This window comes from Microbacterium sp. NPDC058062, assembly GCF_042885375.1.
GTDB classification, from domain to species: domain Bacteria; phylum Actinomycetota; class Actinomycetes; order Actinomycetales; family Microbacteriaceae; genus Microbacterium; species Microbacterium trichothecenolyticum_C.
This window is the reverse complement of sequence record NZ_JBHVSC010000007.1, coordinates 1-110,958: the sequence shown is the minus strand read 5'-3', so window position 1 is coordinate 110,958 and position 110,958 is coordinate 1. Positions and strand designations below refer to the sequence as shown.

At 70.8% G+C, this 110,958-nt stretch carries 108 protein-coding genes and 2 tRNA genes (1 of these 110 only partly in view); 66 read left to right on the top strand and 44 right to left on the bottom strand.

What is annotated here, in order from left to right; translation table 11 throughout:
• The 4 genes in view from ACFVSU_RS20310 to fdhD are tightly spaced (at most 2 nt apart) and all read left to right on the top strand, a layout consistent with a single transcriptional unit that may run on beyond the window.
• Window positions 1-564 carry the end of an FdhF/YdeP family oxidoreductase gene (locus ACFVSU_RS20310; protein ID WP_387147294.1) on the top strand. The gene continues 1,863 nt to the left of window position 1, outside the view, so only the last 564 of its 2,427 coding nucleotides appear in the window; the start codon falls outside the window, past its left edge; its stop codon occupies window positions 562-564.
• 2 nt (window positions 565-566) lie between these two features.
• Window positions 567-1,022, top strand: coding sequence for a molybdenum cofactor biosynthesis protein MoaE (locus ACFVSU_RS20305; RefSeq protein WP_387147400.1), 456 nt, complete (start codon window positions 567-569; stop codon window positions 1,020-1,022).
• Window positions 1,019-2,122, top strand: coding sequence for a GTP 3',8-cyclase MoaA (gene moaA, locus ACFVSU_RS20300; protein ID WP_387147291.1), 1,104 nt, complete (start codon window positions 1,019-1,021; stop codon window positions 2,120-2,122). Before ACFVSU_RS20305 ends, moaA begins: the two co-directional genes overlap by 4 nt.
• A 1-nt stretch (window position 2,123) precedes the next feature.
• Window positions 2,124-2,984, top strand: coding sequence for a formate dehydrogenase accessory sulfurtransferase FdhD (gene fdhD, locus ACFVSU_RS20295; RefSeq protein WP_387147288.1), 861 nt, complete (start codon window positions 2,124-2,126; stop codon window positions 2,982-2,984).
• Between the two features lie 39 nt (window positions 2,985-3,023).
• Here the strand turns inward: fdhD and ACFVSU_RS20290 are convergent, their stop codons facing one another.
• Both ACFVSU_RS20290 and ACFVSU_RS20285 read right to left on the bottom strand, forming a co-directional pair.
• A complete protein-coding gene (locus ACFVSU_RS20290) occupies window positions 3,024-4,034 on the bottom strand; it encodes a hydroxyacid dehydrogenase (protein ID WP_387147285.1) in 1,011 nt (336 codons plus the stop codon).
• Entirely contained in the window at window positions 4,031-6,025 is a 1,995-nt protein-coding gene (locus ACFVSU_RS20285; protein WP_387147282.1) for a DUF2264 domain-containing protein, read from the bottom strand. Before ACFVSU_RS20285 ends, ACFVSU_RS20290 begins: the two co-directional genes overlap by 4 nt.
• A gap of 89 nt (window positions 6,026-6,114) precedes the next feature.
• Here ACFVSU_RS20285 and ACFVSU_RS20280 point away from each other — a divergent pair, with 89 nt between their 5' ends.
• The 8 genes from ACFVSU_RS20280 (at window position 6,115) to ACFVSU_RS20245 (ending at window position 14,828) form a co-directional block, all read left to right on the top strand.
• Window positions 6,115-7,182 carry a substrate-binding domain-containing protein gene (locus tag ACFVSU_RS20280; protein WP_387147279.1) on the top strand — a complete coding sequence of 356 codons (1,068 nt, stop codon included), beginning with the start codon at window positions 6,115-6,117 and terminating at the stop codon, window positions 7,180-7,182.
• A 112-nt stretch (window positions 7,183-7,294) separates the two neighbouring features.
• Complete coding sequence (locus tag ACFVSU_RS20275) at window positions 7,295-8,617, top strand: ABC transporter substrate-binding protein (RefSeq protein WP_387147276.1); 1,323 nt, start codon at window positions 7,295-7,297, stop codon at window positions 8,615-8,617.
• Window positions 8,618-8,678: 61 nt separating this feature from the next.
• Entirely contained in the window at window positions 8,679-9,641 is a 963-nt protein-coding gene (locus ACFVSU_RS20270; RefSeq protein WP_387147273.1) for a carbohydrate ABC transporter permease, read from the top strand.
• Complete coding sequence (locus ACFVSU_RS20265) at window positions 9,638-10,540, top strand: carbohydrate ABC transporter permease (RefSeq protein ID WP_387147270.1); 903 nt, start codon at window positions 9,638-9,640, stop codon at window positions 10,538-10,540. Before ACFVSU_RS20270 ends, ACFVSU_RS20265 begins: the two co-directional genes overlap by 4 nt.
• A 4-nt stretch (window positions 10,541-10,544) precedes the next feature.
• Window positions 10,545-11,198, top strand: coding sequence for a hypothetical protein (locus ACFVSU_RS20260; protein ID WP_387147267.1), 654 nt, complete (start codon window positions 10,545-10,547; stop codon window positions 11,196-11,198).
• A gap of 185 nt (window positions 11,199-11,383) precedes the next feature.
• Window positions 11,384-14,128, top strand: a complete 2,745-nt coding sequence (locus ACFVSU_RS20255) for a Tat pathway signal sequence domain protein (protein WP_387147263.1) — start codon at window positions 11,384-11,386, stop codon at window positions 14,126-14,128.
• Window positions 14,129-14,144: 16 nt separating this feature from the next.
• Entirely contained in the window at window positions 14,145-14,321 is a 177-nt protein-coding gene (tatA, locus tag ACFVSU_RS20250) for a twin-arginine translocase TatA/TatE family subunit (RefSeq protein ID WP_387147260.1), read from the top strand.
• 111 nt (window positions 14,322-14,432) lie between these two features.
• The gene (locus ACFVSU_RS20245; RefSeq protein WP_310292444.1) at window positions 14,433-14,828 is read left to right on the top strand and encodes a hypothetical protein; all 396 of its coding nucleotides are present in this window, start codon (window positions 14,433-14,435) and stop codon (window positions 14,826-14,828) included.
• A gap of 26 nt (window positions 14,829-14,854) precedes the next feature.
• On the opposite strand, the gene ACFVSU_RS20240 is transcribed toward ACFVSU_RS20245, so the two are convergent.
• Window positions 14,855-15,811, bottom strand: a complete 957-nt coding sequence (locus ACFVSU_RS20240) for an EamA family transporter (protein WP_387147256.1) — start codon at window positions 15,809-15,811, stop codon at window positions 14,855-14,857.
• Between the two features lie 92 nt (window positions 15,812-15,903).
• Between ACFVSU_RS20240 and ACFVSU_RS20235 the strand changes: the two genes are divergently transcribed.
• Genes ACFVSU_RS20235 through ACFVSU_RS20215 form a run of 5 tightly spaced genes read left to right on the top strand, consistent with a single transcriptional unit; the run spans window position 15,904 to window position 20,330 of the window.
• Window positions 15,904-18,309: an MMPL family transporter gene (locus ACFVSU_RS20235; RefSeq protein ID WP_387147253.1), complete on the top strand. Its 2,406-nt coding sequence runs from the start codon at window positions 15,904-15,906 to the stop codon at window positions 18,307-18,309.
• Complete coding sequence (locus ACFVSU_RS20230; RefSeq protein ID WP_387147250.1) at window positions 18,306-18,896, top strand: isochorismatase family protein; 591 nt, start codon at window positions 18,306-18,308, stop codon at window positions 18,894-18,896. Before ACFVSU_RS20235 ends, ACFVSU_RS20230 begins: the two co-directional genes overlap by 4 nt.
• Entirely contained in the window at window positions 18,889-19,554 is a 666-nt protein-coding gene (locus ACFVSU_RS20225; protein ID WP_387147247.1) for a DNA alkylation repair protein, read from the top strand. Before ACFVSU_RS20230 ends, ACFVSU_RS20225 begins: the two co-directional genes overlap by 8 nt.
• 27 nt (window positions 19,555-19,581) lie before the next feature.
• Window positions 19,582-20,031: a GNAT family N-acetyltransferase gene (locus ACFVSU_RS20220; protein WP_387147244.1), complete on the top strand. Its 450-nt coding sequence runs from the start codon at window positions 19,582-19,584 to the stop codon at window positions 20,029-20,031.
• The gene (locus ACFVSU_RS20215) at window positions 20,028-20,330 is read left to right on the top strand and encodes a hypothetical protein (protein ID WP_387147241.1); all 303 of its coding nucleotides are present in this window, start codon (window positions 20,028-20,030) and stop codon (window positions 20,328-20,330) included. The genes ACFVSU_RS20220 and ACFVSU_RS20215 overlap by 4 nt, the downstream gene beginning before the upstream one ends.
• 105 nt (window positions 20,331-20,435) lie before the next feature.
• On the opposite strand, the gene ACFVSU_RS20210 is transcribed toward ACFVSU_RS20215, so the two are convergent.
• From ACFVSU_RS20210 to ACFVSU_RS20175, 8 genes are all read right to left on the bottom strand, one after another.
• Window positions 20,436-21,659, bottom strand: a complete 1,224-nt coding sequence (locus ACFVSU_RS20210; protein WP_387147238.1) for a nitrate/nitrite transporter — start codon at window positions 21,657-21,659, stop codon at window positions 20,436-20,438.
• A complete protein-coding gene (gene narI, locus ACFVSU_RS20205; RefSeq protein ID WP_387147235.1) occupies window positions 21,656-22,444 on the bottom strand; it encodes a respiratory nitrate reductase subunit gamma in 789 nt (262 codons plus the stop codon). The genes ACFVSU_RS20210 and narI overlap by 4 nt, the downstream gene beginning before the upstream one ends.
• A complete protein-coding gene (gene narJ / locus ACFVSU_RS20200; RefSeq protein WP_387147232.1) occupies window positions 22,444-23,127 on the bottom strand; it encodes a nitrate reductase molybdenum cofactor assembly chaperone in 684 nt (227 codons plus the stop codon). Before narJ ends, narI begins: the two co-directional genes overlap by 1 nt.
• Entirely contained in the window at window positions 23,124-24,815 is a 1,692-nt protein-coding gene (gene narH / locus ACFVSU_RS20195) for a nitrate reductase subunit beta (protein WP_387147229.1), read from the bottom strand. Before narH ends, narJ begins: the two co-directional genes overlap by 4 nt.
• Window positions 24,815-28,522: a nitrate reductase subunit alpha gene (locus tag ACFVSU_RS20190; protein ID WP_387147227.1), complete on the bottom strand. Its 3,708-nt coding sequence runs from the start codon at window positions 28,520-28,522 to the stop codon at window positions 24,815-24,817. The genes narH and ACFVSU_RS20190 overlap by 1 nt, the downstream gene beginning before the upstream one ends.
• A gap of 81 nt (window positions 28,523-28,603) precedes the next feature.
• Window positions 28,604-28,676: transfer RNA gene (locus ACFVSU_RS20185), tRNA-Lys, on the bottom strand.
• A gap of 42 nt (window positions 28,677-28,718) precedes the next feature.
• Window positions 28,719-30,152: a protein kinase gene (locus ACFVSU_RS20180; RefSeq protein WP_387147224.1), complete on the bottom strand. Its 1,434-nt coding sequence runs from the start codon at window positions 30,150-30,152 to the stop codon at window positions 28,719-28,721.
• A 196-nt stretch (window positions 30,153-30,348) separates the two neighbouring features.
• Window positions 30,349-31,017, bottom strand: coding sequence for a fasciclin domain-containing protein (locus ACFVSU_RS20175; protein WP_387147221.1), 669 nt, complete (start codon window positions 31,015-31,017; stop codon window positions 30,349-30,351).
• 128 nt (window positions 31,018-31,145) lie between these two features.
• On the opposite strand from ACFVSU_RS20175, the gene ACFVSU_RS20170 reads away from it, so the two are divergent.
• The 7 genes from ACFVSU_RS20170 (at window position 31,146) to ACFVSU_RS20140 (ending at window position 35,717) form a co-directional block, all read left to right on the top strand.
• Window positions 31,146-31,352, top strand: coding sequence for a hypothetical protein (locus ACFVSU_RS20170; RefSeq protein ID WP_387147218.1), 207 nt, complete (start codon window positions 31,146-31,148; stop codon window positions 31,350-31,352).
• Between the two features lie 33 nt (window positions 31,353-31,385).
• Window positions 31,386-31,988, top strand: coding sequence for an ECF RNA polymerase sigma factor SigK (sigK, locus tag ACFVSU_RS20165; RefSeq protein ID WP_387147215.1), 603 nt, complete (start codon window positions 31,386-31,388; stop codon window positions 31,986-31,988).
• Window positions 31,988-32,821, top strand: a complete 834-nt coding sequence (locus tag ACFVSU_RS20160; protein ID WP_387147397.1) for an anti-sigma factor domain-containing protein — start codon at window positions 31,988-31,990, stop codon at window positions 32,819-32,821. Before sigK ends, ACFVSU_RS20160 begins: the two co-directional genes overlap by 1 nt.
• 136 nt (window positions 32,822-32,957) lie before the next feature.
• The gene (locus tag ACFVSU_RS20155; RefSeq protein WP_045298308.1) at window positions 32,958-33,305 is read left to right on the top strand and encodes a helix-turn-helix transcriptional regulator; all 348 of its coding nucleotides are present in this window, start codon (window positions 32,958-32,960) and stop codon (window positions 33,303-33,305) included.
• Window positions 33,306-33,364: 59 nt separating this feature from the next.
• Window positions 33,365-33,772 carry a VOC family protein gene (locus ACFVSU_RS20150; protein WP_056369457.1) on the top strand — a complete coding sequence of 136 codons (408 nt, stop codon included), beginning with the start codon at window positions 33,365-33,367 and terminating at the stop codon, window positions 33,770-33,772.
• Window positions 33,773-33,855: 83 nt separating this feature from the next.
• Window positions 33,856-34,494 (top strand): DNA-directed RNA polymerase subunit beta, encoded by a 639-nt coding sequence (locus ACFVSU_RS20145; RefSeq protein ID WP_387147210.1) that lies wholly within the window; start codon window positions 33,856-33,858, stop codon window positions 34,492-34,494.
• A gap of 335 nt (window positions 34,495-34,829) precedes the next feature.
• Window positions 34,830-35,717: an aminodeoxychorismate lyase gene (locus ACFVSU_RS20140; protein ID WP_387147207.1), complete on the top strand. Its 888-nt coding sequence runs from the start codon at window positions 34,830-34,832 to the stop codon at window positions 35,715-35,717.
• A gap of 9 nt (window positions 35,718-35,726) precedes the next feature.
• Here ACFVSU_RS20140 and ACFVSU_RS20135 read toward each other — a convergent pair whose 3' ends face one another.
• Complete coding sequence (locus ACFVSU_RS20135) at window positions 35,727-36,179, bottom strand: hypothetical protein (protein ID WP_387147204.1); 453 nt, start codon at window positions 36,177-36,179, stop codon at window positions 35,727-35,729.
• A 68-nt stretch (window positions 36,180-36,247) separates the two neighbouring features.
• Between ACFVSU_RS20135 and ACFVSU_RS20130 the strand changes: the two genes are divergently transcribed.
• Entirely contained in the window at window positions 36,248-36,796 is a 549-nt protein-coding gene (locus ACFVSU_RS20130) for a TetR/AcrR family transcriptional regulator (RefSeq protein ID WP_387147201.1), read from the top strand.
• Between the two features lie 50 nt (window positions 36,797-36,846).
• On the opposite strand, the gene pstB is transcribed toward ACFVSU_RS20130, so the two are convergent.
• The 4 genes from pstB to pstS all read right to left on the bottom strand — a co-directional run bounded on the left by pstB (window position 36,847) and on the right by pstS (window position 40,906).
• On the bottom strand, window positions 36,847-37,626 hold the full coding sequence (gene pstB / locus ACFVSU_RS20125) for a phosphate ABC transporter ATP-binding protein PstB (protein WP_387147198.1): 780 nt from the start codon (window positions 37,624-37,626) through the stop codon (window positions 36,847-36,849).
• A 31-nt stretch (window positions 37,627-37,657) separates the two neighbouring features.
• Complete coding sequence (pstA, locus tag ACFVSU_RS20120; protein WP_387147195.1) at window positions 37,658-38,767, bottom strand: phosphate ABC transporter permease PstA; 1,110 nt, start codon at window positions 38,765-38,767, stop codon at window positions 37,658-37,660.
• Window position 38,768: 1 nt separating this feature from the next.
• Window positions 38,769-39,713 (bottom strand): phosphate ABC transporter permease subunit PstC, encoded by a 945-nt coding sequence (pstC, locus tag ACFVSU_RS20115; RefSeq protein WP_387147192.1) that lies wholly within the window; start codon window positions 39,711-39,713, stop codon window positions 38,769-38,771.
• Window positions 39,714-39,787: 74 nt separating this feature from the next.
• The gene (pstS, locus tag ACFVSU_RS20110; protein WP_387147189.1) at window positions 39,788-40,906 is read right to left on the bottom strand and encodes a phosphate ABC transporter substrate-binding protein PstS; all 1,119 of its coding nucleotides are present in this window, start codon (window positions 40,904-40,906) and stop codon (window positions 39,788-39,790) included.
• A gap of 238 nt (window positions 40,907-41,144) precedes the next feature.
• Here pstS and ACFVSU_RS20105 point away from each other — a divergent pair, with 238 nt between their 5' ends.
• Genes ACFVSU_RS20105 through ACFVSU_RS20095 form a run of 3 tightly spaced genes read left to right on the top strand, consistent with a single transcriptional unit; the run spans window position 41,145 to window position 47,252 of the window.
• Entirely contained in the window at window positions 41,145-41,975 is an 831-nt protein-coding gene (locus tag ACFVSU_RS20105) for a hypothetical protein (RefSeq protein WP_387147187.1), read from the top strand.
• Between the two features lies 1 nt (window position 41,976).
• The gene (locus tag ACFVSU_RS20100; RefSeq protein WP_387147185.1) at window positions 41,977-45,921 is read left to right on the top strand and encodes a Pls/PosA family non-ribosomal peptide synthetase; all 3,945 of its coding nucleotides are present in this window, start codon (window positions 41,977-41,979) and stop codon (window positions 45,919-45,921) included.
• Window positions 45,918-47,252, top strand: coding sequence for a M1 family metallopeptidase (locus ACFVSU_RS20095; protein WP_387147181.1), 1,335 nt, complete (start codon window positions 45,918-45,920; stop codon window positions 47,250-47,252). Before ACFVSU_RS20100 ends, ACFVSU_RS20095 begins: the two co-directional genes overlap by 4 nt.
• Here the strand turns inward: ACFVSU_RS20095 and ACFVSU_RS20090 are convergent.
• The 4 genes from ACFVSU_RS20090 to ACFVSU_RS20075 all read right to left on the bottom strand — a co-directional run bounded on the left by ACFVSU_RS20090 (window position 47,227) and on the right by ACFVSU_RS20075 (window position 51,645).
• Window positions 47,227-47,769: a chemotaxis protein CheY gene (locus ACFVSU_RS20090; protein ID WP_387147178.1), complete on the bottom strand. Its 543-nt coding sequence runs from the start codon at window positions 47,767-47,769 to the stop codon at window positions 47,227-47,229. The genes ACFVSU_RS20095 and ACFVSU_RS20090 overlap by 26 nt on opposite strands.
• The gene (locus ACFVSU_RS20085) at window positions 47,769-48,707 is read right to left on the bottom strand and encodes an NUDIX domain-containing protein (protein WP_387147175.1); all 939 of its coding nucleotides are present in this window, start codon (window positions 48,705-48,707) and stop codon (window positions 47,769-47,771) included. Before ACFVSU_RS20085 ends, ACFVSU_RS20090 begins: the two co-directional genes overlap by 1 nt.
• Window positions 48,704-50,869, bottom strand: a complete 2,166-nt coding sequence (locus tag ACFVSU_RS20080) for an RNA degradosome polyphosphate kinase (protein WP_387147172.1) — start codon at window positions 50,867-50,869, stop codon at window positions 48,704-48,706. The genes ACFVSU_RS20085 and ACFVSU_RS20080 overlap by 4 nt, the downstream gene beginning before the upstream one ends.
• Window positions 50,870-50,946: 77 nt before the next feature.
• Window positions 50,947-51,645: a DNA-binding response regulator gene (locus ACFVSU_RS20075; RefSeq protein ID WP_387147169.1), complete on the bottom strand. Its 699-nt coding sequence runs from the start codon at window positions 51,643-51,645 to the stop codon at window positions 50,947-50,949.
• Between the two features lie 151 nt (window positions 51,646-51,796).
• Between ACFVSU_RS20075 and ACFVSU_RS20070 the strand changes: the two genes are divergently transcribed.
• The 4 genes from ACFVSU_RS20070 to ACFVSU_RS20055 all read left to right on the top strand — a co-directional run bounded on the left by ACFVSU_RS20070 (window position 51,797) and on the right by ACFVSU_RS20055 (window position 55,055).
• Window positions 51,797-52,087, top strand: coding sequence for a hypothetical protein (locus tag ACFVSU_RS20070; RefSeq protein WP_310292522.1), 291 nt, complete (start codon window positions 51,797-51,799; stop codon window positions 52,085-52,087).
• A gap of 135 nt (window positions 52,088-52,222) precedes the next feature.
• Complete coding sequence (locus ACFVSU_RS20065; RefSeq protein ID WP_387147166.1) at window positions 52,223-52,825, top strand: FABP family protein; 603 nt, start codon at window positions 52,223-52,225, stop codon at window positions 52,823-52,825.
• Window positions 52,825-53,931 carry a YgfZ/GcvT domain-containing protein gene (locus ACFVSU_RS20060; protein WP_387147164.1) on the top strand — a complete coding sequence of 369 codons (1,107 nt, stop codon included), beginning with the start codon at window positions 52,825-52,827 and terminating at the stop codon, window positions 53,929-53,931. Before ACFVSU_RS20065 ends, ACFVSU_RS20060 begins: the two co-directional genes overlap by 1 nt.
• Window positions 53,932-53,942: 11 nt before the next feature.
• Window positions 53,943-55,055, top strand: a complete 1,113-nt coding sequence (locus ACFVSU_RS20055; protein WP_387147161.1) for an aromatic acid exporter family protein — start codon at window positions 53,943-53,945, stop codon at window positions 55,053-55,055.
• A gap of 18 nt (window positions 55,056-55,073) precedes the next feature.
• On the opposite strand, the gene ACFVSU_RS20050 is transcribed toward ACFVSU_RS20055, so the two are convergent.
• Window positions 55,074-55,892 (bottom strand): class I SAM-dependent methyltransferase, encoded by an 819-nt coding sequence (locus tag ACFVSU_RS20050; RefSeq protein ID WP_387147158.1) that lies wholly within the window; start codon window positions 55,890-55,892, stop codon window positions 55,074-55,076.
• Between the two features lie 70 nt (window positions 55,893-55,962).
• Between ACFVSU_RS20050 and ACFVSU_RS20045 the strand changes: the two genes are divergently transcribed.
• On the top strand, window positions 55,963-56,712 hold the full coding sequence (locus ACFVSU_RS20045) for a phosphoglyceromutase (RefSeq protein WP_387147155.1): 750 nt from the start codon (window positions 55,963-55,965) through the stop codon (window positions 56,710-56,712).
• A 105-nt stretch (window positions 56,713-56,817) separates the two neighbouring features.
• On the opposite strand, the gene phoU is transcribed toward ACFVSU_RS20045, so the two are convergent.
• On the bottom strand, window positions 56,818-57,498 hold the full coding sequence (gene phoU, locus ACFVSU_RS20040) for a phosphate signaling complex protein PhoU (RefSeq protein ID WP_387147152.1): 681 nt from the start codon (window positions 57,496-57,498) through the stop codon (window positions 56,818-56,820).
• A 164-nt stretch (window positions 57,499-57,662) separates the two neighbouring features.
• On the opposite strand from phoU, the gene ACFVSU_RS20035 reads away from it, so the two are divergent.
• Window positions 57,663-59,120 carry a sensor histidine kinase gene (locus ACFVSU_RS20035; RefSeq protein WP_387147150.1) on the top strand — a complete coding sequence of 486 codons (1,458 nt, stop codon included), beginning with the start codon at window positions 57,663-57,665 and terminating at the stop codon, window positions 59,118-59,120.
• The gene (locus tag ACFVSU_RS20030) at window positions 59,117-59,800 is read left to right on the top strand and encodes a response regulator (RefSeq protein WP_387147147.1); all 684 of its coding nucleotides are present in this window, start codon (window positions 59,117-59,119) and stop codon (window positions 59,798-59,800) included. Before ACFVSU_RS20035 ends, ACFVSU_RS20030 begins: the two co-directional genes overlap by 4 nt.
• Window positions 59,801-59,867: 67 nt before the next feature.
• Here ACFVSU_RS20030 and ACFVSU_RS20025 read toward each other — a convergent pair whose 3' ends face one another.
• A complete protein-coding gene (locus ACFVSU_RS20025) occupies window positions 59,868-60,335 on the bottom strand; it encodes a DNA modification methylase (RefSeq protein ID WP_387147144.1) in 468 nt (155 codons plus the stop codon).
• A 145-nt stretch (window positions 60,336-60,480) separates the two neighbouring features.
• Between ACFVSU_RS20025 and ACFVSU_RS20020 the strand changes: the two genes are divergently transcribed.
• Both ACFVSU_RS20020 and ispD read left to right on the top strand, forming a co-directional pair.
• Window positions 60,481-60,963 (top strand): CarD family transcriptional regulator, encoded by a 483-nt coding sequence (locus tag ACFVSU_RS20020; RefSeq protein WP_045298114.1) that lies wholly within the window; start codon window positions 60,481-60,483, stop codon window positions 60,961-60,963.
• A 107-nt stretch (window positions 60,964-61,070) separates the two neighbouring features.
• The gene (gene ispD / locus ACFVSU_RS20015) at window positions 61,071-62,273 is read left to right on the top strand and encodes a 2-C-methyl-D-erythritol 4-phosphate cytidylyltransferase (RefSeq protein WP_387147141.1); all 1,203 of its coding nucleotides are present in this window, start codon (window positions 61,071-61,073) and stop codon (window positions 62,271-62,273) included.
• A gap of 22 nt (window positions 62,274-62,295) precedes the next feature.
• Here the strand turns inward: ispD and ACFVSU_RS20010 are convergent, their stop codons facing one another.
• Window positions 62,296-62,763, bottom strand: a complete 468-nt coding sequence (locus ACFVSU_RS20010) for a GNAT family N-acetyltransferase (protein ID WP_387147139.1) — start codon at window positions 62,761-62,763, stop codon at window positions 62,296-62,298.
• 56 nt (window positions 62,764-62,819) lie between these two features.
• Entirely contained in the window at window positions 62,820-63,752 is a 933-nt protein-coding gene (locus ACFVSU_RS20005; RefSeq protein WP_387147136.1) for a DMT family transporter, read from the bottom strand.
• A gap of 55 nt (window positions 63,753-63,807) precedes the next feature.
• Here ACFVSU_RS20005 and cysS point away from each other — a divergent pair, with 55 nt between their 5' ends.
• The 3 genes from cysS to ACFVSU_RS19990 all read left to right on the top strand — a co-directional run bounded on the left by cysS (window position 63,808) and on the right by ACFVSU_RS19990 (window position 67,011).
• Window positions 63,808-65,253 (top strand): cysteine--tRNA ligase, encoded by a 1,446-nt coding sequence (gene cysS, locus ACFVSU_RS20000; protein WP_387147133.1) that lies wholly within the window; start codon window positions 63,808-63,810, stop codon window positions 65,251-65,253.
• Window positions 65,254-65,282: 29 nt separating this feature from the next.
• Window positions 65,283-66,272, top strand: a complete 990-nt coding sequence (rlmB, locus tag ACFVSU_RS19995) for a 23S rRNA (guanosine(2251)-2'-O)-methyltransferase RlmB (protein ID WP_387147131.1) — start codon at window positions 65,283-65,285, stop codon at window positions 66,270-66,272.
• Between the two features lie 97 nt (window positions 66,273-66,369).
• Window positions 66,370-67,011 (top strand): NAD(P)-dependent oxidoreductase, encoded by a 642-nt coding sequence (locus ACFVSU_RS19990; protein ID WP_387147128.1) that lies wholly within the window; start codon window positions 66,370-66,372, stop codon window positions 67,009-67,011.
• A gap of 76 nt (window positions 67,012-67,087) precedes the next feature.
• On the opposite strand, the gene ACFVSU_RS19985 is transcribed toward ACFVSU_RS19990, so the two are convergent.
• The gene (locus ACFVSU_RS19985; protein WP_375872498.1) at window positions 67,088-68,395 is read right to left on the bottom strand and encodes a DUF4032 domain-containing protein; all 1,308 of its coding nucleotides are present in this window, start codon (window positions 68,393-68,395) and stop codon (window positions 67,088-67,090) included.
• Window positions 68,396-68,468: 73 nt separating this feature from the next.
• Complete coding sequence (locus ACFVSU_RS19980; protein ID WP_387147125.1) at window positions 68,469-69,572, bottom strand: ABC transporter ATP-binding protein; 1,104 nt, start codon at window positions 69,570-69,572, stop codon at window positions 68,469-68,471.
• A gap of 240 nt (window positions 69,573-69,812) precedes the next feature.
• Here ACFVSU_RS19980 and ACFVSU_RS19975 point away from each other — a divergent pair, with 240 nt between their 5' ends.
• From ACFVSU_RS19975 to pucL, 11 genes are all read left to right on the top strand, one after another.
• Window positions 69,813-70,754 (top strand): DsbA family protein, encoded by a 942-nt coding sequence (locus ACFVSU_RS19975; RefSeq protein WP_387147122.1) that lies wholly within the window; start codon window positions 69,813-69,815, stop codon window positions 70,752-70,754.
• 38 nt (window positions 70,755-70,792) lie between these two features.
• A tRNA-Thr gene (locus tag ACFVSU_RS19970) sits at window positions 70,793-70,868 on the top strand.
• A gap of 67 nt (window positions 70,869-70,935) precedes the next feature.
• Window positions 70,936-71,892: a DMT family transporter gene (locus ACFVSU_RS19965; protein ID WP_387147119.1), complete on the top strand. Its 957-nt coding sequence runs from the start codon at window positions 70,936-70,938 to the stop codon at window positions 71,890-71,892.
• Between the two features lie 141 nt (window positions 71,893-72,033).
• On the top strand, window positions 72,034-73,296 hold the full coding sequence (locus ACFVSU_RS19960) for a DUF6986 family protein (protein WP_387147393.1): 1,263 nt from the start codon (window positions 72,034-72,036) through the stop codon (window positions 73,294-73,296).
• Window positions 73,293-74,105, top strand: a complete 813-nt coding sequence (locus ACFVSU_RS19955; protein ID WP_387147116.1) for a bifunctional allantoicase/(S)-ureidoglycine aminohydrolase — start codon at window positions 73,293-73,295, stop codon at window positions 74,103-74,105. The genes ACFVSU_RS19960 and ACFVSU_RS19955 overlap by 4 nt, the downstream gene beginning before the upstream one ends.
• Before the next feature lie 13 nt (window positions 74,106-74,118).
• Window positions 74,119-75,468 carry an allantoinase AllB gene (allB, locus tag ACFVSU_RS19950; RefSeq protein ID WP_387147113.1) on the top strand — a complete coding sequence of 450 codons (1,350 nt, stop codon included), beginning with the start codon at window positions 74,119-74,121 and terminating at the stop codon, window positions 75,466-75,468.
• A 57-nt stretch (window positions 75,469-75,525) separates the two neighbouring features.
• Complete coding sequence (locus tag ACFVSU_RS19945; RefSeq protein ID WP_310292564.1) at window positions 75,526-76,440, top strand: aldolase/citrate lyase family protein; 915 nt, start codon at window positions 75,526-75,528, stop codon at window positions 76,438-76,440.
• Between the two features lie 41 nt (window positions 76,441-76,481).
• Complete coding sequence (bcp, locus tag ACFVSU_RS19940; protein WP_387147109.1) at window positions 76,482-76,952, top strand: thioredoxin-dependent thiol peroxidase; 471 nt, start codon at window positions 76,482-76,484, stop codon at window positions 76,950-76,952.
• Window positions 76,953-76,980: 28 nt separating this feature from the next.
• A complete protein-coding gene (uraD, locus tag ACFVSU_RS19935) occupies window positions 76,981-77,478 on the top strand; it encodes a 2-oxo-4-hydroxy-4-carboxy-5-ureidoimidazoline decarboxylase (RefSeq protein WP_387147106.1) in 498 nt (165 codons plus the stop codon).
• A complete protein-coding gene (uraH, locus tag ACFVSU_RS19930) occupies window positions 77,475-77,801 on the top strand; it encodes a hydroxyisourate hydrolase (RefSeq protein ID WP_387147103.1) in 327 nt (108 codons plus the stop codon). The genes uraD and uraH overlap by 4 nt, the downstream gene beginning before the upstream one ends.
• 1 nt (window position 77,802) lies before the next feature.
• The gene (gene pucL / locus ACFVSU_RS19925) at window positions 77,803-78,702 is read left to right on the top strand and encodes a factor-independent urate hydroxylase (RefSeq protein ID WP_387147100.1); all 900 of its coding nucleotides are present in this window, start codon (window positions 77,803-77,805) and stop codon (window positions 78,700-78,702) included.
• Between the two features lie 37 nt (window positions 78,703-78,739).
• Here pucL and ACFVSU_RS19920 read toward each other — a convergent pair whose 3' ends face one another.
• Window positions 78,740-79,285 (bottom strand): nitroreductase family protein, encoded by a 546-nt coding sequence (locus ACFVSU_RS19920; protein WP_387147097.1) that lies wholly within the window; start codon window positions 79,283-79,285, stop codon window positions 78,740-78,742.
• Window positions 79,285-79,695, bottom strand: a complete 411-nt coding sequence (gene msrB, locus ACFVSU_RS19915; protein WP_387147094.1) for a peptide-methionine (R)-S-oxide reductase MsrB — start codon at window positions 79,693-79,695, stop codon at window positions 79,285-79,287. The genes ACFVSU_RS19920 and msrB overlap by 1 nt, the downstream gene beginning before the upstream one ends.
• A gap of 92 nt (window positions 79,696-79,787) precedes the next feature.
• Between msrB and ACFVSU_RS19910 the strand changes: the two genes are divergently transcribed.
• The 5 genes from ACFVSU_RS19910 (at window position 79,788) to groL (ending at window position 83,842) form a co-directional block, all read left to right on the top strand.
• Window positions 79,788-80,807: a DUF2332 family protein gene (locus ACFVSU_RS19910; protein ID WP_387147091.1), complete on the top strand. Its 1,020-nt coding sequence runs from the start codon at window positions 79,788-79,790 to the stop codon at window positions 80,805-80,807.
• A gap of 9 nt (window positions 80,808-80,816) precedes the next feature.
• Window positions 80,817-81,065 carry a DUF3263 domain-containing protein gene (locus ACFVSU_RS19905; RefSeq protein ID WP_387147088.1) on the top strand — a complete coding sequence of 83 codons (249 nt, stop codon included), beginning with the start codon at window positions 80,817-80,819 and terminating at the stop codon, window positions 81,063-81,065.
• Window positions 81,066-81,133: 68 nt separating this feature from the next.
• Entirely contained in the window at window positions 81,134-81,703 is a 570-nt protein-coding gene (locus ACFVSU_RS19900; protein WP_387147085.1) for a LytR C-terminal domain-containing protein, read from the top strand.
• Between the two features lie 130 nt (window positions 81,704-81,833).
• Window positions 81,834-82,034, top strand: coding sequence for a cold-shock protein (locus tag ACFVSU_RS19895; RefSeq protein WP_045298154.1), 201 nt, complete (start codon window positions 81,834-81,836; stop codon window positions 82,032-82,034).
• A gap of 188 nt (window positions 82,035-82,222) precedes the next feature.
• Entirely contained in the window at window positions 82,223-83,842 is a 1,620-nt protein-coding gene (gene groL, locus ACFVSU_RS19890; RefSeq protein ID WP_387147081.1) for a chaperonin GroEL, read from the top strand.
• Window positions 83,843-83,921: 79 nt separating this feature from the next.
• Here the strand turns inward: groL and ACFVSU_RS19885 are convergent, their stop codons facing one another.
• The 4 genes from ACFVSU_RS19885 to ACFVSU_RS19870 all read right to left on the bottom strand — a co-directional run bounded on the left by ACFVSU_RS19885 (window position 83,922) and on the right by ACFVSU_RS19870 (window position 87,595).
• Window positions 83,922-84,209: a WXG100 family type VII secretion target gene (locus ACFVSU_RS19885; protein WP_387147077.1), complete on the bottom strand. Its 288-nt coding sequence runs from the start codon at window positions 84,207-84,209 to the stop codon at window positions 83,922-83,924.
• Window positions 84,210-84,347: 138 nt separating this feature from the next.
• On the bottom strand, window positions 84,348-86,015 hold the full coding sequence (locus ACFVSU_RS19880) for a sensor histidine kinase (RefSeq protein WP_387147390.1): 1,668 nt from the start codon (window positions 86,013-86,015) through the stop codon (window positions 84,348-84,350).
• Between the two features lie 133 nt (window positions 86,016-86,148).
• Window positions 86,149-86,841 (bottom strand): response regulator transcription factor, encoded by a 693-nt coding sequence (locus ACFVSU_RS19875; protein ID WP_045298162.1) that lies wholly within the window; start codon window positions 86,839-86,841, stop codon window positions 86,149-86,151.
• Between the two features lie 64 nt (window positions 86,842-86,905).
• Window positions 86,906-87,595, bottom strand: coding sequence for a helix-turn-helix transcriptional regulator (locus ACFVSU_RS19870; protein ID WP_387147073.1), 690 nt, complete (start codon window positions 87,593-87,595; stop codon window positions 86,906-86,908).
• Between the two features lie 102 nt (window positions 87,596-87,697).
• On the opposite strand from ACFVSU_RS19870, the gene folE reads away from it, so the two are divergent.
• From folE to ACFVSU_RS19845, 5 genes are all read left to right on the top strand, one after another.
• The gene (folE, locus tag ACFVSU_RS19865) at window positions 87,698-88,300 is read left to right on the top strand and encodes a GTP cyclohydrolase I (protein ID WP_387147069.1); all 603 of its coding nucleotides are present in this window, start codon (window positions 87,698-87,700) and stop codon (window positions 88,298-88,300) included.
• 28 nt (window positions 88,301-88,328) lie between these two features.
• Window positions 88,329-89,549 (top strand): NAD(P)/FAD-dependent oxidoreductase, encoded by a 1,221-nt coding sequence (locus ACFVSU_RS19860; RefSeq protein WP_387147066.1) that lies wholly within the window; start codon window positions 88,329-88,331, stop codon window positions 89,547-89,549.
• Window positions 89,546-90,454 (top strand): dihydropteroate synthase, encoded by a 909-nt coding sequence (folP, locus tag ACFVSU_RS19855; protein WP_387147063.1) that lies wholly within the window; start codon window positions 89,546-89,548, stop codon window positions 90,452-90,454. Before ACFVSU_RS19860 ends, folP begins: the two co-directional genes overlap by 4 nt.
• Window positions 90,454-91,161: a pyrimidine reductase family protein gene (locus ACFVSU_RS19850; protein WP_387147060.1), complete on the top strand. Its 708-nt coding sequence runs from the start codon at window positions 90,454-90,456 to the stop codon at window positions 91,159-91,161. Before folP ends, ACFVSU_RS19850 begins: the two co-directional genes overlap by 1 nt.
• Window positions 91,162-91,242: 81 nt before the next feature.
• Complete coding sequence (locus ACFVSU_RS19845; RefSeq protein ID WP_387147057.1) at window positions 91,243-91,713, top strand: SRPBCC domain-containing protein; 471 nt, start codon at window positions 91,243-91,245, stop codon at window positions 91,711-91,713.
• A 16-nt stretch (window positions 91,714-91,729) separates the two neighbouring features.
• On the opposite strand, the gene ACFVSU_RS19840 is transcribed toward ACFVSU_RS19845, so the two are convergent.
• Entirely contained in the window at window positions 91,730-92,278 is a 549-nt protein-coding gene (locus ACFVSU_RS19840; RefSeq protein ID WP_387147054.1) for a TetR/AcrR family transcriptional regulator, read from the bottom strand.
• Between the two features lie 203 nt (window positions 92,279-92,481).
• Here ACFVSU_RS19840 and ACFVSU_RS19835 point away from each other — a divergent pair, with 203 nt between their 5' ends.
• Window positions 92,482-94,293 carry a bifunctional metallophosphatase/5'-nucleotidase gene (locus ACFVSU_RS19835; RefSeq protein ID WP_387147051.1) on the top strand — a complete coding sequence of 604 codons (1,812 nt, stop codon included), beginning with the start codon at window positions 92,482-92,484 and terminating at the stop codon, window positions 94,291-94,293.
• A gap of 56 nt (window positions 94,294-94,349) precedes the next feature.
• Here ACFVSU_RS19835 and ACFVSU_RS19830 read toward each other — a convergent pair whose 3' ends face one another.
• The 3 genes from ACFVSU_RS19830 to ACFVSU_RS19820 are packed head-to-tail and all read right to left on the bottom strand — an operon-like array spanning window position 94,350 to window position 98,032.
• Window positions 94,350-95,990, bottom strand: coding sequence for a DNA repair helicase XPB (locus tag ACFVSU_RS19830; protein ID WP_387147048.1), 1,641 nt, complete (start codon window positions 95,988-95,990; stop codon window positions 94,350-94,352).
• A 45-nt stretch (window positions 95,991-96,035) separates the two neighbouring features.
• A complete protein-coding gene (locus ACFVSU_RS19825) occupies window positions 96,036-97,763 on the bottom strand; it encodes a helicase-associated domain-containing protein (RefSeq protein WP_387147045.1) in 1,728 nt (575 codons plus the stop codon).
• Window positions 97,764-97,768: 5 nt separating this feature from the next.
• Window positions 97,769-98,032, bottom strand: a complete 264-nt coding sequence (locus tag ACFVSU_RS19820) for a multidrug ABC transporter ATPase (protein ID WP_310243592.1) — start codon at window positions 98,030-98,032, stop codon at window positions 97,769-97,771.
• 196 nt (window positions 98,033-98,228) lie between these two features.
• Here ACFVSU_RS19820 and ACFVSU_RS19815 point away from each other — a divergent pair, with 196 nt between their 5' ends.
• Together ACFVSU_RS19815 and ACFVSU_RS19810 are read left to right on the top strand one after the other, a co-directional pair.
• Window positions 98,229-98,612 carry a cold-shock protein gene (locus tag ACFVSU_RS19815; RefSeq protein ID WP_056369550.1) on the top strand — a complete coding sequence of 128 codons (384 nt, stop codon included), beginning with the start codon at window positions 98,229-98,231 and terminating at the stop codon, window positions 98,610-98,612.
• Window positions 98,596-99,681: a DUF3027 domain-containing protein gene (locus ACFVSU_RS19810; RefSeq protein WP_387147041.1), complete on the top strand. Its 1,086-nt coding sequence runs from the start codon at window positions 98,596-98,598 to the stop codon at window positions 99,679-99,681. The genes ACFVSU_RS19815 and ACFVSU_RS19810 overlap by 17 nt, the downstream gene beginning before the upstream one ends.
• 74 nt (window positions 99,682-99,755) lie before the next feature.
• On the opposite strand, the gene ACFVSU_RS19805 is transcribed toward ACFVSU_RS19810, so the two are convergent.
• The 6 genes from ACFVSU_RS19805 to ACFVSU_RS19780 all read right to left on the bottom strand — a co-directional run bounded on the left by ACFVSU_RS19805 (window position 99,756) and on the right by ACFVSU_RS19780 (window position 107,583).
• Entirely contained in the window at window positions 99,756-102,098 is a 2,343-nt protein-coding gene (locus ACFVSU_RS19805) for a glycoside hydrolase family 3 N-terminal domain-containing protein (protein ID WP_387147038.1), read from the bottom strand.
• Entirely contained in the window at window positions 102,095-103,147 is a 1,053-nt protein-coding gene (locus ACFVSU_RS19800; RefSeq protein WP_387147034.1) for an ABC transporter permease, read from the bottom strand. The genes ACFVSU_RS19805 and ACFVSU_RS19800 overlap by 4 nt, the downstream gene beginning before the upstream one ends.
• 2 nt (window positions 103,148-103,149) lie before the next feature.
• Complete coding sequence (locus ACFVSU_RS19795; protein ID WP_375872522.1) at window positions 103,150-104,229, bottom strand: ABC transporter permease; 1,080 nt, start codon at window positions 104,227-104,229, stop codon at window positions 103,150-103,152.
• The gene (locus tag ACFVSU_RS19790) at window positions 104,226-105,035 is read right to left on the bottom strand and encodes an ABC transporter ATP-binding protein (protein ID WP_387147031.1); all 810 of its coding nucleotides are present in this window, start codon (window positions 105,033-105,035) and stop codon (window positions 104,226-104,228) included. Before ACFVSU_RS19790 ends, ACFVSU_RS19795 begins: the two co-directional genes overlap by 4 nt.
• Entirely contained in the window at window positions 105,032-105,856 is an 825-nt protein-coding gene (locus ACFVSU_RS19785) for an ABC transporter ATP-binding protein (RefSeq protein WP_387147029.1), read from the bottom strand. Before ACFVSU_RS19785 ends, ACFVSU_RS19790 begins: the two co-directional genes overlap by 4 nt.
• Window positions 105,857-105,930: 74 nt before the next feature.
• On the bottom strand, window positions 105,931-107,583 hold the full coding sequence (locus ACFVSU_RS19780; RefSeq protein ID WP_387147026.1) for an ABC transporter substrate-binding protein: 1,653 nt from the start codon (window positions 107,581-107,583) through the stop codon (window positions 105,931-105,933).
• 200 nt (window positions 107,584-107,783) lie between these two features.
• Here ACFVSU_RS19780 and ACFVSU_RS19775 point away from each other — a divergent pair, with 200 nt between their 5' ends.
• The gene (locus tag ACFVSU_RS19775) at window positions 107,784-108,458 is read left to right on the top strand and encodes a TetR/AcrR family transcriptional regulator (RefSeq protein WP_387147023.1); all 675 of its coding nucleotides are present in this window, start codon (window positions 107,784-107,786) and stop codon (window positions 108,456-108,458) included.
• On the opposite strand, the gene serC is transcribed toward ACFVSU_RS19775, so the two are convergent.
• Window positions 108,434-109,549, bottom strand: a complete 1,116-nt coding sequence (serC, locus tag ACFVSU_RS19770; protein ID WP_387147020.1) for a phosphoserine transaminase — start codon at window positions 109,547-109,549, stop codon at window positions 108,434-108,436. The two genes, ACFVSU_RS19775 and serC, sit on opposite strands and share 25 nt — an antisense overlap.
• Before the next feature lie 437 nt (window positions 109,550-109,986).
• Here serC and ACFVSU_RS19765 point away from each other — a divergent pair, with 437 nt between their 5' ends.
• The gene (locus tag ACFVSU_RS19765; RefSeq protein ID WP_387147017.1) at window positions 109,987-110,820 is read left to right on the top strand and encodes an endonuclease domain-containing protein; all 834 of its coding nucleotides are present in this window, start codon (window positions 109,987-109,989) and stop codon (window positions 110,818-110,820) included.
• Window positions 110,821-110,958: the final 138 nt, after the last annotated feature.

Below are 110,958 nucleotides of genomic sequence, written 5' to 3'. Positions count from 1 at the left end.
CTCGAGGCCGACTACGCGCTCATCCGCTCGCACATCGAGCGCACGATCCCCGGGTTCGAGGACTTCGAGACGCGCATCCAGAAGGGCCGTACGTTCTTCCTGCCCAACGGGCCGCGCGACGCCCGGCGCTTCGCGACCGTCGACGGCAAGGCCCGGTTCACCGCGAACCCGCTCGAGTACCCGCACATCCCGCGAGGCCGGCTGCTGCTGCAGACCCTCCGCTCGCACGACCAGTACAACACCACGATCTACGGCAAGGACGACCGGTACCGCGGCATCCACGACGGCCGCCGCGTCGTGCTCGTGAACACCAAGGACATCCAGAATCTGGGCTTCGCCGAGGACGAGATCGTCGACTTGGTGTCGGAGTGGGTCCGCCCGGACGGCTCCCTCGAGGAGCGTCGCGCCGACGAGTTCCGCATCGTCGCCTACAACACGCCCAAGGGCAACGCCGCCGCCTACTACCCGGAGACGAACGTGCTCGTGCCGCTCGACTCCGTCGCCGACGTGTCGGGCACGCCCACCTCGAAGGCCGTCATCGTCCGCCTCGAGCGGCGCGCGTGAGCATGCTCGCCCGGGCAGCGCTCGGAAGCGGAGAGGCCGTGCGCCTGGCCGCGATCAGCTCGGCGCCACTCGACCTCGACGCGCACCTGCGGGCGGTCGACGACCCCGCGGTGGGGGCGGTGACGACGTTCGTGGGTCGCGTGCGCGATCACGATCCGGATGCCGCGTCCACCGTCGATGCTCTGGAGTACTCCGCGCATCCCGACGCCGAGAGCGCGCTGCAGCGCATCGCCGAGTCCGCCGTGGCCGGCAGTTATGCGCTCGTCGCCGTCTCGCATCGGGTCGGGCACCTGAGTGTCGGCGATGTCGCGGTCGTGATCGCCGTCGCCTCCGCGCATCGCGGAGACGCGTTCGCCGTCTGCCGCACGCTCATCGAGACGATCAAGACTGACCTCCCGGTGTGGAAGCGGCAGGTCGAGATCGACGGCACCGCCACCTGGCTGGGTCTCGGCGGATGACGGCGATCCCGGTGACGATCGGGCGACGGATGCTGCAGCCCGCGGTGTCCGCCTCTTCCGGTGTGGTCGCCGCTCCGAATGCTGCTCCGGTGGGGTCGATGGGCGCTCCGTTGGTGGATACGCATGGGCGGGTGCATCGGGATCTGCGGGTCTCGTTGACGGATCGGTGTTCGCTGCGGTGTACGTATTGCATGTCGGAGCAGGGCAATGAGTGGTTGGCGAAGACGAGCATCCTGACGCTGGATGAGATCGTGCGGATCGCGCGGGTGGCTGCGGCGGACGGGATCAGCACGTTCCGGCTCACCGGTGGGGAGCCGCTGCTGCGCACGGACATCGTCGACGTGGTGCGCCGTCTCGCCGCGATCACCGGCCCGGATGGGCGGCCGGTGGAGGTCGCGATGACGACGAACGGGATCCGGCTGCCGGAGCTGCTGCCCGCGCTGGTGGGGGCCGGGCTGACCCGGTTGAACATCTCGATCGATACGCTGCGCCGTGACCGGTTCCATGCCCTCACCCGCCGGGATCGGTTGGATGATGTGCTGGCGGGGATCGCGGCGGCCGGGGCGTCCGGGCTGCGCCCGCTGAAGCTGAACGCGGTGGCGATGCGGGACGTGAACGATGACGAGCTGGTGGAGCTGGTGGAGTTCGCGATCGCGCATGATGCGCAGATGCGGTTCATCGAGCAGATGCCGTTGGATGCCGGGCATACGTGGGATCGGTCGCGGATGGTGACGCAGGACGAGATCCTCACCGCCCTCGGTCGGCGGTGGACGTTGACGCCGGTGCCGGGCCGGGGCGGGGCGCCGGCGGCACGGTGGACCCTGGACGGCGGGCCGCACACTGTCGGTGTGATCGCGTCGGTGACGGCGCCGTTCTGCGGCGACTGCGACCGGTTGCGGTTGACCGCGGACGGGCAGCTGCGCAACTGCCTGTTCTCGACCACCGAGTACGACCTGCTGCCGATCCTCCGCACCGGCGGCGATGACGGCGAGGTGGACGGGATGCTGCGGTCCTGCGTGCGCGGCAAGCTGCCGGGGCATGCGATCAACGACCCGTCGTTCCTGCAGCCCGCGCGAGGCATGAACGCGATCGGCGGCTGACATGGGCCGCATCACCGCCCGCAGCCCCGTCACCCGCATCGCGCTGAACGACGGCGACGTGGCGGTGCGCCGTCGCGCCGACACGCTCGTCGTGGAAGAGCCGCTCGAGATCTGTGTCTCGGGTGAGCCGATCACCGTGACGATGCGCACACCCGGCAACGACATCGAGCTCGCGGCGGGTTTCCTGACCGGCGAGGGCGTCATCCGGTCAGGGCGCGATTTCCGCTCCGCGATCCACTGCGGAGGGCCGGGCACAGGAGCATCCCTGGCCGACGGCACCGCGTCGAACACGTACAACGTGCTCGACGTCACCTTGGCTGCGGAGGTTGCGCCCGCGGTCACCGACATCGCCCGCAAGTTCTACACGACGAGCTCTTGCGGTGTCTGCGGCACCGCGTCCATCGAGGCCATCCAGAAGCAGTCGCCGCACGACGTCGAAGGCGATGGCGTCACCTTCCCCGCGAGCTGGCTCGCGGGCCTGCCCGATGCGCTGCGCGCCGGGCAGGCGGTGTTCGACAAGACCGGAGGGCTTCACGCGGCGGCGCTGTTCGACGCGGCGTCCGGCGAGCTGCTCGTGCTCCGGGAAGACGTCGGCCGGCACAATGCCGTCGACAAGGTCATCGGCTGGGCGGTGCTCGAGGATCTCCTGCCGCTGAGCGGAACCGTGCTGCAGGTGTCGGGCCGCGCCAGCTTCGAGCTGGTCCAGAAGGCGATCATGGCCGGGATCCCCGCGCTGTCCGCGGTCTCGGCGCCGTCGTCACTGGCCGTCGAGCTGGCCGCGGCGTCCGGACTCACCCTCGTCGGGTTCTCGCGGGGCACCTCGTTGAACGTGTACTCGCGGCCGGGGCGCATCCGCATGTGACGCCGGGCCCCGGCCACCGCGTCGCAGCCTGCCTGCGCATCACGCGATGCGCGCGAGATCCGGCGAGGTCACCTCGTCGGCGAGGTCGCCCGAGCGCACGAAGCGCTCGACCTCCGCGACGACATGACGGCCGAGCCGACGCAGCTCGTTGCCGATCGAGCCCGCGATGTGAGGCGTCAGGGTGGCGCCCGGCAGTGAGAACAGTGGATGCCCCGGCGGCAGCGGCTCGGGGTCCGTGACGTCGAGCACCGCCCGCAGCCGATCGGTCGCGAGCTCGGCGACGAGGGCATCGGTGTCGACGAGCGACCCTCGCGCGGTGTTGATCAGTGTCGAGCCGTCGGCCATGAGCGCGAGTTCGTCGCGGCCGATCATGCGGAAGGTCTCCGGGAGCGCGGGCGCGTGGATGGTGACCACTTCCGAGCGCGTGAGCAGCTCGGGAAGGCTCACGAGCTCCGCGCCGAGTGCGGATGCACTCGCGGCGTCGAGCGAGGGATCGAAGACGACGCATCGGATGTCGAAGGGCTGCAGCAGCTCGATCACGCGCCGGCCGATGCGGGATGCGCCCACCACGCCTACGGTGATGCCGAAGGCACCCACCCCGCCTCGCGGGCGGGCCGCGATCATGTCGTGCGTCCGCGTGAAGTCGCGCGCCGAGCGGAGCACGTCTCCGGCGCTCAGCAGGATCGTCGCGAGGGTGTACTCCGCGACCGGGACCGCGTTCGCGCCGGCGGCACTGGAGACACGGATGCCTCGTTCCCAGACGGCGGGGGTCACGAGGCGCTTGACCGACCCGGCGGCGTGCACGACGGCGCGCAGGCGCGGCCAGTGCGCCAGCGTCCGCTCGTCGAGCGAGGGCGCGCCCCACCCGGTGATGAGGATCTCGGTGTCGGCCGTCGACGGCGGCACGCTCGGCAGGTCGGGGGTCAGCACGACATCGTCGAGGCGGACGAACCGCTCGAGGTCGGCGCGTGCCGCGGCACCGAACAGATCCGACGCGAGTTGCGGGGACTCCATCGCGAAGAGCGCCTTGGGGCGCGCGAGGGCGCTCACGCGCGGTCCTCGCCGGTCGGAACGACGTCGACGACGCCGTCGCGCCAGCGCACGACGATGCCTCCGGCCTCGACCTCGACGGCGGGCACCGCGTCGAGATCGAGCGTCTCCTGCGCACCGATCGCGACCAGCGCGGCCACGACGTCGCCCTCGCCGGCCGGGGTCGCCCCCGCGGCCCACGGTGTCGCCGACCCGGAGAGGAACGGGTCCCCGCCGGACCGGTGGGCGATCCCGGGGATCGGCAGGCCGCGCACGCCGACCACGGCGGTCGTCACGCCGTCGTCGCGGGTCGCGGTGGTCGGTGCGGTCGCCCGCCACCGGCCGGGCTCGACGGGCAGCGCCCATCCGCCGATGCGGAAGCGCCACGGTCCGCCCTCTTCGGGCCACACCGCGTCGAGGTCGTCGGCGGCCGACGGCTGCGCGGCGCGCGGCGCTGCATCCCACCACGCGAGCCGGAGTTCGTGCACCCCGTGCACGACCGACGCCACGGTCACCCGCGGGCCGCGCCGCAGCGCCGCCCATCCCGCGACGTCGGTCGTGCTCCCCGCTTCGGGGGTGTCGAGCCAGTGCACCCGCGACCGCGACACCGCGACGCGGTCGTCCAGGTGCACCCGCTCGATGCGGTCGCGGTGGGACGGGGCACCAGTACCGTCCAGCAGCGCGACATGGGACTCGAAGGGCTTGGCGATCCCGCCGGCCGAGAGGTCGGGGGAGGAGGTCGTCGAATAGCCGACCCGGTGGTAGAAGGGGTTGTCGGCGCGCACACCGCCTGCGGGGCCGCGGAAGCCGTCCGAACCGTGGTTCAGAACGCGCACGATGCCGTCGGCCTCGGAGCGCACCACGAGCCAGCCCGGTGCGACCAGGAGCCGCGTGCGGATGGGCTCGGCCTGGACATCGTGCGGCTGCACCGACCATTCGGGGTGGTGCTCGGGCAGCAGCAGGCCCATCAGGCCTTTGCTCGCCCAGTACGTCGACGACGAGCCGGTGTACGCCTGCCGGATCGTGCGGTACTCGCGGTGCCAGCCGATCGACAGCAGGCCGCGCTCGTCGACGGCCCCGGCGTCGAGGAAGTGGTCGAGCACGCTGTCGGCGAGCACCCGCGTGCCGCCCGGTGCCAGCGGGGTTTCGCCCGCGAGCGCGCCCGCCCAGAACGGTGCGAGCGTCGCGAAGCGGTAGGTGAGCGAGCGGCCCTGGAAGAGCGGGGCGCCGTCGGAGCCGACGAGGTCGCGCGCCTGACCGAGGAACTCCCGGAGGCGGTCGCGATGCACCTGCTCGAGGTCGGTGCCGAGGATCCGCGCGTGCAGCAGGGGGTAGACGTGCCACGCCCAGCCCGCGTAGTGGTCGAAGTTCTGGCGCGACCCGTCGGGGCCTGCGCCGTCGGAGTACCAGCCGTCGCCGAGGTACAGGCTCTCCTGGATCTCGGTGTTGCGGTCGAGGTCGTCCTGACTCCAGGGGCCGTCCACGGACTGCAGGAAGCCCTCGATCACCGTCTGGAACCACGTCCAGTTGTTGGTGTAGCCGCTCGTGCCCACCACGCCGGCGAGCCAGGCGACCGTGCGCTCCTGCACGGCGGGGTCGAGGCGGTCCCAGAGCCAAGGCCGGGTCTCCGACAGGAGGATCGCCAGGGATGCCGCCTCCGGCACGGCCTGTCGGCGCTCGCCGATCGTGGGCCAGCGCTCGGCGTGCGACGGGTCGGTTCCTGCGGCGAAGCCGCGGGCGAACCGCTCCAGCAGCCCGGCCGGGTCGTCGCCGCCGGCGCCGGCCACGCGGAAGGCTGCGAGCAGGCCGGTGCGAGCGAAGCCCTCGAGCCCGTCGCTCCAGCGTCCCGAGGCGCTCGCCGGGCCCGGAAGCACGACGAGCGAACCGCTCGGAGACGCGTACGGCGCCGTCGCCTGCACCAGCCGGTCCGCGAGATCCTGCCAGCGGCCCCGTGCTGTCGTCTTCGCCACTTCGGCTTCCCCGTACGTCATCGTCACGCGTCGATCGTGCATTACGATCCTGTAGCCATCGGCCCTTTCGGACAATTCCGATCATCGATCGGTCAAACCGGATCAGACTGCGACGAACGGACTTCGCACCCATGACTGGACAGAACTCACTGCCGAGGACACGTCACGAGCACCTGCTGCGCCAGGTCGAGCTCCACGGCAGCGTCAGCGCCGCGGACGTCGCGACGCAGCTCGGCGTCTCGCAGGTGACGGTGCGCCGCGACATCGTGGAGCTCGAGAAGGCGGGCAAGCTCGCCCGCGTCCACGGCGGCGCGATCGCCGTCGGCGCCCCCGCCGTCCCGCAGGCGGCGCGCACGAACGTCGGCGTCGTCGTGCCCGGATCGGTCAGCCACTACCCGCAGATCGTGCGGGGGATGGATGCCGCGTCCCACGGCGTGCGCACCCGTGTCGTGCTCGCGACCTCGCAGTATCGCGAAGACCTCGAGCAGCGGCAGGTCGAACGGCTGATCGAGATCGGCGTGGCGGGCATCGTGTTCGCTCCGACCATGCGCAGCCGCACCGAGGCGGAGCTGGCCGAGTGGGTGCGCACCATCCCGGTGCCGGTCGTGTTCCTCGAGCGGAGACTGGAATCCACGGCGCTGGCGGTCTATGACAGCGCCCGCACCGATCACGAGCGCGGCGCCGAACTCGCGGTCGAGCATCTGTCCCTGCTCGGGCACCGTTCGGTCGGCCTCGCGCTCTTCGACCGCACACCGACGGCGCCGCTCATCCGTGACGGCCACCGCGCCGCCGTGGCCCGGCTCGGCCTCGCCGGGGCGCCGTCCGTCGCGCTCCCGAAGGGCGGTGACGGCGAGAGCGATCCGCTGGACGACGCTCTCATCGCGTTCCTCGACGCCTGCCGCGACACCGGCACCGACGCGGCGCTCGTGCACACCGATGTGCACGCCGCACGGCTCGTCGAGCTCGCCATGGACCGCGGCATCCGTGTTCCCGATGATCTCGCGGTCGTCGCGTTCGACGACGACACCGCGGGGCTCGCCATGGTGCCGCTCACGAGCGTGACCCCGCCCGGACGCGACCTCGGGCAGGAAGCAATGCGCATCCTCACGGAGCGCATCGCGGCGCCCGACAGCGCCGCGCGGCACATCACGATGCTGCCGCGACTGACGGTGCGCGAGTCGTGCGGGGCGGCTTCGTGATCGCTTTTGTCCGCTTGCTCACGACCGGTCGAGCCCCGACCTACATTGTCTCTGCACGGCCCCGGTGCGATCGCCGGGCGAGCGACGAGAGGCAACGAGCAAGGAGGCTCCGATGACATCCCGAGCATTCACCAGTGCCACGGCACGGCGAGGCGCACTCACCGCGGGGGCCGTCCTCGCAGTGGGGGCCCTGACACTCCTGACCGGCTGCGCCAGCGGCGGGGCCGAACCCGCTGCGAGCGCGGATCCCGACGAGGAGGTCACGCTGAACTTCGCGTGGTGGGGCGACGCCAGCCGCGCCGAGCGGTACGAGGCGGCGATCGATCTGTTCGAGGAGCAGAACCCGAACATCACGATCCAGACGAGCTACGCGAGCTTCGGCGACTACTGGACCTCGCGCAACACCGAGGCCGCCAGCCGGACCCTCCCCGACGTGTTCCAGATGGACCTCGCCTACCTCGCCGAATACGGCGGCTTCGGGCACGTGCTGCCGCTGGACGACTACCTCGGTGACGCCATCGACACCGACGGCATCGATCCGTCGCTCGTGCAGGCGGGCGCCGTCGACGACAAGATCGTCGGTCTCGCATCATCCAGCAGCACGCTCGCGACGCTCTACAACGGTCCGCTGCTCGAGCAGCTGGGAGTCGAAGTGCCCGACGGCCCGCTGACGTGGGACGAATACGACGACTTCCTCGCGGAGGTCTCGAAGGCCGGCGCGGCGAACAGCCCGGCCGTCTACGGCTCGCTCGATTACACGCAGTACTTCTGGCTGTTCCAGATCTGGCTCGGCCAGCAGGGTCTGTCGCTCATCGACGGCGACGAGCTCGGCTTCGAGAAGGGCGACCTCGCCGACTGGTGGTCGCGCAGCGCGACGCTGCAGGAATCGGGTGGGGTCATGCCGGCCGAGCGTCAGGCGCAGCTCGAGGGCGTGGACGCTCTCGGCGCCGGCGAGATCGCCAGCGACGTCAGCTGGGCGAACTTCCTCGCCCGTTTCAGCGAGGGACCCGCGAAGCCCGAGCTGTCGCTCGCGATCCCGCCCTACGACGACGAGGACAACACGGGCATGTTCCTCAAGCCCGGTCTGATGCTCTCGATCGGCGCCAACAGCGAACACCCCGCACAGGCGGCGAAGTTCATCGACTTCCTCGTGAACGACCCCGAGGTGGGCGCGATCTTCGGCATGTCGCGTGGCGTGCCCGCATCGTCGAGCGCCGCCGCGGGCATCGAGGCGAACGAGCTCGACGAGAAGATCCTCGCCTACCAGGAGTCCGTCGCCGACCAGCTGGACGGCCAGGCACCGCCGGCCGTGAAGGGCCTCGGAACGCTCGAGCAGACCTTCGTGGCGATCAGCCAGGACGTCGCCTACGGTGCGGCCACGCCCGAAGAGGCGGCCGACCGGTGGTTCGCCGAGGCCGAGAACGCACTGAAGTGACCACCCCGCGGGCGGCGTGCACCGCTGCACGCCGCCCGCGACTTCCGGGAGAGCAACCGTCATGACCGCCGATACACTCGCACCCCCCGTGCCGCCGGAGGTGCGGACGCCGCCGCCGGCGCCGCGCCGCCGCCGGCGCCGCTGGGAGGACATCCGCGCCGGATACGTCTTCCTCGCCCCCTGGCTGCTGGGCTTCCTGCTGCTCACCGCAGGGCCGATGGTCGCCTCCCTCTACCTCTCCTTCACCGACTACAACCTGTTCAGCCCGCCCGAGTGGATCGGATTCGACAACTACGTCCGACTGTGGAGCGACCCGGACTACCTCCAGGCGTGGAAGGTCACCGCCGTCTACGTGCTGGTCGGCACGCCGCTCAAGCTCGCGGCCGCACTCGGTGTGGCGCTCATCCTCAACGCGGCGTTCCGCGGGAGCGGCTTCTACCGCTCCGCCTTCTACCTGCCGTCGCTCGTGGGTGCGTCGGTCTCGATCGCCGTGGTGTGGAAGGCCATGTTCATCGATGACGGACCGGTCGACAGCATCCAGCAGCTCTTCGGCTTCCCGGCCGGCGGCTGGGTGGGCGACCCCGACAAGACAATGCCGATGCTGATCCTCCTCGCGGTCTGGCAGTTCGGCGCCCCGATGGTGATCTTCCTCGCCGGACTCAAGCAGGTGCCGCACGAGCTCTACGAAGCGGCATCCGTCGACGGCGCGGGCCCGATCCGCAAGTTCCGCGCCATCACGATCCCGATGCTCTCGCCGGTGATCTTCTTCAACCTGCTGCTCGAGACCATCAACGCGTTCCAGGTGTTCGCCTCCGCGTTCATCATCTCGGGCGGCACCGGCGGCCCCGCGCGGTCGACCCTCTTCTACACGCTGTACCTCTACTTCCGCGGCTTCCGCGACTTCCAGATGGGGTACGCCTCGGCCATGGCCTGGGTCCTCGTGCTCGTGATCGCCTTCATCACGGTGATCTTCTTCCGCAGCTCGAAGTTCTGGGTCCACTACGCAGGAGACGAAGGACGATGAGCGCAACGCAGCTGCTCGTGACCGCCGACGAGGGCAAGGCGGCACGCCGTGCCCGCACCCGGCGCCGCTGGACGGGCAAGGAGATCGTGTTCCACGTCGTGGTGCTCGCGCTCCTCGTGGTGATCCTCTACCCCGTGGCCTGGATGCTGCTGTCGACCTTCAAGCCGTCGTCGCAGATCGTGGGCAATGCGCAACTCCTGCCGCGCGAGGTGACGTTCGAGAACTACGAGACCGCGCTGAGCGGCATCGGGGGAGTGTCGTTCTGGACGTTCTTCCAGAACTCGACGATCCTCGCGGTGCTGTCGGTGATCGGCGTGGTGATCTCGTCGGCGCTCGCCGCCTACGCGTTCGCCCGGATCGACTTCCCCGGCCGCTCTGTGTACTTCGGCATCATGATCGCGACGCTGCTGCTGCCGTTCCACGTCGTGATCATCCCGCAGTACATCATGTTCAACGCGCTCGGCATGGTGAACACCTTCACCCCGCTCCTTCTCGGCAAGTTCCTCGCGACCGAGGCGTTCTTCGTCTTCCTCATGGTGCAGTTCATGCGGGGCCTCCCGCGCGAGCTCGACGAGGCCGCGCGCATCGACGGCGCGGGCCACTACCGCACCTTCGGATCGATCATGCTGCCGCTGCTCAAGCCGGCGCTGGTCACGAGCGCGATCTTCACGTTCATCTGGACCTGGAACGACTTCTTCGGCCCGCTGCTGTATCTCAAGGACCCCGACCTGTACACGCTGCCGATCGCGTTGCGCCTGTTCGTCGACCAGAGCTCGTCGGCCGACTACGGCGGGCAGATGGCGATGGCGGTGCTGGCGCTCATCCCGGTGTTCCTCTTCTTCCTCATCTTCCAGCGCTACCTCGTGGACGGGGTCGCCACCCAGGGACTGAAGGGCTGAGGCGATGACCGCCACCGACACGACCCCGCGCCACGGCGCCGCCGCCCGGGTGGGAGCCCGGGCGGCCGGACGGCCGCCGCGCGGCGCCCAGCGCATCGCCCGCGTGCTGTCGAGCCGCGGGCTCGGGCTGTTCTCCGAGACGATCGTGGTCAGCCTCGCGGTGGCGGTGCTCGCCATCCCCGCCGTGACGGCGCTGCCCGCGTTCGCCGCAGGTGCCGCGCACTTCCGGCGACACGTCGAGGGGGAGTCGGACTCGCTGCTCGAACTCGGCCGGGACTTCCTGCGAGCGCTGAGACGCGGCTGGCTGTGGGGCGTTCTCGCCGCCGCCGCATTCTGGGCGATCGCCGCGACGCTCACCAGCCCGGTGATCCTCGAGATGCCCGGCGGCGCGGCCTACCGCTGGGCGTCGGGACTGATCGGTCTCGGCATCGGCGTCGTGCTGCTCCGCGCGATCGCGCGCTGGCGGCCGACCGCCTCCTGGAGCACGCTGATCCGCAGCGCGGCGGAGGAGTCCGTGCGCGACGTCCCCGGCTCGTTCCTCCTGTTGCTCGCCCTGGGCCTGAGCGGGCTCGTCGTGTGGATGTTCGCCCCGCTGGTGGTGCTCGTCCCCGGGATGCTCGTGCTCGCCGCTCGCGCGGTGGTCTCGCGCGCGGGCTGAGCGATCCTGCGCGAAGCCCCGGGCGCGTCGAAACGCCCGGGGCTTCGTCGCGCCCGCGCAGATCACACGAAGTCCGGGTCATGACCGGTTTTGTCCACTTGTCCGTGCCCCGCTCGGTGCCGTCCGTAAGGTCGGTGCCGTCGGAGCCGAGGCGGCTCCGAAGGATTCGATGAGGAGTCACACACATGGACATCAGCCGTCGCGGACTGCTGCAGACGTCTCTTGCCGCCGGCGTCGCCACCGCGTTCACCTTCGCGTCGACGAGCGCCGCGAACGCCGCCCCGGCCGCGCGCGACGCCTTCGGGCGGATCGTGCCGGCCCGGCTCACCGGCCACGGTCCGGTGCCGCTGCGCTGGCTCGAGGGCGGGGTGCCGTCCCAGCTGACCGCGGGCACCACGTGGGGTGTGCCGTGGCCGAAGGGCGCGCTGGCGCCCGACCAGTCCTTCACGCTCGTCGCCGAGAGCGGGGCCAGCATCCCCGTTCAGACCTGGCCGACCGGCTGGTGGCCCGACGGATCGGTCAAGTGGACCGCCCACGCCGTGGCCGCCTCCGCGGAACGGTCGACGACGTACTCGCTGCAGCCCGGCACCGCCGCCGCGCCGGCGGCGCCCGTCACCGTCACCGAGAACCCCGGCAAGGTCGTCGTCGACACCGGCGTCGTCACGGTCGAGTTCCCCCGCAACGGCAAGAGCATCGTCTCGGTCATCCGGCGAGGGAACACCGTCATCGCAGAGGAAGGCCGCCTCGTCGCCGGGCGCCAGAACGTGCCCGACACCGACGCCGGCGACAAGATCGACAACGAGTGGTTCCAGGGCGACGTGGGCGAGGTCGTCGTCGAGCAGTCCGGCCCGGTCCGCGCCGTCATCCGCGTGAAGGGCACGCACAAGAAGGGCAAGCGCTCGTGGCTGCCGTTCGACCTGCGCTTCTACCTGTACGCCGGCTCCGACGGCATCCGCGTCGTGCACACCTTCGTCTTCGACGGCGACGAGAACAAGGACTTCATCAACGGGCTCGGCATCCGCTTCACGGTCCCGCTCGCCGCGCAGCTGCACGACCGCCACGTGCGCTTCGCGGGCGCGGGGCAGGGCGTGCTCGGCGAGGCCGTCCGCGGGATCACCGGCCAGCGCCGCGACCCGGGGGCTGCCGCCCGCGACGCGCAGATCGCCGGCGCCTGGACGCCCGACCCCGCCACGTGGGACCAGCGCGTCACCTCACGGCTGCAGTGGATCCCCGCGTTCGGCGACTACAGCCTCAGCCAGCTCACGGCTCACGGGTTCGAGATCCGCAAGCGCACGTCCGCCGGCCACTCGTGGATCCGCGCCGATGGCGGGACGCGCTCGCGCGGTCTCGCGTACGTCGGCACGCCGGGCGGCGGACTCGCCTTCGGCATGCGCAACTTCTGGCAGCTGCACCCGACCGAGCTCGAGATCACCGGCGCCTCGACCGACAAGGCGACGGCGACGGTGTGGATGTGGTCGCCGCGCGCCGAGGCGATGGACCTGCGGTTCTACCACGACGGCCTGGGCCAGGACACCTACGAGAAGCAGCTCGACGCGCTCGAGATCACCTACGAGGACTACGAGCCCGGCTTCGGCACCCCGTACGGCGTCGCGCGTACGACGGAGCTGAGCTTCTGGGCGCTCGGTGCGACTCCGTCCGCCGCCGACTTCAGTGCGATGGCGGATGCTGCGGCCACGCCTCCGCTCCTGGTGAGCAGTCCGCAGCACAATCACTCGGCGGGCGTGTTCGGGTCCTGGGCGCCGGTCGACCGCTCCAACTTCGCCAAGACCACGATCGAGGACAAGCTCGCCTTCATGCACTCCTGGTACGTGCAGCAGGTGGACCAGCGCTCCTGGTACGGGTTCTGGGACTACGGCGACGTCATGCACGACTTCGACCGCGACCGGCACGTGTGGCGGTACGACGTGGGCGGCTACGCGTGGGACAACTCCGAGCTCAGCACCGACATGTGGCTGTGGTACCACTACCTGCGCACGGGCGATGCCGCCGCATTCCGCTTCGCCGAGGCGATGACGCGGCACACCGGCGAGGTCGACGTGTACCACCTGGGCAAGTGGGCCGACCTGGGCACCCGTCACGGCATCATGCACTGGGGTGACAGTGCGAAGCAGCAGCGCATCAGCAACGCGGGCTACCGTCGGTTCTATTACTTCCTCACCGCCGACGAGCGTGTGGGCGACCTCATGCGCGACCTCGTCGACGCCGACAAGACGTTCCTCGTGCTCGACCCCTCCCGCAAGATCCGCACGGATGCGTACGACCCGCAGCCCGACGCCCTCAGCGTGTCGACCACGACGGACTGGGGCGCGCTCGCGCTGGCGTGGCTCGCCGAATGGGAGCGCAACGGCGATCCGATCGCCCAGGCGAAGCTCGTGAACGGGGCCAAGACGATCGCCGCGCTGCCGAACGGATGGGCGCAAGGTGGCACGCCGCGCTACAACCTGGCCGACGGCACGTTCGGAGAGGAGACCGAGAAGACGGTGTCGGTCGGCTCGCTCGACTCGGTGTTCGGGCTCATCGAGCTCATGACCGAGCTCATCGATCTCATCGACGATCCCCAGGTGACCGAGCAGTGGGTCAACTACTGCCGCCTCTACAACGGCACATCGGCCGAGCAGGCAGCGGTGACCGGCGTCTCGTGGGGGAGCCAGAACCTCCGTCAGGCGTACTCGCGGGCGACGGCGTATGCGGCGCATCAGCTCGGCGACACCACGCTCGCGAAGCGCGCGTGGAAGGAGTTCCGCACGGGCCACGCCGGCTACGCCGAGGGTCTCGCCTTCACCTCGACCCGGATCGATGGGCCGGCCGTGCTCAATCCGGTCGACGACGCCCCGTTCGGCACCAACGCGAGCGCGCAGTACGGGCTCGCCGCCATCCAGTGCCTCGCCCTCGTCGGCGACCAGATCTGACGGGGAGGACGACGTGATGCTCGCGAACATCGGCGGCTGGCACCTCATCCTCCTTCTCGTCGTGATCCTGCTGCTGTTCGGCGCGGCGCGCCTTCCCGCTCTCGCGAAGGGTGTCGGGCAGTCGGTGAGGATCCTCAAGACCGAGACGCGGAGCGAGAGCGCTCGCTCGGAGGAGGGCGGCAGGGACTCGTAGTGGCGGTGAGACGTGGTGCCGAAGCCGGCGGGGTGATCCGTTAGGCTGGGCTCAGAACCGGAGACGGCCGCGCACAGCGGCCGTTTTCCGTATCCGAAGGACGGTGATGCGGTGTCTCAGGCGATCGACGCCCTCGCCGAGATCTTCTCGTGGATCGGGTTCGGCGTCGGCGCACTCCTCGCGGGCATCGCGCTGATCATGTACCTCCTCGACGGCACGTGGCTGCCGGTGCGCGCGGTCGTCGAGACCGGCCCCAACGGCCGGCTCGTGCGCTGGTTCGACGAGGACGGCGGCGTCGGCGAGGCGCACCTCACCCACGAGCAGGATCACCACATCGGCGACGCCGACATGGCCGACATCTTCGTGCGGCGCGGATCGCTGAACCGCATGCGGCTGACCCACGGTTCCCCTGCGGTGCGTGCGGTCACCCGACTCGCGATCGGGATGCTGGCGCTCGGCGTGGTGGCGCTGGTGACGTCGCTCGTCATGCTGTTCGTGCGGGGCTGATCCGCCGATCCCGCCTGCGGCCGGGCTCACGCGATGGCGAGCATGCCTCCGGCGGCCAGCGCGAGGCCGAGCCCGATCCACTGCACCGCGGCGACCCGCTCCCGCAGCACGATCGCGGCGAGCAGGATGGTGCCGGCGGGGTAGAGCGCGGTGAGCGCCGACACCACGGCCAGGTCGCCCGTGCGCAGCGCGAACAGGGCGAGGGCGTTGGCCGCAGCATCCGCGATTCCGCACGCGATCGCCAGCCACCACGCCTGACGCGCTGAAGCCACGACGCGCCCGACACCTGTCGTCGCGTGCTCGAGGTCGGCATGTCCACTGGGCGTCGCGCCCAGGGGGAGCCCGGCGACGGGGAGGACCGAGCGCGCGCGCTCGCCGCGGCGCAGAGCGGCGAGGGCCAGGCCGCCGACGATGGCACCGGTCACGACGGCGCTCGTCGCGCGGCTCGTCACGAGCGGCACGAGTCCGCTGTCATCCGAGGTCTGGTCGAGCACGATGAGGAACGCGCCGATCGCGAGGCCCGCGCCGACCGCCATCGCCAGCCCGCGGGCGCTCGGCCGGACGATCTTCTCGCCGGGGATGAAGCCCACGAGCACGACGGCGACGAGCGCCACGCCGAGCCCGACGTATCCGATGGGTGCGAGGGCGTCGCCGTTCACGAGCAGACCCCACAGCATCGGGGCGACGGCCGACACCACCGCGGTCAGCGGCGACAGGATGCTCATCGGTCCGATCGCGAGGCATGCGTACAGCAGTGCGATCGCGACCACGCTGAAGATGCCGCCCAGCACACCCCATGCGACGTCGGGCGCCGACCACACGCCGCCGAAGAGAGGCTGGGCAACGAGCAGGGCCGCGAGCCCGGAGAGCGCGGCGACCGCCGTCACGACGATCGAGCGCAGGCGCCGGGCGGCGAGGCCTCCCAGGAAGTCCGCGGAGCCGTACACGATGGCGCCCACGAGGGCGATGGCGGCGGAGATCATCGCGACCCAGCTTAGGAGCGCGGCGCGTGGGGGTCTGCGATCCGGATGTCAAGTGGTCGGAGAATATCCAATTCGCTAGATAAGCTAGCGATATGACCTCGCCTCACCACGCGAACCGTCGCCCCTCGGGCTGGCTGCGGATCGGGATCCCCGCCCTCCTCGTCCTCGTCTGGCTGGCCGTGGGATCCATCGGCGGCCCCTACTTCGGCAAGGTCGACGAGGTGTCGAGCAACGACCGCTCGTCGTTCCTCCCCGAGAGCGCGGATGCGACGCAGGTGAACGAGAGACTCGCCGGGTTCCTCGGCGGCGAGAGCATCCCCGCGGTGGTCGTGGTCACGGGCGACGGTGAGCTCTCCGACGACGACATCGCGGACGTGCAGGCGCTCGCCGACGACATCGCCGAGATCGAGGGAGTGCAGGAGGACGTGTCGCCGCCGATCCCGTCGGAGGACGGCGAGGCGGTGCAGATCTTCGTGCCCATCGACGCCTCGGGCGAGGTCGGACCGACGGTTGAGGAGATCCGCTCGCTCGTGGCCGAGGATCTGCCGGCCGGACTCGAGGGCTGGGTCACCGGTCCTGCCGGCTTCACCGCCGATCTCGTCGAGGGCTTCCTGGGGATCGACGGGCTCCTGCTCGGCGTCGCGCTGATCGCGGTGTTCCTGATCCTCGTGATCGTCTACCGCTCGCCGCTGCTGCCCGTGCTGGTGCTCCTGACGTCGGTGTTCGCGCTCTGCGTGGCGCTGCTGACGGTGTGGTGGCTCGCCTACGCCGGGATCGTCGTGCTCAACGGGCAGGTGCAGGGCATCCTGTTCATCCTCGTGATCGGCGCGGCGACCGACTACGCCCTCCTGTACGTCGCCCGGTTCCGCGAGTCCATCGCGACCGGCATGTCGAAATGGGATGCCACGCTCTCGGCGTGGCGCGGAGCCTTCGAGCCGATCCTCGCCTCGGGCGGCACCGTGATCGCCGGCCTGCTGTGCCTGCTGCTCTCGGACCTCGCGACCAACCGCGCGCTCGGCCCGATCGCGTCCATCGGGATCGCGTTCTCGATGCTGTCGGCGCTGACGTTCCTGCCGGCGCTGCTGGCGCTGTGCGGGCGATCGGCGTTCTGGCCGTTCATCCCGAAGAAGCCGATCGCGATGATCCCCGACGACCTCACGCAGCCGGTCAAGGGCCTGTGGCCGCGCCAGGCGCGCTTCGTCGCCCGTCACGCGCGCGTGGTGTGGATCGCATGCACGATCGTGCTGCTCGCGGGCGCCGTCGGCATCACTCAGCTCAAGGCCGACGGGGTGCCCACGAGCGATCTCGTGCTCGGCTCTTCCGAGGCGCGCGACGGGCAGGACGTGCTCGCCGAGCACTTCCCGGCGGGCTCCGGCTCGCCGGTGTACGTGATCGTGCCCGAGGAGGACCTCGCCGACGCGGTCGGCGTGCTCGAGGCGTCGGACGGGATCGAGTCGGTGTCGGTCGCGTCGGACGACTCCCCGACGGGGCAGGCGCAGGTCACAGTCGAGGACGGCGACCCCGTGTTCACCGCTGTCGGCCCGCCCGGCACGCCCGCGCCCGCGCCGACGGTCTCCGAGGGTGACGTGCTCGTGATCGGGACGCTGACGGATGCCGCCGACTCCGTCGCCGCGGAGGACACCGTCCGTGACCTCCGCGCCGACCTCGACGAGACGCTCGGTGCCGGCACCGCGGTCGTCGGCGGCGAGACGGCCACCGACATCGACACCAACGACACGTCGACGCGCGACCGCACGGTGATCATCCCGGTGATCCTCGCAGTGATCCTCCTCATCCTGATGCTGCTGCTGCGCTCGATCCTTGCGCCCGTGCTGCTCATCGGCACCGTGATCCTCTCGTTCGCCACGGCGCTCGGCGTCAGCGCGCTGGTCTTCAACGAGGTGTTCGGCTTCCCGGGGGCGGATCCCGCCGTGCCGCTGTACGGCTTCGTCTTCCTCGTGGCGCTCGGAGTCGACTACAACATCTTCCTGATGTCGCGGGTACGTGAGGAGTCGCTCGTCCACGGCACGAGACCCGGCATCCTCCGCGGCCTCGTCGCCACCGGCGGGGTGATCACCTCGGCGGGACTCGTGCTCGCAGCGACCTTCGCGGCGCTCGGCGTGATCCCGATCCTGTTCCTCGCGCAGATCGCGTTCATCGTCGCGTTCGGCGTGCTGCTCGACACGTTCATCGTGCGGTCGCTCCTGGTGCCGGCGCTCTCGTACGACATCGGCAAGGCGATCTGGTGGCCCTCGAAGCTCTGGCGGCGGGACGTCGGCCCTTCGGCGGGCTCGGTGACCGGCACGATCGCTGCACCCGAGACGCCGGACGCTGAACCCGAGACGCCGGTCGCCGCGCCCCAAGCACCGGATGCGGAGCCGCGGATTCCGGTCGCTGACCCTGTCGAAGCGCTGCCCGCCGAGACCGACCCCGAGCTCGTGGCGGGGGACGGGCACCCGCTCACCCGTGAGGAGTACAGGCGTACGCTCGAACCATGAGCAAGGCGCTGTTCATCGTCGACGTCCAGAACGACTTCACCGAGGGCGGTGCCCTGGGCGTCGAGGGCGGCGACGCCGTCGCGCAGCGCATCTCGGAGTTCCTCGTCACCCATGCCGAGGAGTACGCCGTGATCGTCGCCTCCCGCGATTGGCACCACGCCGAGGGCGACAACGGCGGGCACTTCCACCCGGAGCCCGACTTCGTCGACACGTGGCCGGTGCACTGCGTGAGCGGGACCGAAGGCGCCGAGTACGATCCCGGCTTCGACACGTCGTCGGTGACCCACCACGTCAAGAAGGGCCAGGGCAAGCCCGCGTACTCGCTGTTCGAGGGCACGACCGACGACGGCGTGACCGTCGCGCACCTCCTCGAGGAGCACGGCGTGGTCGACGTCGACATCACCGGCATCGCGACCGACTACTGCGTGCGCGCCTCGGCGCTCGACGCCATCGAGCACGGCCGGCACGTCCGCGTCCTCACCGACCTCATCGCCGGCGTCGCGGCCGAATCCAGCGAGGCGGCGCTCGCCGAGCTCGCGCACGCCGGCGCCGAACTGCGGCCGTCAGGGCTCGAGGGCGGTGACTGAGCCCGGGGCGCCGACCGCCGAGGGCGTCCGTGCGGCGCTCGAGGGCGCAGCATCCGTCGACGAACGCGCCAAGATCGAACGGCGCATGACCGACGCGCGCACCGAGGTGATCGGCGTCCGCATGGGCACGGTGTTCGACATCGCGAAGGCGAACTCGCGGATGCCGCTCACCGAGGTCGACCGGCTGCTCGACTCCGACGCATACGAGATGCGGATGGTCGCGGTGTCGATCCTCGACTTCCAGGCGCGGACCAAGGGGGTCGACCGCGCGGCGCTGTACGAGCTGTGGATGCGGCGTCTCGATCGCATCGACACGTGGGACTACATCGATCGGTCCGCGCCGCGGGTGGTGGGCCTGTACCTGCTGGACCGCCGGCGCGACGTGCTGTTCGAGCTCGCGCGCTCCGACGACCGCTGGCATCGGCGCACGGCGATCACCGCTGCCTTCTCGATCATCCGCGCCCGCGACCTCGACGACCCGCTCGCGCTGTGCGAGATCCTGGCGGACGATCCGGAGCACCTGGTGCAGACGAACGTGGGCGTCGCTCTGCGCGAGATCGGCCGGGTCGACCCCGGCCGGCTGGAGGAGTTCCTCGCGCGGCGCGGCGACGACCTCAGCGCGCACGCGCGACGCACCGCCCGCACCGCGCTCGTCTGAGGCGGGCGACCCGCTACTCTCGGGCTCGTGACCGAGATCCGCCCCCTCGCCCCTGCCGACCGCGACGCCTGGCTCCCGCTCTGGCGCGGCTACATCGAGTTCTACGAGTCCGAGGTGTCGGACGAGCAGACCGCGCTGACGTGGAACCGCCTCCTCGACCGCCAGTTCCCGATCCACGGGGCGGTGGCGACCGACGACGACGGGCGCGCCATCGGCTTCGTCCACTGGCTCACGCACGCAGCGACGTGGTCGCCGGCGCCCTACGTCTACCTCGAGGACCTCTTCGTCGCCCCAGACACCCGCGGCAGCGGCGCGGGGCGCGGCCTCATCGCCCACGTGACCGAGTGGGCGCGCGCGCACGACGCCGCGAAGGTGTACTGGCTCACGCAGGACACCAACACCACCGCGCGGGCCCTCTACGACCGCGTCGCGACCCACACCGGCTTCGTGCACTACGAGATCGGGCTGGACCGATGAGCGCGTCCGCCCCCGCCGAGCGGAGCATCGGCGACCTCGTCGCGACGCTGCTCCTGATCGGGTTCTCGGTCGGCGCCGCGGTGGTTCTCTTCTTCGTGTCGCTCGTGTGGGCCATCGGCAACAACGACAACACGGTGGCGATCGTGCTGGGCGGCTACCTGCCGCTGGCCCTCGCCGTGATCGGCGCCGTCGCAGGCATCGTCGCGCTGTCGCGCAAGCGCCGCGCCTTCTGGTATCCGCTGATCGCGCTCGTTCTCAGCATCGCCGCCTGGCTCATCGCGCTCTCGATGGTCCGCTGAGCGGGCTCGGCGCGGCTCGCTTCCGACAACTGCTGCAGTGTCCTGCACCTGCTGCGTCGCGCGACGCAGCGGGTGAAGGAACGTGCAGCAGTCGCGCCCGCGGCCTCAGGCCGTGCGCCGCTGCCGCCGGGCCAGGAAGATCACGAAGCCCAGCGCGACCAGCGCGGTGAGGCAGAGCAGGCTGAGCCCGATGGTGTAGCTGTGGGCCTCGGCGTTGTAGGTCGCGCCCATCACGAGCGGCGGGAAGTAGCCGCCGAGCCCGCCCGCGGCACCGACGATTCCGGTGACGGTGCCGACCCGTTCGGCCGGGGCGCGCTGCGCCACCCACGTGAACACCGCGCCGGTGCCGAGGCCGAGGAAGAGGGCCATGAGCACGAACGACGCCCCCGCCGCGAGTTCGGGCGGCGGCTGCAGAGCGATGACGACCGCCATCACGGCGGCGCCGCCGAGCGAGATGCTGAGCACGGTCGCCGGGCCGATGCGGTCCGACAGCCAGCCGCCGACCGGACGGGCGATGACCGCGGCGATCGCGAAGCCCGCGGTGCGGGCGCCTGCATCGGCGAGGTCGTATCCGTAGACCTCCTTGAGGTAGGTCGGCAGGTACGTCGAGAACGCGACGAAGCCGCCGAAGGTCACGGCGTAGAGGAACGCCATCTGCCAGGTCACGGCGAGCTTGGACGCCGCCTTGAGCTTCGGCATGACCGGGGCGTCGTTCGGCTTCCACAGCGGCGAGTCCCGCATGAACAGCCACACGATGACCGCGACCACGAGCAGTGCGCCCGCGATGATGAGGTGCGTGGCGAAGTAGCCGAACCAGGCCACCATGCGGGGAGTGAAGAACGACGAGAGGGCGGTGCCGCCCATGCCGGCGCCGAAGAGGCCCGTGGCGAAGCCGCGCTTGGCCGGCTCGTACCAGGCGTTCACGAAGGGGATGCCGATCGCGAAGGTCGTGCCGGCGATGCCGAGCAGGAACCCGAACGCGATCATAAGCGCATACGACCCCCACACCCCGGCGAGGGCCACCAGCACGACGGGCACGGCCGAGGCCGCCGTCAGGACCGTGAACATCAGGCGACCGCCGAAGCGGTCGGTGAACGCACCGGTGAGGATGCGGCCGAGCGACCCGACCAGCACCGGAGTCGCGATGAGGAGCGAGGCCTCCGTCGAGGTCAGCCCCATCTCGGCGGTGTACTGCACCGCCAGCGGCGCGACCAGGTTCCACGCCCAGAACGTGATGGTGAAGGCCAGCAGTGCCAGCAGGAGGTTCTTGGTGCGGCCCGGCAGGGCCTGGGTGTTCTGCGCGGCCTGGGCCGCAGCATCCGTCGTCATCGTCGTGTGCCTCCCGTCTTGCCTGTCGTGGTCGCCTTGCGGTCGGGGGTGCGGTCGGTGGTGCCCACCGGCGCCCAGCCGCGCCGGATCCCGCGCGCCGTCGTCGGCCGCCCGTCGCGCGAGCGGTAGACGATGTACGGGCGGAACAGGTAGTGCACCGGCGCCGTGAACGCGTGGACGAGCCGCGTGAACGGCCAGATCATGAACAGCACCATGCCGATCACGGTGTGGATCTGGTAGTCGAGCGACGCCTCGCTCATCGCGGCGATGTTCGGCTGGAACACGAACAGTGACCGGAACCACGGCGAGACCGTGTCGCGGTAGGTGAGCTCCTGGTGCGGGCCGATGACCCCCAGCACCGTGGTCGCGAGCCCCGCGACGATCGCGGCCACCAGCACGACGTACATGGTCTTGTCGTTCTTCGTCGTCGCCATGAACACCGGGCCGGTGGTGCGGCGGCGGTAGATCAGGATGCCGACGCCGACGAGCGTCGCGATGCCGGCCACCGTGCCGAGGCCGAGCGCGGCGAGGTGGTACATCTCATCCGAGATGCCGAAGAAGTCGGTCCACGCCTTGGGGATCACGAGGCCGATGACGTGGCCGATGATCACGACGAGGATGCCGAAGTGGAACAGCGGCGACCCGATCCGCAGCAGTCGCGACTCGTAGAGCTGCGACGAGCGGGTGGTCCAGCCGAACTGGTCGTAGCGGTAGCGCCAGATCGTGCCGCCGACGAGCACCGCCACCATGATGTAGGGGAGGATGCCCCACAGGAACAGGTCCATCAGTGCCTCCCGACCGGCTCGAGCGGCAGCAGCCGCGGGTCGTGGGCGTCGAGTCCGACGGACTCGCGCGGCGGTCCGGCGGCGGCCATCGCCATCGCCTGCTGGCGGTCGGCGGGGGAGCGGCCCGGGAGCGTCTCGCACACCGCCGCGACGACGCCGGCGTAGGGCGAGCCGCGCTCGGCGAGGGCGAGGCGGATGAGCTCGAGGCTCGGCCGGTACTCCTGCAGCAGCGCCGCGCCCTCGCCCGGAGCATGCCGTGCGAACTCGAGCACGAGCGGCAGGAAGTCGGGCAGCTCGCCCGTGCCGTCGATCGTGAGCCCGGCCTCGCGGTACCTCCGCTTCAGATCGGCGAGCACCGCGCCGCGCCGGCGCGTGTCGCCGTCGGTCCAGTAGCTCAGGTACAGCGCGTGGCGCCGCGACATGTCGAATGTGTCCACGTACACCGTCTGCACCTCGGACGCCGGCGTCTTCGCCCACCACTCGAGGAGAGGGGCGAAGGTCCCCGCTCCCCCTCCACGTGGCGCTGGCGCGCCACGCGGAGCCTCCGGGTGCGGGGGCCCAGCTAGCGCCCGGGGCGCCGCCTCCGTCAGCGCCTGGCCGATCAGCGCCGAAGAGCCGAGCACGCCGTCATCCGGGTAGCTCAGGCACAGCGACGCCGCCTGGTAGACCACCCGGACGTTCACGACGAGCCTCCGGGAGCAGCATCCGGAGCCGCATCCTTCGGGGGGAAGAGACCGGGCGGTGCGCCGTTGCCGTCCCAGTTCAGGAGGTTGACGCGGCCGCGCAGCGACTCCCCGCTCGCGGCGGCGTCGGAGGTCTGGCGCTCTTTGAGGGCGTGGAACGTCTCCACCGCGACCGGAGTCGGCCTGCCGCTCGCCTCGCCGAACATGCCCGACTCGTTGCCGTACGGGCCGCCGTCGAAGTCGAGCGAGCAGCCGAGCTCCTCGAGCTCGTGCGCACGCTCGTAGTGCGCCGTGGGAATGACGTAACGGTCCTCGTACTTGGCGATCGCCAGCAGCCGGTACATCGCGTAGATGGACTCGCCCGTCATGCCGACGGCCTCGGGGATCGACTCGTCGCGCTCGCGCTCGAGCGTGATGTCGCGCAGGTACGAGCGCATCGCGGCGAGGCGCCACAGCACGCCGGTGATGATGTCGGTGTCGCCCGCGGTGAAGAGCTCGGCGAGGTACTCGACGGGGATCCGCAGCGCCTCGATCGCGCCGAACAGGGTGCCGGCGGCCTCCGAGTCGTGGCCCTGGTCGCGCAGCAGGTCGACGATCGGCGACAGGGGCGGGATGTACCAGACCATCGGCATCGTGCGGTACTCCGGGTGCAGCGGCAGCGCCACCCGGTACGTCTTGGCCAGGGCGTAGACGGGGGAGCGGCGCGCGGCATCCATCCAGTCCTCGGGGATGTCGCCCTGCGCGCGAGCCGCGGCGATCACCTCGGGGTCGTTCGGGTCGAGCATGAGGTCGAGCTGCGCCTCGTACAGGTCCTTCGGATCGGGCGTGGACGCCGCCTCGGTGACGCGGTCCGCGTCGTAGAGGAAGAGGCCGAGGTAGCGCAGGCGCCCGACGCACGTCTCGGAGCAGACGGTGGGGATGCCGACCTCGAGGCGCGGGTAGCAGAGCGTGCACTTCTCGGCCTTGCCGGTCTTGTGGTTGAAGTAGATCTTCTTGTACGGGCAGCCCGTGATGCACTGGCGCCACCCGCGGCAGCGGTCCTGGTCGACGAGCACGATGCCGTCCTCGGCCCGCTTGTAGATCGCGCCCGACGGGCACGACGCCATGCACGACGGGTTGAGGCAGTGCTCGCAGATCCGCGGCAGGTAGAACATGAACGTCTTCTCGAACTGCAGCTTGATCTTGTCTTCCGACTCGCGCCGCACCCGCTCGACGATCGGGTCGAGATGGCCCATCTCGGACGCGCCGCCGAGGTCGTCGTCCCAGTTCGCCGACCACGTGATCTTCGTGTCCTCGCCGGTGATGAGGGACTTCGGGCGGGCGACCGGGAAGTCGTCGCCGAGGGGCGCGTCGATGAGCGTCTCGTAGTCGTAGGTCCAGGGCTCGTAGTAGTCCTCGAGCTTCGGCTGCACCGGCGACGAGAAGATCGAGAACAGGCGCTTCGCGCGACTGCCGGTGCGCAGCGACAGCCGCCCGCGCTTGTTGAGCGTCCACCCGCCGCGCCATTGCTCCTGGTCCTCGTAGCGGCGCGGGTAGCCCTGGCCGGGCCGCGTCTCGACGTTGTTGAACCACACGTACTCGGTGCCCGCCCGGTTCGTCCACGCCTGCTTGCAGGTGACCGAGCAGGTGTGGCATCCGATGCACTTGTCGAGGTTCATGACCATGCCCATCTGGGCCATCACGCGCATCAGAACACCACCTCCTGCGAGCGACGGCGCACCGTCGCCACCATGTCGCGTTGATTGCCGGTCGGTCCCAGATAGTTGAACGTATACGACAGCTGCGCGTATCCGCCGATGAGGTGCGTGGGTTTCACGAGCAGCCTCGTGACGGAGTTGTGGATGCCGCCGCGCCGGCCGGTGGCTTCGGACTTCGGCACGTCGATCGTGCGCTCCTGCGCGTGGTGCACGTAGACGACGCCGGTGGGCATGCGATGCGACACGATCGCCCGTGCCACGAGCACGCCGTTCGAGTTCACGCATTCGACCCAGTCGTTGTCGGCGGCGCCGATGGCCGCGGCATCCGCCGGACTCATCCAGACCGTGGGGCCGCCGCGCGACAGCGACAGCATGAAGAGGTTGTCCTGGTACTCGGAGTGGATCGACCACTTCGAGTGCGGCGTGAGGTAGCGCACCACGACCTGCTGCTCGCCGTTCGGCCCGAGCTTGGGCTCGCCGAACAGGCGGTGCATGTCGAGCGGCGGACGGTAGATCGGCAGGGCCTCGCCGAGGTCGCGCATCCACGCGTGGTCGAGGTAGAAGTGCATGCGGCCGGTGAGCGTATGGAAGGGCTTCAGCCGCTCGATGTTGACGGTGAACGGCGCGTACCGGCGCCCGCCGGTCTCGGAACCCGACCACTCCGGCGACGTGATCACCGGCACCGGCGCCGCCTGCGTCATCGCGAACGTGATGCGCTTCTCCTCGGAACCCTCGGCGAGGTCGGCGAGAGGCTTGCCCACGCGCTTCTCGAGGGTGCGGAAGCCCTGCGACGCGAGCTCGCCGTTCGTCGTGCCCGAGAACGCGAGGATCGCCTCGGCCATCTTGACGTCGGTGTCCATCGCGGGCCGGCCATCGGCCGCGCCCCCGAGCATGACGCCGTTCTTCTGCGCGAGCCGCTCGACCTCGTGCGACAGGTCGTAGGTCACGTTCTTGATCGCGAACCCGAGCCTGTCGGCGAGCGGACCGACGGCGGCGAGCTTGTCGGCGATCGCGGTGTAGTCGCGCTCCACGACCGTGAACTGCGGCATGGTCTTGCCCGGGATGCCGGGGGTGTCGCCGCGCGCCCAGTCCCGCACCTCGCCGCCGGGCTGCGACGTCTCGCCCGGGGTGTCGTGCTGCATCGGCACCGAGACGAGGTCACGCCGGGTGCCGAGATGCGTGCGCGCCTGCTCGGAGAACTCGACGGCGATCGCGTGGAACAGGTCGAAGTCGCTCTTCGCCTCCCACGGCGGGTCGATCGCCGGCGTGAACGCGTGCACGAATGGGTGCATGTCGGTCGACGACAGGTCGTGCTTCTCGTACCAGGTCGCCGCGGGGAACACGACGTCCGACAGGAGCGTCGTCGAGGTCATGCGGAAGTCGGCCGACACGAGCAGGTCGAGCTTGCCCTCGGGGATCTCCTCGTGCCACTTCACGTCGTTCGGGCGCACGCTGGCCTCGTCGGTCGCCATGACGTTGTTGTGGGTGCCGAGCAGGTACTTGAGGAAGTACTCGTTGCCCTTCGCGCTCGATCCCATGAGGTTCGACCGCCACAGCGTGAGCAGGCGTGGCCAGTTCTCCGGAGCATCGACGTCGGCGATCGCGGGCTGCAGCTCGCCGGAGGAGAGCTGCGAGGCGACGAAGGATGCTGCATCCGCCGCCTCTCCGTTCGCCACCGCCGCATCGGCCCGGTCGGCGAGGTCGAGCGGGTTGACGTCGAACTGCGGGTAGAACGGCATCCAGCCGAGCCGCGCGGACTGGGCGATCGTGTCGGCGGTGTGCATGCCGGCGAGATTGCCGTCGGCGAGCGGCGACGCCAGCGCGTCGGCGGAGTACCCATCGAAGCGCCATTGGTCGGTGTGCATGTACCAGTACGCGGTGCCGATCATCGTGCGGGGCGGGCGCGACCAGTCGAGGGCGTTCGCGAGCGACAGCCAGCCGGTGATCGGGCGGCACTTCTCCTGCCCGACGTAGTGCGCCCAGCCGCCGCCGTTGCGCCCCATCGACCCGGTGAGGATCAGGAGCGCCAGGATCGCGCGGTACGTCGCGTCGCCGTGGAACCACTGGCAGATGCCGGCGCCCATGATGATCATCGACCGGCCGTTCGACTCGACCGCGTTCGCGGCGAACTCGCGCGCGATGCGCGTGCACGCCTGCGCCGGCACGCCGGTGATCTCCTCCTGCCACGCGGGCGTGTACGGAGATTCGGCGTCGTCGAGCCCCGTCGGCCAGTCGCCCGGCAGTCCGTCGCGGGCGACGCCGTACTGGGCGAGCATCAGGTCGAGGACGGTCGTGACCAGGATGCCGCCCACCCGCGTCGCCGGGACGCCCCGGTGCAGCACGGCGCCCTCGCCGTCGGCGGAATCGAAGCGGGGAAGGAGTACCTCGACCGCCTCAGGAGTTCCGGTCGCGGAGGGGAGGTCGGCGATGGACAGCGCGGGTTCCACGCCCTCCAGGTCGAGGTTCCAGCGGCCCTCGCCGGACGGGGCGTACCGGAACCCCATCGAGCCGTTGGGCACGCGCGGAGCGCCGGTCGCAGCATCCAGCACCACCGTCTTCCACTCGTCCTCGGGGGTGTCGCCGCCGAGGTCCTTCGACGTGACGAACGTGCCGGGAACATACGCGCCGTCGCGCTCGGTGAGCCGCACGAGATGGGGAAGATCGGTGTACTGGCGCGCGAAGTCGGCGAAGAACGGCACGCGACGGTCGACGTAGTTCTCCTTGAGCACGACGTGGCCCATCGCCATCGCGAGTGCCGCGTCGGTGCCGGCCTGGCACGGCAGCCACTCGTCGGCGAACTTCGTGTTGTCGGCGTAGTCGGGGCTGACCGTGACGACCTTCGTGCCGCGGTAGCGCACCTCGGCCATCCAGTGCGCATCGGGCGTGCGGGTGACCGGCACGTTCGATCCCCACATCATCAGGTACGTGGCATCCCACCAGTCGCCCGACTCGGGGACGTCCGTCTGATCGCCGAAGACCTGCGGGCTCGCGACCGGGAGGTCGGCGTACCAGTCGTAGAACGACGTCATCACGCCGCCGACGAGCTGCGTGAAGCGCGTGCCGATGCAGTGCGACACCATCGACATCGCCGGGATCGGCGAGAAGCCCGCGACCCGGTCGGGGCCGTACTCCTTGATCGTGTGCACGTACCCGGCGGCGACGAGCTCCACGGCCTCACGCCACGACGCGCGCACCAGACCGCCCTTGCCACGCGCCCGCTGGTAGCGGCGACGGCTCTCGGGGTTCTTCGTGATCTCGCCGAACGCCTCCACCGGGTCGTTGCCCCGCGCCTTTGCGGCGCGGTACTCCTCGAGCAGCACCCCGCGCACATAGGGGTAGCGCACACGCGTGGGGGAGTAGGTGTACCAGGAGAACGCAGCCCCGCGGGGGCAACCGCGGGGCTCGTATTCGGGACGGTCGGGGCCGACGCTCGGATAGTCGGTCTCCTGGGCCTCCCACGTGATGATGCCGTCCTTGACGTACACCTTCCACGAACAGGAGCCCGTGCAGTTCACGCCGTGCGTCGACCGGACGACCTTGTCGTGGCTCCACCGGTCGCGGTAGAACGCGTCGCCCTCGCGCCCACCCTCGAGGAACGCGGCACGATGATCGGCGGTTTCGTCCCACCTCGTGAAGAACCGCCCTGCGCGCAGCAAAGCGTCGGAAGCCGGACCGTCCACACCGATCTGGGGCGTCATGTCTCGGACCCTAGCGAACCGTCCGGCGAACGCGCCAGAGGTTCCGCCGTGTCAATTCCGGATGTTCGTCCGAGTATCGAGTGGGCCCCGTGGGGCTCGAACCCACGACCCGCGGATTAAAAGTCCGATGCTCTACCGACTGAGCTAGAGGCCCTCGACGACAAGCCTACTGGCCACGCGGTGCCGCTTCGTGCGGTCAGCGATTCCCGTTGCCGTTGCCCTTGCCGCTGTTGCTGCCGGGGCCGTTGCCGTTGCCGTTTCCGTTGCCGTTGTTGTTGCCGGGGCCGCTGTTGCCGCCACCGCCTCCGCCCGTATCGGCCGGCGGGACCTCTTCCGCAGGGGCCTGGTCTGCAGGCGCGTTCGCCGGGGCCTGCTCGACCGGAGCGTCCTCCGTCGGTGCCGGCGGAACCTGCTCGACGGGGGACGTCGGCGCGGGCTCGGGCTCCGCAGCCCAGCTGTTCGCCAGCCAGAGCGTCCCCAGGGCCAGCCCGACAGCGAGGACCGCCGCGAGCACTGCCCCGATCACCAGCGCACGACGCGAGGGGCGACGCTCCTCGTCCGGGACGAGGGGGAGGACGGGGGCTGCCGCAGCATCCGTCTCCGCGGAGGTCCCCAGGCCGAGGGCGGACACGCGGGCGTCGCGGCGGAGCGCGCCGGGCGCGACGGGAGGCGATGAGGGTGTCGGCTGGGGAAACACTTGCGTCGGGCCTGTGGCAGGCGTCGCAACAGGAGCCGCGATCGGCGCGGTCGACGGGTCGGCGTTCTCACGCGCGAGCGTGTTCTCCATCGCTGCCAGGCGTGACGCCGTGGCGACGATCTCGAGCGCCGTGGGCCGGTCGTCGGGGCGGATCGCCGTCATTCCACGGATCAGCCCCTGCCATGCCGGATGGAGGGACTCCGGGATCTTCGGGGCCGCCGACAGGCGCGCCATGACCGTCCCGATGCCCTCGGCCTCGCCGAACGGGCGTTCGCCGGTGAGCGCCTCGATCAGGAGGAGGCCGAAGGCGTAGATGTCGGCGGGCGGTGCCGGAACGATGCCGCGCGCCTGCTCCGGCGCGACGTATGCCATCGTGCCGACGATGACACCGGGGGTCGTGACACGAGCCGAGTCCATCAGGTAGGCGATGCCGAAGTCGGCCAGCTTCGCCCGCCACTCCCACCCCGGTCGCGGGGAAGACCACAAGAGCACGTTGGACGGCTTGATGTCGCGGTGCACGACGCCGTGGTCGTGCGCCACGTGGAGTCCTTCCGCGATGTCGATCGCGACCGAGGCGACCACGCGCGGATCGACCGGCCCTCGTGCGATCAGGTCGCGCAGAGTGATGCCGTCGACGAGTTCCATGACCAGGTAGCTGGTCTCATCCGTGCCGACACGGGCATCGAACACGGTGACGAGCGAATGGTGGCTGAGGGAGGCGAGGAGCGTCGTCTCCGACAGTGCGCGCTCGACGGAGCCGATCGCGTCGGTCGGCTCACGGAACACCTTCACGGCGACCGGACGCTGGAGATGGGTGTCGTCGGCGCGATACACCCTCGCCATGCCGCCCTCTCCGATGCGTTCCCGCAGCAGGTAGCGCCCGTCCAAGAGCTCGCCCGTGGCGAGTTCTCCGGACGCGAGCAGGTCAGTCACATGTCCTCCCACCCGATGCGCGCACCCCTCCGGCACCGCATCGGGCCTGATTCCACGGTACGGACTGCCCTTCCCGCGGGTGGAGGGGTTGACGAGCCTTGCCCGACGTGCAAACGCGTGCAGCGCGGCCGCCGGCGCACCTCGCAGGCGCCGGCGGCCGCGCCGCCCCCGCATGGCCGGCCGAGGCCGGCACCGGTCACTGAGCCGGAGGCATCAGGACCGCGTCGATGAGGTACACGGTGGCGTTGGCGGTCTGCACGCCGCCGCAGATCACGTTGGCGTCATTGACCTTCCACATGTCTCCCTCGCCCGTGACCTCGAGGTCGGAACCCTGCACCGTGGTGTGGGTGCCCGCGATGTCGGCCGGCTCGATCCGGCCCGGCACCACGTGGTAGGTGAGGATCGACGTCAGCGTCGCGCTGTCGGTCTTCAGTGACTCGATGGTGGCGGGGTCGATCATCGCGAACGCGTCGTCCACCGGCGCGAACACGGTGAACTCGTCGCCGTTCAGCGTGTCGACGAGGTTCACGTCGGGATTGAGCTGTCCGCTCACGGCGGCCGTCAGCGTCGTCAGCATCGGATTGTTGGATGCCGCGATCGCGACCGGATCGGCCGACATGCCTTCGATCGAGCCGTCGCCGTCCGGCACGGCTTCGGCGTACGCCGCGCAGCCGGGGCCGACCAGGTCGGCGGCGGGATCGGTCGTCATCGGCTCCTCGCTCGCCTCCATCGAGGGCGTCGACGTCGAAGGTTCGGTCGTCGGCTCTGCTGTCGATCCGCCCATCGAACAGGCGGACAGCGCGAACGTCGCGGCGACGGCGAGCATCAGCCCTGCCGAAACGCGCTTCCCGGTGATGCGAGACATGTCTTCCTCCTCTATGCGGTCCTCGGACCGCGTTCTGCGTGTCCCCGGTGCGGGGAGCGTGCCGCGGAGGCGGCTACACGGACTGTTCGGAGGGGTCGCCGCATCGGATTGCAGATCGGATGAAACGGATGCTGCGGCCCTGGGTCGCAGCATCCGTCTCCGGTCGCGGCAATCCGAACGCGAGGCAGGTGCGAACAACCTGGGACGCACGAGGGGGACGCATGGAGCTCATCGTCATCGGTCAGCGGGCCGGCGGTGCGCAGTCGGCGCGTGGGGACCGCGAGACGCCCGAGGTGTCGCCGGGGGTGGAAGTGTACTCGTTCATCTTCGGGTGAGGCCACGCCGGGTCGGAGGGAGGTGCGTAAGGCATGCTGGTGGACATGGTGATCGATGGAATCGACGTGCCCGAAGACGGCACCGAACCCGTCGACCACATCGGGGAGCTGCTGCAGCGTGCCGCCGGTGGCGACCAGGCGGCATTCGCCCGCGTCTACGACATGCTCTCGCCCCGCGTCTTCGGCCTGATCCTCCGTGTGCTCGTCGACCGTGCGCAGAGCGAGGAGGTGCTGCAGGAGGTCTTCCTCGAGGTGTGGCAATCCGCTGCGCGGTTCGCTCCGAACAGAGGTCAGGGAAGATCATGGGTGCTGACGATCGCGCACCGCCGAGCCGTCGACCGCGTGAGGTCGTCGCAGGCGAGCACCGATCGCGACGTGCGCGCGGGGTTCCGAGACCTCGACGTCGCCCACGACGGGGTCGCGGAGCAGGTCGAGCTCCGCATCGAGGGGGAGAAGGTGGCGGCGGCGCTGTCGGGGCTTCCCGACGCCCAGCGGGAGGCGCTCACCCTCGCGTACTACGGGGGTTACAGTCAGAGCGAGATCGCGGCCCTGGTGGGGGCGCCGCTGGGGACGATCAAGACGAGGATGCGGGACGGCCTGTCCCGCCTGAGGGCCGAGATGGGGGTGACCACGTGATGGATGAGCAGGAGTTCGCCGAGCTCGCCGCAGGCGCTGCGCTGAACGCGCTGTCGCCCGCCGACCGCGCGGCCTTCGAGGCGGCGCGCCGCGAGCACCCCGAATGGGACCACTGGATCGAGACGGATGCCGCCACCGCCGCGGCGCTCGCCGACACCGTCTCCGACGCCGTGCCTCCGCTGACGCTGCGCTCCACGCTGCTCTCGCGGATCGCGACGACTCCGCAGCTGCCGGCCATGGATGCGGCGGTGGCCGCGACGGCCGACCCTGTCGACCGCTGGGCGCCGGCCCCGCCGCCCGACCCGGATCGGCGCGGCGATGAGCCGCCGGTCGAGCCGCCCCCGCCTACGGCGGTGATCCAGGCGGTGTCGCGCCGTCGCTGGACCCGGGGAATCCTGACGCTCGCCGCCTCCCTGGTGCTGCTCGTCGCGCTCGGACTCGGGGCCGTGCAGATCAACGAGTACATGAACCGGCCGCCGGAGGTCGTGGCGCTGCAGCAGATCGAAGACGCCCCCGACGCCCGGTCGGCGACGGTCGAGGTCGCGGACGGCGGCACCTCGACGGCGCACTGGTCGGAGTCCGTGGGCAAAGTCGTCGTGGTGTCGCAGGGACTGCCGCAGATCGCCGACGACGAGAGCTTCGAGCTCTGGTTCGTCCGCGACGGCGCCGCGGTCCCCGCAGGGGTCTTCGAGCCGACGGACGGGACGACGACCGCACTGCTCGAGGGCGCGATGGAACCCGGCGACGTGATCGCGGTGACGATCGAACCCCAGGGCGGTTCGCCGACGGGGGAGCCGTCGTCCGACCCGATCGTGACGATCCCCACGGCCTGACGCCGGCGACGTGCGCCCGTTCGCGGGAGCTCGTCGAAGCGCGGCGAGACGCCTCCGATCCGGGTAGCGTGAGGCCGTGGCATCCGTCCCCCAGACGACCCAGACGCTCGCGCACCTGCGCCGCGCGCGCGACCTCATGGATCGCGACTACGCGCAGCCGCTGGACGTGCCGACGATGGCGACGAAGGCGCTCATGTCGCCCGCGCACTTCTCGCGCGAGTTCAAGGCCGCGTACGGTGAGACGCCCTATGCGTACCTGATGACCCGGCGCATCGAGCGCGCCATGGCGCTCTTGCGCGAAGGCATGTCGGTGACGGATGCCTGCACCGCCGTCGGCGCGACGTCCCTGGGCTCATTCAGTTCGACGTTCACCGAGATCGTGGGCGAGACGCCGAGCTCGTACCGGTCCCGCCCGCATGACGCCGCCGAGGCGATGCCGCTCTGCGTCGCGAAGATCCTCACACGCCCGACCCGCTACGCCTGAATCGGAACCGAGCAGGATCGGAGAAGCGCACGGGGCGGCGTCGCCGTAGCGTGGCAGCCATGACGAACATCGCCCTGGCGTACAGCCCCATCACCGTCGACGACGTCGACGCCGCCATCCCCTTCTACCGCGACGGACTCGGCCTCGAGGTCGTGAACGACGTCGCCTACGACGGCCACCGCTGGGTGAGCTTCGGGTTCCCCGGTCAGCCCGGCCTCTCGCTCGTGGTCTCGGACCCGACCGCGGGCCGCTCGCCCGAGGACGGCGACGCGCTGCAGCGCCTCGTCGTGAAGGGCTCGGGCCCCGGACCCTACGTGTTCACCACGTCCGACCTCGACGCCACCTTCGAGAAGCTGCGCGCCTTCGGCGCCGAGGTACTGCAGGAGCCCAAGGAGCAGGGCTGGGGTCCGCGCGACGCCGCCTTCCGCGACCCGGCGGGCAACCACATCCGCCTCAACCAGGTCTGAGACGGGCGCGCGACGTGTGCCTGCCGTGGGTCGCCGCCATGCAGCGCGAGCCCGTGCTCGTGGCGGCGAGTAGCCTGGACGGAATGAGCGACTCGTCCAGGGAGTTCCACAAGCCCGTCCGCCGACCGGCCGAACTCTTCGACCGGCTGTTCCCCGCCGAGGACCCGGCCGAGGTCTCCCGCGTCGCGCACACGACCGCGCATGCCCTGCTCGCCCGCGTGCGGGCCGACCCCGACGGCACGGTCGTCGACCGGCTCGTCGCCTTCACCGACGAGCACGGCATCGACGACCTCGCCGAGCTGTGGTCGCGATCGCCTGCGAAGACGCTTCCGGGCGCCCTGTGGCGGCTGTACCTCGTGCAGCTCATGATCCACGACGACCCGCGCACGGCCGCGCTCCTCTACGAGCGCGGCCGTGCCGAGCTCCGCTCCGCCGACGACGTGGTGGCGGGCGCTCCGTCACCCGCGGGGCCGGAGGAGCTCGTCGCGCTGGTCGACACCATCCTGCGCGGGCTCTTCGAGGGCGATTTCGCCGTCGCGCTCGACCGCGCTGCCGCGTTCTGCCGCGTGCAGGCGTCCGGCGCCACGCACGTCGCCGACGACTACGAGACGACCGAGCCCGAGCGTGCGTCGACCTTCACCACCCGCGCCCTGCGGCTCTCGGACTACGCCGCCGACCTCACGGCCTGCGCGGCTCTCTGGCGCCGCGACGCCCTGAGCTGACACACCTCGCTGCCCGAGTCCGCCGACCCCCGCGCCGAATTCGGCGACTCGCCAGAATGCGCGGCGATCGCTCGGTTTTCTGGCGAGTCGCCAAAATTCGGTTTCGCGGCGATGCGCGCAGTTTGCGGCGACTCGCCAGAATGCGCGGCGATTGCTCAGTTCTTTGGCGAGTCGCCGAAATCCATCCGGGCATGAAAGTGCCGGGCCGCAGAACGCCTCTCGGCGCGGTGCCGCTCGAAGCGGCAAATTTTGGAGCCCGGGGTTACTGCGGCCCGGCCGATCCAGTGTAACCGAGTCCGAGGGTGTGGCATTCCCGAACGCCTAAGCTCGGGGGCATGGCCCTGCGTTTCGCGCTCGTGATCGAGCCCGCGGCATCCGATGATCCTCGTCCCGATTTCGCCGATTCGTTCCGCGTGATCGACCCGTCCGCCCCGGCGCTCAGCGTCGGCGAGCTGAGCACGCAGCGCGGCGACGGCATCTTCGAGTCGATCGGGGTCGTCGACGGGCACGCGCAGGAGACCGAGGCGCACCTCGAACGACTCGCGCACTCCGCGCAGATCTGCGACCTCCCCGCCCCGAACCTCGAGCAGTGGCGTCAGGCCGTCGCCGTCGCCGCCCAGCACTCGCCGAGCGAGGGGGAGGGCGTCATCAAGCTCATCCTGAGCCGCGGCGTGGAGCACGGCCCCGCGCCCACCGCGTGGGTGACCGCGACGGCCGCCGCAGACAACTCGACCGCCCGCGAGAAGGGCATCCGGGTCGTCACGATGGACCGCGGCTACGGCATCGACACCCCCGCGCGTGCGCCGTGGCTGCTCCTAGGTGCCAAGACCCTGTCGTACGCCGTCAACATGGCCGCGATCCGCGAGGCGAAGCGGCGCGGCGCCGACGATGCCGTGTTCGTCACGTCCGACGGCTTCGTGCTCGAGGCGCCCACGGCGTCGCTCATCCTCCGCCTCGACGGGCGCTTCGTCACCCCGGCGCCCAACGGCGGCATCCTCCACGGCACGACGCAGCTGAGCCTGTTCGCGCACCTCGAAGCACAGGGGCACGAGACCGGCTACGAGGTGCTTCCGACGAGCGCGCTCAGTGAAGCGGATGCTGCGTGGCTGGTGTCCAGCGTGCGGCTCGCCGCTCCGATCACGGCGATCGACGGCGTCGAGGTCCCGCTGGACGCGGAGCTCACGGCATCCTTCAACCGCTATCTGCTGAGCCCACGCGACTGAGCCCTGCGCTCACCTCGTCACGCCCGACATGTCGCGGCGCGCGCGGGCGATCATGCCGCGCGCGAGCAGTGCGAGACCGGCGCGCACGGGCAGCGACGCGAGGCGTCCTCCGGCGCCCTTGAAGCGCATCGCGGCGACCACGCGCACGAGTGAACTCTGCTCGTCGACGCCCACCCCGACGCGCACGTCGAGGCGGCGCGCGTTCACGGCGACGAGCGCTTCGTCGCCCTCGACACGGCTCACATGCAGGCGGTCGCAGCGCGCGGGGCGGCGACGCAGGGCAGCGAGCCCGGCCAGCGCGAGCGCGATCCAGCGGGGGAGGGCCGACGTCGACAGCAGGTTGCGCGCCCACGCCGACGGATCGGCCGAGGCGTGCGCCGGCAGCACGTCGACCCACACCTGGGTGTAGTCGGGATCCGCGATGTCGACCAGGGCGAGCGACCAGAAGGCGGGTTCTCTCATACGAAGCTCCTCGCGACCATACGCCGACGTATGGTCCTGTGGAGAAAACTATACGGTACCGTACGGACATGGCAAGGTTCACCCGAGCGGACTGGGTCGACGCGGCGTACCGGCGATTCAGCGACGACGGGATCCGCGCGGTCGCCGTCGAGCCGACGGCGCGGGAGCTCGGCACGACGAAGGGGTCGTTCTACTGGCACTTCGCCGACCGGCAGGCGCTCGTCGATGCGGTGCTCGAGACGTGGCGCGACCGCGAGACCGAGGCGCTGATCGCCGAGGTCGAGACGATCTCCGATCCGCAGTCCCGCCTCTCCGCGCTGCTCGAGATCATCGCGCACCGTACGGGGGAGCGTTCGGGCGAGCGGACGCTCTACGCCGACGCGGCCGCGGCGGATGTGCGCGACATCGTCGAGGCCGTCACCGAGCGGCGCGTGTCGTACCTGACCGGCCTGCTCGAGGCATCCGGCGTTCCTGGTCGCGAAGCCCGGCGGCGCGCGGTCATCGTCGTCTCGGCGGTCATCGGCTACCAGCAGCTCGTGTCGAGCGGGTGGGATGCCGCGGCAGACCCGCGCCCGCTGGTCGAGACGCTCTTCGCCCTGGCGACCGCCCCCGTATGACGACGAAGCCCCCCGCCATGCGGCGAGGGGCTTCGTGGAGTCGGACGGGCTTATCCGAAGCGGCCCGAGACGTAGTCCTCGGTGGCCTGGACCGAGGGCGTCGTGAAGATCGTCTTGGTCTCGTCGTACTCGATGAGCTTGCCCGGCTTGCCGGTGCCCGCGATGTTGAAGAAGGCCGTCTTATCGCTCACGCGCGAGGCCTGCTGCATGTTGTGCGTGACGATGACGACCGTATAGTCGTTCTTCAGCTCGCCGATCAGCTCCTCGATGGCGTACGTCGAGATCGGGTCGAGCGCCGAGCACGGCTCGTCCATGAGGATGACCTCCGGCGAGACGGCGATCGCGCGCGCGATGCACAGACGCTGCTGCTGGCCGCCCGACAGGCCCGAACCCGGCTTGTCGAGACGGTCCTTGACCTCGTTCCAGAGGTTGGCGCCCTTCAGCGACTTCTCGACGAGCGCCTCGGAGTCGGACTTCGACATCTTCTTGTTGTTGAGCTTCACGCCCGCGAGCACGTTCTCCTTGATGGACATCGTGGGGAACGGGTTGGGGCGCTGGAACACCATGCCGACCTGACGGCGCACGAGCACCGGGTCGACGTTGGCGCCGTAGAGGTTGTCGCCGTCGAGCAGCACCTCACCCTCGACGCGGGCGCCGGGGATCACTTCGTGCATGCGGTTCAAGGTGCGCAGGAACGTCGACTTGCCACAGCCCGAGGGGCCGATGAAGGCGGTGACGCTGCGCGGCTCGATGTCGAGCGAGACTCCCTCGACGGCCAGGAAGTCGCTGTAGTAGACGTTGAGGTCGTTGACTTCGATGCTCTTGGACATGGTTCCTGTCGATTCTTTCGGGTGAGGACGCTCAGCGGCCGAGCTTCGGCGAGAAGACCTTCGCGACGATGCGCGCGATGAGGTTGAGGAGCATCACAAGGATGATGAGGATGAACGCGGCGGCCCAGGCGCGGTCGATGTAGGCCTGCGCCGGGATGCCCTGGTTCATGTACTGCGAGTACGCGAACACCGGGAGCGTCATCATGCGGCCCTCGAACAGGTTGTAGTTCATCGAGGTCGCGACGCCCGCCGTCAGCAGCAGCGGCGCGGTCTCGCCGATGACGCGGGAGATCGAGAGCATGACGCCCGTCGTGATGCCGGCGATCGAGGTGGGCAGCACGACCTTCGAGATCGTGCGCCACTTCGGCACGCCGAGCGCGTAGGACGCCTCGCGCAGCTCGTTCGGCACCAGTCGCAGCATCTCCTCGGTGGAGCGGACGACGACCGGGATCATCAGCACCGAGAGGGCGATGGAGCCCATGATGCCCATACGGATGCCGGGACCGAAGATCAGGGCGAAGACCGCGTAGGCGAACAGACCGGCGACGATCGACGGGATGCCCGTCATGACGTCGACGAGGAAGGTGATGCCGCGGCTCAGACGCCCGCCACGCCCGTACTCGACGAGGTAGATGGCGGTGAAGATGCCGATCGGGATCGAGATGACGGCGGCCGCGAGCGTGATGAGCACGGTGCCGACGATCGCGTGCAGCGCACCGCCACCTTCGCCGACCACGTTGCGCATGGACGACGTGAAGAACTCGGCCGACAGGCCCGCGACGCCGTTGACGACGACGGTGATGGCCACCGACACGAGGGGGACCATCGCGATGAGGAACGCGATCGCCACCACACCGGTCACGAGGCGGTCGACGCCCTTGCGGCGACCCTCGACGAGCGACGAGATCACCGTGATGAGCACCAGGTACAGCAGGCCGGCCACGACGGCCCAGCCGGCCAGGTTGAAGCCCTCGCCGGATCCCATCGCGACGATCGCGAACAGCATGCCGCTGGCCACGAGGCTGCCGATGAGGATGGCCCACGGCGCCCAGACGGGCAGGTGGCCGCTGGTCAGGCGGGGCGTCTCGCGCACCGGCGCGGTCGCCTGAGGAGGCTGAGGAGGAGCGGTCGTCACGGTCATGTCAGTTCGCTCCCGAGAATTCCTTGCGCCGGCTGACGATCCATCGGGCGATGGCGTTGACGGCGAAGGTGACGATGAAGAGGATGAGGCCCGTCGCGATGAGGACGTTGATGTTGAGGCCGTAGGCCTCGGGGAACGTCAGCGCGATGTTCGCGGGGATCGTGCCAGGGTTCTCCGAGGTGAAGAGCTGGAAGGTGACGACGTTGGCCACCGAGAGCACCATGGCGACCGCCATCGTCTCTCCGAGCGCGCGTCCGAGGCCGAGCATGGAGGCCGACACGATGCCGCTGCGGCCGAAGGGGAACACGGCCATGCGGACCATCTCCCAGCGCGTCGCACCGAGGGCGAGGGCGGCCTCCTCGTGGAGGACCGGGGTCTGGAGGAAGATCTCGCGGCAGATGGCCGTGATGATCGGCACCACCATGACCGCGAGGACGATCGCGGCGGTGAAGATCGTGCGTCCCGTGCTCGAGACGGTGCCGCTGAAGAGCGGGAACCACCCCATGTTGGCGTTGAGCCAGGCGTAGACCGGCTGCACGGCGGGGGCGAGCACGAGGATGCCCCAGAGGCCGAAGACGACGGAGGGCACCGCCGCGAGCAGGTCGACGATGTAGCCGAGACCCTGCGCGAGGCGGCGCGGTGCGTAGTGCGAGATGAAGAGGGCGACCGCCACCGCGAGGGGGACGGCCATCAGGAGCGCCAGGAACGACGCCCACACGGTGCCGAACGCGAGCGGCCAGACGTACTCCCAGAAGTTCCCGGTGAGGATGCTGGCGGTCTCGCTCGTGGCGGTGAGGCCCGGGATCGACTGGATGATGAGGAAGATCGCGACGGCGGCGAGCGTGACGAGGATCATCACACCGGCGCCGAGCGCGGTTCCCGAGAACCAGCGGTCGCCTGGCCGCTGCTTGACCTTGCCCGTCGCGGGGGCGGTCGTCGTGGTCATGGTGTCCTTCTGGATTCGGGTCTCAGGGTGATACCCGGCCCGGTCGTCGTGCGACCGGGCCGGGTATCGGGGTCTTACTCGACGACGATCAGGTCGATCGCGGCGTTGACCTGCTCGCGCAGCGTGTCGGAGATCGGCGCGTTGCCGGCGGCGGCGGCAGCCGCGTCCTGGCCCTCGGCGCTGGCGACGTACTGGAGGTAGCCCTTGACGATCGGCGCGACGGCGGCGTCCGCGTACTCCTGGCACGCGATCATGTAGCTGACGAGGACGATCGGGTACACGCCGGCGGCGTCCGAGGTGCGCTCCAGGGCGATCGCGAGGTCGCCCTCGCCACGGCCTTCTTCGAACGGCGACTCGTCGACGATCGCGGCAGCGGCCTCGGGCGAGTACTCGACGAATTCGTCGCCGACCTGGATGGCGGCGGTCGAGAGGCCCTCTTCGGCAGCGCGCGACGCGTCGGCGTAGCCGATGGTGCCGTTGCCGCCCGCGACGGCCGAGACGACACCCGAGGTGCCCTGCGCGGCCTCACCGGCGACCGGCGTCGACGGCCACACGCCGTCGGGCTCGTAGGTCCACACGTCACCGGCGGTCTGGAAGAGGTAGTCGGTGAAGTTCTCGGTGGTGCCCGAGTCGTCGGCGCGGTGCACCGGCGTCACGGCCAGGTCGGGAAGCGTCGCGTCGGGGTTGAGCGCGGCGATCGCCGGGTCGTTCCAGTTGGTGATCGTGCCCGCGAACAGGCCCGCGGCGGTCGCGGCATCGAGGTTGAGCGAGTCCACGCCCTCGACGTTGAAGATGATCGCGATCGGCGAGATGTAGGTCGGCAGCTCGATGATGCCCGAGCCGTCGACGCACGAGTCGAACGGGCCGGCCTCGATCTCCTCGACCTTGAACGCGCGGTCCGAACCCGCGAACGGGAAGGCGCCCGCCTGGAACGACTCGCGGCCCGCGCCGGAGCCGGCCGGGTCGTAGTTGATGGTGACGTCGGGGTTCGCCGTCTGGAAGCCGGCGGTCCAGGCCTGGACCGCGACCTCCTGCGACGACGCGCCGCCGCCCGAGATCTCGCCAGAGAGGTCCGACGCGGCCGTGGTCTCGTCGGCGGTGCCGCCGGGGGTCTCGTTCGAGGCGCAGCCGGCGAGAGCGAGAGCCGCGACTGCGGCGACAGCGCCCACCTGGGCGATGCGAGAGATCTTCACTGTGTGAATCCTTCACGTGTCAGGGAAACAGGCCGAAACGGCCTTCGGGTCGAACCCGGTGCGGGGTTCGCTCTGAAACGTAGGCTCGGACTCTTAAGAGACTGCGCTGTGCGGGTGAACGGAAGGTGAACGGGATGCCGACATCCATGCATCGGCATTGACACGCGGCGGCGCGTTCCCGCGGAATTCCGCGACACGAAGCCCCGGCCGTTCACCGGCGCCCGCTAAGGTTCCTCGCATGAGCAAGACCACCAAAGCACAGCGCAAGGCCCTCGACGCGATCGACGACGCGGAGTCCGCCGCGAAGAAGGCCCGCCGGGTCGCCAAGACCCTCCCTGCGAAGAGTGCGAAGAAGCTGCGTGAGGTCGCGGCCGAGACCGTCGACGACGTCGACGTGTCGAAGAAGGCGATCCGCAAGAACCCGCGCAAGGTGGCGAAGAAGGCGCACCGCGCCGAGGATCGCGTCCGCAAGGCCACCCGTGCCGCGGTCGTGAAAGCCGAGAAGAAGGCGCGCCTGCGCGCGGAGGCCGAGCGCGCTGCCGCCGAGGCGGCGAAGGCGGCCGAAGAGGCGAAGTCGCGTGCCGCCGAGGCGAAGGCGCTGAAGAAGGCCGCCGCGAAGGCCGAGCGCGCCGCCGCCAAGGCCGAGCAGGAGGCGCTCGAGGCCGACCGCGTCCTCGAGGCGGAGCTCACCACCGGTGAGGCGGACACGGATGCTGCCGCCACCGTGGCGCCCGAGCCCACGGCCGCAGCAGCCGTCGTCGCGGAAGCCCCCGCCGTAGCGGAGTCGACGGCGGCAGAAGATGCGCCCGCTGCTGCCCCGAAGGCACCCGCTGCCGCTCCGAAGGCGCCCGCTGCCGCGCCGAAGGCACCCGCGAAGCCCGCCACGACCCGCACCCGCGCCCCGCGTGCGCCGAAGCCCGCGGTCAAGCCGACCGCTGCTGCCGCAGCATCCACCTCGTCTGATCTCGCCACGCTCACCGTCGCGCAGCTGCGCGAGCGCGCCCGTGCCGCGGGCCGGACCGGCTACTCGCGGCTCACCAAGGCCGAACTGATCACCCTGCTGTCCTGACGTGAGCTCGATCGATTCGCCCCCGGCCGTGCCGGCACCGCTGGATCGCATCGACGCGGCACCGGAGCCGCGCACGCTGCTCGACATCCTCCGCGCCACCGTGCAGCGCACGCCGGAGGCCTCCGCACTCGACGACGGCTCGGGCGCACTCAGCTATCGCGAGCTCATGGCGCGGGTGGGTCGCACCGCCGCGCTCCTGCACGAGGCGGGCGTCCGACGCGGCGACCGGGTCGGAGTGCGGATGCCCTCCGGCTCGAAGGAGCTGTACATCTCGATCCTCGGCGTCATCGCCGCCGGCGCGGCGTACGTCCCGGTTGATGCCGACGACTCCGACGAGCGGGCACGGCTCGTGTTCGGGGAGGCGCACGTCCACGGCGTGATCGGCGAGGGCGGCGCCTACGTGCCCGCCGGCGCGGCCGGCGAGGAGCCCGCCGCCCTGTTCGGCGGGGCGGCGCCGCATCCGAGCACGCACGCGATCGTCACCGTCCCGCCGCCGACGATCGATGACGACGCCTGGATCATCTTCACCTCGGGGTCGACGGGCGTGCCCAAGGGAGTGGCGGTCTCGCATCGCTCCGCCGCCGCGTTCGTCGACGCCGAAGCGCGACTCTTCCTGCAGGGCGCACCGCTCGGCCCGGGCGACCGCGTCCTGGCGGGTCTGTCCGTCGCCTTCGACGCCTCGTGCGAGGAGATGTGGCTCGCGTGGCGCCACGGCGCGTGCCTCGTGCCCGCGCCGCGCTCGCTGGTGCGCTCGGGCGAGGACCTGGCGCCCTGGCTCATCCGGCAGGCGATCTCGGTGGTCTCGACCGTGCCGACGCTTGCAGCGCTGTGGCCCGCAGACGCGATCGAGAACGTGCGGCTCCTCATCTTCGGCGGCGAGGCCTGCCCGCCCGAGCTCGTCGCGCGGCTCGTCGCCGACGGCCGGGAAGTCTGGAACACGTACGGCCCGACCGAGGCGACCGTGGTCGCGTGCGCGGCGCTCCTTGACGGCGAAGGTCCGGTGCGCATCGGCCTCCCGCTCGACGGCTGGGCGCTGGCCGTCGTGGACGGTGACGATCGGCAGGTCGAGCCCGGCGGACTCGGCGAGCTGATCATCGGCGGCGTCGGGCTCGCCCGCTACCTCGACCCGGTCAAAGACCTCGAGAAGTACGCGCCCATGCCGACGCTGGGGTGGGATCGGGCGTACCGTTCGGGCGACCTGGTGCGCTACGAGCCGGAAGGCCTCCTCTTCCAGGGCCGTGCCGACGACCAGGTCAAGGTCGGCGGCCGGCGCATCGAGCTCGGCGAGGTCGAGAACGCGCTCCAGGAGCTTCCCGGGGTGACGGCCGCGAGCGCCGCCGTGCGCACGAGCGACGCGGGCGTCCCCGTCCTCGTGGGCTACCTCGTCGTCGACGGCGAGCTCGACCGCGCCGCCGCCCGCGGCCACCTCGCCGAACGCCTGGCCGCGGGCGTCATGCCGCTGCTCGCCGTCGTGCCCGACCTGCCGGTGCGCACCTCCGGCAAGGTCGACCGCGCCGCCCTGCCGTGGCCGCTGCCCGACCTCGACATCCCCCGCGCGGACCTGAGCCCCGACGAGGCATGGCTCGCCGACCAGTGGCAGGCGGTCCTCGGCCTTCCGGTCCCGGATCGCAAGGCCGACTTCTTCGACCTCGGCGGCGGCTCGCTCGCGGCGGCGCAGCTGGTCTCGCGGATCCGTGCGCGCGTCCCCGACTTCTCGGTCGCCGACATCTACGACGTGCCCCGCCTCGGGGCGATGGCCAAGGCGCTGCAGCCGTTCCTCTCGCGAGAGGAGGCAGGGGAATTCCGGATGCCGGAGCCCACGCCCCGTGCCACGCAATGGGTGCAGTCGCTCCTCGGCGCCCCGCTGTTCATCCTCTCGGGCGTCCGCTGGCTCCTGTATCTGCTGACGGCCGGGGCCATCCTCCAGCTGTTCCCCGGATTCGAGGCCCTGCCCTCGGCGCCGTGGTGGGTGCTCATCATCGGCCTCGTGCTCTTCGCCACGCCGTTCGGCCGCATGGCGATCGCCGCAGCATCCGCTCGCCTTCTCCTCGCGGGACTGCGTCCCGGGGACTATCCGCGCGGCGGCTCGGTGCACCTGAGGCTCTGGCTCGCCGAGCAGATCTCGGATCAGGTCGACGCCGTGGGGCTGGCCGGCGCGCCGTGGGTCTCGTACTACGCGCGCGCGCTCGGCGCCCGCATCGGCGCGGACGTCGACATGCACACGCTGCCGCCGATCACGGGGATGCTGAAGATCGGGGATCGCGCCTCGATCGAGCCGGAGGTCGACCTCAGCGGCTACTGGATCGACGGCGATCTCGTGCGCATCGGCGAGGTGCGCATCGGCGCCGACGCCACCGTCGGCACGCGCAGCACGCTCGCTCCCGGCACGCGGATCGGCCAGCGCGCCGAGATCGCGCCGGGCTCCGCCGTCTTCGGCCGCGTGCGCGCGAACCAGTCCTGGGCCGGCTCGCCGGCCGTGCGCGTCGGCGGCACGTCCGAGGGGTGGCCCACCGAGCGCCCGCGAGCCGCGCGCCGGTGGCTGTGGGCGTACGCGGCCTCGGCCGTGGCCCTGGGCCTCCTCCCCATCGTGAGTTTCGCCGTCGGGGCCGTGGTCCTCGCGATCGGCATGCGCGGCGCTCCCGACCTCGGCAGCGCCCTCGGCGCGGCGCTCCTGTGGCTCGTGCCCGCGGTGCTCGTGACCGGGATCGTCTATGCCGGCGCCGTCCTGCTCGGCGTCCGCCTCGCCGCGATCGGGCTCCACGAGGGCACGCACGCCGTGCGCAGCCGCATCGGGTGGCAGGCCTGGACCACCGAACGCCTCCTCGACTCCGCGCGGACGATCCTCTTCCCGCTCTACTCGAGCCTGTTCACCCCGGTGTGGCTGCGCCTGCTCGGGGCGCGGGTCGGACACGACGTCGAGGCATCCACCGTCCTCCTCATCCCGGCGATGACCCGCATCGAGGACGGCGCGTTCCTCGCCGACGACACGATGGTCGCCTCGTACGAGATGCGCGGCGGATGGCTGCGCCTCGGCGAGGTGCGCATCGGCAAGCGCGCGTTCCTCGGCAACTCCGGCATGGCCTCGCCCGGTCACACGGTGCCGAAGGACGGCCTCGTCGCCGTGCTGTCCGCCGCACCGGTGAAGGCGAAGGCCGGGTCGTCGTGGCTCGGCTCGCCGGCCACACGTCTGCGCCGGCAGCCGAACGAGAGCGATGCGAGCCGTACGTACAACCCGCCGACTTCGCTGCGGGTCGCGCGGTCGCTGTGGGAGCTCTGCCGCTTCATCCCCGTCGTCGTCACGTGCGGCCTGGGCCTGCTCGTGCTGTTCGCCCTCGCCGCCCTCGTCGACACCGTCGGCCCGTGGATCACCTTCCTGCTGTCGGGGTTCGTGCTCCTCGCCGCGGGCGCGGTCGCGGCGGGCATCTCCACCGCCGCCAAGTGGCTGTTCGTCGGCCCGATCCGCGCGGGGGAGCAGCCGCTGTGGTCGAGCTTCGTGTGGCGCACCGAGGTGTCGGACACCTTCACCGAGATGCTCGCGGCCCCGTGGTTCGCGCGCGCCGCCGCCGGCACGCCCGCGCTCGCCGTGTGGCTGCGCAGCCTCGGCGCCCGCATCGGGCGCGGCGTGTGGTGCGAGAGCTACTGGCTGCCCGAACCCGACCTCGTGACGCTGGGTGAGGCATCCACGGTCAACCGCGGATGCGTCGTGCAGACGCACCTGTTCCATGATCGAATCATGAGCATGGACACCGTCGAACTCGAACCCGGTGCGACGCTCGGACCGCACAGCGTGATCCTTCCGGCCGCCTCGATCGGGGCCCACGCGACCGTCGGCCCCGCCTCGCTCGTGATGCGCGGCGAGAGCGTGCCCGTCGGCTCCCGCTGGAGCGGCAATCCGATCGGACCGTGGCGTGCGGTGAAGGTGCGCGCGTACCAGTCGACGTCGTGATCGGCCCCGATCCGTACACGCCGCGCAGCGGCGACGCCTCGTTCGACGTCGTCTCGTACGACCTCGACCTGCGCTACCGCGTGCACACGAACCGGCTCGAGGGCACCGCGCTCGTCAACGCGGTCGCGACCCAGCGGACGCGCTCGGTGCGGCTCGACCTGATCGGCCTGCGCGCGTCGCGGGTGCGGGTGGACGGCGACGCGCGCACGAAGTTCGCACAGGATGCCTCGGCCCTGCGCATCACGCCGCCCCAAGCGCTGGAGGTGGGCGAGGAGTTCTCCATCGAAGTGCGCTACGCGGGTGCACCGCGGCCTCGGCGCTCGCGGTGGGGCACGATCGGGTGGGAGGAGCTGGAGGACGGCGTGCTCGTCGCGTCGCAGCCGGTCGGCGCGCCGACCTGGTTCCCCTGCAACGACCGCCCCGACGACCGGGCGAAGTTCCGCATCGCGATCACGACCGATCCGGAGTACACGGTCGCGGCGACCGGGGTCCCGCGGCCGCCGGTCCGCATCGGCGGGCTCACCCGCTGGGAGTTCGTGTCGGAGGTGCCGACGGCGACCTACCTCGCCGCCGTCCACATCGGCCCCTACCGCGAGAGCGCGATCGGACCCGTGCGGCTGATGGCCCCGGCCCCGCTCGTCACCACCGCCCGGCGGTGGTTCTCCGACGTGCCGCGCATCCTCGACTGCTTCGAGGAGGCGTTCGGGCCGTACCCGCAGGAGGACTGCACGGTCGTCGTCACCGCGGATCCCCTCGAGATCCCCCTCGAGGCGCAGGGACTCGTCGTGTTCGGCGCGAACCACTTCGAGCCGGAGGCCGCGCGCCTGGTGCCGCACGAGATCGCTCACCAGTGGTTCGGCAACAGCGTGGGCGTCGAGCGGTGGCGAGACATCTGGCTCAACGAGGGATTCGCGTGCTACGCCGAGTGGCTGTGGTCGGAGGCCTCCGGCGGCGACGACATCGCGACGCTCGCCGACCAGCACCATGCGCGTCTGCGGGCACTGCCGCAGGACCTCGTCATCTCGGACCCGGGCCCCGTGCTCATGTTCGACGACCGCGTGTACAAGCGCGGCGCGCTCACGCTGGAGGCGCTGCGCCGCGCGGTCGGGGCGGAGGTGTTCGCCGACCTCCTTCGCACGTGGGTGCGCGAGCACCGGCACGCGCTCGCCACCACCGAGGCGTTCCGCGACTGCGTCGCCCGTGTCGCCGGCCCGGCGGCGGTCGAGCTCCTCGCGACGTGGCTCGACGCCGCGCCGCTCCCGCCGCTGCCGCCCCGCCCGCCGGCACCTGCGGTGCGACGGTGGCTCAGACTCCCTGGCTCCCGGGACTGAGGACCGCGACGCTCACGAGGATGCCCGGCGGCCCGGCCGCATCCCATCCTGCGTAGACCTCCCCGTCGGGGACGGTCGCCGTCCAGCCATCCGCGGTCGGGGCGACGACCACCGTCGAGGGCTCCACGCGCAGTCCCCGGCCGTCGGCCTTCAGCGCGGCCTCGACGCGGATCCACTCCCGGACGCTCGCCTCGTCGTCGCCGAGCACGCCGGACATGCCGGCCGCGTCGCGGCGCGCGTCGTGCTCGGGCTCGGCGTCGACGCCGAGGGCCGCAGCATCCTGCGTCGCCGCCACGGCCGCGATCGCATACCCGCCCGCGTACGTGACACCGGCGAGGAACGGCACGTGCGCGACCACGACCGCGCCGTGCGGTCCGCCGCAACGCGGGCACGGGTTGCTCAGTGCGGCGTCGGCGGGCAGCATCGTCCGCACCAGTCGCCACGCGTGCGCGCGCCGCGGCTCACCGGGTGGCACCTCGACCCACGCGATGTCGACGATCGACCGCGCGGGGGCCATCACACCTTCGGCTCGTGCGTCTCGATCGTGACGATGCCCGAGCCCGGGTTCTCGACCGAGAGGTGCACCACCGAGAACGCCGCCGGCTCGAGTGCCGACGCGCTGCCGAGGTACGAGCCGCGCAGTGTGCCCGTCGCCAGGGCGAGTTCGCTCAGGATGTCGGGCAGGACCGGCCCGTGGCTGCACAGCACCGCCGGCTTGCGCGAGCGCACCCGTTCGCCGATCACCGTGCGGGCATCGGACTTGCCGTCCTCCCACGCGTCCTGGCTGATGAGCTTGGTCGTGTCGATCTCGCGGCCGATGGCCGCCGACAGCGGTGCGACGGTCTTGACGCAGCGGGCGGCCGGGCTCGACACGATCCGCCGGACGCCGAACGCGAGAAGGGGGCCGACGATGGATGCCGCCTGCCGGCGCCCGCGCGCGGCCAGGGGCCGCGCGGCATCCTTCCCCTCCCACTCCTCGCGGGTGACGGCCTTGGCGTGCCGCAGGGCGACGATCGGGAACGTGCGCAGCACGCCCTCGTCGACCAGGCGCAGGAAGTTCTCCATGATCTCGGTGTCGACGGGGTAGCTGAGCCGCTTGAGTGCCTTCTTCGGCGAGACCCATTCGATCGCGGCGATCTCCTTGTTCGGCACGAACGCAGAACCGCGGATCGCGGCATCCGTCGCCTCAGCCGCCCAGTAATGGACGATCTTGGTGCGCTTGCTGGGCAGCCGGTAGCGCGACACCCCGACCGGCACGCCGAGGGCGACCCGGATGCCGGTCTCTTCGTGGATCTCGCGCACCGCGGTCTCGGCGAGCATCTCGCCGGGGTCGACCTTGCCCTTGGGGAGGGTGAGGTCGCGGTACTTCGTGCGGTGGATCAGGAGCACGCGCAGCTTGCCGTCGACGACACGCCAGACGACGCCCCCGGCCGCGTAGACGGCCGTCTCGGTCATCGCACCGCCCGCGCCCGCCGGCGGCGCTGCACATTGACCATCGAGCGGTCCTGGAGGTCGAGGAGCGGCTTGCCCTCCTCGTCCGCGTTGTGCCGCACCCATTCGCCGTCCGGACCGAGGTGCCACGAGCTCGTCGAGTCGCTCATCGACAGGGTGAAGAGGTCGTTGATCTCCTTGACGTGCGCCGGCGTCGACACGCGGACCAGCGCCTCGACGCGGCGGTCGAGGTTGCGGTGCATCATGTCGGCGCTGCCGATGTACACGATGGGGTCGCCGTCGTTGTGGAAGACGAAGATCCGCGAGTGCTCCAGGTAGCGGCCGAGGATCGAGCGCACCGTGATGTTCTCGCTCATCCCCTCGACGCCCGGCTTCAGCGAGCAGATGCCGCGGACGCAGACCTCCACCTTCACGCCGGCCTGGCTGGCCCGGTAGAGGGAGTCGATGATCTGCTCGTCGACCATCGAGTTGACCTTGATGCGGATGCTGGCGGGCTTGCCGGCCAGCGCGTTGCGCCGCTCCTTGTCGATGAGGCGGAGGAGGCCCTTGCGCAGGTGCAGCGGCGCGACGAGCAGGCGCTTGAACTTCTTCTCGATCGCGTAGCCGCTCAGCTCGTTGAACAGGCGGGTGAGGTCGCGACCGACCTGGTCGTCGGCGGTGAAGAGGCCGAAGTCCTCGTAGATGCGGCTCGTCTTGGGGTTGTAGTTGCCCGTGCCGATGTGGCTGTAGCTGCGCAGCACACCGCCCTCTTCGCGGATGACGAGGGCGAGTTTGCAGTGGGTCTTGAGGCCCACCAGGCCGTACACGACGTGCACGCCGGCCTTCTCGAGCTTGCGCGCCCACACGATGTTGTTCGCCTCGTCGAAGCGGGCCTTGATCTCGACGAGCGCGAGCACCTGCTTGCCCGCCTCAGCGGCGTCGATCAGCGCCTCGACGATGGGGCTGTCGCCCGACGTGCGGTACAGCGTCTGCTTGATGGCGAGGACGTGCGGATCCTTGGCTGCCTGCTCGAGGAAGGCCTGCACGCTCGTCGCGAACGACTCGTACGGATGGTGCACGAGCACGTCGCCCTTGCGGATCGACGCGAAGATGTCGGGGCGCTCGTTGTTGTCGCCGGGCTGGAAGGCCAGCGCGGTGGTCGGCAGGTGCGGCTTGTAGTGCAGGTCGGGCCGGTCGATGCGCGCGAGGTCGAAGAGACCGCGCAGGTCGAGCGGGCCGGGGAGGCGGTAGACCTCCTGCTGCGTGATGTCGAGCTCCCTGAGGAGGAGGTCGAGGGTCACGTCGTCCATGTCGTCGGTGATCTCGAGACGGATCGGCGGGCCGAAGCGCCGCCGCAGCAGCTCGGCCTCGAGCGCCTGGATGAGGTTCTCGGTCTCGTCCTCCTCGATCACGACGTCCTCGTTGCGCGTGAGGCGGAAGGCATGGTGGTCGAGCACCTCCATCCCCGGGAAGAGATCGTCGAGGTGGTTCGAGATGAGGTCCTCGAGAGGCAGGTAGCGCACAGCGCCTTCGACGGGCGGCAGCTCGACGAAGCGCGGGAGCATCGGCGGCACCTTGAGGCGAGCGAACTCCTGACGCCCGGTGCGGGCGCTGCGGATGCGGATCGCGAGGTTGAGCGAGAGGCCCGAGATGTACGGGAACGGGTGGGCCGGGTCGACCGCGAGCGGCATGAGGACCGGGAACACCTGCGCCTGGAAGTAGTCGTACAGCGCCTCGCGCTCGGAGGGGTCGAGCGACTCGTAGGAGACGACCTCGATCCCGGCCTCCGCCATGGCGGGCTTCACGAGGGCGGTCCACGCCTCGGCGTGCCGCAGCTGCAGCTTGTGCGCCTCGGCCGAGATGTCGGCGAGCACGTCTGCAGGGGAGCGCCCGACGTTCGTCGGGAGGGCGAGGCCCGTGACGATGCGGCGCTTGAGGCCGGCCACGCGCACCATGAAGAACTCGTCGAGGTTGCTGGCGAAGATCGCCAGGAAGTTCGCCCGTTCCAGCGTCGGCAGATGGGGATCCTCGGCAAGCTCCAGCACGCGCTGGTTGAACGCGAGCCAGCTCAGCTCGCGATCCAGGTAGCGGTGGTCGGGAAGCTGCGAGTCGAAGACCTCGGAAAGGTCGAAGTCGTCGTCGTCCGCATCGCCCAGGCCGGCGTCGAGCACCTCGGGTTCGATCATCCCTTCATCATTGCAGGGTGACGTGACGAGAGTGTGAACGAAGTCCCGGGCCCGTGGACGGCGAGGCGCCGCCCCGATCAGGCGTCGGTGCGCTCGCGTGGCGCGGGTTCGGGCTCGTCCTCGTAGACGTTGAACCGGTAGCCCACGTTGCGCACGGTGCCGATCAGCTGCTCCATGTCGCCGAGCTTGGCGCGCAGGCGCCGCACGTGCACGTCGACCGTGCGGGTGCCGCCGAAGTAGTCGTAGCCCCACACCTCGCTCAGCAGCTGCTCGCGGGTGAAGACGCGCGAGGGGTGCGTCGCGAAGAAGTGGAGGAGCTGGAACTCCTTGTACGTGAGGTCGAGCGGACGACCGTGCACCTTGGCCGAGTACGAGGACTCGTCGATCGTGATCCCCGAGGTCTGGATGCGCGTCGAGACCTGCTCTGCCGACTGCCGGCCGACGGCGAGGCGGATGCGGGCGTCGACTTCGGCGGGGCCGGCGGTGAAGAGGATGACGTCGTCGACGCCCCAGTCGGGAGAGACGGCGGTCAGGCCGCCTTCGGTCACGATCAGCAGGAGCGGGGCGTCCCGGCCCGTCGTGTTGAGGATCTTGCACAGCGACTTGGCGCCGACGAGGTCGACGCGCGCGTCGACGAAGATGATGTCGGCGCTCGGCGCGTTCACGAGCTGGGCGGGCTCAGCGGGGATCAGGCGCACGCGGTGGCTCAGCAGTTCGAGCGAGGGCAGGACGGGGCCGCCTCCGTGTGTGGAACTGAGAACCAGGAGCTGTGCCAATGGATCGCCTTCCCGGCGCAGGGGGGTGCGCCGCGAACCCCAGTGTAGGGCGTGGGGGAGAGCCGCTCGGCCCGCATGTCCTCCGTCGACACGCACACCACCCGCGCGGCAGCGCGTGCGCCGCGCGGGTTGTTGCGCGATGATGGGACGCGTGGCCGTGCCTGAACTCGCCCCCCGCCGCACATTCGGCGGCATCGTCGCCGTGTGGGTGCTCGCGGCCGTGATCGCGATCGTCGTCGGCATCTTCGCGACGCCGGACTGGCGTGCGGCGTGGCTGGGCGTCGGATTGGGCGGATGCCTCATCGCGGGGTTCGCGATCCAGCTCTGGTCGGGCCGGTCCCAGGGGTTCACCGAGCGCGTCGCGGCGAGCGTCCTCGGCGCCGCCCTCGTGATGGGCGTCATCAGCCTGGGGTTCGGACTTGCCGCTCTCGTTCCCGGCTAGACTCCCTCGTATGGATACCGTCGCGCTCGAACTGTTCTTCGTGGGCCTGCTCGGTCTGGCGTCTCTGGCGATCGTCTTCGTCTCCGCCGTCGTCGTCAAGAACCTCTACCGCGGCCAGCGCTGACGGGTCCGGTCGTGCTCGACATCCCGACCGACCTTCCGGCGGAGCTCGTCCCGCTGTCGTGGCTCATCGGAGTGTGGGAGGGCACCGGCGTCATCGACTACGGGGACCACGCCTACGCCGGCGAGTTCACCCACCGCGTGAGCTTCAGCCATGACGGCGGCGACTACCTGAACTACTCGGCCGACGCGTGGCTGCATGACGCGGAGGACCCCGAGAAGCGCACGCGTCTCGTGGCCGAGCTCGGCTACTGGCGCCTCGCACTCACCGCGACCGACGCCGACGCCGGACCCGGGCTGCTTCCCGCGCTCGCCGCACCGGTTGTCCGCACCGCCGACGACATCGAGCAGCTGCGCAACGCCGACGGAGGCTTCGACCTCGAGGCCGCGCTCGTGCACGCCGACGGCGTGAGCGAGCTCTACCTCGGCCAGATCAAGGGTCCTCGCATCGACATCGCGACCGACGCCGTCGTGCGACCCGCCGGCGCGAAGTCGTATGCGGCCGCGACCCGGATGTACGGGCTCGTCGACGGCCACCTGCTGTGGGCGTGGGACATCGCGGCCCTCGGCTTCGAGCTCGGCGCTCACGCGTCGGCACGACTCGCGCGGGCCGAGTGATGGGCGCCTCGTTCGCCGCTGTTCCCGGCGCCGTCGTCGACGACACCGGGCTGCAGCACGTCGGCAACCCGCTCCTCGAGCAGCGCCGGCTCGCCGCCGGAGCCGCGCTCGCGCCCCGCGCAGACCGCGCCGTCATCGCCGTCCCCGGTGAGGACCGCCTGACCTGGCTCGACTCGCTCTCGTCGCAGGCGCTGACCCGTCTTGCCCCCGGCGTCGGCACCGAGTTCCTGATCCTCGACCCGCAAGGACACGTCGAGCACGCGGCATCCGTCGTCGATGACGGAGAGACCACCTGGCTCATCGCCGATCGCGCCGACGTCGAGGGGCTGTACGACTGGCTCCGCAAGATGCGATTCCGTCTGCGCGTCGACCCGCGCGTCGCCGACGACGAGTACGCCGTGATCGGCGGCACGACCGCCGCCCTCGACCGCATCTCGCCGGCGGTCCCCGCCGGAGTGTCGCTCGTGTGGCGCGACCCGTGGCCGTCGGTCACGCCCGGCGGTCACGCCTACGCGCCGGTCGAGCCGCACCCCGGCGCCGATCGCGATTGGGCCGAGGCGATCGTGACACGCGACGAGGAGCAGAGGATCGCGGATGCCGCGGCCCGCGGCGAGCTGGAGCTCGCAGGCCTGACCGCGGTCGATGCGCTGCGCGTCGCCGCCTGGCGCCCGCGCTGGACGACGGACGTCGACGAGCGCGCGCTGCCCCACGAGCTCGACTGGCTGCGCACCGCCGTGCACCTCGACAAGGGCTGCTATCGCGGGCAGGAGACCATCGCCAAGGTGCACAACCTCGGGCACCCGCCGCGGCGCCTCGTTGCTCTTCAGCTGGACGGCTCGGGCAGCGTGCTGCCCGAGCACGGTGCGCCGGTGCGCCTCGGCGACGCCGAGGTCGGCATCGTGACGTCGGCGGCGCTGCACTACGAAGAGGGTCCGATCGCGCTCGCCATCGTGCGCCGCACGACGCCCGTCGACGCCCCGCTGACGGTGGACACCGCCGACGGCCCGGTCGCCGCGGCGCAGGAGGTCGTCGTTCCGCCGGACGCCGGCGCCACGGCGAACGTGCCTCGGATCACGCGGCTGTCGCGCCGCGCGGCGGCCCAGTAGGGGACCCGGCGGTGAGCGGCGACGGCGAGACCGCCGCGATCACCCAGGTCGTCCCCACGGGCTGGCGCGCCCGGCTCGACCTGCGCCCGCAGCTGTCGCGCGTGCGCGGCTCCGCGCTCGCCATCGTGCAGATCACGGTCGCCGCGACCGCGGCGTGGGCCTTCGCGCACTACGTCGTCGGGCATCCGGCGCCGCTGCTCGCCGCGACGGTCACCATCACCAGTCTGGGTCTCGTGCGCGACGCCCGCCCCCGGCGCGTGCTCGAGACGGTGGTCGGGATGCTCGTCGGCATCCTCGTCGCCGAGGGCTTCGTCGTGGTCGTCGGACCCGGCTGGTGGCAGCTCGCGCTCGCTCTCGGGGTGACGCTGCTGGTCGCGCGGTTCCTCTCGCCCTATCCGCCGTTCGCCATCATGGCGGGCGTCCAGGCGTGCATCGTCATGTCCCTGCCGGCGACGGAGCCGTTCTCGCGGCTCATCGACGGCGCGGTGGGCGGCGTCGCCGCCCTGGCCGTGACCGCGCTCATCCCGCGCAATCCTCGCAGGGAGGAGGCGCGCGACGGGCACGCGGTCTTCGCGGCCGCGGACGCCGCGGCGCGCACCATCGTGCAGGCGCTGCGTCGGGGCGATGCGCTCCGGGCCGCCCGCGGCCTCGAGAAGGCGCGGGCGATCGCCCCGCGCATCGACGAGTGGCGCGCCTCGCTGGATTCCGGCCTCGCCGTCGCCGGGTTCTCGCCATGGCTGCGCCCGCAGCGGGCCGAGCTGCGCCGGCACCACGCCGTGCTGCAGGCGATGGACTTCGCCACCCGCAACCTCCGGGTCGTCGCCCGGCGCGCGGTGTACCTCTGCGATGACGGCCAGCGACGTCCGGTGCCCGCCGAGGTGCTCGCCGAGCTCATGCGCGCCGCGGAGCTGGTGGGGGAGAGCCTCGACGACATCTCGCTGCAGCCGGCAGCACGCGAGGCGGTGCGAGCGGTCGCCGTGCGCCTCGACCCGGCGCAGATCCTCCCCGACGGTTCGCAGGGCGAGCAGAACCTCATCACCGCCATGCGGCCGTTCGCGGTCGACCTCCTCACCGCGACCGGCATGCCCTCCGCCGAGGCGCGGGCGGTGCTGCCCCGGGTGTGATGGACCGCGCGCCGCGGCTCAGCGCGGGGCCACGGCATCCCACGGCACGGTGACCTCGCCGAGGCGCCACCGCGACCGCTCGAGGATCGGCCAACCGGCGTCGGCCAGCGCCGACAGGGCCACGCGCCAGCGATGCACCGGGCCGAAGGGCGACACGCTGGCCGCGCGCTCCCACTCCGCATCGAGGGCCGTGAGGAACGCGTGCACGGGCTCGCCGGGGACGTTGCGGTGGATGAGGGCCTTCGGGAGCCGCTCCGCGGCGATGGACGGATGCTGCAGCCCGGCCAGCCGCAGCGACACCGTGAGCGTGCGCGGCACGGCGTCGGGGCCGAGCGCGACCCAGGTCGCGATGCGGCCGATCTCGTCGCACGTGCCCTCGACGAGGAGTCCGTCCGGTGCGAGGCGCGCGCACATCGTCGCCCACGCGGCCGCGACCTCCGACTCGTCGTACTGCCGCAGCACGTTGAACGCCCGCACCACCGCCGGGCGGCGCCCGCCGGGGACGGGCACCTCGAACCCGCCGCGCGCGAAGGACACGTGTGCGTCGGGGGCGAACGACGTGCCGCCCGCGCGCACCTGCTCCAGTTGGGCCCGCGCCCGCGCGACGCGCGCGGGATCGATCTCGAGGCCGAGCACCTCGACGTCCGGCCGTGCGCGGACCAGGCGCGCGTACAGCTCGAGCGCCGTCACGCCGCTCGCGCCGTAGCCCAGGTCCACGACGAGCGGATCGGCGGCGCGGCGCAGCGCGGGATGCCGCGCGATCCAGCGGTCCACGCGTCGCAGCCGGTTGGTGCCGGTGGTGCCGCGCGTGATCTGCCCGACCGGTCCCCGCGCCATGCCTCCATGATGCCAGCCCCGCCCGTCACAGCATCCGGGGGCGGCACCCGGCGCCGATATCATGGGGCGCATGACCGCGCCCTACACGCTGATCCTCCTCCGACACGGCCAGAGCGAGTGGAACAAGACCAACCAGTTCACGGGCTGGGTCGACGTCCGCCTCACCGACCAGGGCAAGGCCGAAGCCCAGCGCGGCGGCGAGCTCCTCGCCGAGTCCGGCATCCTTCCCGACGTGCTGCACACCTCCGTGCTCAGCCGCGCCATCCAGACCGCCGACATCGCCCTCGACGCGGCCGACCGCCTCTGGATCCCCGTCAAGCGCTCGTGGCGCCTCAACGAGCGCCACTATGGCGCTCTGCAGGGCAAGGACAAGGCGCAGACCCTCGAGGAGTTCGGCAACGACCAGTTCATGCTGTGGCGCCGCTCGTTCGACGTGCCGCCGCCGCCGCTTCCCGCCGACGACCAGTACAGCCAGGTCGGCGACCCCCGCTACGTCGGCATCGACGGCGAGGTGCCCGACACCGAGTCGCTCAAGATCGTCATCGACCGCATGCTGCCCTATTGGCACAGCGACATCGTTCCCGACCTCAAGGCCGGCAAGACGGTGCTCGTGACGGCGCACGGCAACTCCCTGCGCGGACTCGTGAAGCACCTCGACGGCATCAGCGACGCCGACATCGCCGAGCTCAACATCCCCACGGGCATCCCGCTGGTGTACCGCCTCGACGAGAACCTCGAGCCCCTCGGACCCGGCGAGTACCTCGACCCCGAGGCCGCCGCCGCCGGCGCTGCCGCGGTCGCGAACCAGGGCAAGGCCTGATCTCAGAAGCGACGGAAGAGCGGATGCCTCCCCACGAGGCATCCGCTCTTCCTTTTCTTCGCCTTCGCAGCGGCAGCTCCCCAGCTGCAGGCCGCGTGACGGGCTTTACAGAGCCGGGGCGACGACGTCGATCGTGTCGGTGCTCGACGTCCAGTCCCCGGTCGACAGGTACGCGACCTTCTTCGCGACCGAGACCGCGTGGTCGCCGAAGCGCTCGTGGTAGCGGCTGGCGAGCGTGGCGTCGACGGTGGCGGACGGATCGCCCTGCCAGCTGTCGCTGAGCACCTTCTCGAACACCGAGACGTGCAGCTCGTCGAGCTTGTCGTCGGCGTTGCGGATCTCGTCGATGAGGTCGCCGTCTTGCGTGCGCAGCAGCTCGGTGAGCTGGCGTGCCGCCTCGACGTCGAGTTCGCCCATCTTGAGGAACGTGGACTTGAGGCCCTTGGGGATGGCCCGCTCGGGGAACCGCATGCGGGTGAGCTGGGCGATGTGCTCGGCGATGTCGCCCATGCGCTCGAGCGACGCGCTCATGCGCAGCGCGCTGACGACGATGCGCAGGTCGCGGGCGACCGGCTGCTGGCGGGCCAGGATCTCGATGGCGAGTTCGTCGAGCTCGACGGCCTTCTCGTCGATGACCGCGTCGGCCTCGATGACCTCCTCCGCGAGCGCGACGTCGCTCGTTCCGAACGCCCGCGTCGCCTTGTCGATGGCGATCGTGACGAGCTCGGCGATCTCGACGAGACGGCCCTGCACGTCCTCGAGGGACTGGTGGAAGACTTCGCGCATTCCGACGCACCTTTCATGGATGGGGGAGCTTTCGCCCGCGCCCGGCCGATTGTCGTCAGCGAAGGTTAACGGATGGTGCTCCCGTGGTGAACAGTACCCGGCGCGGGTGCCCGGGTCCCCGTCACGGTCCATTGTCCCGCGCGACGTGCCCCTACGCTTGAGGCATGGATACGACGCAGCTCGCGCTGCTCGCCCTCCTCGCGGGGATCATCATCGGCGGTTCGATCTCCGCCGTCGTCGTCGCGTCGATGCGGGCGCGTGACCGCGCGCATGCCGAAGGGTCGATCGAGATCCCCGACGGCGTGCGCGGTGTCCTTCACGGCATGGACGACGCCGCCGTGGTGGTGGACGCGTCGTTCACGGTGCTGGCGGCTTCGTCCGCTGCCGCGGCGTTCGAGCTGCTCGAAGGCGGCACGCTGCCGACCGACGAGCTGCGGACCCTTGCGCGCCGCGTGCGGACCACCGACGCCGAGGTCACCGAGGCGAGTGCGACGGAGACGATGCGGCTGCGCCGTGGCGCCCCGCCGGCCGAGCCCCGCCTCGTGGCCGTGCGCGCGTCGCGCATCTCGCCCCGGCTCACCCTCCTCGTGCTGCGCGACATCTCGGAGCGCGAACGCGTCGAGGAGATGCGGCGCGACTTCGTGGCGAACACGAGCCACGAGCTCAAGACGCCCGTCGGCGCGGTGAGCCTGCTCGCCGAGGCGATCGAGTCGGCCGCCGACGATCCGCCGCAGGTGCGGATCTTCGCGACGCGGCTGCAGGCGGAGGCCAACCGGCTCGCGCTGCTGACCTCGCGCATCATGAACCTGTCCCGGCTGCAGGCTGCGGACGAGCTCCCGCAGCAGGACGTCTCGATCGACGAGGTCGTGGCGTCGGCTCTGGACGCGCACGCGATCCAGGCGGACTCCGCCGGCGTAGAGGTGATGCGCGGCGGTGCGCGAGGCCTGTATGTGCACGGCGACGCGCAGGTGCTGAGCGAAGCCGTCGGCAATCTGATCGCGAACGCCATCGCGTACTCTCCGCGCGGCTCGAGCGTCGGCGTCGGGATCAAGGCCGTCGACCGCGTCGTCGAGATCGCCGTGACGGACCGCGGCATCGGCATCGCCGAGGGCGAGCAGGACCGCGTCTTCGAGCGCTTCTATCGGTCCGACCCCGCGCGCGCCCGCCGCACCGGCGGCAGCGGGCTCGGCCTCTCCATCGTCAAGCACGCGGTGCAGCGCCACGGCGGTGAGGTGCGCCTGTGGTCGCGCCCCGGCCGCGGGTCCACGTTCACGATCCGACTGCCCCAGATCGACGCGCCCGACCTCGAACCGGCGCCCAAGCGCGGGCGCAAGAAGAAGCGGCCCGTCGCTGACGTGACTGCCGTCGAGGCCGGGCTCGCCGCGGGGGCTGCGCCCGCGGCCGTCCCTGCACCGTCTGCGCCTGCCGCCGCTCCGGCCGCGAAGAGCGCGCCGGTCGCGAAGAACGCTCCGGCCGCACCCGCGGCGAAGCCCGCCGCTTCCGCCCGCGCGGCCAAGCCTGCGGCACCCGCCCGCGCCGCCAAGGCCGCTGCGCCCAAGACTCCCGTCGGTCCTGCCGGCGGACAGAACCCTGCATCCGTCGCGAATGGAGACCCCGCATGACCCGCGTCCTGATCGTCGAGGACGAGCCAGACCTCGCCGACCCGCTCGCCTACCTCCTTCGCCGCGAGGGCTACGAGGTCGAGATCGCCGAAGACGGCCCGACCGCGCTGACCGCGTTCCGCGAACGCGGCGCCGACATCGTGCTGCTCGACCTCATGCTGCCCGGAATGCCGGGCACCGAGGTGTGCCGCCAGATCCGCGTCAATTCGGCCGCGCCGATCATCATGCTGACCGCCAAGGACTCCGAGGTCGACATCGTGGTGGGCCTCGAGCTCGGCGCGGACGACTACGTCACGAAGCCGTACTCCGCCCGCGAGCTGCTCGCCCGTATGCGCGCCGTGCTGCGACGGTTCTCGCAGATCGACGCCGACCTCGAGGACCGCGTGCTGGAAGGCGGTCGCGTCGTGCTCGACATCGACCGTCACACCGTCGCCGTCGAGGGCGGCGAGATCAACATGCCGCTCAAGGAATTCGAGCTGCTCGAGGTGCTCATGCGTAACGCGGGTCGCGTGCTCACGCGCGGTCAGCTCATCGATCGCGTGTGGGGGAGCGACTACTTCGGCGACACGAAGACCCTCGACGTGCACATCAAGCGGATCCGCTCCCGCATCGAGAAGAACCCGGGCTCGCCGGAGATGCTGGTGACCGTGCGCGGCCTCGGCTACCGCTTCGAGGGCTGAGCCACCGCAGACGAGAAGAGGGCGCCCCTCGTGGGGCGCCCTCTTCTCGTGTCTGCGCGAGCGTCGCTCAGGGAGCGAGGGGCGCGAGGTAGCTGAGAGAGCCGTCCAGCACGGGCACCGAGACGAGCGCGCCCTCCGAGTCGCCGGACTGGAAGAACGTGGTGATGTCGGTGCCGGGGAGGGCGTCGAGGTCCTCGACGAGGAGCGGCTCGTCCTCGTCGGAGCCGAGGCTCACGGTCGTGTTCGCGGGCACCCTCACGGTGAGCGTCGGACCGCCCTCGCCGAACTCGATGTTGAGGGTGTGCGAGTCCTCGGTCTGGTTGATCAGCGCGGCGACGAAGTTGCCCTCGGACCCGTCCTCGTTGGCGACGATCTGGGCGTTGCGCACCTCGACGGGGCCGGCCTCGTGCACGTTCGTCCCCTCCGCCGCGGAATACGGGAGCGTGGTCGCCTGCGGCGAGATCATGCTGCAGCCGGTCGTCGTGAGGACGAGTGCGCCCCCGATGGCCAGCGACGCGATGAGGCGGCGGTTCACGGATCCTCCATAAGACGGATGACGGTTCTCCAGCATTCTAGGGGCTCGCGATGTACCGCGCGGAGCACCGCCCCGGCCGGAGGGCGGAGAACCTTAGCGTATTTCGCCTGTGGTATCCTGGAGGTTGCCGAAAGGACATAACTCCATGCTTTTTGAGGTTGGCGAGACGGTCGTCTACCCCCACCACGGGGCGGCTACGATCATCGAGGTCAAAGACCGGATCATCAAGGGCGAGACGAAGAAGTACCTGAAGCTCAACGTCACGCAGGGTGATCTCATCATCGAAGTCCCCGCAGAGAACGTCGACCTGGTCGGCGTCCGAGACGTCATCGGCAAGGAGGGCCTCGACAAGGTCTTCGAGGTGCTGCGCGCTCCCTTCACGGAGGAGCCGACCAACTGGTCGCGCCGCTACAAGGCGAACCTCGAGAAGCTCGCCTCCGGTGACGTCATCAAGGTCAGCGAGGTCGTGCGCGACCTGTGGCGCCGCGATCAGGACCGCGGCCTGTCGGCCGGAGAGAAGCGCATGCTCGCCAAGGCGAAGCAGATTCTGATCTCCGAGCTGGCCCTGGCGGAGAAGACCGACGAAGAGAAGGCGAGCGTTCTTCTCGACGAGGTCCTCGCGAGCTGAGACTCCTGGAACGGCGCCCCGATGGGGCGCCGTTCTGCTGTGCGCACCCGGTCCCGGCGGGGCAGGACGCGCACAGCGCCGCCCGTCGATCGCGATAGCGTGAACGGGTGAGCATCACTCCCGTGCCCCGCGTCGGCGTCATCGTGGTGGCCGCCGGGTCCGGCACCCGACTGGGCGCCGGAGCGCCGAAAGCGTTCGTCGGCATCGACGGGAGCAGCATCCTGCGCCACGCCCTCGAGGGCGTGTTCGCCGCCCCGCTCGCGCAGGTCGTGATCGTCGCCCCGGCCGGGCGCGAGGGCGACGCGCTGAGCGAGGCGCTGGCCACCGCGGGGGACCGTCGCGAGCTGATGTCCGTCGTCGCGGGCGGCGACACCCGCCAGGCCTCCGTGGCCGCCGGTCTCGCGGCCCTCTGGGCCGACGTCGAGGTCGTGCTGGTCCACGATGCGGCACGCGCCCTCACCCCGGCCGAGGTCTTCGAGCGCGTCATCGCGGCGATCGACGGCGGCGCGGTCGGCGCGATCCCCGTGCTCCCGGTCATCGACACGATCAAGCGCGTCGCCGGTGACGAGATCGTCGCCGCTGTCGACCGCGCCGATCTCGCCGCGGCGCAGACGCCGCAGGGCTTCCGGCGAGACGTGCTCGACGCGGCATATGACGCCGCCACGACGGACTTCACCGACGACGCCGCCCTGGTCGCCGAGGCCGGGCATGCCGTCGCGGCCGTGCCGGGGCATCCACTCGCCTTCAAGATCACCACCGCGGCGGACCTCGATCGCGCACGCCACCTGATCGCCGAGCCCGCACCGCACGCCCCGGCACACCTCGGCGGGGTTCCGGTGCTTCCGCGCGTCGGCGTCGGCACGGATGTGCACGCGTTCGGCGGCGAGGGGACGCTGTGGCTCGCGGGGCTCGAGTGGCCGGGTGAGGCGCCGCTGTCAGGGCACTCGGACGGCGACGCCGTCGCGCACGCGATCGTCGACGCCCTGCTGGCGGCCGCGGGCCTCGGCGACATCGGTACGCACTTCGGCACCGATCATCCCGAGTACGCCGGCGCGCACGCGGGCGCGTTCCTGACCCGCACCGTCGCGCTGCTCGGGGAAGCGGGCTGGCGCGTCGGCAACGTCTCCGTGCAGGTGCAGGCGAACCGCCCGCGGTTCTCCGCACGCCGCGCCGAGGCCGAGCGGGTCCTGTCGGCCGCACTCGGCGGCGCGCAGGTGTCGGTCTCTGCGACGACGACCGACGGCCTCGGGTTCACCGGGCAGGGCGAGGGTGTCTCCGCGTTCGCCGTCGCCCTCGTCGTCCCGGCCTGACCGCCCCGCGCCCGTCGGGGCGTCAGAGCGTGCGCGTCATGAACACCGAGAACGGGTCGAGCGCGTAGTCCTCGAAGGGACCGCAGACGACGAAGCCCTCGCTCTCGTAGAGGCGCTGCGCGGGCACGAAGTCCTCGGTGGTCCCCGTCTCGAGCCACAGGCTCGACATGCCGCGCCGCCGGGCGTCCTCGACGATGTGACGCAGCAGCGCGCGGCCGACGCCGGTGCCGCGGAATCGGTCGTCCGCACGCATCGATTTGATCTCGCCGCGATCGGCATCGAGCGCCTTGAGCGCCCCGACTCCCGCGAGCTCGCCGTCGACCCACGCCGTCCAGACCGAGAGGGACGGATGCCGCAGCGCGTCGATGTCGAGTGCGTGCACGCTCTCGGCGGGAGACGTGTCGTGCATTCCCGCCAGGTGCAGGGCGATGAGGCGCCGGGTGGCTTCGCCGTTCAGGTCGTCGGTGCGGATCTCGATGGTGCGCTGCATGTCGCGCCCAGTGTGCCACGCCCCGGTTTCGGCCGTGTTTCCCGTCCGGCTGGGCCTCACGCCTCGACGGCGTACGGCGCGGGGTCGCGTGGCGACCGGGATCCCCACGCGAGGAGGGCGAGTCCGGCAGCCAGCACCACGAGCCCGACGATCGCGAGGGCCGACAGCCGCTCGCCCAGCACGACGATGCCGAGCACGCTCGCGGTCAGAGGCTCGCCCAGCGTGAGCGTCGCGGCGGTCGCCGCGGTGAGGCCGCTCAGGCCCCACGTGAACAGCACGTACGCGATGGAGATGGTCGCGAGGCCCAGCCAGAGGGCCATCACCACACCCGACGTCATGCCGAGCCACGAGAGGTCCACGAAGGGGAGCGCGAAGGCGCAGATGATGGCCGAGCTGGCGCCCATGGCTCCGACGACCGTGAAGGGGTCCCAGCCGTCGTCGAGCAGCCGCCGCTGCGCGTTGGCGATGACCGCGAACGAGGCGCCCGCGCCGATGGAGCCGATCAGTCCCAGGGGATCCGTGCCGCCGGCCGCTCCCGCCTCGCCGCCGAAGCCCAGCAGCACGACGCCGATCGTCGCGAGCGCGGTCGCGCCCATCCACGTGGGTGTCGGCATCCGTCGCGTCAGCGCCCATTCCAGGAGGCCGGCGAGGATCGGGGCCGAGCCGAGGGCGACGACCGTGCCTACGGCGACGCCGTTGCGCGCCGTGCCGAGGAAGAACAGCGGCTGGTACAGCGCGAGGCACGCGCCCGTCAGCACCATGAGCAGAACCGGCCGGGCGCCCCACCGCGGACGCACCGCACCCGCCGGCAGGCGTCGGGCGTGCCGTGCGGCGAGCGAGAACGCGATGATCGCGAGGCCCGTGCCGCCGATCACCATGCGCATGACGCCGATCGACAGGGGGGTGGTGCCGGCGGGGCCGAGCGCCTGCGACGTGCCCGTCGTGCCGAACAGGAGCGCGGCGGCGAGGACGGCGAGCACATGCACCATTTAGTTCTACAGGCTCACTCAGGGTCGGCGCGGTACCCGCCGGTAGGCTGGTGCGGTGACGGTTCAGTTGTACGACACCAAGGCGCAGACCCTGCGCGATTTCGTGCCCCTCGAACCCGGAAACGTCACGATCTACGTCTGCGGTCCGACGGTGCAGTCCGGGCCTCACATCGGTCATCTCCGCGGCGCCCTGAGCTTCGACATCCTGCGGCGCTGGCTCACCCACCGGTATGGCCGTGTCACCTTCGTCCGCAACGTCACCGACATCGATGACAAGGTGCTCGCGAACGCGTCGGACGGTGAGCCGTGGTGGGCGCTCGCGTACCGCATGGAGCTCGAGTTCACGCGCGCGTACACCGCGATCGGCATCCTCCCGCCGACCTACGAGCCCCGCGCGACGGCATCGATCCCGCAGATGCAGGAGCTCATCCAGCGCCTCATCGAGGCGGGTCACGCCTACGCCGCGGCGGCGGACACGGATGCCGCGGGCGACGTCTACTTCGACGTCCGGTCGTGGACGGACTACGGGTCGCTCACGAACCAGTCGCTCGACGCGATGGAGCCGGCGGCCGACGCCGATCCGCGCGGGAAGCGCGACCCCCGCGACTTCGCCCTCTGGAAGGGCGCCAAGGCCGACGAGCCGGCATCGGCGACCTGGGCCTCGCCCTGGGGATCCGGGCGCCCCGGCTGGCACATCGAGTGCTCCGCGATGGCGCGCCGCTACCTCGGCGGCGAGTTCGACATCCACGGCGGCGGGCTCGACCTGCGCTTCCCCCACCACGAGAACGAGCTCGCGCAGTCCACGGCGGCCGGCGACGGCTTCGCGCGGTACTGGGTGCACAACGGCCTCGTGACGGTCGGCGCGCAGAAGATGTCGAAGTCGCTGTTCAACTTCGTCCTCGCCGAGGACCTGCTGCGCGAGCGCGACCCGCTCGTGGTGCGCTACGCGCTCGCGGCGGCGCATTACCGGTCGAGCCTGGACATCACGACCTCGACGTTCGACGAGGCCGAGGCGGCGCTCGAGCGCATCCGCACCTTCCTCGAGCGCGCGCTGCGCACACTGCGGGGGACGGAGGACGTGCGGGTGGATGCTGCTGTCCCCGCCGCGTTCGCGACGGCCCTCGATGACGACCTCGGGGTGCCCCAGGCGCTTGCCGTGCTTCACGAGACCGTGCGCGACGGCAACACCGCGCTCGATGCGGGTGACCGTGACGCGGCGCTCCGCGCGTTCGCCGACGTCGCCGTGATGGCGGGCGTGCTCGGCATCGACCCCCTCGACCCGCAGTGGCGGTCGACGGATGCCTCGGCCGAGGCATCCGCTCTCGACGCGCTGGTGCAGACGATGATCACGCAGCGCGCCGCCGCGCGCGCTGAGAAGGACTGGGCGGCGGCCGACCGCATCCGCGACGCGATCGCGGCGGCCGGCATCGCCCTCGAAGACGGTCCCGACGGGACGCACTGGAGTGTCGCCGACGCTCCTCGCCCGGCGGAGAGCAACTGACGGGCCGCGGCCCGCACGAAGGAGAACTGATGGCAAAGCCAGGGCGCCCCGGCGCAAGCAAGGGCGGCAAGGGTCCCACCAAGGGGTCGGGCGGCAAGAACAAGCGGTCCCTCGAGGGCCGCGGGCCGACCCCCAAGGCCGAGGATCGCGCATGGCACCCGGCCGGCAAGCGCAAGGCGGCTGCTGACCGGTACGCGGCGGCAGGCGGCAAGGGCAAGCCAGGACAGCCGGCGCCCCGGTCGTCGCGTCCCGCCAAGAAGGACGATGACACCGAGACGGTGACCGGCCGCAACTCGGTGCTCGAGGCGCTGCGCGCGAAGATCCCCGCCACCGCGTTCTACATCGCGCAGCGCGTCGAGATGGACGACCGCGTCAAGGAGATGCTCGCGATCGCCACGCACCGCGACATCCCGGTGCTCGAGGTCACGCGTCCCGAGCTCGACCGCATGGCGGGCTTCGACGGCGTGCACCAGGGCGTCGCGCTCAAGGTGCCGCCGTACGAGTACGCCCACCCGCAGGATCTTCTCGAGAAGGTGATCGACGAGGGCAAGACGCCGCTGTTCGTCGCGCTCGACGGCATCACCGACCCGCGCAACCTCGGCGCGATCCTCCGCTCGACCGCGGCCTTCGGCGGGCAGGCGGTCATCGTTCCGCAGCGCCGCTCGGCGAGCGTGAATTCGGCCGCGTGGAAGACGAGCGCCGGCGCCGCGGCTCGCGTGCCGGTCGCCCTCGCCTCGAACCTCACGGCGATGCTCAAGGACTTCAAGAAGCAGGGCGTGTTCGTGCTCGGCCTCGATGGCGGCGGCGACGTCTCGCTCCCGGCGCTCGAGCTCGCGGACCGTCCCGTCGTGATCGTCGTCGGCTCCGAGGGCAAGGGTCTCTCGCGCCTGGTGACCGAGACGTGCGACCAGATCGTGTCGATCCCGATCTCGTCGGCCACCGAGTCGCTCAACGCCGGGATCGCGGCATCCGTCGCGCTGTACCAGGTCTCGACGCTCCGGGGCTCCACTCCCGCCTGAGTCCGCGTGTGACGCGCGCGGGAAGAACCCCGCGCGGCGCACGTTTCCCTCTGCAGAGCCGGCGAAGGCCGGCGCACCACTCGTCGAAAGGCAGCACATGGCACGCATCGCCGTCATCGGAGGCTCGGGATACGCCGGCCGTCACATCGTGGCCGAGGCGGTGAGCCGGGGCCACAGCGTCCTCTCGATCGCGCGCCGCATCCCCGCGGAGCGCCACGCCGGCGCGATCTACGTCGAGGGGTCGTTGACCGACGTCCCCGATCTCCTCGCCCAGATGGAAGGCGTGGACGTGGTCGTGTCCGCGGTCGCGCCGCGCGGCGAGATGGAGGGCCTGGTGCGTCCGAACATCGCGGCGCTCGCCTCGCTCCTTCCCGAGGGCGTCCGCCTCGGCGTCATCGGCGGCGCCGGCGGCAGCCTCGTCACCGAGGGCGGCGAGCGGGTCGTCGACCTTCCCTCTTTCTCCGAGGACTACAAGGCCGAGGCGCTCGAGGCGATCGGCATCCTCGACGACCTCAAGGAGGGGCCCGAGTCGCTGGACTGGTTCTACATCCACCCGGCGGGCGGCTTCGGCGCGTACAACCCGGGGGAGCGGACCGGCGAGTACCGCACCGGCGGCGACGTCATCGTCACCGACGCGGAGGGCGAGTCGTACATCTCGGGCGAGGATCTCGCCGTCGCGATCGTTGACGAGATCGAGCACCCGCAGCACCCCCGCAAGCGGTTCACCGTCGGGTACTGACAGCTGGAATCGCGAAAGGGTGCATCTCCGCCGGCGGAGATGCACCCTTTCGCCATCCGGGTGACGCGAGACGGGCTCAGACCAGGTCGCGCCAGTCGATGTCGTCCTCGTCGTCGTCGATCACGGGGTTGGATGACGTGATGATGGACAGCGACACGGTCTCGGTGGGCGGGCCCATGAGGGTCGCCTCGTCGCGGCGGTGGCGCAGCACGTTGTCGATGTAGCTCGTCAGAGCCTCGGCGAGAGGCACCGACTTCCCCTTGGCCTGCGACAGGTACCAGCGGTGCTCGAGCAGTTGGTGGAACACCTCGGCGGGCTCGAGCTTCGAGCGCAGGTCCCAGGGGATCGCCTTGACGACCGGCTCGAACACCCGGGTGAGCCACTCGTGGGCGACCATCTCCTCGTCGTCGCCGAGGCGTGAGATGCGCACGCGGAACTCGTCGAGGTCGTTGAGCAGGCGCCGGGCCTGGTTCTCCTCGACGTCGAGGCCGGTCAGGCGCAGCAGACGCCGCTGGTGGTGGCCGGAGTCGACGACCTTGGGCTGGATCGACACGCGGGTGCCGTCGGCGGTCGTCTGGATCGACATCTCGCCGATGTCGAACCCGAGGTCGTTGAGCCGCTGGACGCGCTCCGTGAGACGGTACGCCTCGTCGGCGCGGAACGTCTCCTCGTCCGTGAGCGCGGCCCACAGGGCGTGGTAGGCCGACACGATGCCGTCGGCGATCGCGATGGCGTCGACGCCGCCCTCGAGACGCCCCCCGGCCTCGAGATCCATGATCTCGCCGGCGATGTTCGTGCGGGCGACGTCGAGGTCGTGTGCGCGCTGGCCCGGGGTCAGGCCGCTCTCGTGCAGCTCGCCGGTCTCGGCATCGACGAGGTAGGCGGCGAACGCGCCCGCGTCGCGGCGGAACAGCGTGTTCGACAGCGACACGTCGCCCCAGAAGAAGCCGACGTTGTGCAGGCGGACCAGCAGCAGCGCGAGCGCATCGACGAGGCGCGTCGCGGTGTCCGGGCGCAGCACCTGCGTGAACAGGGCGCGGTAGGGGAGCGAGAACTTGAGGTGCGCGGTCACCAGAGCCGCGGGGAGCGGCTCGCCCGCGGCATCGGTCCTCCCGGCGATCACGGCGACGCGCTCGACGCACGGCACGTCCAGGCGGGCGAGGTTGCCGAGCATGTCGTACTCGCGCTGCGCCATGGCCTGGGTCGTCTCCTTGATGGCGACCACCCGGCCCGAGAGGTTGGCGAACCGCACCAGGTGGCGCGAGATGCCCTTGGGCAGGAACACGATGTGGCTCGACGGCCACTCTCCGAGCGGGGTCGACCACGGCAGCGTCAGCAGCCCCGGATCGACGCTCGAGGCGGTGATGCTCAGGGCGTCAGGCACATACCCTCCTGGAAAAGTGCGACGGCGCGGGGGGAAGAAGCTCCCACCCGCGCCGTCGCGAACGAATCAGCGGTTACGCCGCGGCGATCGCCTTGTCGGTGAGGCGCTCGCCCGACTCGATGTCGAACACGTGGACGTGTCCGGGGACCGGAGCCAGCGTGACCTTGTCGCCCGCGATCGGGTGACGGCGGCCGTCGACGCGCGCGACGATGTCGGTGCGCTTGCCGGCGACGTCGGCGTGACCGTAGAGGTAGCCGTCGGCGCCGAGCTCCTCGACGAGGTCGACCGTGACCGTGAGGCCCTTGCCGTCCGCGGGGGAGACCTGGATGTCCTCGGGACGCACACCGATGGTGACCTCGGTGCCGTGCGCCTTGCCGAGCGTGTCGGCCTCGACGCCCACGACGCTGTCGCCGAACTGCACGCCGCCCTCGGCGATGTGCGCCGGGAACAGGTTCATGGCGGGCGAGCCGATGAAGCCGGCGACGAACACGTTGTTCGGCTTCTCGTACAGGTCGCGCGGCGAGCCGACCTGCTGGAGGAGGCCGTCCTTGAGGACCGCGATGCGGTCACCCATGGTGAGCGCCTCGGTCTGGTCGTGCGTCACGTAGACCGTGGTGACGCCGAGGCGGCGCTGCAGCGACGCGATCTGCGTACGGGTCTGGACACGGAGCTTGGCGTCGAGGTTCGACAGCGGCTCGTCCATGAGGAACACCTGCGGCTGGCGGACGATCGCGCGGCCCATGGCGACGCGCTGACGCTGACCACCCGAGAGGGCCTTCGGCTTGCGGGTCAGGTACTCCTCGAGGTCGAGGAGCTTCGCAGCCTCGAGAACGCGAGCGGCGCGCTCCTCCTTGCCGACGCCGGCGATCTTGAGCGCGAAGCCCATGTTCTCGGCGACCGTCATGTGCGGGTACAGCGCGTAGTTCTGGAAGACCATCGCGATGTCGCGGTCCTTCGGGGGGACGTCGGTGACGTCACGGTCGCCGATCAGGATGCGGCCCGAGTTGACCTCTTCGAGGCCGGCCAGCATGCGCAGCGACGTGGACTTGCCGCAGCCCGACGGGCCGACGAGAACCAGGAACTCGCCATCGGCGACCTCGAGGTTGAGCTTGTCCACAGCGGGGCGAGTGCCCCCGGGGTACAGACGAGTTGCGTTGTCAAACGTGACGGACGCCATGTTCTCTTCTCCTTCACCGGCAGGTACGTGCCGGACGATCCGTAGTGAGGAATGAGCGGGGGCTTACCCGCACGCCCGCCATCGGGCGCAAGGAATAGTATGACACGGCGCGCGCGGAGCTTGCGTCTGGGCATTTCCCAGGGTGGCTGACTAGCATCGTGGACGGCCGCTTTCCCGCCTGGCCAGTGCGAATCCATGGTCTAGCCGGTTCGCCGCCCCCCTTCCGCCCCGAGAGGTTCCATGTCGAGCGACGAGTCACAGAACGCCGCGCCCAGCGAGCGCCGCGACGCCGTGCGCGAGAAGGCGCAGCAGGTGAAGGCGCGCCAGTCGCGAGCGCGTCTGATCCGACGGACGTCCCTCGTCGCCGTCGCCCTCGCGTTCGTGGCCGTCATCGCCGTCGTGGTGACGTGGACCGTCTCGTCGAGCGCATCGAAGCCGACCATGAGCCCGGCCAGTGGCGTCGACGGCGGATTCGTCGTCACCGACGTCACCGGAGCGGGCGTCGCCGGCGACTCCAGCGCGGGCGGCCTCGTCGAGGGCGAGGCGAGCACGACTCCCGAGACCGAGCCGACTCCCACCTCCACGCCTACGGATGCGCCCGCGGTCGATATCCGCGTCTACGTCGACTACCTCTCGACGGGTTCGCGAGAGTTCCAGCTCGCGAACATGAAGCAGCTCTCGCAGTGGATCGATGACGGCGCCGCCACTCTGACGTACTATCCGGTGGCCATGCTCACCGCGAAGTCGAACGGCACGAAGTACTCGCTGCGCGCCGCCGGCGCCGCGGCCTGCGTCGCCCAGCACTCGCCCGACTACTTCTTCGCGTTCAACGACGCCCTGCTGCGCCAGCAGCCGGAGGTCGACTCCGACGGCCTCAGCGACGACGAGCTCGCGACGCTCGCGCAGGCGACGGGGCTCGACGGCGGCAAGGTCGTCCGTGCATGCATCGAGGACCAGTCCTACGCGTCGTGGGCGAAGGCGGCCACCGAACAGGCGCTGAAGGAGCTCCCCGGCACGGACGGTGTGGCCCTCACCGGCACCCCGATGGTGCTGGTCAACGGCACGCAGTACGTGGGCAAGCTCGACGACCCCAAGGAGTTCGCGCAGTTCGTGCTGACGATCGCGAGCGACGCGTACTACAAGGCGACGCCGACCCCGACCCCGACGCCGACCGCTCCCTGATCGGGTCCTCGCGCGGGCGCCGCTAGACTGGGCGCTCTGCCGACTTGGCGCAATTGGTAGCGCACCGTACTTGTAATACGGGGGTTACGGGTTCAAGTCCCGTAGTCGGCTCCAGTTTCCGGCGACTCGTCGCCGCGGGTCAGCGCCCCGTGGCAGGCTCCCGTCGCGCGGGCAGGAGAGGATGGATCGGGTGACCGCACGCCGCCTGCCCGCATGGATCGGCCTGGGCGGCGCCGCACTCATCGGCATCCTCACCGCCGTGCAGGCGCGCATCAACGGCCAGCTCGGCATCCGCATCGGCGACGGGTTCGCCGCTGCCGTGATCTCGTTCGGCTCGGGACTGCTCGTCCTCGTGGTGCTGTCGGCCGCACTGCCGCAGGGACGCCGCGGATTCGGCGCGTTGGCGACGGGGCTGCGCGAGCGGAGGATCCCGATCTGGATGCTGTGCGGCGGCGTCGCCGGCGCGCTCTCGGTCGCCACGCAGTCGCTCGCGGTCGGCATCATCGGTGTGGCCCTGTTCACGGTGGGGGTCGTCGCCGGGCAGACGGTGAGCGGGCTGCTGCTGGACCGCGCCGGCGTCGGGCCGGCCGGTGTCGTCGCGGTGACGCCGGCGCGCCTCGTCGGCGGCGCGCTCGCGGTGCTCGCCGCGGCGGTGTCGCTCGCCGGAGGAGTGCACGCGCCCTTGGTGCTCCTGGTGCTGCCGTTCCTCGTCGGCGCGGGCATCGCGTGGCAGTCGGCGGTCAACGGCCGGCTGCGTCAGCGCGTCGGCACGCCGCTGACGGCGACCCTCGTGAACTTCATCGGCGGCACGGCGGTGCTCGGCGTGGCCGAGCTCGTCCACACCGCGATCGCGGGACCGCCGACCTCGTTCCCGTCGGATCCGTGGCTGTACATCGGCGGGGTCATCGGTGTGACCTACATCTTCCTCGCGGCGGCCCTCGTGCCCTACACCGGCGTCCTGCTGCTCGGCCTCGGCACCGTCGTCGGGCAGGTCGTCACCTCGGTCCTCATCGACGCCCTCTGGCCGACGGAGGCCGCACCGACGGTCGGCGCCTCGCTCCTCATGTCGACGCTGGCGATCCTGTCGGTGGTCGTGGCCGCTGTGCCGTGGAGACGGATGCCGCGCCGCGGCCACTGACGCCGCGCACATCGTCGCCTCACCCCGCGCCGCACCGCGGGGTGGCATGCTGAGACCGTGCCGAAGGGGTCGCAGCCGCACCGCACCCTCCCGTCGCGCGCCGACGACGGCGCACGACCGCCCGATCGTGCGGCGCCCGCGCTGACGCCCGAGGACCTCCTCGGCATCGATCGCCTCCTCGCGCCCACCGACCGGCTCCTCGCGGACGGCTACCCCGGCGACGACGACACGCGCCAGCCCGTGCACACCGTCTATGTCGCGGCCGACCGATACGCGCCCGGGCTCCCTCGGGAGTGGGGCGCGGCGGCACGGGATGCCGGCGAGGCCCACGGCGGCATGGAGGCCGTGGCGCTCGACCTGGGAGTGCCGGAGGCGTTCTGTGCCGAGGTCTCGGCGCTCGTCACGGCGAAGCTCGCGTCCGAGCCCATCGAGGACCTGCGCCTCGACCTCGAGGACGGGTACGGCGACCGGGGCGACGAGACCGAGGACGCCGACGTCCGACGCGCCGCAGAGCTGCTGCTCGAGGCGGTCGCCGGCGGCGAGGCGCCGCCCTTCTTCGGGATCCGCATCAAGAGCCTCGAGCGGGCGACGCGGGAACGCGGCATCCGTTCTCTCGATCTGTTCCTGGCGACGCTGCTCGCAGCCGGCGATCTGCCGGAGGGCCTCCGGATGACCCTGCCGAAGGTGACGACCGTCGCGCAGGTCGAGGCGATGTCGCGGATCTGCGACCGCCTCGAGCGGCACCACGGGCTCGCAGCCGGACGCCTGCGGTTCGAGATGCAGGTCGAGACGCCGCAGATCGTGCTCGCCGCGGACGGGACCTCGTCGCTGGCCGCGGCCATCCACGCGGCGGAAGGCCGGGTGAGCGGGCTGCACTACGGCACGTACGACTACAGCGCCGCCCTGGGCATCGCCCCGGCGTACCAGGCGATGGATCACCCGGCGGCCGACCATGCCAAGAACGTGATGCAGGTCGCCGCGGCGCAGACCGGGGTGCGGCTGTCGGACGGTTCGACGAACATCCTCCCGGTGGGCGACGCGGACGCGGTGCGCGCGGCCTGGCGTCTGAGCGCACGCCTCACCCGCCGTTCGCTGGAGCGGGGCTTCTTCCAGGGCTGGGACCTGCACCCCGCGCAGCTGGTGCCGCGGTTCGTCGCCAACGTCCTCTTCTACCGGGAGGGCTTCGCGCCGGCAGTCGCACGCCTGCGCGCCTACGTCGACCGGGTCGAGGGCGGGATCCTCGACGAACCCGCGACCGCCCGCGCGCTCGCGGCGTTCGTGTCGCGCGGCGTCGCCTGCGGGGCCGTCACCGAGGACGAGCTGACGGATGCCGCGGGCCTCGATCTCGCCGCACTCGGTTCGCTCGCGCGTCCGCTGCACACCACGACCGAGGGGCACGCATGAGCTACTACACGCCGCAGGGCGGCCTGCCGCCGCAGACCGCGCTCCTCACCGATCGCGCCGTGGTGAAGCCCGCGTACACGTTCATCCCGAAGGGCGTGCTGCGCGACATCGTCACGAGCAACCTTCCGGGGTTCACGGACACGCGGTCGTGGATCCTGGCACGGCCTGTCGCGGGTTCGGCGACGACGTTCGCGCAGCTGATCGTCGAGATCGCACCCGGAGGGGGAGCCGGGCGCCCCGAGCCCGAGAGGGGTGTCGAGGGCGTCGTGTTCGTCACCGCAGGTGCGCTCACGCTCACCCTCGAGGGGGAGCGGCACCTGCTCGACCCGGGCGGCTACGCCTTCGTCGCGCCGGGTGCGGCGTGGTCACTGGCCAACGAGGGCGAGGCGCCTGCGACCTTCCACTGGATCCGCAAGGCCTACGAGCCGGTCGATGACGTGCCGGTGCCGGCGTCGTTCGTGACGCGCGACCAGGACGTCGAGCCGCGCGCGATGCCCGACACCGACGGCGCATGGGCGACGACCCGCTTCGTCGACCCCGACGACCTCTCGCACGACATGCACGTCAACATCGTCACCTTCCAGCCCGGCGGGACGATCCCGTTCGCCGAGACCCACGTCATGGAGCACGGCCTCTACGTCCTGCAGGGCAAGGCGGTGTACCGGCTCAACGACGACTGGGTCGAGTGCGAGGCCGGCGATTACATGCTGCTCCGGGCCTTCTGCCCCCAGGCCTGTTACGCGGGCGGCCCCGAGCCCTTCCGGTACCTGCTGTACAAGGACGTCAACCGTCAGATCCGGCTCACCTGACAGCGGGCCATTCATGAGCGAACGGATGCTGCGGCACGACCTGGTCGTGCGCGGCCGGCGCGTGCTCACCGACGGCGGATTCGAGTCGTGCGAGGTCGCGGTCGCGGACGGCGTCATCGTCGCGATCGAGCCCCTTGGCACGGGAATGCGCGGACACGACGAGGTCGAGCTGCAGGACGACGAGGCGCTGCTGCCGGGCCTCGTCGACACGCACGTGCACGTCGACGAGCCGGGGCGCACCGAGTGGGAGGGATTCGCTTCGGCCACGAAGGCCGCGGCGGCCGGCGGCGTCACCACGATCGTTGACATGCCCCTCAACAGCATTCCGCCCACCGTCTCGGTGGAGGCCCTGGAGGTCAAGCGCCTCACCGCGCGCGACCAGGTGTTCGTGGACGTCGGCTTCTGGGGTGGCGCGATCCCCGGCAACACGCGGGAGCTGCGCCCGTTGCATGAGGCCGGGGTGTTCGGGTTCAAGTGCTTCCTGCTGCCCTCGGGCGTGGACGAGTTCCCTCCGCTCGATGCCGTGGAGATGGAGCGCGACATGGCCGAACTCGCCGGGTTCGGCGGGCTGCTCATCGTGCACGCGGAGGATGCGGCGACGATCGAGCACGCCCCGCACGCGAACGGGGTCCGTTACGACCGATTCCTCGCGTCGCGCCCGCACTCCGCCGAGGACGTCGCGATCGCCGAGGTCATCGACCGCGCCCGCCGCACCGGAGCCCGCGCGCATATCCTGCACCTGTCTTCGTCCGACGCGCTCCCGCTCATCGCGGCCGCCAAGCGGGAGGGCGTGCACCTCAGCGTCGAGACCTGCCCGCACTATCTGACGTTGACCGCGGAGGACGTGATGGACGGGGCGACCGCCTACAAGTGCTGCCCGCCGATCCGCGAGGCGGCCAACCGCGACCGGCTCTGGGAGGGACTGGTCGACGGCACGATCGACAGCATCGTGAGCGACCATTCGCCCGCCACCCTCGACCTCAAGGATCCCGCCGGGGGCGACTTCGCCGTCGCGTGGGGCGGCGTCGCGTCGCTGCAGCTGGGGCTGCCGGTGGTGTGGTCCGAGGCGCGACGAAGAGGCATCTCCCTGGAGAAGGTGGTGGAATGGATGTCGGCGCGTCCGGCGGCCCTGGCGGGCCTCGCCCGAAAGGGCAGGATCGCGCTCGGCTTCGACGCCGACCTGTCGGTGTTCGCACCCGACGACGGGTTCGTCGTCGACGTCGCCCGTCTGCACCACAAGAACCCCGTCTCGCCGTACGACGGCCGCGCCCTGTCGGGCGTCGTGCGCGAGACCTTCCTGCGGGGCGAGCGGGTGGACTTCGCCGAGCCCCGCGGTCGCCTGCTGCGTCGCGACGCGGCCTGAGCGCCGACACCGGCCCCTCCGGCCGGGTGAGACGTGACGATACGGAAGAAGAGTGAGATGTCGGCAGATCCCTACGGCAGCGGTGCAGAAGTCCTCGAGGCGGAGGACGACCTGCGGTCGCTGATCACCACGCGTCCGGCGCGGCACCGCGCCGTGGACCCGGCGATCGCGCGGTCGTGGCTGCTCGTGCCGGGGACCCGCCCCGAGTCGTTCGACGACATGGCGGCGTCGCGCGCCGACGCGGTCGTGCTCGACATCGAGGACGCCGTCGACCCGAGCAACAAGCCGCAGGCCCGGCAGGACGTCGCCGACTGGCTGCGCGGCGGCGGTCGCGCCTGGGTGCGCGTCAACGACGCGCTGAGCCCGTTCTGGGCAGACGACCTCGCGACCCTTGCGGGCCTCCCCGGCCTCCTGGGCATCATGCTCGCCAAGACAGAGTCTGCCGACCAGGTGACGAGCTCGTTCGACCGCCTCGGCGGCACGGTGCCTGTCGTGGCGCTCGTCGAGTCGGCGCTCGGCATGGAGGACGCCGCGCACATCGCGCGCGCCCGTGGTGCCTTCCGCCTCGCGTTCGGCAGCGGCGACTTCCGCCGCGACACCGGCATGAGCGCGGATGCCGAGGCGATGGCCTACCCGCGTGCACGGCTGGTCGTCGCCAGCCGTGTGGGCAACCTGCCGGGGCCCATTGACGGCCCGACCGTGGGCAACAGCATGCCGACGCTGCGCGAGCACTCCGCGATCACGGTGTCGATGGGCATGACCGGCAAGCTCTGCCTCGCCGCCGAGCAGGCTCCCGTCATCAACGAGGTCATCTGCCCCACGCCGAGCGAGGTGCTGTGGGCACTGGACTTCCTCGCCGACTTCGAGGGCCGCGGCCGCGTGATCCGCGACGGCAGCGACTTGCCCCGGCTCGGCCGGGCGCAGAAGATCGAGAAGCTGGCTCTCGCGTTCGGGGTGCACCCGACCTCGTGACCGGCGACGCCGAGCGACGAACCATCGAAGGGACCGACGACATGGCCGACATCCGCCTGAACGAGGGCGACGCGAACCCCGGGTTCGCGCTGCCCGACTCGACCGGCACGGTGGTGCGACCGGAGGACTTCGCCGGCCGCCGCGTCGTCGTCTACTTCTACCCGGCCGCGTTCACGCCCGGCTGCACGACCGAGGCGTGCGACTTCCGCGACAACCTCGCGTCGCTGCAAGCGGCGGGCGTCGCCGTCGTCGGGGTCTCGCCCGACCCGGTCGAGCGGCTCGCGGAGTGGGCCGAGGCCGAGCAGCTGCAGTTCCCGCTCCTCTCCGACGAGGACCACGCCGTCGCCGAGGCGTGGGGCGCGTGGGGCACCAAGGTGGTGAACGGTGAGGAGCGCGTGGGCCTCATCCGCTCGACCTTCGTGCTGGATGCCGAGGGCACGGTGCAGTCCGCCGAGTACCGGGTCGATCCCAACGGCCACGTGGACCGCCTCCGCGCCCAGCTCGCCGCCTGAGCCCACCCCCACCAGGCACGCTGCAGCGATGGAGCTGGACGCGTTCAACCGCCTCGACGCCGAAGCCGCGCGAGCCGTGGTGCGCCCGTGCGTCGACCTCGACCGGTGGGTCGATGCCGTCGTCGCAGGGCGCCCCTATACGTCGACGGCGGAGCTTCTCGCGGCGGCACGCACGAGCGCCGCACCGTGGACGGTCGCCGAGATCGACGGCGCCCTCGCCCACCACCCCCGCATCGGCGAGCGCGCGAGCGGAGGCGGGGCCGAGGCATCCCTCTCGCGATCCGAGCAGGCGGGGATCGGGATGCCGTCCGCCGACGTCGCCGCGGCGCTCGCCGCCGGCAACCGCGCCTACGAGGAGAAGTTCTCGCGGGTCTTCCTCATCCGGGCGGCCGGGCGCAGCGCCGACGAGATCCTCGGTGCGCTGAGCCAGCGGCTGGCCCACACTGAGGAGGAGGAGATCCCGGTCGTGGCGGAGCAGCTGCGGCAGATCGCCGTCCTCCGACTCGAAGGGATCATCGGTTCATGAGCCAGATCACGACGCACGTGCTGGATGCTGCGGTCGGAGGCCCTGCGCGCGGCGTCGGCGTCGTGCTGACCACGGCCGACGGGGCCGAGATCGCGTCCGGGGTGACAGACGAGAACGGCCGGATCCCGGATCTCGGACCCGAGCGCCTGGACGCCGGCACGTACCGGCTCACGTTCGCGACCGGCGACTTCTTCGCCGCGACGGGGCGCGCGACGTTCTACCCGGTCGTGTCGATCGACTTCGCGGTCGCCGACTCCGCGCAGCACTACCACGTGCCCCTCCTGCTCAGCCCGTTCGCGTACTCGACCTATCGGGGGAACTGACATGTCCGAGCCCGCGATCGTCCTCGGCGCGAACCAGTACGGCAAGGCCGAGGTGCGGCTCGTGCGGGTCGACCGGGACGGTCAGCGGCACACGATCACCGACCTCGACGTGACGTCGCAGCTGCGTGGCGACTTCACCGCCGCCCACATCGAGGGGGACAACGCGCGGATCGTCGCCACCGACACGCAGAAGAACACGGTGTTCGCCTTCGCCCGCGACGGCGTCGGCACGCCCGAGGAGTTCCTGCTGCGGCTCGGACGCCACTTCACCCGGGAGTTCGAATGGGTCACCGGCGGACGCTGGGAGGCCGAGCACTACACCTGGAACCGCATCCCCGTCGACGGCGAGGGACACGACCACTCGTTCGTGCGAGGCGGCACCGAGGTCCGCACGGCCGTGGTCACGTTCGTCGGACCCGAGGCGACCGTCATCTCGGGGCTGCGCGACCTCGCGGTGCTGAAGTCCGCCGGGTCGGAGTTCCACGGTTTCGTGCGCGACCGGTACACGACGCTCGCCGAGACCGACGACCGCATCCTCGCGACGTCCGTCACCGCGAGGTGGCGCTACAACCGCCTCGACGTCGGGTTCGACGAGTCGTTCGCCGAGGTGCGGCGGCTGCTGCTCGAGGCGTTCGCCGAGACGCACTCGCTCGCGCTCCAGCAGACCCTGTACGAGATGGGCCGGCGGGTGCTCGAGGCCCGCGCCGAGATCGACGAGATCCGCTTCTCGATGCCGAACTTGCACCACTTCGCGGTGGACCTGACGCCGTTCGGGCTCGACAACCCCAACGAGGTCTTCTATGCCGCCGACCGCCCGTACGGGCTGATCGAGGCGGCGGTGCTCCGCGACGGCGTGCCGGGGAACCACCCCGCATGGCACGGGATCGCCGGCTTCTGCTGACCGCGGACCCACGCGTGCGTCGGTCCGCGGCGCCGTGTCAGCCCTTCGGCATGCGGCTCACGAAGCGGGTGGCGTCGACGCCCTTGCGGCGAGTCGGACGCGAGCGCTTCGGCTTGCCGCCGACGTACAGCCAGCCCAGGAGCTCCTCGTTCTTCTTGAGACCGTGGGCCTTCGCGACGACCTTCGACCGGGTCTGGTCGCCCGCGGTCCGCCAGAAGACGCCCCAGCCGGCCTCGTCGAGCACCAGGCTCAAGACGTGCGCGACGCCGGAGGCGACGGCCTCCTGCTCCCACCGCGGCACCTTGTGCGTCTTGCTGTAGCTCGCCACCACCGCGAGGATCAGCGGCGCGCGCATCGGCTTCGACGACGAGCCCTTGTGGCCCTCGGCCTTGTTGAGCGCCTTGCCCAGACGCTGTCGATCGGCGCCGCGCAGCTCGATGAGCCGCCACGGGTGCAGCGACTTGTGGTCGGCGACGCGCCCGGCGGCGGCGACGAAGTCGAGGAGCTCCTCGTGCGAGGGCGCCTCGTCCGTCACCTTCGACCACGACCGCCGTGCGAGCGCGGCGTCGAGCGCGCCGGACATCACGCCGCGCCCTCGCCGGGCGTGAACTGCAGCGAGATCGAGTTCATGCAGTAGCGGTCGCCGGTCGGAGTGCCGAAGCCGTCGGGGAACACATGGCCCAGGTGCGAGCCGCAGTTCGCGCAGCGCACCTCGGTGCGCACCATGCCGTGGCTGTTGTCCTCGATGAGCTCGACCGCCTCCGGGCGGATCGACTCGTAGAAGCTCGGCCAGCCGCAGTGCGAGTCGAACTTCGTGCCGCTCTGGAACAGCTCAGCCCCGCAGGCCGCGCACGTGTAGAGGCCGGCACGGCTCTCGTCGAGCAGCTCACCGGTCCAGGGCCGCTCGGTCCCCGCCTGGCGCAGCACGGCGTACTGATCGGCGGACAGGTCTTCGCGCCACTGGGCATCGCTCTTGTCGACGGCGTAGGTCATGGTTCCTCCTCTGCCGCGCACGACGGCCACCCTCCATTCAACCCCAGCGGCCGGTCCGGTGGGGCCGCCCGGGGTGGGGGAGGATGTGGGGCGTGGACGAGACCAGGGGCGAAGACGTCGACGCCGTCATCGAGCGATACGGCCGCTTCGCGCGCGACGAGGCGCCCGGCCGGTCGGCGCTGTACGCCGAGTGGGCGGACGGCGTCGCCTCCGATCCGGCCCTCGCGGCCCTCCTCGCGCGCATCCCCGCCACGCGGCGGCAGCCGCCGCTCGTGTTCGCGGTGACCCGCATGCTCGGCGCGCCCGAGAGCGCGTTCCCGGCGTGGGCCGCGTGGCTCGTCGAGCACGGCGAGGAGGTCGTGGCCGAGGCATCCGTCCGCCGTCTGCAGACCAACGAGCCGCAGCGGTGCGCGGCCCTCCTCCCGGCCCTCGCGACGATCGACGGGCCGATCGCGCTGCTCGAAGTCGGCGCGAGCGCGGGGCTGTGCCTGTACCCCGACCGCTACTCGTATCGCTACCGGGGGAGCGACGGCGTCCTCGCGCTCGATCCCGATGCCGGCACCTCGGCGGTGGTGCTGGAGTGCGACATCACCGGCGCACTGCCGCTGCGGCTGCCGGAGGTCGTATGGCGCGCCGGGATCGACCTCGAGCCGCTCGACGCCGGTGACGAGGGCGACCGGCGGTTCCTCACGAGCCTCGTGTGGCCGGGGGAGAGCGGAAGGACGGAGCGGATCGCCGCCGCCCTCGACATCGCCGCCGCGGACCCGCCGCACCTGATGGCCGGCGACGCCTCCGACCCGGAGGTGCTGCGCGCGGCCGGCGCGCTCGCACCCGCCGGTGCCACGCTCGTCGTCACGACGCCCGGGGTCCTGCCGCACATCCCGCGTGCCGGACGCGAACGCCTCCTCGACGCCGTGCGCGCCCTCGACGCGGTCTGGATCACGATCGACCCTCCCGCGCTGCACGACCGGTGGCGGCCTCCCGTCGACGCCGCGTCGTGGGGCGGCTTCGTGCTCGGCCGGGACGGCGAAGCGCTCGCCGCGGTCGACCCGCTCGGCTCGTTCGTGCACTGGCGCGCGTGGCGCACGGGAGGAACGGATGCCGCGGGCTAGCGTGGACGCGTGCCTTTGACCGACCGCGACCGCGCCATCCTCGACTTCGAGGCCGAGTGGCGCCGGCACGCGGGTGCCAAGGAGGAGGCGATCCGCTCCGACCTCGGCCTGTCGCCGGCGCGGTACTACCAGCTGCTCGGCCGCCTCATCGACACGACCGACGCGCAGGAGCACGACCCGATGCTCGTGAAGCGGCTCCGCCGGCTGCAAGAGGCCCGTCTGCACGAGCGCGCCGGCCGCGCCGCCGACGCCCGCTGAGCCGCCGCTCCGCGCCACGCGGGCGGGCCCGCGCAGGACGCCCAGGGTTCGGCAGGTAGCATCGACGGGTGCCGACCACCAACTACCCCCGGGATCGTTTCGACGATGTGCCGGAGACGGATCGCGTCGGCGCCCACCGGGCCGAGAACCCGCGCATGCGCGGATGGGTCGTCCTGCTGTGGGCCGCACTGGCCACCGTCGTGCTCATCGTCGTGGGCATCTTCGGCACGCTGCTGGCGTCCGGGCGCATCGAGCTGGTCCCGACGCCCACCCCGACCGTCGAGCCGGTCCCCGAGGTCACGCCCGTCGTGGACGTGAACTACGACGTCATGATCCTCAACGCGACCCCCGAGCAGGGCCTCGCGACGCAGATGAAGGACGTCGTCGTGGGTGCGGGCTGGACGGACGACAAGGTGACCGCGGGCGAGGCCGGCTCGCAGGACTTCCCGACGACCACCGTCTTCTACGTCGACCCGGCTGACGAAGCCGCGGCCGCGGGCCTCGCCGGCGTCATCGGAGGCGCCGAGATCGAGCAGAGCGAGGCGTACCCCGCGACCACGGAGGGCGTGCCGCAGCTCACGGTCGTGATCGGTCTGGACCGCACCGCCGCGGGGCAGACGCCGGCCCCTACGCCCTGACCCGCCGAGCGCGTGTTTCGCGCGGGTAAACACTTGTGTGCCTGCATGTCAACAAGTGACGAAACGCGCGGATGCCGCGATTTCGCCTGCATACGATGAAGCCCTGCACCGCCGGCAACAGGAGATACGCATGACCCAGGGCACCGTCAAATGGTTCAACGCCGAGAAGGGATTCGGCTTCATCACCGTCGCCGACGGCCAGGACGTCTTCGTCCACTACTCGAACATCGACATGTCGGGATTCCGCGTGCTGGAGGAAGGGCAGACCGTGGAATTCACGGTCGGCTCCGGCCAGAAGGGGCCGCAGGCCGAGTCCGTGCGCGTCGTCTGAGCGCCCGGCTCAGCGCCCGACGCTGAACCGACACCGGAGACGGGATGCCGAAAGGCGTCCCGTCTCCTTGCGTTTCGGCATCCGTCATCGCGGCTTGCACTCGATAGGGTCGAGTGCCAGAATGATTTAGCACTCGCGTTTGTTGAGTGCTAATACCCCAGCCAACGTTCCGGAGGGACGACACACACATGGCAAAGATCATCGCTTTCGACGAGGAGGCCCGTCGCGGCCTCGAGCGTGGCCTGAACACCCTGGCCGACGCCGTCAAGGTGACGCTCGGCCCGCGCGGTCGCAACGTCGTGCTCGAGAAGAAGTGGGGCGCCCCCACGATCACGAACGACGGTGTCTCGATCGCCAAGGAGATCGAGCTGGACGACCCGTACGAGAAGATCGGCGCGGAGCTCGTCAAGGAGGTCGCCAAGAAGACCGACGACGTCGCCGGTGACGGCACCACCACCGCCACGGTTCTCGCCCAGGCGCTCGTGCGCGAGGGCCTGCGCAACGTCGCGGCCGGCGCCGACCCCATCTCGCTCAAGAAGGGCATCGAGAAGGCTGTCGCGGCCATCACCGCTGAGCTGCTCGAGTCGGCCAAGGAGGTCGAGTCCAAGGACCAGATCGCCGCGACCGCGTCCATCTCGGCCGCTGACCCGGAGATCGGCCAGCTCATCGCCGAGGCGATCGACAAGGTCGGCAAGGAAGGCGTCGTCACCGTCGAGGAGTCGCAGACCTTCGGCACCGAGCTCGAGCTCACCGAGGGCATGCGCTTCGACAAGGGTTACATCAACCCCTACTTCGTGACGGACCCGGAGCGCCAGGAGGCGGTCTTCGAGGACCCGTACATCCTCATCGCGAACCAGAAGATCTCGAACATCAAGGACCTTCTGCCCGTCGTCGACAAGGTGATCCAGGACGGCAAGGAGCTCGTCATCATCGCCGAGGACGTCGAGGGTGAGGCTCTCGCGACCCTCGTGCTCAACAAGATCCGCGGCATCTTCAAGTCGGTCGCCGTCAAGGCTCCCGGCTTCGGCGACCGTCGCAAGGCGCAGCTGCAGGACATCGCGATCCTCACCGGCGGCCAGGTCATCACCGAGGAGGTCGGTCTCAAGCTCGAGAACGCCACCCTCGACCTGCTCGGCCGTGCGCGCAAGGTCATCGTCACCAAGGATGAGACCACGATCGTCGAGGGTGCTGGCGAGGCGGGCCAGATCGAGGGTCGCGTGACCCAGATCCGCCGCGAGATCGACAACACCGACAGCGACTACGACCGCGAGAAGCTCCAGGAGCGCCTCGCCAAGCTCGCCGGCGGCGTCGCCGTCATCAAGGCGGGCGCGGCCACCGAGGTCGAACTCAAGGAGCGCAAGCACCGCATCGAGGACGCCGTCCGCAACGCGAAGGCTGCCGTCGAGGAGGGCATCGTCGCCGGTGGTGGCGTCGCGCTCATCCAGTCGGGCCGCAAGGCTCTCGACTCGCTCGAGCTCTCGGGTGACGAGGCGACCGGTGCCAACATCGTGCGCGTCGCGATCGAGGCTCCGCTGAAGCAGATCGCCCTCAACGCCGGTCTCGAGCCGGGCGTCGTGGCCAACAAGGTCTCGGAGCTCCCGCTGGGCCACGGCCTCAACGCCGCCACGGGCGAGTACGGTGACCTGTTCCAGCAGGGCATCATCGACCCCGCCAAGGTGACCCGTTCGGCGCTGCAGAACGCCGCGTCGATCGCCGGTCTGTTCCTCACGACCGAGGCCGTCGTCGCCGACAAGCCCGAGAAGGCCGCCGCTCCCGTCGGCGACCCGACCGGTGGCATGGACTTCTGATCCAGAACTCCACGACCGCGTAACGCGTTCACAGAACGGCCCCTCCTCGCGGAGGGGCCGTTCTGGGTTCCGGTGGGGGTCAGCGGAACAGGCTCGTGGTGGCGAGCTCCGTGTCGGCGTACTGGCGGCCGGCCGCCGCGAGCGCGGCGTTGATGCTGGTCAGCGACTCCTCGACCTGACGCTGCGTCGCGCGCCACTGCTCGACCACTCCGGCGAAGGCGGCCGCGGCCGACCCGGTCCACGAGGACTGCAGCTGCGTGAGCTGCGCGAGCATCGCGTTCGACTCCGCCTGCAGCCGGTCGATCGTGCCGCGCACCGTGGCGGTCGAGGTGAGGATGCTGTCGCTGTCGACGGTGAAGACGGCCATTCGGGGCTCCTGATCAACGTGCGGCGGCCGGATGCCGAACCGCGGTGAGGCCACGCTAGGCGTCCGACGAGGCGGGGCCGAGGCATCCGTCGTCAACTGTGCACGATGCGTCGCGGCCGGCGGCTGGGGAGGAGACGCTCACTCGGAAGCGTCGGTGAGCCTCGCCATCGGCTGGGTCGCGAGATCGACGTGCTCGGCCGCGTCGCGCGCGTCGGCGAGCGGGAACGCCACGCGGAACGTCGCACCGCCGCCCGGCGTGTCGACGACACCGACCGAACCGTGCAGCGCCTCGACGATCGACGCGACGATCGACAGGCCCAGGCCTGACCCGCCCGTCTCACGTGTGCGCGACGTGTCGGCGCGCCAGAAGCGCTGGAAGATCTTGTCCTTGATCTGGTCGGGCACGCCCTCGCCGTGGTCGATCACCTCGATCCATCCCATGCGGTCGCGCACGTCGACGCCGATGCGCAGCTCGACGGGGGACTCGTCCGAAGAGTACCGCCGCGCGTTCCCCAGCAGGTTCGTCACGACCTGACGGATGCGATTCTCGTCGCCGAGCACCACGGGCAGGAGTCCGTCGGCTGTCGGCTCCGGCTCGGCGTCGGGAAGGATCGTCGGCAGCGCCGCACTCGCCGCGGCGCCCGCCGCGGGCACCGGCTTCGGGCGGCGGCGCAGCAGCGACAGCGTCGCACCTGCACGCGAAATGGCGGAGGGCCCGCCGGCGCGGCGCTTCGTCTCGGGCGGGACGGATGCCTCGTCCTCGGCCGGCAGCGCGGGCTCGCCGATCGTGGTGTCGATGACGGTGACCGGGCGCATCGGCGAGGCCGCGCGCACGTCGAGGGCGGCGTCCCTGGCGATGGGGCGCAGGTCGACGGGGCCGATCACGACGTCGCGGCGCTCGTCGAGCCGGGCGAGCGCGAGCAGGTCCTCGACGAGGACGCCCATGCGGATCGCCTCCTTCTCGATGCGCTCCATCGACTGGGCGATGTCTTCGTCGCCGCGGATGGCCCCCATGCGGTACAGCTCGGCGTAGCCCCGCACCGTGACCAGCGGGGTGCGCAGCTCGTGGCTCGCGTCGCCGACGAACCGCCGCATCTGGCGCACCGTCGAGTCGCGCTGCGAGAGCGCCGCGTCGACGCGGTCGAGCATCGCGTTGATCGCGGTCTTGAGGCGGCCGACCTCGGTCGTCGTCGGCTCGATGTCGGTCATGCGCAGGCTGAAGTCGCCGCCCGCGATGGCGTCGGCGGTCGACTCGACCTGGCCGAGGCTGCGGAAGGTGAGGGTGACGAGGAAGCGCGTCGCCACGGCGCCGGCGATGAGGACCACGAGCGCGAGGATCGAGTAGATGCCGATGTACTGCGCGATCGTCCGGTTGACGCTCGCCAGGGGAAGGGCGACGAGTTGGGGGTAGAGGATGCCGGTGTCCTCGGACGGCTGGGTCGAGACGGTGGCGAGGAACTCCGCTTCGCCGTCTTTCGACATGAGCTGGGTGATCTGCAGCTCCTTGGTGACCGCCTGCTCCGGTGTCAGCGTGAGGGGCACATCGGGCGATGGGCCGCCGCGTCCGCCGACCAGCGCGAGGAGGTTGTCCTGCGGTGTCGTCGGCTCGTAGACGGCGACGAAGTAGTCGACGTCGGCGGTGCCCTCCTTCTTCTCCACGTCGAGGCGCCCATCGACGGAGGAGAACTCGAGCAGCGGAGCCCCCGCTTCGGTGCGGGCGAGGGCGACGAGCTGGGTCTCGACGCCGTCGATCAGCGAGTTGCGCAGGAAGAGCGCGGTGCCGACGCCGGCGGCGATGAGTCCGATCCCGAGGAGCGCGACGGTTACCCCGGTGACCTTCGCGCGCAGACTCGTGCCGCGCCACCACCGGGTGATCGCGTCGGGCTTGTGCGCCAGATCGTCCCCCTCGCTTGCTGCCGCGCCGGGCGGCGCTTCCAGGCTAAGCGGTCTTGCCGGCCTTCAGCATGTAGCCGAAGCCGCGCTTGGTCTGGATGAGCGGCTCGGACGAGTGCGGGTCGATCTTGCGGCGCAGGTACGAGATGTAGCTCTCGACGATGCCGGCGTCGCCGTTGAAGTCGTACTCCCAGACGTGGTCGAGGATCTGGGCCTTCGACAGCACGCGGTTGGGGTTGAGCATGAGGTAGCGCAGGAGCTTGAACTCGGTGGGGCTGAGGTCGATCGAGGCGTCGCCCACCTGCACGTCGTGGGTGTCCTGGTCCATCGTGATCTCGCCGGCACGGATCACGGACTCCTCGTCGGCCTGCATCGTGCGGCGCAGGATCGCCTGGATGCGGGCGACGATCTCGTCGAGGCTGAAGGGCTTGGTGACGTAGTCGTCGCCGCCGGCGTTGAGGCCGGTGATCTTGTCTTCGGTCTCGTCCTTGGCGGTGAGGAAGAGGATCGGCGCGGTGTAGCCGGCACCGCGGAGGCGCTTGGTGACGCTGAACCCGTTCATGTCGGGCAGCATCACGTCGAGGATGATGAGATCCGGCTCCTCCTCGAGCACCGCCGAGATCGTCTGGGCGCCGTTCGAGACGGCCCGTACCTGGAATCCGGCGAATCGCAGGCTCGTGATCAGCAGGTCGCGGATGTTCGGTTCGTCGTCCACGACGAGGATGCGCGGTGCGGTCATGCCCTCATTATGTCGGCGGAACCGATGCGGCGTCTGGATATCCGGCGACGCGGCCGAGAATCCGTCAGCGGGCGCTGTCCCGGATCTCGACGCAGCAACGCCCCGCCGTGGGCGCGAGGACGGGCGTCCGTTCGTCGCCGGTGGCGGTCGTGAGGCCCCGCACCAGCTCGAGGTTCGCCCCGCAGATGAGTGCGGTGTGCCGGGTCGCGAGGGCGTGGAAGGGGCAGTTCTCGAGCACCAGATCGGTGGATGCCGCGTCCTCCGCGCCGTCGGCGGGGAGCGCGTCCTTCGCGCGCGGCGCGTAACCGCACAGGGTCAGCGCCGCCTCGAGGTCGGCGCACCCGGCGCCGATCGCAGCGCCCGCGGCGAATGCCCCGGCGTCGAGCGCATCGCGCACCGGCACCCCACGCTCGTCGGCCTCCGCCGCCGCGGCGGCGAGCAGCTCCCCGGCGAGCTCGTAGTGCCGTTCCGGGATGGTGGCGGCGAGCTCGGCGTCGGCGGCACGGTAGAGCTTCGCCGGGCGCCCCGCGCCCGGGCCCGTGCGACCTGACCGCCTCTCGTACGAGACCGTGAGGAGGCCGGCCTCCGCCAGCCGATCGAGGTTCACCGCCGCCGTGCTCCGCGGCATCCCGAGCGCGGCCGCAGCCTCGTCGCGGCCGATCGGACGCTCGGTCGCGAGGCGGTACAGCTCGCGGCGCTGCGGGTCGGCGAGTGCCGCGACCGCCTCGGCGCGATTGGGGGTGAGGATGCTCACGGCGTGAGTCTACCTCTAAAACCAGGAATCTTGACAAAAGAATCCGAGAGTTCTAGCGTCGGGGTCAGACGAGCCGATCGTGCTCAACACGAAGGAGTGGGGATGATGTCGACCCCGGCGCACGCGACGGCGCTGCACGCCCTGCCCGACGAGGCTCCGATCGATCGTGACGCGGCGATGGTCGCCGTCGGCGATCTGCTGGCGGCACTCGGCTTCGATCCGGACGAGGGTGACCTCGTCGAGACCCCCCGGCGCGTCGCCGACGCGTTCATCGAGATGATCACGCCCGAGCCGTTCGAGATGACCACTTTCCCGAACGACGACGCGTACGACGAGCCGGTCGTCGTGCGCGGCATCCCGTTCGTGTCGCTCTGCCGGCATCATCTGCTGCCGTTCCGCGGCACCGCCACCGTGGGCTATGTGCCCGGCGATCGCCTGGTGGGGCTCTCGAAGCTCGCGCGCGTCGTCGCTCACCACGCACGCGGGCTGCAGGTGCAGGAAGCGCTGACTGTGCAGATCGCGCGCACGCTCGAGACCGCGCTGGAGCCCCGCGGGGTCGGCGTCGTCGTCGAGGCGGAGCATCTGTGCATGTCGACGCGAGGGGTCCGCACCGAGACCGCCCTCACCACGACCACGGCTTTCCGCGGCGCGCTCGCCACCGACCTGGCGCTGCAGACGCGATTCATCGGAGCGCGCCCCGTCTGACGCGCCGACACGGGCGAGAGGAGTCGTCATGAGCCACATGCTGATCATCGGGGGAGGTCTCGCCGGCGGAACGGCCGCCGAGGCACTGCGGGACGAGGGGTTCGACGGCGACATCACCGTCGTCGCCGCCGAGGCGCATCCGCCGTACCAGCGACCCCCGCTCTCGAAGGGGTATCTCGCGGGCGGCGAAGGACTGGATGCCGTCATCCTGCATCCCGCCGAGTGGTACGAGGAGCGCGGGATCCGCCTGATCACCGGTGTCGCCGTCACCTCGCTCGAGCCCGCCGCGCACGCGGTCGAGCTCGAGGACGGCGAGAGGCTGACGTACGACGCGGTGCTGCTCGCGACGGGCGCGACACCGCGGATGATCCCGCTGCCAGGACACGATCTGCCCGGAGTCACGACGCTGCGGCGCCTGGACGATTCCGACGAGCTCAGGGCGCAGCTCCGCGAAGGCGGCAAACGGCTCGTGGTGATCGGCGCGGGCTGGATCGGCATGGAGGTCGCCGCGACGGCCCGCGGCTTCGGCAACGAGGTCGCGATCCTCGAGCGCGACGCGGTGCCGCTCGCGATGGCCCTCGGCGCCGAGATGGGGGAGGTCTTCCGCGCGCTCCATCTCGAGCACGGTGTCGACCTGCGCACGTCGGTCGGCGTGGATCGCATCGTCGGCGACGGGCGCGCGGAGGGTGTCGTCGTCGACGGCGAGACCCTTCCCGCAGACCTCGTGCTCGTCGGCGTCGGGGCGTCCCCGAACACGGCGCTCGCCGAGGAGGCGGGGCTCGACATCCTGAACGGGGTCCTGACCGACGAGGCGCTGCGCACGAGCGCGGCCGACGTGTACGCCGCAGGGGACATCGCCAACGCCTTCCACCCGGTGCTGCAGCGGCATCTGCGCAGCGAGCACTGGGCGAATGCGCTGAACGCCGGCAAGGTCGTGGCGCGGTCGATGCTCGGGCGGCCGGCATCCTTCGACGACATCCCGTACTTCTACACCGACCAGTACGACCTCGGCATGGAGCTGTCGGGGTACGCGCCCCTGATGGCGGATGCCGAGGTCGTGGTGCGCGGCGATCTCGGCGCGCGCGAGTTCATCGCCTTCTGGACGGATGACGGCCGTATCGTCGCGGGCATGAACGTCAACGTGTGGGACGTGAACGACAAGGTGCAGGACCTCATCCGCTCCGGTGCGCGGATCGACCCCGACCGTCTTCGTGACCCCGATGTGCCGCTGGAGGACCTGATCCCGTGACGCTCGCCCCCGACACCGCCTCGGCCCTGCTCGCTCCGGTGCTCGACCTGCCGGGCGGTGCGCTCGACCTGTCGCGACACATCGCGGTGATGGCGATCGTGAACCGCACGCCGGACTCCTTCTACGACCGCGGGGCGACGTTCGCACTCGACGCCGCGGTGTCGGCGGGCTTCGCCGCCGTGGAGGCCGGCGCCGAGATCGTGGACGTGGGAGGGGTGAAGTTCGCGCCCGGTCCGCCGGTCCCGGTCGACGAGGAGATCGCGCGCGTCGTGCCCGTCGTGCGCGAGCTGGCGCCGGTCGCGCGCGTCAGCGTCGACACGTTCCACCCCGAGGTCGCGCGGGCGGCGATCGAGGCGGGCGCCGCGATCATCAACGACACGACCGGCCTGCATGATCCGGCGATGGCCGAGGTGGTCGCACGAGGCGGCGCCGGGGTGGTGATCGCCCACAGTCTCGCGGCGCCGCGCACGCAGCATCCGCTCCCGCACTACGACGACGTGATCGGCGACATCGCCGAGTTCCTCGTCGCGCGCCGCGGGCTGGCGCGGGAGCACGGCGTTCCCGACTCGCGCATCGTGCTCGACCCCGGCCATGACCTCAACAAGAACACGCGGCAGACCCTGGAGCTCACGCGGCGACTGGGCGAGCTCGCCGGGCTCGGCGCGCCGCTCCTGGTGGCGCTCTCGAACAAGGACTTCGTCGGCGAAGCGCTCGACCGCGAGAAGGGGGACCGCCTTCCCGGGTCCCTGGCCGCTGCCGTGTTCTGCGCGCTGAACGGCGCGCGCATCGTGCGTGCCCACAACGTGCGCGAGACCGTCGATGCAATGCGCATGGTGGAGGCGATCCTCGGCTGGCGGCGGCCCGCCTACGAGCTGCACAACACCCGACCCGAGGGGAACGACTGATGCCCACGCGCTCCGAGCTCTTCGACGCCTACGCGCTCCGCGGCCGCGACGGCACGCGTGTGCGCATGAACTTCGTCTCGAGTGCCGACGGAGCCGTCACCCTCGATGGACGCAGCGGCGCGCTCGGCGGCGACACCGACCGCGAGCTCATGCAGGTGCTGCGCGCGATGGCCGACGTCGTGCTGGTCGGTGCCGGCACCGTGCGTGCCGAAGGCTACGGCGGGCTGAAGGTCGATCAGGAGGACGTCGAGTGGCGCCGCGCCCGCGGGCTCGACGACCAGCCCGCGCTCGCCGTGGTGAGCGGCGGCCTGCATCTCGATCCGGCCGACACGGTCTTCGCCGAGGCGGTGCGGCGCCCGGTGATCGTGACGACGGATGCCGCGGCCGCCGCAGACGGCGGGCGCTTCGAGTCGGTGGCATCGGTGATGGCGTGCGGGAAGGCCGACGTCGATCTCGTCGCGATGCTCGACGCGTTCGCGCGGCGCGGGTGGACGCAGGTGCTCTGCGAGGGCGGCCCGCACCTCTTCGGAGCATTGCTGGAGGCCGACCTCGTCGATGAGGTGTGCGTCACGCTCGCGCCGCGGTTCGTCGGCGGGCAGGCCGGGCGCATCGTGCAGGCCGCCGCCGAGGCGGACCGGCGGTTCGCCCTCGAGGGTGTCGTGACCGACGACGAGGGTTTCGTCTTCCTGCGGTACTCGCACGAGTGAGTCCCCGCTTTACTACATACCTAGTGCCCGGGATACTATAAGCGTAGTATGACGCTCACTCAAGAGGAGAGGAGAGTCATCATGAGCCTCACCGAATCGCGCGAAGAGCTGCGTTTTCAGCTGCGACGTGAACTGCACGCCACCGAAGAGGCCGTCTTCGACGCGCTCGTGAATCCCGAGAAGCAGAAGGTCTGGCTCTCGCCGCCGGGTGCCGGCGCCGTCGAGACGACCGTCGACCTGCGCGTCGGGGGCGCCTGGGAGTCCCGCTTCCATCCGGATCACCTGACCGAGGTTCACGACGTGCAGACGTACCTCGTGATCGATCGTCCGCATCGCCTCGTCACCGACCTGGTCTCCGCGTCAGCGAGAGGCGGACAGCCGATGCCGACACTGCACTCGCGGGTCGACATCACGCTCGAGCCGACGGTGTGGGGCACGCTGATGACAGTCGAGCAGACCGGCTTCCCGAGCGTCGACGTACGCGACTTCTTCGAAGCCGTCGTGTGGCCGGGCGGGTTCGACCGCATCGAGTCGTTCCTCGCCGGGCGCTGAACGCCGGTACCCGCGATCAGTCCATTGCCGTGCGGACCGCGCGTTCGATGACAGGCCGGATCTCGGCGGCCGGGTCCACGGTCACACGATGGAGCACCAGCCCATCGCCGGCGGCCATGAGCGCGCGGACCGCTTCATCGGGCGAACGAGCCCCGATGCGCGCCAGAAGTGCGGTCGTCCACTCGACGAAGATCCGGCGCTGAGTGAGAAGCGGTTCCAGCAGGTCGGGGTCGCCCGCACCCTCGAGGAAGAGCGCGTAGCGGGCTCTCGTGCGCGAAGCACGTGGCCCGGTCTGAAATGCGATCATGCTGCTGAGCGCCTCGACGAGCTGCTCGGGCGTCTCGACCGGAGGCGCTTCGGTCGCCGCGAACTCGGCTCGCTCGGTTTCGGCGAGCCAGGCCACGACGCCGGCGACGAGCGCGTCACGGGTGCGGAACCAGTTCGAGGTCGACCCCTTCGGCAGGCCGGCGCGCTCGTCGACCCTGGCGTGGGTCAGCGCCCGGATGCCCTGCTCGCCCACGAGCTCGAGCGCCGCGTCGAGCGCGCGATCGCGGGTGGATGCCATGTCCACGACCCTAGGCGCAACATCTCCTACTGCAGAAGTAGTAGCCCTCGTCTTCGCCTCATCGTTCCGGTTTCATGAAGTTCGCCGATCGCCCCTGTCGCATCCGCAGGGGCTGTATTAGGTTTCTCGTGATCGCGCCCACGAGGACGCGTGCATCTCGGTGGGCAGAGCCGCCCGCCAGAAAACGGGAGGGTTCTGTGCACATGCGCAAGACATCGACGGCCCGGCTCGCGGGAGGCGCGGTCATCGCCGCCACCGCGGTCGCGCTCGCCCTGGTCGGATCGGGAACCGCGTCGGCGGCCCCGCCCAAGGGGCCCAACAACGGCGGCAACACGCCGAACGGTCCGACGCTGGACATCCAGCTGCTGTCGTTCAACGACTTCCACGGCAACCTCGAGGCCCCCGCAGGGTCGAGTGGCCGGCTCAACCTTCCGGGAGGTGGCACGACGGACAGCCTCACTCCTCCCGGGGTCGGCGGTGTCGAGTACCTGGCGACGCACCTCGCGCAGGCGCGCGAGGGTCACCGGTACTCGCTCACCGTCGCTGCGGGCGACCTGATCGGCGCATCTCCGCTGCTGTCCGGTGCCTTCCACGACGAGCCGTCGATCGAGGCGCTCAATGCGCTCCACCTCGACGTCTCGGCCGTCGGCAACCACGAGTTCGACGAGGGCTACGTCGAGCTGCAGCGCATGGCGAACGGCGGATGCCTCGATGACGGCGACGGCGAGAACAACCAGAACTCGTGCCCGACGGGCAGCTTCGCCGGTGCGGACTTCGACTACCTCGCCGCGAACGTCGTGTACGAAGGCACGAACAACACGATCCTCCCCGCCTACGCGATCAAGAACATCAAGGGCGCCAAGATCGGCTTCATCGGCATGACGCTCGAGGACACCCCCGACATCGTGACCGCCTCCGGCATCGCGGGCCTCGACTTCAAGGACGAGGTCGAGACGGCGAACGCGCTCGTCCCCGTGCTCAAGGCGAAGGGCGTGAACGCGATCGTGGTGCTCATCCACCAGGGCGGGACGCCGCCGTCGAGCGCCGCATACAACGCGGCGTGCGGCAACGGCGCCGAGATCGCGGCCGACAGCCCGATCATCCCGATCGCGCAGAACCTCGACCCCGCGATCGACCTGATCGTCTCGGGACACACGCACCAGCCGTACGTGTGCAACATCAAGGACCCCGCGGGCAACGATCGTCTGGTCACGTCGGCCTCGTCGTTCGGCCGCCTGTACACCGAGACGAACCTGACGTACGACAAGCGGACCCAGGACATCGTGCGCACCTCGATCACGAGCGCGAACATGCTGGTCACCCGCAACGTGCCCAAGGATCCGACCGAGACGGCGCTGATCACGAAGTACCAGGAGCTCGTGGCACCCATCGCGAGCAAGGTGGTCGGTCAGATCTCGACGACCGTGACGAGGACGGCGAATGCGGCCGGCGAGTCCCCGCTGGGTGATCTGATCGCCGACGCGCAGCTGGCCGATCCGAGTGTCGTCGGACCGTACTCCGCCCCTGTCATCGCACTGATGAACCCGGGCGGGATCCGCGCGGATCTGCCGTTCGCGTCTCCGAGCTCGCCCTACGGTGAGCCGGATGGCTCGATCACCTTCGCCGAGGCGTTCACGGTCCAGCCGTTCAACAACTACCTGGTCTCGCTCGACCTCACCGGCGCGCAGATCAAGCAGATCCTGAATGAGCAGTGGACCGCCCCGAACACGGGCTCCAACAGAAAGATCCTCCAGGTCAGTGACGGCTTCTCGTACACCTACTCGGGCACCACGCTCGGGGCCGTCACGCTCAACGGGCAGCCGCTCGTCGACACGACGACCTACCGCGTCGTGACGAACAACTTCCTCGCCGGTGGCGGGGACGGCTTCCCGACGTTCCTGCAGGCGCAGAACGTGTACTACGGCGGGCTGGACATCGACGCGTTCTCCGCGTACCTGACGGCGCACAGCCCGTACACGCCGGCGGCGCTGACCCGCATCAACGGGGCTCCGTAACCCGACCACAGGAGAGCCCGGCGCTGACTCAGCGCCGGGCTCTCCTCTTGTGCGGCTCAGGCCGCGAGCGAGTGCGCGTCCAGGATCGTGTACGCGTAGCCCTGCTCGGCGAGGAAGCGCTGGCGGTTCTGCGCGAAGTCCTGGTCGACGGTGTCGCGCGCGATGAGCGTGTAGAAGCTCGCGGTGTGGTTCGACTGCTTCGGCCGCAGCAGGCGCCCGAGGCGCTGGGCCTCCTCCTGGCGCGAGCCGAACGAGCCCGACACCTGGATGGCGACGGATGCCTCGGGCAGATCGATCGAGAAGTTCGCGACCTTCGACACCACGAGCACGGAGATCTCGCCGACGCGGAACGCCTGGTACAGCTCTTCTCGTTCGTCGATCGGGGTCTGGCCGGTGATCTTCGGAGCGTTGAGCGCTTCGGCGAGGACGTCGATCTGGTCGAGGTACTGGCCGATGATCAGGATGCGCTCGCCCTCGTGGCGCGCGACGAGGTCGCGGACGACCCCGATCTTCGCGGGTGCGGTTGCGGCCAGGCGGTAGCGCTCGTCGTCGGCTGCCGCCGCGTACTCGAGGCGGTCGCCGGCGGGCAGGTCGACGCGCACCTCGTAGCAGACGGCGGGCGAGATGAAGCCCTGCGCCTCGATCTCCTTCCACGGAGCGTCGAACCGCTTGGGGCCGATGAGGCTGAACACGTCGCCCTCGCGGCCGTCTTCGCGCACGAGGGTGGCGGTGAGGCCGAGGCGGCGCCGCGCCTGCAGGTCGGCCGTCAGCTTGAAGACGGGCGCGGGGAGGAGGTGGACCTCGTCGTACACGATGAGGCCCCAGTCGAGGGCGTCGAGCAGGGCGAGGTGGGCGTACTGTCCCTTCCGCTTCGCGGTGAGGATCTGGTACGTCGCGATCGTGACCGGCTTGATCTCCTTGGTCTGGCCGGAGTACTCGCCGATCTCCTCGGGCGTGAGCGACGTGCGCTTGAGGAGCTCGTCGCGCCACTGACGGGCGCTGACGGTGTTGGTCACGAGGATGAGCGTCGTGGTCTTGGTGTCGGCCATCGCGGCAGCGCCGACGAGTGTCTTTCCTGCGCCACAGGGGAGCACGACGACGCCGGATCCGCCCTGCGTGAAGATGTCGACGGCCTGTCGCTGGTACGGCCGCAGGTGCCAGCCGTCCTCCGCGAGGTCGATCGGGTGCGGCGTCCCCGGCGTGTAGCCGGCGAGGTCCTCGGCGGGCCAGCCGATCTTCAGCAGCTCCTGCTTGATCTGGCCGCGCGCCCACGCGTCGATGACGTACGAGTCGGGGGAGGGGTGCCCGAGCAGCAGCGGCTGGATGCGCTTGTTCTTCGACACCTCGGCGAGGACCGCGGCATCCGTGGACCTGAGGATCAGCTCGCCGTCCTCGTTGCGCTCGATGACGAGACGGCCGTACCGGCCCACGGTCTCGGCGATGTCGATCGACACCGACGGGGGCACGGGGAAGCGCGACCAGCGGTCGAGGGTCGCCAGCATGTCTTCGGCGTCGTGGCCGGCGGCGCGTGCGTTCCACAGCCCGAGCCGCGTGATGCGGTACGTGTGGATGTGCTCGGGGGCGCGCTCGAGCTCGGCGAAGATCGCGAGTTCGTGCCGCGCGCTCTCGGCATCGGGGTGCGCGACCTCGAGGAGCACGGTGCGGTCGCTCTGGACGATGAGGGGGCCGTCAGCCATAACGTACCAGTCTACCGTCGCGGACGGCGGGTGGATGCTGCGGGCTCAGGCCGCGTGGACGCTCACGATGCTCGACACGGGGAGCGTCCGTTCGATGTCGGCGGCGCGGTCGCGGCCGCGGAGGCGCCCGCCGCCGAGGCCGGCCGCCTCGAGGGTGAAGGAGCGCTCGGAGCCGTCGGGCATGCGCACGACCACGACGATCTCGGCGCGGGCGCGCACCGCCTGCTCCAGCTCGCGTTCGAGCCAGCCGGACTCGCCCTGCGTGCCGTGCCCGCCGCGGAGGGTGGCGATGAGGCGCGCGTACGTCTCCTGCGCAGTCCCGGCCGGCTTGGATGCGGTCGCGGTGGTGCGCCGGTGGATCGACTCGGGAACCCCGCGGGCGTCGAGCGCGACGACGGGGTAGCGGGCATCGGCGAGGGTCCAGTACACCGCGTCGCGCGCCACGCGGGACGAGAGCGCGTCGTCGCCCTCGAGCACGAGCAGACCCAGGGGCCGCAGCGCCTGGTCGACCGTGATCGCGTCGAGCAGGCCCGCGTCGGAGCTCTCGACGCGGGTGCGCCCGGTGGCGCCGTCGGCGCGCACGCGCACCAGGCCGTGCCGGCTCGCCGTGCTCTCGATGAGGTAGGCCAGCGGCTGCGGGATGCCGGTGAGCGACAGGCCCGCGAGGAAGTCGCGCATCGACTCGGCTGTCTCGCCCTCGGTCATGCCCGCGCCGATCGAGTCCGCGGTGAAGCGGTACGTCGACGCCTGCGCACGCGACTCCCGCAGCGCGATCGACCGCAGGCGCAGATCGAGGGCGGGCGCGAGGGGACCCGGCGCGATCGCGGTCAGGTCGGCCTGCAGGTAGACCCGGTCGATCTCGGTGGGAAGGTACGGCGCCATTGTGGCGGCATCCGCTCGCTCTCCCGCCCGAAGGGCAGCCGTCCAGGGGAACTCGGCAGGGGAGCGGTCCGAGCTGAACAGCCCCCAGCGCACGCCGATGCGGTGCAGCCGCTCAGCCCGGGCGGGCCACTCGGGGTCGAGCGGGTACATGCCGGGCCATGCGTCCGGTGTCAGGAAGCCGTGCGATGACGTGCGCAGCCCCCGAGGAAGGCTCGTGCGGAAGCCCTCGGCGATCGCCTCCCAGCGATCCGCGGTCGGCGCCTTCAGCCAGCGCTCGCCGGCGTCGGTGACGGTCCACTCGCGTTCAAACGCCGTCGCAAGGCCCGCACCTGCCGCCGAGGCGAGCAGATCTTCGAGGTCGTCCGCGAACTCGAGGGCGCCGGCATCCAGCAGCCGGCGCCGGTCCACGGCGCTCACCGGTCCCGCGCCGGTGCGCGCGAGCGGCGTGTGCGAGCACAGGAGGAGGACGTCGGCGAGCGAGCCCGCGGTGGTGAACGCGCGCTCCGCGGCGGCCGCGGCGACGCGCGCGTCGGCGGCGACCGGCGCGACCGGCTCCGGTGCCGCGGTGAAGGCGTGCGGCGCGGCGGCGGCCGCCGCCGCCACACGTTCCGAGACGGCCGTGTACGGCGAGCCGTCGGCATCGGTGAGGGCGAGCCGCGCGGGTTCGCCGTCGACGCCGGCTTCGCTGAGGTCGAGGGCGAGAAGGTCGTGGCGGTCGAGGCGGGTCAGTGCCCGGTCGACGGACGCGGGGTCGAGGAGGCCCTCGGCGGCGTCGAAGAAGTCGTGCCAGGCCGCCTGTGGCGAGACCCCGCGCGCAGCGAGCGTCGTGGCGAGCGCGGCGTCACCGAGCTCGGCGAGCCGCGTCGCAAGGGCGCGCGCGTCGGAGGCCAACCGGGTCAGCCCCCTCGGTTCGCCCGGGCCCTCCGCACGAAGCTCATGATGAGGACTGCGAGCAGCAGCGCGAACGCGACGATGGGGGCGATGTACACCAGCACGCCGACGATCGGCCAGATGCCTGTGCTCATGTCGGCCCCGGAGGCCGATGCGATCATGATCGCGAAGAAGCTCACGATCGAGAGCACGAGCAGGCCCAGCGACATGAAGGCCAGGACGCGGTCGATGCGGCGGACGGGGACGTCGCCGGAGGGGTTCGTGCTCATCCGCACCAGCCTACTCGCTGACGTCACCGCCGCGGTGCGAAGGGACGCCCCTGAGATCGGGCCGGATGGATGCTTCACCGTGGGGTCTCGGCGGACGCCATGCCGTTAGGCTGGGAGGCGGGGTTGTACGACCCCGCTTTCGTCATGCTCTTTATCGCCCGCGACGCGTCGCGGGCGCCGATCCAGCGAGGTTTCGATGCCCACCGGCAAGGTCAGGTTCTACGACGAGGAGAAGGGGTTCGGCTTCATCTCCTCCGAAGACGGTCAGGACGTCTTCCTGCACGCCACTGCCCTTCCGCCCGGCACGCCCGCGCCCAAGGCGGGGACCCGCCTCGAGTACGGCATCGCCGACGGCAAGCGCGGTCCGCAGGCCCTGTCCGTGCGCGTCCTCGAGGCTCCGGTGAGCCTCGCCAAGCGCTCCCGCAAGCCCGCCGACGACATGGCGATCATCATCGAGGACCTCGTGAAGCTCCTGGACGGCATCGGCGGAGACCTCCGCCACGGCCGCTACCCCAGCGGCGCGCACGCCAAGAAGGTCGCCGCGGTCCTGCGCAAGGTCGCCGATGAACTCGACGCCTGACCAGACCGACCCCGTCGTCGACGTCGTCATCGACGCCGACCCGGCTTCGGACGAAGCGGTGACGGATGCTGCCCCCGCCGTGGCGGAAGAAGCACCGTCCGTCGAGCTCGAGGCGACCGAGGTCGAAGCGGCGGTGGACGGCGCCGACGACGGTGCGGAGACGGCTGAGGTCGTCGACGTCGTCGAAGTGGTCGAGGTCGCAGTGGTCGAGGTCGAGGCGGAGGCCATCGGCGGTGCGCCGGCCGACGGCGCCGACGACGCTTCGGAGACCGCTGAGGTCGTCGAGGTTGTCGAGGTCGTCGTGCCCGTCGACCCCGACCCGCAGCTGCTGGCCGCGCACGACCTGGCGCTCGCAGCACTCCGCGAGATCACGCCCGAGGCCACGATCGGCGACCCCGCGGGCTACCGCGTCGAAGCCGACGGCGTCGTCTCGCTGCGCTTCGCGAATCGCCTCGCGGGCTACCCCGGCTGGTTCTGGACCGTCAGCCTCGCGCGCGTGGACGACGCCGATCCCACCGTGCTCGAGGTCGAGCTGCTCCCCGGTGACGGCGCGCTGCTCGCTCCGGACTGGGTGCCGTGGGCCGTGCGCCTCGCCGACTACCACGCCGCCCAGGCCGCGCTCGCGGAGGCCGCTCACGCGGACGACGACGAGGACGACGACCACGAGGATGACGACCACGAGGAGCTCGAAGACGTCGACGACCTCGACGCGTCCGACTTCGACGAGGACGGCTCGCCCATCCTCCACGCCGGCGACGTCGACGGTGTCGACATCGACGAGCTCGCCGATGCCTCGGCCGAGGACGAGCACGACGAGTCGGATGACGACGACGAGTCGGACGACGACTTCGACGACGATGACGCGGACGACGACGGCTCGGGCGATGACGACTTCGACGACGACGAGTCGGACGACGAGGACGACTTCGACGAAGACGGCTTCGACGACGACGAGGACGATTCCGACGAGGACGACGACTCCGACGAGGACGACGACTCCGACGAGGACGACGACTCCGACGAGGACGACGACTCCGACGACGAGGACTTCGACCCCGAAGGCGCCTGACCTCGTCCGGACACGACGAAAGGGTGGATTCCCGCCGCCCGCAGCGCGGGGGGCTCCACCCTTTCGCGTTTCCCTCAGCGCCGCTCGACCACGTTCGCGGGGGCGGCCGCCGACGGCGCTGACGCGTCGGCGACGTGGAAGCGGGCACTGAGAAGCACATCGTCGCGGGACGAGGGCCCCACGAGCAGCTCGAACTCGCCGGCTTCTACGAGGCGGCGGCCCGCAGCATCCACGATCGTGCACTCCGCGACGGGGAGCGACAGCTCGACCGTCGCCGTCTCGCCCGGCTGCAGGTCGACGTGGCGGTAGGCCTTGAGCTCCTTGTCGGCCCAGCTGACCGAGGTCACGCTGTCGCGCACGTACACCTGCACGATCTCGTGCGCGGGCCGGTCGCCGGTGTTGTGCAGTTCGACCAGGGCGCGCACCGTGTCGTCGCTGCCCAGAGCGGTCTCGACGACGCGCAGCCCCGAGTACTCGACCGTCGTGTACGACAGGCCCTCGCCGAACGCGAAGGCGGGACTCTGCGTGAGGTCGGCGTAGCGGTCGCCGTGCTGGCCGCGGATCTGGTTGTAGTAGATCGGCAGCTGGCCCGCGTGGCGCGCGAACGACAGCGGCAGACGTCCGCTCGGTTCGATCAGTCCGAGCAGCAGCTCGGCCACGGCCTGGCCCCCGCGCATGCCGGGGTTGGCCGCCCACACCAGCGCGGCAGCATCCATCACCGTCTTCGGGAGCACGTGCGGCTTCGAAGCCAGCAGCACGACCACCAGCGGGGTGCCGGTCGCCGCCAGCGCCTCGAGCAGCGCGAGCTGCCCGCCGACGAGCTCGAGCGTCGCCGTCGAGCGGCCCTCGCCCACCAGCTCGATGCGGTCGCCGACGACGGCGACGACGTAGTCCGCGCGCTCGGCGGCTGCCACCGCTTCGGCGATGAGGTCCGCGTCGGGTGCGCTCGGCACGACCACCTGGGGCCGGGGCTGGCCGTCGGGGAAGAACGCGCCCTCGGGGTCCTCCTCGAGCGTGAGGATGTCGGCGCCGCGGGCGTGCGTGATCTCCCAGTCCGCAGGGGCGTGTGCGCGCAGCCCATCGAGCACCGTCGAGATCATCTCGCGCGGGTGGCCGTCGGGGATCCAGTCGACCTGCCCCGACGAGCCGGCCCAGTCGCCCAGCTGCGTCTGCGCGTCGTCGGCGAGCGGGCCGACCACGGCGACACGACGGGACCCGGATGCTGCGGGGATCGCCCGCCCGGAGTCGTCGGCGCCGAGCCCGCCGGCGAGCGGGAGCGTGCCGTCGTTGGCGAGCAGCACCAGTGAGCGCCGCGCGACCTCGAGGTTGAGCGCCGTGTGGTCGGCGGAGCCGACCGCGGTGGCGATGCGCTCGCGGTCGGGCAGGCGCGGGTCTTCGAAGAGGCCGAACTCGAACTTCAGCAGCAGGATGCGCGCGACGGCGCGGTCGAGCGCCTCCTCGGTCATGAGTCCCTGCGCGAGCGCGTCCTGGGCGCCCTGGAAGAAGCCGGGCGTCGTCATGATCATGTCGTTGCCCGCCAGCACGGCCGCCGCGGCGGCGTGGGCGTAGTCGGGCTGCACTTTCTGCTCCCACACCATGCGCCCGACGTTGTCCCAGTCGGTGATGAGGGTGCCGGTGTAGCCCCACTCGCCGCGCAGCACGTCGTTCAGCAGCCAGTCGTTGACCGTGATCGGCACGCCGTCGGTGGTCTGATAGCCGAGCATGAAGGTGCGGCATCCCTCCTTCGCCACCCGCTCGAACGGGGGCAGGAACCACGAACGGAGCTTGCGGCGCGAGATGTCGGCCTCGCTCGCGTCGCGGCCGCCCTGCGTCTCGGAGTACCCGGCGAAGTGCTTCGCCGTCGCGAGGATCGCCGTGGGGTCGTCGAGGCCGCCGCCCTGGTAGCCGCGCACCATCGCCGAGGCGAGCTCGCCGATGAGGAACGGGTCCTCGCCGAAGGTCTCGTCGACGCGGCCCCAGCGGAGGTCGCGCGTGATGCACAGCACCGGCGAGAACGTCCAGTGGATGCCGGTGGCCGAGACCTCGACGGCGGTCGCACGCGCGACGCGCTCGGCGAGATCGGCATCCCACGTCGCGGCCATGCCCAGCTGGGTCGGGTAGATCGTGGCGCCCTCCCAGAAGGAGTGGCCGTGGATGCAGTCCTCGCCGACGAGCAGCGGGATCTGGAGGCGGGTCTGCAGGGTCAGCTCGCGGGCGCGGAGCACCTTCTCGGGCGATGCGTGCAGGATCGAGCCCGCGTGCATGCGCACGACCTGGTCCTCGAGGTCGTCGCGCGCATCGAGCTGCAGCATCTGGCCGATCTTCTCCTCGACCGTCATGCGGCCGAGGAGATCCGCGATGCGGTCGGCGACCGGGAGTGAGGGGTCGAGGTAGTCCGGAATGGTCGCGGTGGTCACGCGTTCTCCTGCGTCTTCAGGTCGGTGCGCACGGCGGTGACGGTGTCGTTCACGTTCATGCCCTTCTTCTTCATGGCGCGGGCGCGCTCGCCGGCGGACCGCAGGCGCGGGTTGACGTACTCGTCGATGCCGAAGTTGATCAGCGAGAGCGCCACGCCGATCGCGGCGATGCACAGGCCCGGGGGCAGGAACCACCACCACTGTCCCTGGCGGAACGCGCCCTGCGCGCTCGCCCAGTTGAGGATCGTGCCCCAGTTGTAGGTCGTCACCGGGATGATGCCGATGTACGACAGCGTCGTGAGGCCGATGATGGCCGCGGTCACGGTGCCCACGAAGCTCGCGGCGATGAGCGCCATCAGGTTCGGGAGCATCTCGACCGTGATGATCCGCCGCAGCGGTTCGCCGTTGGCCCGGGCGGCCTGCACGAAGTCGCGGCTGCGCAGCGACATCGTCTGGGCGCGCAGCACGCGCGCACCCCACGCCCACCCGATGAGCCCCAGCACTGCGGCGATGAGGATGAGGGGCGGATCCTCGAACATCGACGCCACGATGATGATCAGCGGGATGCCGGGGATCACGAGGAAGACGTTCGTGAGAGCCGACAGACCCTCGCTGCGCCATCCGCGGAGATAGCCCGACAGGACGCCGACGATGATCGCGATCACCGTGGCGATGATCGCCGCGAGGAACCCCACGACGATGACGCCCCGCGTGCCGTGGATCACCTGGCTCAGCACGTCCTCGCCGATGTGCGTGGTGCCCAGCCAGTGCTCCGCCGACGGCGGCTGGAAGCGTGCCGTGTTGTCGACCTTCGTGGGGGAGTAGGGGGCCAGCACGTCGGCGAAGATCGCGACGAGCACGAAGAAGCCGAGGATCGACAGTCCCGTGATGGACTTCTTGTTGCGGAACATCGCGAACGCGGCGCCCAGCTTCGACCAGAAGCCGGGCTTCTTGGGCGCCTTGCCTGCGTGGGCTGCGCTGCGCACGGTGGCCGTCGCGGGCGTGTTCGCCGGGCGCTGCGCCGTCGTGTCGTTGACGATCGTGTTCATGCTCAGGCCTCCGTCTGGCGCGTGCGCGGGTCGAGGAACGCGTAGGCGACGTCCGCGAGGAGGTTCGCCAGGAGCACGGAGATCGTGATCACGAGGAACACCCCCTGCATGAGGGCGTAGTCCTTGGCGTTGGTGGCGTCGAGCAGGAGCTTGCCGACGCCGGGGTAGCTGAACACCACCTCCATCACGATCGTGCCGCCGACGATGAAGCCGAGGGCCAGCGCGAAGCTCTGGATCTGGGGGAGCACGGCGTTGCGCGCCGCGTAGCGCCAGAGCACCCGGTCGTTCGGCATGCCCTTGGCCTGCGCGACGGTGACGTAGTCCTCGTCGAGCACGGTGAGCATCATGTTGCGCATGCCCAGCATCCAGCCGCCGAGCGAGGCGATGACGATCGTCGCCGCGGGGAGGAAGCCGTGGTGGATCACGTCGCCGATGAACTCCCACGACCACTCCGGCGCCACGCCGACGCCGTAGGCCTTGCCGATCGGGAACCACCCGAGCGCGACCGAGAAGATCGAGATCGCCAGCAGGCCCAGCCAGAAGTAGGGGATGGTGCTGAAGAAGGTGGTGATCGGGATCAGGACGTCGAGCCGGCTGCCGCGGCGCCAGCCGACGATCGCGCCGCCGATGGTGCCGACCGCGAACGCGATGAGCGTCGCGAAGCCGACAAGGGCGACGGTCCAGATCAGGGACTGGCCGACCACCTCGGTCACCGGCCGCATGCCGTGCAGCAGCGAGATGCCGAGGTCGCCGCGCAGGAGGTGCGCCCAGTAGTCGACGTACTGCTGCCACAGGGAGGCGTCGGTGTCGAGCCCGAGCAGAGCGCGCAGCGCGTCGGCCGCCTCAGGCGTCACGTTGCGGTTGCGGGCGAGGTACGCGGTCACCGCGTCGCCCTTCATCAGGCGCGGCAGGAAGAAGTTGATCGTGATGGCCGCCCACAGCGTGAACAGGTAGAACAGGGCGCGATTGCCGAGGAACCGCCAGGGGATGCGCGCGCGGCCCTTGACCGCGCCGGTCGCGCTCGTGCCCGCCTCGATCGCGTCGAAGTCCGGGGCCGGGAGCTGGGGGGCGACGGCGCTCACTTCTCACCTCCGAGGATGCCGGCTGCGTGCGCGAAGTAGGTGTCGGGATCGGGGGACGCCGCGCGCAGCTCTTGGGTGTAGGGGTTCTGGGGGTTGAGGATCACGTCGTCGGCGGGACCCCGCTCGACGACGCGCCCCTGGTTGAGCACGAGGATCTCGTCGCTGAAGTGGCGTGCGGTGGCGAGGTCGTGCGTGATGTAGAGCACGCCCAGACCGTGTTCGCGCTGCAGGTCGGCGAGCAGGTTGAGCACGCCGAGGCGGATCGACACGTCGAGCATCGAGACCGGCTCGTCGGCTACGAGCAGCTGCGGGCGGGACGCCAGCGCGCGGGCGATCGCGACGCGCTGACGCTGCCCGCCGGACAGCTCGTGCGGCCGGCGGTCGATGACGGCGTCGGCATCGAGGCGGACCCGGCCGAGGAGACGGCGCACCTCGTCGTCGAGCTGATCCTTCGGCACGACCTTGTCGAGCTCGAGCGGCCGCTGGATGGCGTACCGGATGGTGTGGTACGGGTTGAGCGACGCGAACGGATCCTGGAAGACCATGCGCAGCTGCTGGCGATAGGCGCGCAGGTCCTTGCCGCGGCGGGGGATCGGCTGGCCGTCGAGGCGCACCTCGCCGCTGGTCGGCGTCTCGAGCTGGGTGAGGATCTTGGCGATGGTCGACTTGCCGCTGCCGGACTGGCCGACCAGGCCGATGGTCTGGCCTGAGCGGAGCGTGAAGCTCACGTCGTCGAGGGCCTTCATCTGGCCGGCACCGCGCACCGAGTACACCTTGGTGACGGCGTCGAATTCGAGGACGGTCATCGGTGGACCACCCCTCTCTCTCCGGTGAGTCTGGGGAACGAGGCCAGGAGCGTCCGGGTGTACTCGTCCTTCGGATCGGTCCAGACCCGCTCGGCGGTGTCGAGCTCGACGATCTCCCCTTCGCGCATGATCGCGATGCGGTCGCTGATCTCGAGCAGTAGCGGCAGGTCATGGGTGATGAAGATGACCGAGAAGCCGAACTCGTGGCGCAGGTGGGAGATCTGCCGCAGGATCTCGCGCTGCACGAGCACGTCGAGTGCGGTCGTGGGCTCGTCCATCACCATCAGCTGCGGGCGGAGCGCGAGAGCCATGGCGATCATGACGCGCTGGCGCATGCCGCCCGACAGCTCGTGCGGGTACGAGCGGTAGCGCTGCGCGCCGACCTTGACGATCTCGAGGAGCTCGACGACCTCGGCGCGCCGCTGCGAGCGCGTGAGGTCCGGGCGGTGCACCTCGAAGACGTCCTCGAGCTGGGACCCGATGGTGGCGACCGGGTTCAGCGAGTTCATCGCGCCCTGGAAGACCATCGAGATCTTGTCCCAGCGGAAGCGGCGCATCTCCTCGGCCTCGAGGCCGTTGATGTCGACGTCCTCGCCGCTCGCGTCGTGGAACACGACGGATCCGCTCGTGATCACGGCCGGGGGCTTGAGAAGGCGCTGGACGCCGTAGGCGAGGGTGGTCTTGCCGCACCCGCTCTCGCCGGCGAGTCCGAGGATCTCACCGCGCTGGAGTTCGAGGGTGACGTTCTTGACCGCCCGCACGGGGGGATCGACGTCGTAGACGATCGAGAAGTCGTGGACGGAGAGCAGCGGATCGCTCATCGGTGCTGGTTCGCTTTCGTGAGGGCGACGTGGCGGCGGGGCGGATGCGTGCGCATCCGCCCCGCCGCGGTGCGTCATTCGGCGGGCTGCAGCTTGGTCAGGATCTGCACGATCGCCGGCTGCGTCGGGTCCGCCGAGGCGTACTGGTCGTCCGCAGACGGCCATCCGACGTAGTTGCGGGTGTTGAACTCGCCCAGGAGCGGGTGCGCACCCAGCGGGATGACGGGCACGTTCTCGACGAACGCCTTCTCGATCACCGCGATGGCGGCCTCACGGTCGGCGTCGGACGACGCGTTCGCGTAGGTGTTCAGCGCCGCGGTGACCTCGGGGTCGTCGAAGCGTCCGAAGTTGAAGGCCGCCTTGCCGTCGACGATCCACTTCGGGTCCATCGCCGACGTGTACAGGCCGTACGCGTTGCCGGTGTCTTCGAGCCAGTGGATGATCGCCTGGAAGGTGCCCTCCTGGCGTGCGGCATCCCAGCCGCCCCAGTCCGGCTGGTCGACCTTGACCTCGATGCCGAGGCCTTCCTTGAGCTCCTCGGCGAGGAGCGCCTGCTCGGTGTTCCAGTCGCTCCAGCCCGCGGGGACCGAGATCGAGAACGTGACGTCCTCGCCGTCGGGGTCGACGAGGGTCTCGCCGTCCCACGTGTAGCCGGCGTCGGTCAGGATCTGGCGAGCCTTGTCGATGTCGACCTCGTAGTTCTGGCCGGCGTACTCGGGGATGATCTCGTCCTCGAGCAGGCTGCCGAGACCGGTCACGCTCCAGATCGCCTCGCTCGCGCCCTCGCGTGCGATGTCGACGTAGGCCTGGCGGTCGATCGTCCACGCCAGCGCCTGGCGGAGGGCCGGGTCGTTGAACGGCTTGGTCTGCAGGTTCATGAACAGCGTGCCCGCGCCCGCCGTGGGCGACGCGAGGAACTTGTTGTCGGGATCGGCCGACAGGTAGCTGTCCTCGATCTGCGGGATGAACGCCTGTGCCCAGTCGGCCTCGCCCGTGGCGAGGGCGGTCGTGAGGGCCGCGTTGTCGCCGTACGAGACGTAGTGCAGCTCGGGCACGGACAGCTCGCCGCCCCAGTACTCGGGGTTCGCGGCGAGGGTGACCGACTCGGTCGTCCACGAGTCGAGCACGTACGGGCCGGTGCCGACAGCCTGGCCCTCACCGGTGACGGGGTCGGTGTTCGGATCCTTGATGTCCTTCCAGATGTGCTCGGGCACGATCTGGAAGTGGAGCACGCGCGCCTGCTGCGTGTACTTCGAGCTGTTGAAGTCGATGGTGACGGTGTCGCCGTCGACGGCGACGCTCTTCAGGTCGAGCGCGTTGGTGTCGTTGAGCTTGCCGTCGAGCACCTGGTTGTACGAGAAGGCGATGTCGTCCGCCGTGAAGTCCTCGCCGTCGCTCCACTTCACACCGCCGCGCGCGACGGCGGTGAGCTGCGTGTAGTCGTCGTTCCACTCCACGGACTCCGCGAGCCAGGGGGTGGTTCCCAGGTCGCCGGTCGGGTTCACGAGGGCGAGCGACTCGAAGATGACCTTGCCGTAGCCGTACTTCGAGGCCGACGAGTCGCCGAGGTAGGGGTTGTTCGACTCCGTGGTGATGGCGCCGTCGGGCTTCGCGATGGTGAGCGCCGCTCCGGCGGAGTCGGCGTCGTTGCCGCCGCCGCCCGCGCAGCCGGTGAGCACCAGCGCCGCGGCGACACCGATGGCGGCGAGGGATGTTCTGAGCCTCATTGCTTCTCCTAGATATGTGCACGACATCGTGTATCCCGGGGGAATGACGACGGCGTCAGGGTGATTGCCGGATCAACTTACAATCAAGTAAGTAACTTTGCAAGTAAGGTGTTCCGGTGCGTGCGGGCAGGTCGTGCGTAGACTCACAGGCGCCGGCGAAGACCCATCCGATCCGCCGACGAAGAAGGGGGCGTCGACCGATGACGGCACAGCGTCGGCAGCCGCGTTCGCGGCCAGAGACACTCGCCCGCAGGCGCGACATCCTCGACGCCGCGGTCGAGATCTTCGGCAGCAAGGGGTTCGCGGGGGGCACGCTGCAGGAGATCGCCGACCAGGTCGGCATGACCCACGCGGGGATCCTGCATCACTTCGGGTCGAAGGACCAGCTCCTCATCGAAGTCCTCCAGCACCGCGACGAGACCGACGTGGCCGATTTGGAGGAACAGCACATCCCCGACGGGATGCCGCTGTTCCGTCACCTCGTTCGCACGGCGTTCGTCAACGAGCACCGTGCGGGGATCGTCCAGGCGTACGCGGTGCTCTCAGCGGAGTCCGTGACCGACGACCACCCGGGCCGCGCCTTCTTCGAGAAGCGCTACCGGACGCTGCGGTCGGAGGTCGCCCACGCGTTCGAGGTCGTGTGCGCCGAACGAGGTATCACTGCCCCCGACACCATCGCCGACGCGTCGACGAGCATCCTCGCCGTCATGGACGGCCTGCAGGTGCAGTGGCTGCTCGACCCGACCGCCGTGGAGCTCGCGCGCGCGTCGGAGTTCGCCATCGAGGCGATCGTGTCGGCCGTGCTGTCGCCGACCCCGTCACCGCTGGTGGACGGGGCCGACGAACAGGCTCAGCCCAGCCGCTCGACCGTGTAGTCGATGCAGCGGATGAGCTGACGCACGTCGTCCGGGTCGATCGACACGAACGTCGCGATACGCAGCTGGTTGCGTCCGAGCTTGCGATACGGCTCGGTGTCGACGATGCCGTTGGCGCGGAGGCTCTTCGCCACGGCCGCAGCATCCACCGACTCGTTGAAGTCGATCGTGACGACCACGGGGGAGCGGTCGGCCGCGTCGGCGACGAAGGGCGTCGCGAACTCGGATGCCTCGGCCCAGTCGTAGAGCGCCTGCGACGACTCGCGCGTGCGGGAGTCGGCCCACTGCAGGCCGCCCGAGGAGAGGATCCAGTCGAGCTGCTTGTCGAGGAGGAACAGCGTCGACAGCGCCGGGGTGTTCAGGGTCTGGTTGAGACGCGAGTTGTCGAGCGCGTTCTTGAGGCTCAGGAACTCGGGGATGTAGCGGCCTGACGCCGCGATGCGCTCGATGCGCTCGATGGCGGCCGGCGACACGAGCGCGAACCACAGTCCGCCGTCCGAGCCGAGGTTCTTCTGCGGCGCGAAGTAGTAGACGTCGGCCTCGTGCACCGAGAAGTCGATCCCGCCCGCGGCACTGGTCGCGTCGATGACGGTCAGCGCGCCCACATCGCCATGAACGCGACGGATCTGCGTGGCGACGCCGGTCGAGGTCTCGTTGTGCGGCCACGCGTACACGTCGACACCGTCGACGGCCTCGGCGACGGTGCTCGTGCCCGCGTCGACCGTGCGGACGTCGGGAGCCTCGAGCCACGGGGTCTTCGCCGCGGCGGCGAACTTGCCGCCGAACTCGCCGAACACGAGGTTCTGGCTGCGCTGCTCGATGAGGCCGAAGGCTGCGGCATCCCAGAACGCCGTCGACCCTCCGTTGCCCAGGATGACCTCATACCCCTGCGGCAGGCGGAACAGCTGGCTCAGCTCGGCACGCACCTGGCCGACGAGGTCCTTGACCGGGGCCTGGCGGTGCGAGGTGCCCAGAAGCGCCGACCCGGGGCCCGCGAGCGCTTCGATGTGCGCGGGCGCGATCTTCGACGGGCCGCAGCCGAAGCGTCCGTCGGTGGGCAGGATCTCACGGGGCAGGAGGACGTGTGCCATGCGTCGATTCTAGAGAGGCCCGCACCGCCGCCCCGCCCGCGTGACACCTCGTGACGCCCCGGATTGCTCACGTCGCAGCATCCGTCCTCCTCTTCGACAGGTCAACCGGGCTTGCGCAGGATGCGATCCGAGGATCGGCTCCTGCAGAACCCCGGTTGACCTGTCGAGCCGGGTGCTGACCACGGCGAGACCAGCTGGGGCGTGCAGATACGGCTGCTGACAACCCTGCTGCGGGGGCGCTGGTGCGCAGCATCCGTCCTCTTCGACAGGTCAACCGGTCTTGCGCAGGATGCGATCCGGGGATCGGCTCATGCAGAACCCCGGTTGACCTGTCGAGGCTCCTCCCCAGGGGAGGGGACGGATGCTGCGCACGCGAGTTGTTCTGATCGCACTCAGTACGGCGGTGTGGGGCGTGGCGGAGCCGTGAGCATGCAGGGATGGCGGATCTCATGGTGGAGCTGCAGGTACGTGGCGGCGTCGCGCTCAGGGCGGCGCTCATGAAGGCAGGGGTCAGCGGCTACACGATCGAGTGCGCGATGGCCGCGGGCCTCGTCACCAGGCCGCGGCGGGGATGGGTCGCAGTTCCGGACGCTGATCCCCACCTCATGGCGGCGGCGCGGGCGGGCGTGGTGCTCACGTGCATCACGCGGGCGAAGCGTTTAGGGCTGTGGGTCCTCGCCGAGGACGGCCCGCACGTCGGTGCGCCACCGAGCGCGTCGAGGCTGAAGCTGCAGAACCAGAAGGCGACCGTGCACTGGGCTCGGCCGGTCGAGCCGCGCGCACCGGGAACGCTGGAGGACAGCATCCTGAACACGCTGCTCATCGTCGCGCGGTGTCAGCCGCATGAGAGCGCGCTCGCCGTGTGGGAGTCCGCGCTCAACCTCCAACTCGTCGACAAGGCCGAACTCGCCCGCCTGCCGTTGGCGGGATCCGTTCGAGGACTCCTCGAGGAGGCGACCCCCTTCGCAGATTCGGGGCTGGAGACGATCTTCCGCACGCGGCTGCGTTGGCTCCGGCTTCCCATCCGATCGCAGATCTGGATTCACGGGCATCGGGCGGATTTCCTCATCGGCGACCGGCTGGTCGTGCAGATCGACGGTGGGCATCACGTCGGCTTGCAGCGCGCCGAGGACGTCGCCCACGACGCGGCGCTCATGCTGCTCGGTCACCACGTCATCCGGGTGACCTACGTGCAGGTGATCGAGCGCTGGCCCGACGTGCAGGACCTGATCATGCGCGCGGTGGCGCAGGGCCTGCACCGGGCTTCCTGAGGCTCTGCAGGGAGGTCGTGTGACAGCATCCGCCCCCACTCCGACAGGATGCTCCTATGGATGTCAAGTGGTGAGGGCGGTGTAGATCTCGCGTGCGACGAGCCGTTTGAGGCAGCGGATGATCTCTTTCTTCGAGAG

What these genes read in the sequence shown, in the direction of transcription:
- ACFVSU_RS20305 (WP_387147400.1), top strand. Translation starts at nt 567, where the DNA reads ATGCTCGCCCGGGCAGCGCTCGGAAGCGGAGAGGCCGTGCGCCTGGCC.
- moaA (WP_387147291.1), top strand. Translation starts at nt 1,019, where the DNA reads ATGACGGCGATCCCGGTGACGATCGGGCGACGGATGCTGCAGCCCGCG.
- fdhD (WP_387147288.1), top strand. Translation starts at nt 2,124, where the DNA reads ATGGGCCGCATCACCGCCCGCAGCCCCGTCACCCGCATCGCGCTGAAC.
- ACFVSU_RS20285 (WP_387147282.1), bottom strand. Translation starts at nt 6,025, where the DNA reads ATGCACGATCGACGCGTGACGATGACGTACGGGGAAGCCGAAGTGGCG.
- ACFVSU_RS20280 (WP_387147279.1), top strand. Translation starts at nt 6,115, where the DNA reads ATGACTGGACAGAACTCACTGCCGAGGACACGTCACGAGCACCTGCTG.
- ACFVSU_RS20275 (WP_387147276.1), top strand. Translation starts at nt 7,295, where the DNA reads ATGACATCCCGAGCATTCACCAGTGCCACGGCACGGCGAGGCGCACTC.
- ACFVSU_RS20270 (WP_387147273.1), top strand. Translation starts at nt 8,679, where the DNA reads ATGACCGCCGATACACTCGCACCCCCCGTGCCGCCGGAGGTGCGGACG.
- ACFVSU_RS20265 (WP_387147270.1), top strand. Translation starts at nt 9,638, where the DNA reads ATGAGCGCAACGCAGCTGCTCGTGACCGCCGACGAGGGCAAGGCGGCA.
- ACFVSU_RS20260 (WP_387147267.1), top strand. Translation starts at nt 10,545, where the DNA reads ATGACCGCCACCGACACGACCCCGCGCCACGGCGCCGCCGCCCGGGTG.
- ACFVSU_RS20255 (WP_387147263.1), top strand. Translation starts at nt 11,384, where the DNA reads ATGGACATCAGCCGTCGCGGACTGCTGCAGACGTCTCTTGCCGCCGGC.
- tatA (WP_387147260.1), top strand. Translation starts at nt 14,145, where the DNA reads ATGCTCGCGAACATCGGCGGCTGGCACCTCATCCTCCTTCTCGTCGTG.
- ACFVSU_RS20240 (WP_387147256.1), bottom strand. Translation starts at nt 15,811, where the DNA reads ATGATCTCCGCCGCCATCGCCCTCGTGGGCGCCATCGTGTACGGCTCC.
- ACFVSU_RS20235 (WP_387147253.1), top strand. Translation starts at nt 15,904, where the DNA reads ATGACCTCGCCTCACCACGCGAACCGTCGCCCCTCGGGCTGGCTGCGG.
- ACFVSU_RS20230 (WP_387147250.1), top strand. Translation starts at nt 18,306, where the DNA reads ATGAGCAAGGCGCTGTTCATCGTCGACGTCCAGAACGACTTCACCGAG.
- ACFVSU_RS20215 (WP_387147241.1), top strand. Translation starts at nt 20,028, where the DNA reads ATGAGCGCGTCCGCCCCCGCCGAGCGGAGCATCGGCGACCTCGTCGCG.
- ACFVSU_RS20210 (WP_387147238.1), bottom strand. Translation starts at nt 21,659, where the DNA reads ATGACGACGGATGCTGCGGCCCAGGCCGCGCAGAACACCCAGGCCCTG.
- narI (WP_387147235.1), bottom strand. Translation starts at nt 22,444, where the DNA reads ATGGACCTGTTCCTGTGGGGCATCCTCCCCTACATCATGGTGGCGGTG.
- narH (WP_387147229.1), bottom strand. Translation starts at nt 24,815, where the DNA reads ATGCGCGTGATGGCCCAGATGGGCATGGTCATGAACCTCGACAAGTGC.
- ACFVSU_RS20190 (WP_387147227.1), bottom strand. Translation starts at nt 28,522, where the DNA reads ATGACGCCCCAGATCGGTGTGGACGGTCCGGCTTCCGACGCTTTGCTG.
- ACFVSU_RS20175 (WP_387147221.1), bottom strand. Translation starts at nt 31,017, where the DNA reads ATGTCTCGCATCACCGGGAAGCGCGTTTCGGCAGGGCTGATGCTCGCC.
- ACFVSU_RS20170 (WP_387147218.1), top strand. Translation starts at nt 31,146, where the DNA reads ATGCTGCGGCCCTGGGTCGCAGCATCCGTCTCCGGTCGCGGCAATCCG.
- sigK (WP_387147215.1), top strand. Translation starts at nt 31,386, where the DNA reads ATGCTGGTGGACATGGTGATCGATGGAATCGACGTGCCCGAAGACGGC.
- ACFVSU_RS20160 (WP_387147397.1), top strand. Translation starts at nt 31,988, where the DNA reads ATGGATGAGCAGGAGTTCGCCGAGCTCGCCGCAGGCGCTGCGCTGAAC.
- ACFVSU_RS20155 (WP_045298308.1), top strand. Translation starts at nt 32,958, where the DNA reads ATGGATCGCGACTACGCGCAGCCGCTGGACGTGCCGACGATGGCGACG.
- ACFVSU_RS20150 (WP_056369457.1), top strand. Translation starts at nt 33,365, where the DNA reads ATGACGAACATCGCCCTGGCGTACAGCCCCATCACCGTCGACGACGTC.
- ACFVSU_RS20145 (WP_387147210.1), top strand. Translation starts at nt 33,856, where the DNA reads ATGAGCGACTCGTCCAGGGAGTTCCACAAGCCCGTCCGCCGACCGGCC.
- ACFVSU_RS20140 (WP_387147207.1), top strand. Translation starts at nt 34,830, where the DNA reads ATGGCCCTGCGTTTCGCGCTCGTGATCGAGCCCGCGGCATCCGATGAT.
- ACFVSU_RS20135 (WP_387147204.1), bottom strand. Translation starts at nt 36,179, where the DNA reads ATGAGAGAACCCGCCTTCTGGTCGCTCGCCCTGGTCGACATCGCGGAT.
- ACFVSU_RS20130 (WP_387147201.1), top strand. Translation starts at nt 36,248, where the DNA reads ATGGCAAGGTTCACCCGAGCGGACTGGGTCGACGCGGCGTACCGGCGA.
- pstB (WP_387147198.1), bottom strand. Translation starts at nt 37,626, where the DNA reads ATGTCCAAGAGCATCGAAGTCAACGACCTCAACGTCTACTACAGCGAC.
- pstA (WP_387147195.1), bottom strand. Translation starts at nt 38,767, where the DNA reads ATGACCGTGACGACCGCTCCTCCTCAGCCTCCTCAGGCGACCGCGCCG.
- pstC (WP_387147192.1), bottom strand. Translation starts at nt 39,713, where the DNA reads ATGACCACGACGACCGCCCCCGCGACGGGCAAGGTCAAGCAGCGGCCA.
- ACFVSU_RS20105 (WP_387147187.1), top strand. Translation starts at nt 41,145, where the DNA reads ATGAGCAAGACCACCAAAGCACAGCGCAAGGCCCTCGACGCGATCGAC.
- ACFVSU_RS20090 (WP_387147178.1), bottom strand. Translation starts at nt 47,769, where the DNA reads ATGGCCCCCGCGCGGTCGATCGTCGACATCGCGTGGGTCGAGGTGCCA.
- ACFVSU_RS20085 (WP_387147175.1), bottom strand. Translation starts at nt 48,707, where the DNA reads ATGACCGAGACGGCCGTCTACGCGGCCGGGGGCGTCGTCTGGCGTGTC.
- ACFVSU_RS20080 (WP_387147172.1), bottom strand. Translation starts at nt 50,869, where the DNA reads ATGATCGAACCCGAGGTGCTCGACGCCGGCCTGGGCGATGCGGACGAC.
- ACFVSU_RS20060 (WP_387147164.1), top strand. Translation starts at nt 52,825, where the DNA reads ATGGGCGCCTCGTTCGCCGCTGTTCCCGGCGCCGTCGTCGACGACACC.
- ACFVSU_RS20050 (WP_387147158.1), bottom strand. Translation starts at nt 55,892, where the DNA reads ATGGCGCGGGGACCGGTCGGGCAGATCACGCGCGGCACCACCGGCACC.
- ACFVSU_RS20045 (WP_387147155.1), top strand. Translation starts at nt 55,963, where the DNA reads ATGACCGCGCCCTACACGCTGATCCTCCTCCGACACGGCCAGAGCGAG.
- phoU (WP_387147152.1), bottom strand. Translation starts at nt 57,498, where the DNA reads ATGCGCGAAGTCTTCCACCAGTCCCTCGAGGACGTGCAGGGCCGTCTC.
- ACFVSU_RS20035 (WP_387147150.1), top strand. Translation starts at nt 57,663, where the DNA reads ATGGATACGACGCAGCTCGCGCTGCTCGCCCTCCTCGCGGGGATCATC.
- ACFVSU_RS20030 (WP_387147147.1), top strand. Translation starts at nt 59,117, where the DNA reads ATGACCCGCGTCCTGATCGTCGAGGACGAGCCAGACCTCGCCGACCCG.
- ACFVSU_RS20020 (WP_045298114.1), top strand. Translation starts at nt 60,481, where the DNA reads ATGCTTTTTGAGGTTGGCGAGACGGTCGTCTACCCCCACCACGGGGCG.
- ACFVSU_RS20010 (WP_387147139.1), bottom strand. Translation starts at nt 62,763, where the DNA reads ATGCAGCGCACCATCGAGATCCGCACCGACGACCTGAACGGCGAAGCC.
- ACFVSU_RS20005 (WP_387147136.1), bottom strand. Translation starts at nt 63,752, where the DNA reads ATGGTGCATGTGCTCGCCGTCCTCGCCGCCGCGCTCCTGTTCGGCACG.
- rlmB (WP_387147131.1), top strand. Translation starts at nt 65,283, where the DNA reads ATGGCAAAGCCAGGGCGCCCCGGCGCAAGCAAGGGCGGCAAGGGTCCC.
- ACFVSU_RS19990 (WP_387147128.1), top strand. Translation starts at nt 66,370, where the DNA reads ATGGCACGCATCGCCGTCATCGGAGGCTCGGGATACGCCGGCCGTCAC.
- ACFVSU_RS19980 (WP_387147125.1), bottom strand. Translation starts at nt 69,572, where the DNA reads ATGGCGTCCGTCACGTTTGACAACGCAACTCGTCTGTACCCCGGGGGC.
- ACFVSU_RS19975 (WP_387147122.1), top strand. Translation starts at nt 69,813, where the DNA reads ATGTCGAGCGACGAGTCACAGAACGCCGCGCCCAGCGAGCGCCGCGAC.
- ACFVSU_RS19965 (WP_387147119.1), top strand. Translation starts at nt 70,936, where the DNA reads ATGGATCGGGTGACCGCACGCCGCCTGCCCGCATGGATCGGCCTGGGC.
- ACFVSU_RS19955 (WP_387147116.1), top strand. Translation starts at nt 73,293, where the DNA reads ATGAGCTACTACACGCCGCAGGGCGGCCTGCCGCCGCAGACCGCGCTC.
- allB (WP_387147113.1), top strand. Translation starts at nt 74,119, where the DNA reads ATGAGCGAACGGATGCTGCGGCACGACCTGGTCGTGCGCGGCCGGCGC.
- ACFVSU_RS19945 (WP_310292564.1), top strand. Translation starts at nt 75,526, where the DNA reads ATGTCGGCAGATCCCTACGGCAGCGGTGCAGAAGTCCTCGAGGCGGAG.
- bcp (WP_387147109.1), top strand. Translation starts at nt 76,482, where the DNA reads ATGGCCGACATCCGCCTGAACGAGGGCGACGCGAACCCCGGGTTCGCG.
- uraD (WP_387147106.1), top strand. Translation starts at nt 76,981, where the DNA reads ATGGAGCTGGACGCGTTCAACCGCCTCGACGCCGAAGCCGCGCGAGCC.
- uraH (WP_387147103.1), top strand. Translation starts at nt 77,475, where the DNA reads ATGAGCCAGATCACGACGCACGTGCTGGATGCTGCGGTCGGAGGCCCT.
- pucL (WP_387147100.1), top strand. Translation starts at nt 77,803, where the DNA reads ATGTCCGAGCCCGCGATCGTCCTCGGCGCGAACCAGTACGGCAAGGCC.
- ACFVSU_RS19920 (WP_387147097.1), bottom strand. Translation starts at nt 79,285, where the DNA reads ATGTCCGGCGCGCTCGACGCCGCGCTCGCACGGCGGTCGTGGTCGAAG.
- msrB (WP_387147094.1), bottom strand. Translation starts at nt 79,695, where the DNA reads ATGACCTACGCCGTCGACAAGAGCGATGCCCAGTGGCGCGAAGACCTG.
- ACFVSU_RS19895 (WP_045298154.1), top strand. Translation starts at nt 81,834, where the DNA reads ATGACCCAGGGCACCGTCAAATGGTTCAACGCCGAGAAGGGATTCGGC.
- groL (WP_387147081.1), top strand. Translation starts at nt 82,223, where the DNA reads ATGGCAAAGATCATCGCTTTCGACGAGGAGGCCCGTCGCGGCCTCGAG.
- ACFVSU_RS19885 (WP_387147077.1), bottom strand. Translation starts at nt 84,209, where the DNA reads ATGGCCGTCTTCACCGTCGACAGCGACAGCATCCTCACCTCGACCGCC.
- ACFVSU_RS19875 (WP_045298162.1), bottom strand. Translation starts at nt 86,841, where the DNA reads ATGACCGCACCGCGCATCCTCGTCGTGGACGACGAACCGAACATCCGC.
- folE (WP_387147069.1), top strand. Translation starts at nt 87,698, where the DNA reads ATGATGTCGACCCCGGCGCACGCGACGGCGCTGCACGCCCTGCCCGAC.
- ACFVSU_RS19860 (WP_387147066.1), top strand. Translation starts at nt 88,329, where the DNA reads ATGAGCCACATGCTGATCATCGGGGGAGGTCTCGCCGGCGGAACGGCC.
- ACFVSU_RS19850 (WP_387147060.1), top strand. Translation starts at nt 90,454, where the DNA reads ATGCCCACGCGCTCCGAGCTCTTCGACGCCTACGCGCTCCGCGGCCGC.
- ACFVSU_RS19845 (WP_387147057.1), top strand. Translation starts at nt 91,243, where the DNA reads ATGAGCCTCACCGAATCGCGCGAAGAGCTGCGTTTTCAGCTGCGACGT.
- ACFVSU_RS19840 (WP_387147054.1), bottom strand. Translation starts at nt 92,278, where the DNA reads ATGGCATCCACCCGCGATCGCGCGCTCGACGCGGCGCTCGAGCTCGTG.
- ACFVSU_RS19835 (WP_387147051.1), top strand. Translation starts at nt 92,482, where the DNA reads ATGCGCAAGACATCGACGGCCCGGCTCGCGGGAGGCGCGGTCATCGCC.
- ACFVSU_RS19830 (WP_387147048.1), bottom strand. Translation starts at nt 95,990, where the DNA reads ATGGCTGACGGCCCCCTCATCGTCCAGAGCGACCGCACCGTGCTCCTC.
- ACFVSU_RS19820 (WP_310243592.1), bottom strand. Translation starts at nt 98,032, where the DNA reads ATGAGCACGAACCCCTCCGGCGACGTCCCCGTCCGCCGCATCGACCGC.
- ACFVSU_RS19815 (WP_056369550.1), top strand. Translation starts at nt 98,229, where the DNA reads ATGCCCACCGGCAAGGTCAGGTTCTACGACGAGGAGAAGGGGTTCGGC.
- ACFVSU_RS19810 (WP_387147041.1), top strand. Translation starts at nt 98,596, where the DNA reads ATGAACTCGACGCCTGACCAGACCGACCCCGTCGTCGACGTCGTCATC.
- ACFVSU_RS19800 (WP_387147034.1), bottom strand. Translation starts at nt 103,147, where the DNA reads ATGAACACGATCGTCAACGACACGACGGCGCAGCGCCCGGCGAACACG.
- ACFVSU_RS19790 (WP_387147031.1), bottom strand. Translation starts at nt 105,035, where the DNA reads ATGACCGTCCTCGAATTCGACGCCGTCACCAAGGTGTACTCGGTGCGC.
- ACFVSU_RS19785 (WP_387147029.1), bottom strand. Translation starts at nt 105,856, where the DNA reads ATGAGCGATCCGCTGCTCTCCGTCCACGACTTCTCGATCGTCTACGAC.
- ACFVSU_RS19780 (WP_387147026.1), bottom strand. Translation starts at nt 107,583, where the DNA reads ATGAGGCTCAGAACATCCCTCGCCGCCATCGGTGTCGCCGCGGCGCTG.
- ACFVSU_RS19775 (WP_387147023.1), top strand. Translation starts at nt 107,784, where the DNA reads ATGACGGCACAGCGTCGGCAGCCGCGTTCGCGGCCAGAGACACTCGCC.
- serC (WP_387147020.1), bottom strand. Translation starts at nt 109,549, where the DNA reads ATGGCACACGTCCTCCTGCCCCGTGAGATCCTGCCCACCGACGGACGC.
- ACFVSU_RS19765 (WP_387147017.1), top strand. Translation starts at nt 109,987, where the DNA reads ATGGCGGATCTCATGGTGGAGCTGCAGGTACGTGGCGGCGTCGCGCTC.